Here is a 115,343-nt window from a genome sequence, read left to right as displayed (position 1 = left end):
GCGGGCATGCTCTGGGTGGCCGATACGCGTAACGACGCGCTCAAACGGGTCACGCCGGACGGCTCGGTCAGCACCTTGGTGCGCGGCAATCAGGAAAATGAAAAAGAGCTATTGCGCCGCCCGCTCAGCATTGCCGTCACGCATGACGGGGTCATCTACCTCGGCGTGATGCGGCATGGCGCGGTATTGCAGGTGTCGGCCAGCGGAGAAGTGCATAGGCTGAGCGGCGGCCCGAGCGCTCAGTTCGCCAGGCCCAGCGGCCTGGCCCTCTCGAGCCAGGGGGTGCTGCACCTGAGTGATGCGGCCGGCTATCGACTGCACCAGCTGCAAACGGTGGCGGCGGGCGAGGGTGATGCCGTATCGAGCGCCGACATCGGCCCGGCAGCCGATTTGGCCCTGCCCGACACCGGCGGGCGTTGGCCCTTGAAGCCTCAAATGCAAGCGCATGAGGTGGTCGGCACGCCGGGCGAGGTGCGCGGCCGACATGGCGGCGACAGCCGGGATCATTTGCATGAGGGTCTGGATGTCGGCGGCGCCGCCGGTGCCCTGGTGTTGGCCATGGCGGACGCCAAGGTCAGCAGCCCGCTCGCCACCTGGGCGATGGGCCAGACCAGCGAAGGCTTGTCGCTGGACACGCTCGCCTATATCCATATGCGGGTCGGCCGCAGTGCCAGTGGTCGCTTGCTGGATACCGAGCGCTTCTTGGCGCTGAATGATGAATTCGGCCGGCTCGAACGCATACGGGTGCGGCGAGGCACACGCTTTGTGGCTGGCGATGTGCTGGGTACGATCAATCCGATGGCCCATGTGCATGTGGAGTTAGGTCTTAACGGCTATAAGCGCAACCCGCTGCAACTCGGCTTTGTCGACTTTGCCGATCACGCCGAGCCCCATATCGACGCGGTGGAGTTTTTTGGGGCCGATGGCCGCAAACGCTGGCAGGAAAAGCGCGCGGGGCGTTTGCTGCTGCCCCGCCATGAATCGGGCCTGCAACTGGTGGTGGATGCCTGGGATCAGGTCGATGACAACCAGACCCATCGTCGCCTGGGTCTGCAGTCCTTGGGTTATCAACTGCTGCGCAATGACGGTAGTCCGGCACCGGGTTTCGAGCAGGTTCGCATGAATCTGGATTTCAAACGCCTGCCGCTCGACGACACGGCGGTCAAAACCATCTATGCGAGCCGCAGCGGCGTCACCGTGCACGGCAGCGCCGTCACCAGGTTCCGTTATGTACTCAATAATCAGGTGCGCGACGGCGACAGCAACTCAGGTATTTTTCGCACCAGCCATTTGCCGCCGGGCGACTATGTCTTGCGAATCTCGGCCCAGGACTTTGCCGGCAACCAGGCAAGGCTGGGGCGTGATGTGCTTTTGCGCTTGAATTAGCCGGAGGCAGCCGGCCTATATTGCTCGCGCCACTGTTCGAACGCCGGCGTGTCCATAGGCTTGGCGACCAGGTAGCCCTGCACCAGGTCACAGCCGGCATTGCGCAATATGGCCATTTCGGCCTCGGTCTCGACGCCTTCGGCGGTCACGGTCAAACGCAAGCTATGACCCAGTTTGACGATCGAGCCCAGCAGTTCCTGGCGGCGCGCATCAAAGTTGACGCCGTCGACAAAGCTGCGGTCAATTTTCAGTTCATGCACGGGCAACATTTGCAAATAGGCCAAGGATGATTGGCCGGTGCCGAAGTCGTCGATCGATAACTTGACGCCCAATTCGTGCAGAGAATGCATCACCTGTATCGGCTCCGGTCCGGCCGCCATCAGGCCCGACTCGGTCAGTTCCAGATGCAGCAGATGCGCCGGCAGCTCGGCCTCTTTCAGCAGCGATGCGACCCTCCCTACAAGGCCGGGGTCTTGCAGGTCCAGCGTTGACACATTGACCGCCAGACTCAGTTGCAAACCCTGGGCGTGCCAAGTCGATAGGGTACGCACGGCGCGCTCCAACATCCATTGGGTGATCTGGCGGATGCGGCCGGTATGTTCGGCAAAGGGCACAAACTCGTTCGGCGGCAACCAACCGCGGACCGGGTGCTGCCATCGCACCAAGGCCTCAACACCGCGCAGGCTTCCGTCCAGCGCCGACACCTTGGGCTGCAGGAATTGCCGCAATTGGTTTTGCGCCACCGCCTCTTGCAAATCGGACAGCAGGCTCAACTGCTGTTTGCGCGCAGCCTCCAGCGTCGGTACATACAGTGAGGCATGCGAGCGCATGCGCTTGCTCTCGAACATCGCTTGTTCGGCCAAGCGCAACAAGGCTTCGCAACCCTGACCATGCTCGGGGAACAGGGCCATGCCGATCGAGATGGATAGATCCAAGGTCTGGCCTTGCCAGCACACAATGTGTTGAACGGCTTGCAGCACCTCATTCGCGACGGTCTGCGCCTCCAGTGCGTTATTCGAGCCTGGCAAGCGCAGCAAGGCCACAAAGGTGCCGCCGGCCAAACGGCCCAGGCCCAGGCAGCGTTTGGTATTGAACAGCGCTTGCAGCTTGCCGGCCGCTCCCACCAGTACCGCGTCGCCGGCCTCGAAACCGAGGATGTTGTTGATGGCCTTGAGCCTGTCCACATCCAGACAAAGCAGCACAGCAGAGTCCTGGCCCTGCGGCAATTTCGACAACTTTTCATCACCTTGACGGATGAAATGGCCGCGCTGCGCCAGACCGGTCAGCAGGTCGGTATTGGCTTGGTGCTGCAATTGGCGCTCGCGGTCGCCGACCGCCTGAGCCAAGGTGTTGACGGCGCTGGATACCCGACCAACTTCGTCGTTGGCATTCACCGAGATGCGGTGCGCATAGTTGCCCGAGGCGATCAAGCCAGCACCGGCTTCGGTATTGGACAAGGGGCCTGTGATACCGCTTGTGACCGCCGCAGCCAGCCCCAAACCCAAGATCAGAGCCAACAAACAGGCGAGCAGCACCGCATTGCGGTCGCGCCCAATCTGCTCGCGCAGCCGGGTTGCTTCATCAAAAGCGGCAACCTGCGCGGCGCTGGAAAGATCACGGATGGCCTCAGCCAGGCTGCTCAGGCTGGCTTCGGTCTCGCCGCCCAACATGCGCCGCGCCTCTTCAAAATCGTCGGCCTCCAGCAAATCAACGTTTTCGCCGTAATGCTCACGGTATTGCTCAAGGCGGCCGCGCATGAGCACAAAAGCCTCTCGCCGTGGGCCGGCCGGGAGCCGCTCGTCGAGCTGCAGCATTGACTTGTTCAGGCGCTGATTGGCCGAGTCGATTTCCGTATAGGCGCGCACCCGGTTGTCCCGCTTGGTACTGATCAAGACCAATAACTTGCGCGCAGCATCTTCGGACCCGGCGCTGATGTCATTGATCAACTCCAAGGTCAGCGCCTGTTCGGACACCAACGTCGTCAAGGCGCTGGAAAAGTGAGCAAAGCGGCTGATCGCCATGCCGGCCACCAGCATAAGCAAGACCAGCAGGACCGAAAAAACCAGCGCCAGGCGTGGGCCGATTCGAAGACGCGGGAGCAAGAACGGCATGGGGGCTATGGCGTGACTGTGTCGGTGTATCTTAGAGCTTTGATGGCCGAAGCCAAACCCTCAAAAACACCGCTTTCGCCGTCAATTGCTTGCGGGCAACAGGGCCGCGCTAGTTGATCCGCAGCCAGGTTGTCTTCAGCTCGGTGTATTTGTCAAAGGCGTGCAAAGACTTGTCTCGCCCATTGCCGCTTTGCTTGTAGCCTCCAAACGGCACCGTCATATCGTCCTCGTCGTATTGATTGACATGGACGGTGCCGGCGCGCAGCGCACGGGCTACGCGGTGCGCCCGGTCGATATGGCTGCTCCAGACGCTGGCTTGCAGGCCGTAGGGGCTATCGTTGGCAATTGCGACCGCATCCGCTTCGTCCTTGAAACGCATCATGCTCATCACCGGGCCGAAGATTTCTTCGCGCGCGATCTTCATCTGCGGCTGCGCTTCAAAAACCGTCGGCTCGACAAAGTAGCCGCCGCTGGCCTGGCGCGTTTGTTTGGCCCCCGCGAGCACGCGGGCGCCGTCGGCCACCCCCGATTCGATATAGCCCATCACGGTGCGCAATTGGCCCTCGTCCACCAAAGCACCCATGACGGTGGCTTCGTCCAAAGGGTCGCCCACTGTGTACTTGGGTGCCTCGGCCGCCACCATGGCCATGAATTCATCGGCAATGTCTGCGTGTACCAATACGCGCGACGGTGCATTGCAGGACTCGCCCTGGTTGAAGAACATGCTGCCGGCCACGGTCTGCGCGGCGCGTTTGAGGTCGTCAAAGTCCGGGAAGACCAAAAACGCGGACTTGCCGCCGAGCTCGTTATAGACCCGTTTCAGGTTGGAGCGGCCCGCGTATTCGAGCATCTTGCGGCCGACCCTTGTCGAGCCGGTGAAGCCGATCGCGTCCACATCCCTATGCAGGGCCAGCGCCTCGCCGGCCTCATGGCCGAAACCCGGCACCACATTGAACACACCTTCGGGCAGCCCGGCCTGCAAAGCCAACTCGGCCAGACGCAGTGCGGTCAATGGGGATTTTTCGCTGGGTTTCAGCACCACCGAATTGCCGGCGGCGAGCGCCGGCCCGAGCTTCCAGGCCGACATGATCATCGGATAGTTCCAGGGCACGATGGCGCCGATCACGCCCATCGCTTCGCGCTGGATCAAGGCCAAGGCGTTGGGGCCGGTCGGCGCGATCTCGTCGTAGATCTTGTCGACGGCTTCGGCGTACCAGGCGATGCAGCGCGCCGCCGCCGGTACATCAACCGACAGCGAATACTGAATCGGTTTGCCCATGTCCAGCGTTTCGAGCAGGGCCAACTCCTCCTTGGCGGCCAGAATCAGCTCGGCGAATTTGAGCAACACGCGCTTGCGCGAGGCCGGCGGTTTACGAGCCCAACGCCCATCGTCAAAAGCGGCCCGTGCGGAGGCCACCGCAGCGTCGATATCGGCGGCCTGGCCCCGCGTCACCGAACCCAGGCTCTTGCCATTGATCGGCGAGATGCAGTCGAACTGCTCACCGCTGAGGCCCTCGACGCGGCGCCCGCCAATCAAGGGCCGACCATCGATCTTCAAGACGGCGGCGCGCTCATGCCAGTTGATGGAGGGCTTGCTCATGATCTGCCTTTTTCGATTATTTAGAACTTCACGACCACCGAGGCACCGAGCAGGTTGTTGCTCTTGGAGAAGCCGCCGTCCTTGAGTAACTCGAACACCGAGCGGTCGGCGCGGTCATAGCGATATTCCAGCTTGAAGGTGGTGTTGAGGTCGTAGAGGTAGTTGATGCCAAGGGACAGCGCGGTCCGGGTGGCGCCGCGCTCGGTGTCACCGAATAGCAGATCGCCGGTGTCTGCGTCGCGGCCGGTGATGGTGGGGCCGATGCCGTTGCGAGGGTCGGCGCCGAAGCCCAGCAGTCCGCCGCCGTTCTTGCTGTTCTTCAGGTAATCAAAGCGGGCGATCGTTTCGAAGCGCGGGCTGAATTTGTAGGCCGCCAAGCCGGAGAAACCCATCCACTCGGAATCACGCAAGGCGCCGCTGTCCGGGTTGGGCGTGATCGAGGCCTGCTTCTGGCCGCCATAACTGAGCTGGCCCTGCAGGGTCAAATCGCCTCGAATGTAGTAGCCATCGACCTCAAACAGATTCAGCATGGTGCTGCCGGTGCCACCCACACCGTTGGCGGCCTTGCCATGCACGCCGGCGAAGCCGAAGCCATCGAACTCGCCCTTGGCGTAGTCGACCCGGTAGGCAATCACCGGCGACTTCTCGCCCGCAGGCTGCATCGACGAGTTCAAATTCGCCAAGATCGCCTTGGTGATCCATTTGCCGCGCGTCAGTTCGACGCCGGCGCCGGTGTAGGCGGTCGGCAAGGTGAAATCAAATAACAGGTTATGGGTGACGAGCTTGTTGAGCGTCGGTTGCAGCATTTCATAGCCCGACCAGTCCGGCATATGGCCGGCAATCAACCTGGTTTGCAAATCACCCAAGGGGATCGATACGCTGGCTTCCTGGACCAGCCCGCCATTGCCAATCACCGCATCGGTGCCGCGGTTGGGAGACAAGGTCAGGTGCCAGCGCGTGCCGCCTTCGGTCTCCTTGAGCAGGTCCAATGCGACCGTGCCGATATAGGAGTTGTCGTAGTGGTAACCCCCGCTGGTGGCATTGGCCACATTGTTCAGAAACTGAAACCCGGCCCGGTTTTGATTGCGGTTGTAGATGTAGCTGGGGTCCATATAGCCGCTGATCTTCAGACTCTTCAGCCCCATCGCTTCCGTATTGTCTTCCAGCGCCTCGGTCTTTACGGCGATGCGATTGAAGTCCTGCGCCTGCTGCGGCGTCATGCCCCATTGAGCGGCGGCGGGCTTGGCTTCACTGGCCTCTTTGGTCTTGAGTCGCTCCTCCAACTGGTTGACCCGGTCGCGCAAGGCCCGTAGTTCCTTGAGAAGTTCTTCGTTCGACTGTGAAAACGCGGCGCTTGGATAGGCGCTTGCAATTGCCAGAGTCATTGCTGCAAGTATTGGGAATTTCATCAAGTTCTCCGGTTTGTATCGAGTTCATTCAGCACATTCATCCGCCCCTTTGGGCTGCGGCCATTTCTTCGCTGCGTCTGCGTTCGGCGCGTGCAATCAAGTAACTTGCCAGCACCACGCCCATTGCCACCACCACGATGATGACGGTGGCGACAGCATTGATGCTGGGGCTAACGCCCAGCCTTGCGCGGTTGAAGATCACCAAGGGCAGCGTGGTCGAGCCCGGCCCGCTCAAGAATGCCGACAGCACCACATCGTCCAAAGACAGCGTGAAGGTCAACAGCCAGGCCGAGAAAATCGACTGCGTGATCATCGGCAGCGTGACCAGCAAAAACACCTGCAAGGGACGGGCGCCGAGGTCCATCGCGGCCTCTTCCAACTGCGGGTTCAGCTCCGACAAGCGCGCTTGAATCACCACCGTGGCGTAGGCCATGCCGAGCAGCAAATGGCCGAACCAGATCGTCAGCACGCCCTTGGGCAGGCTCCACCCCAGGCTGGCCTCCATCGCCCGCTGCAGCGTCACCAGCATCAAGAGCAGCGACAGGCCGACGATCACCTCGGGCATCACCAGCGGCGCGTTGATCATGCCGGCAAACAAGGTCCGCCCGCTGAAGCGCTTGTATTTGACCAGGGCGAAGGCGGCGAACGTACCCAGCAGCACCGAGGCGCAGGCGGTGGCGAAGGCGATCTCCAGCGAGAGCCTGAGGCCGGTCAACATCTCGGTGTCGCCGCTCAGGTCAAGGTACCACTTGAAGGTGAAGCCGCCCCAGACCGAGGGCAGCTTGGAGTCATTGAAGGAGTAGACGATCAGCGCGAATATGGGCAGGAAGAGAAAGGCAAAGCCCAGCAGCAACCAGAGGCGCCCGAACCATTGGGTCGCCTTGGGGCCAAGCAAGGCACGGGTGACCTTGGTGTTAGCCGTTTGGGCGCTCATGACTTGGCTCCCGCATTGGCTTGACTTTCGGCCTGGTATTTATTGAACAAGGCCAGCGGCACGATGATCAAGAGCACCATCACCACGGCCACGGCGGAAGCCATCGGCCAATCGTTATTGCTGAAGAACTCGTCCCACAGCACGCGGCCAATCATCAAGGTCTGCGGCCCGCCCAGCAACTCGGGGATCACGAACTCGCCGACACAGGGGATGAAGACCAGCATCGAGCCGGCGATGATGCCGGCCTTTGACAATGGCACCGTGATGCGCCAAAAAGCCTGCCAAGGCGTCGCCCCGAGGTCGCTGGCGGCCTCCAGCAAACGCAGATCGAGCTTGGCCAGATTGGCATAGAGCGGCAGGATCATGAAGGGCAGGTAGGTGTAGACCATGCCGATGACCAAAGAGAACGGCGAGTTCATCAGCTTGCCCGCCACCGGGATCATGCCGGCCGCCAGCAGCAGATTGTCCAGGCCCAGGCCGATGATGGCCTCCGACACCCAACCATGTTCGCCCAGCAAGCCCTTCCAGGCGTAGACGCGCAGCAAGAAGCTGGTCCAGAACGGCAACATCACCAACATCAGCAGGGCCGGTTGGATAGCGGCTTTGGCGCGCGCCATGAAGTAGGCAAAGGGGTAGCCGATGAAGAGACAGCCGACGGTGGTGATGGCCGCGTACTTCAGGCTGGCCAGATAGGCTTTGATGTAGAGCTCGTCTTCGGTGATGAAGATGTAGTTGCTGGTCTTGATGGCGAGGCGCCAGATGCCGTCGGCGTAACTGATCAGATCCTTGAAGTGCACGGTCTCCATCTCGGAGACACTGATCTTCAAAACGATCAAGAAAGGCAGGGCGAAGAAAGCCAGCAGCCAGGCATAGGGCAGGGCGATGACCGCGCTGCGGCCGGTCAACAGACGCTTGAAAAACATGGGGCGCTGCATCGCTGGCCCGGCCTCAATGGGTCAGCACGACTTGCGCCGTGGGCGACCAGGAGGCCCAGACCTGCTGATCCCAGGTCAGCGGATCGGCCCGGTGGCGTGCCAGATTACTTTCACTGACCTTGATCATCTGGCCGCTGGGCAGTTGCAGGTGATAGACGGTGAAAGCGCCGAAATAGGACAGCTCGCGCACCTTGGCCAGGACCTGATTGAACTCGCCCTCGGGTTTGTCGCAGCTCAGCCGGATCTTCTCCGGCCGCAGCGCCACGCCTACCGCCATGCCGGCGCTGCCGGTGATGCCGTGACCGACATAATGTTTGCAGTCCGCGCAGGCTATCACCACATGATCGGGCTCATCGACCGTCAGCGTGCCTTCCATCATGTTGACGTTGCCGATGAAATCGGCGACGAAGCGGGTTGACGGGGTTTCGTAGACATCGGCGGGCGCGCCAATCTGCATGATGCGGCCCTCGCTCATCACCGCGATGCGGGTGGCCATCGTCATCGCCTCTTCCTGGTCATGGGTGACCATCACGCAGGTGACGCCGACGCCCTCGATGATGTTGACCAATTCGATTTGCGTCTGCTCGCGCAGTTTTTTGTCCAGAGCGCCCAGCGGTTCGTCCAGCAACAGCAGTTGCGGCTTCTTGGCGAGGCTGCGCGCCAGCGCCACGCGCTGCTGCTGGCCACCCGACAGTTGATGTGGCTTGCGTTTGGCGAATTTGCCCAACTGCACCAGCTTGAGCATCGCCTCGACACGGGCGGCGATCTCGTCTTTGGGCAGTCCGTCGCGCTTCAGGCCGAAGGCGATGTTGTCCCACACGGTCAGATGCGGGAACAGCGCATAGCTCTGGAACATCATATTGATCGGCCGCGCATAGGGCGGCAGGCCGGCCAGATCTTGCCCGTTCAAGATGATGCGCCCGCTGGTCGGCGTCTCGAAGCCCGCCAGCATGCGCAAGAGGGTGGTTTTGCCACAGCCGGACGAACCGAGCAAGGCGAAGATTTCACCCTTGGCAATGTCGATGGAGACACGGTCCACGGCGACTGCGCCGCCGCCGAAGTCCTTCACGACATTGTCGATTTGCAGATAGCTTGTGGACGGAGCGGCGCTGCTCATGCTTACAGACCCGTTTTGAACGAGGTGTAGATGCGCGTCATCTGGCGCCGGATGTCGTTGTTGATGGCGTCGGGCGCGGCCATCTTCTTCAGGTCGGCGTCGCTCAAGAAAACGCTCGGGTTGTTGGCGACCTCGGGCTTGACGAACTTCTTCGATTCCTTGTTCGGGTTGGCGTAGAAGACCTTGTTGCTCAAGGAGGCGTGCACCTCGGGGCGCAGGATGTAGTTGATGAATTTATGCGCATTGCCTGGGCGCGGCGCGTCGGCCGGGATCACCATCACGTCCATGAAGATGATGCCGCCGGTCTTGGGGATCAGCGCTTCGATCTTCTGGCCGGTCTTGCCGTCGATGGCGCGTTGGCGGGCGATATTGATGTCGCCGGAGAAGCCCAAGGCCAGGCAGATCGAGCCATTGGCCAAGTCATTGATATAGCCGGAACTGCTGAACAGGGTCACGCTGGGGCGGATCGCTTTCAGCAGACCGGGCACGGCGGCAAAGTCGCCAATCGACTTGGTGTAGGGCGGCTTGCCCAGGTAATGCAGCGCCGCGGGCACGACCTCGGTGGCGGAGTCGAGCAGGCTGACGCCGCAGCTCTTGAGCTTGGAAACGTACTCGGGTTTGAACAGCAGGTCCCAGGCGTTGTCGGGCATGGGCGTATCTCCCAAGGCAGCCTTGACCTTGTCCACATTGATACCGAGGGTGGTGAAACCCCACAGCCAGTTGACGAAGAACTCATTGCCCGGATCCAGCTTGGCCAACTGCGCCTGCACATCGGGGTCGAGGTTCTTGTAGTTGGGGATTTGCGACTTGTCGATCTTGCGCAGCAGCCCGCCATCGGCCTGCAGCTTGGCCCAGTAACTGGACGGCACGACGACGTCGTAACCGGTCTTGCCGGCGACCAGCTTGGCGTGGACGATTTCGTTATTGTCGAAATTGTCATAACGCACCTTGATGCCGGTCTCTTTTTCGAAGTTCTTGATCGTGTCTTCGGCGATGTAGTCGGACCAGTTGTAGACATTGAGGATTTTTTCTTCCTCCTGGGCCTGCACAGCATGTCCAAATAAAAGGCACGCGGAGGCGGCCAGAAGAGAGGTGACGGTGCGAAGCTTGGTCAGTTTCATGGAAATCATCCCCGGCAAAATCAAATGAAAATTGAACGACTGTCTATTGCCAGTCTAGGCAAGGCACGCGCGCTGCCCATACGCCAAAACCCGCAGATGTGGTGGGCAAGTCACGTCAAAGCAGGCCACGCTGCGTCAACTCGTCCAAGGTCTGGTCCAGGCAGAGGCGGATCAAGGTCATCATTTCGTCGATCTGCGGCCTCGTCATCACCAGCGGCGGCGCCACGATCATCCGGTCGCCCACCGCCCGCATGATCAGGCCGTTAGCGAAACAGTATTTGCGGCAGATCATGCCGACCTCCAGCTCGCCGGCGAAGGCCGTGCCGGTCGGTTTTTGCGCGCTTTTGCCATTGACCAGCTGCAGCGCGGCCATCATGCCGCAGCTCTGCGTTTCGCCCACCAGCGGGTGCTCGTTCAGCTCGGCGAAGCGTTGCGCCAGATAGGGGCCGATGTCTTCCCGCACATGCTCGACCACGTGCTGCTCGCGCAGCAACTTCAAGTTGGCCAGCGCCACCGCGCAGGCGGTCGGGTGGCCGGAGTAGGTGAAGCCGTGGTTGAACTCGCCGCCTTCCTCGATCAAGACCTTGGCGACCCGGTCGCCCACCAGCACACCGCCGAGCGGGATGTAGCCGGAGCTGACGCCCTTGGCAAAGGTCATCAGGTCGGGCTTGAAGCCCATGGTCTCGCAGCCGAACCAGTTGCCGGTGCGCCCGAAACCGCAAATCACCTCGTCGCTGACCAAGAGAATGCCGTATTTGTCGCAGATGCGCTGGATCTCGGGCCAGTAGGTCGAGGGCGGCACGATCACGCCGCCGGCCCCTTGCACCGGCTCGCCAATGAAGGCCGCGACCTTGTCCGCGCCCAAGGCCAGAATCTTCTCCTCCAGCCAGCCGGCCGCCTTGCATCCAAAGGCCTCGCGGCTCATGTCCTGGCCCAGTTCGAACCAATGAGGTTGCTCGATGTGGGTGATGTTGGGGATGGGCAAGCCGCCCTGAGCATGCATGCCGCTCATGCCGCCCAGCGAGGCCCCCGCCATGGTCGAGCCGTGATAGCCATTGATTCGCCCGATGATGACCTGACGTTCGGGCTGCCCCTTCAAGTCCCAATAGCGGCGCACCATCCGCACAATCGTGTCGTTACCTTCGGAGCCCGAGCCGGTGAAGAACACATGGTCGAAGCCGGGCGGGCTGATCTCGGCCAAGACCTCGGCCAGCTCGATCGCGGGCATGGTGGCGGTCTGAAAGAAGGCGTTGTAGAAGGGCAGCTCGGCCATCTGCTTGGCGGCCGCGTCGATCAGGCTTTGCTGGCCATAGCCGACATTGACGCACCACAGGCCGCTCATGCCGTCGAGAATCTTCTTGCCCTCGCTGTCCCAGAGGTAGATGTTGTCGGCCTTGGTGATGATGCGCGAGCCCTTTTGGGCCAGGCTCTTGAAATCGGTGAATGGGTGGAGGAAATGGCGGGCATCGGCGGCCTGCCATTCTTGGGTGCTGCGTTTGGCCGGCTGCGTCGGGGCTTTGGAGGAGCTCATGCTTATTCCTTGAAATGGAAGGGTAGTGAGGTCGGAGGTTCAGGACTTTTGTAGCGAGCGGCTGTCAGGCTAGGCGGACGGAGCGCAGGAACCGGAACGTACTTCCTGTACGTGAGGATTCCGAGCATCTGGCCAACGACGCATGGCGGCCGCGCAGTAAAAAGTCAGACGTGCAGCAGCAGATGCTCGCGCTCCCAGGGTGAGATCACCTTCATGTACTCCGCATACTCGATCTCCTTGACCTCCGAATAGACGGTCACAAAGGACTCGCCCAGGATCGCCGCTAACTCCTTCTCTTCACGCAGGAGGTTCAGCGCTTCGCCAAGGCTGCGGGGCAACTGGAAGTCGCCCAGATAGGCGTCACCCATGCACTCGGGCGCGGGTGCTATCTTGTTCTTGATGCCCAGATAGCCGCAGGCCAAGGTCGCGGCCAAGGCGACATAGGGGTTGGCGTCAGCGCCGATCACGCGGTTCTCGATGCGACGTGCGCTGGGGTCGGCCAGCGGTGAGCGGATGCCGACGGTGCGGTTGTCGGTGCCCCATTGGATATTGATCGGCGCGGCGGTGAAGCGGGCCAGCCGGCGGTAGCTGTTGACATAGGGTGCAAACAGCGCCATTGCGGCCGGAATGTATTTCTGCAGCCCGCCGATGTACCAGAAAAATTCCTGGCTGGGGCTGCCGTCCTCGTTGCTGAAGAGGTTGCGTCCTGTGGCCTTGTTGATCACGCTTTGGTGCACATGCATGGCGCTGCCGGGCTCGCCCGCGATCGGTTTGGCCATGAAGGTGGCGAACATATCGTGGCGCAAGGCCGCCTCGCGCACCGTGCGCTTGAAGAAGAACACCTCGTCCGCCAAGCCCAGCGGATGGGCATGGAAGAAGTTGATTTCCATCTGCCCGGCACCGACCTCATGGATCAGGGTGTCGACATTGAGCTCCATCTTTTCGCAGTAGTCATAGACATCCTCGAAGAGCGGATCGAACTCGTTGACGGCGTCGATCGAGTAGGCCTGGCGCGAGGTTTCGGCGCGGCCCGAGCGGCCGACCGGGGGCTTGAGCGGCTGGTTCGGGTCGGTGTTGCGGGCGACGAGATAGAACTCCAGCTCGGGCGCGACGACCGGGTCCCAGCCCTCGGCTTCGAACAAGCCGCAGACCCGGCGCAGCACCGAGCGCGGCGCGAACGGCACCAGCACACCGTGCCTGTCATAGCAGTCGTGAATGATCTGCGCGGTCGGGTCGATCGCCCAAGGCACCAGCCGCGCGGTGGTCGGGTCGGCGCGCAGATGCATGTCGCGGTCATTCGGGCTGATGACGTCGTAGTAGGGGCCTTCTTCGGGGAACTCGCCGGTCACGCCCATCGCCACCACCGCCTCGGGCAGGCGCATGCCGCGGTCCTCGGTGAACTTTTGCCGCGGCAAGATCTTGCCGCGCGCCACGCCGGTCAAGTCCGGCACCAGGCATTCGATCTCGGTCACGCGCTGCTCGCGGAACCAGTTTTCCAGCTCACTGAAGGTGAAGTTTTTTCTATCGACCATTTTTATCTCCGTCTATTCTTGAACCCCGCGCGGCATTTGCCTTGGGCACGGGGAGGGCCAGTACAAAAGAGCCGTCGAAATGGGGCGCTAGGTCTCCGGGTCGCGCAGCGAGTCGTTTTTCAACAGGGCAGGCAGCGGATGAACCTGATCGCGCTTGCCGTGGTACTCGCGGCAGGCTTGGCCGAAGGCCCGCAGCAGCGCCATCGAGTGCGGGTTCTGCGCCGCCTGCCACTCGGGATGCCATTGCACGCAGAGCGCAAATCGGCTGGCGTCTGCGATCACGCTGAAGGCTTCCACCAGGCCATCGGGCGCCACCGCTTCGATGCGCAGGCCCGGCGCCAGGGTCTTGACGCCTTGACCATGGAGTGAATTGACCTGGATATGTGAGTGGCCGAGCAGCGCCTCGAGCTGGCCGCCCGGCATGACCTGCACCGGGTGGGTGTCTGCATAGGCGATGGGAGGCGGCTGGCCTTCGGGCGCCCTGTGGTCATGCAGGCCGGGCTGTTCCTGCACCGCCTGATGCAAGCTGCCGCCTAAAGCCACATTGGTTTCCTGAAAGCCCCGGCAGACCGCAAACAGCGGCAGGCCGCGAGCCACCGCAAGGCGAATCAGCGGCAGCGTTAGCGCGTCGCGTTCGGGGTCCAGCGGCAGGGCGGGGTTGTGCACCGCCTCATCGAAATGGCTGGGGTGCACGTTCGAGGGTGAGCCGGTCAGGAAAATACCGTCGGCCATGTCCAGCAACTGATCCAGATCATCCAGCGCCGTGGAGGGCACGACCAAGGGCAGGCAGCCGGCCAGGCGCACCGCGTCGAGGTATTTCTTGCCGGCCACATGAAAGGGATGGCTATTGATGGCCACATTGCAGGCCGGCACCAGCACGATGGGTTTTGCTTCGGATCGATTCAAAACATATCCCTCAATCGGTAATAGGCCATGCCCAACACCAGTGCGGGCGTGCGCATCAGTTTGCCACCCGGAAAGGGGCGGTGGCGCAGCTTGGCGAAGCAGTCAAAACGGCCGGCGTCACCTTGCATGGCCTCGGCCACTACGCGGCCGGCCAAGCCGGTCAGCGCCAGGCCATGGCCCGAGAAGCCCTGCAGGTAGTAGACGTTAGCATTCGGCCCCAGGCGGCCGAAGTCGGGCGCGCGGTTCATCGAGATGTCGACGAAACCGCCCCAGGCGTAGTCCATCGACACGCCCTGCAACTGCGGAAATGTCGCCAACAGCCGTTGCTGCATGCTCTGCTTGAGATCGCGCGGCGTGGCGGTGCTGTAGCTGACGCGGCCGCCATAGAGCAGGCGTTGATCGGCGGTAGGGCGAAAGTAATCGAGCGCGAAATTGGTGTCGCAGACCGCCGCGCGCGAGGGGATCAATGCCTTCAGCCGCGCCGCGTCCAGCGGCTCGGTGCAGGCGATATAGGTACCGACCGGCATGATGCGCTGGCACAAAGTTGGCGCCAGGTCGGGGGCTATTTCTTGCAGATAGACATTGCCGGCCAGCAGCACTTGCCCCGCGCGTACCGAGCCCTGCGCAGTGCTCAAGCGCACTTGCTGCCCATGCACCAACTTCGTCACCGCGCTGTGCTCGAAGATGCGCACGCCCAAGTTCTTGGCCGCTTGGCTCAGGCCCAGGCAATATTTGAGCGGGTGCAGATGGCCGGATTCGCCATCAAAGCAGCCGGCGGCAAAGCGTGGGCTGCTGATCCAGTCCGGCAACTCATTGCCCGCAATCCAGCGCTGCTGAAAGCCATATTTCTGGGCCATGGCCTCGACGCCGGCTTGCAACTCCCGGGCCTTGCGCGCATTGGTGGCCAGGCTCAAATAGCCGCTCTGCCATTCACAATCGATCCCGAATTGCTCGCTGCGCCGGCGAATCAATTGGATGGCCTCCAGGCTCATCACCCAAATGCGTTTGGCTTCATCCAGCCCGAGCTGTGCTTCTATCGTCGCTTGATCGCAGGCCAACCCGGCCAAGGCTTGGCCGCCATTGCGCCCCGAGGCGCCGCCGCCCACCTGGCCGGCTTCCAGCAGCACGACCGACAAACCGTGCTCCGCCAACTCGATCGCCGCCGACAAACCGGCCAGACCGCTGCCGACTATGGCCACATCGGCCGTGACTGCATCGTTCAGCGCCGGGAAGCTTTCCATACGCGGCGCTGTGGCCGCGTAATAGCTGTTGCGTGCGAGTTCGCGGTCGATGCTGAGCAGACTCATGGCTAGGCGCTAGGCAGTCCTTGTTGAGTTGATGGCACCGAACTCAAGCCACGCGTTTCAAGGCGCTGCGCAGGGTGTCGATGATGTGGTCGATATGGCTGCGTTCAATGATCAACGGTGGGCTCAAAGCGACCGTGTCGCCGGTGGTTCGCACCAACACACCTTTTTCCCAGCAGTCCAGAAAAACCGAGAAGCCGCGCTTGCCCGGCTCGCCCGGGAGCGGCGCCAACTCGCAGCCGCCGACCAGACCGAGATTGCGGATGTCGATCACATTCGGCTCGCCCTTCAATGAATGCAGCGCCTCGGCGAAATAGCCCTGCATCTCGGTCGCGCGAGTGAGCAAGCCATCCTCTGCATAAGTGTCCAAGGTGCCCAAGGCGGCCGCGCAGGCCAGCGGGTGGGCCGAGTAGGTGTAGCCGTGAAAGAACTCGATCAGGTGCTCCGGCCCCTGCATGAAGGCGTCGTGGATGAACTGCTTGGCGAATACCGCGCCCATAGGCACGCAGCCATTGGTCAAGCCCTTGGCCACCGTCATCAGGTCCGGCGTGACGCCGAAGGTCTGCGCAGCAAACGGATTGCCGGTGCGGCCAAAGCCGGTGATGACCTCGTCGAAAATCAACAAGATGCCGTGCTTGTCGCAGATCTCGCGCAGCCGCTGCAGATAGCCTTGCGGCGGAATCAGCACGCCGGTGGAGCCCGCAATCGGCTCTACGATCACCGCCGCAATCGTCGAAGCATCGTGCAGCGCAATGAGGTTCTCCAGGTCATTGGCAAACTCGGCGCCATGGGCCGGTTGGCCGACCGAGAAGGCATTGCGTGCCGGGTCATGGGTATGTTTGATATGGTCAACGCCGGCCAACATGGAGCCGAACATCTTGCGGTTGCCGACCATGCCGCCGACCGAGATGCCGCCGAAATTGACGCCGTGATAGCCGCGCTCGCGGCCGATCAAGCGGGTGCGTGCGCCTTCGCCGCGCACGCGGTGGTAGGCGATCGCCATCTTCAGCGCCGTCTCCACCGCCTCCGAGCCGGAGTTGGTAAAGAAGGCCTTGTTGAGGCCGGCCGGGGTCAGCTCGACCAGACGTTCGGCCAACTCGAAGGCCTTGGGGTGAGCCATCTGGAATGGCGGCGCAAAGTCCAACTCGGCCGCCTGCTTCTGAATTGCCTCGACGATGCGGGGGCGATTGTGGCCGGCGTTGACGCACCACAGGCCGGCAATGCCGTCCAAGACCCTGCGGCCCTTGTCGTCGGTGAAATACATGCCGTCGGCACCGGTGAGCATGCGCGGGGCCTGCTTGAACTGGCGGTTGGCCGTGAACGGCATCCAATAGGCGTCGAGTTTTGCGTCGAGTTGGGTGGACATTTTTGCGGCCTTGTTTGAGTGCATGGGGCAGGGCCCCGAATGCCTAACAGTCTAGTCAAGCGGCGACGCAATAGGTGAGCGCTTTGGATGGGCGTAAACCCGATGTTTTGCAATTCGACGTCATAATTTCGACATCTTCTGGTCGGATATGCGAAATATGAGTTCTGAAGTGAAATTGGATGCGATTGATCGCAATATCCTGAACGAGTTGCAGAAGGATGGCCGGCTACCCAATGTGGAGCTGGCGCAGCGCGTGCATCTGTCGCCATCGGCCTGCCTGCGGCGCGTCAAGCATCTGGAGGATGCCGGCGTGATTGCCCAATATGTGGCCCTGGTCAACCCGCGCGCGGTCGGCAAGCAAGGCATCAGCTACACCATCATCAACCTGGAGCGCATGACGACGGCGGCCTTGGCCGCATTCGAGGGGGCGGTGCTGGCCAGCCCGGATATTCTCGACTGCTTTTATGTGGCCGGCACCAATGACTATGTGATCCGCTTCGCCTACAAGGATGCCGAGGATCTGGAGCGCTTTCACACCGATGTGCTGATGCAACTGCCCGAGGTGGCGCGCTCCAATTCGATGCTGGTGCTGAGGACGATCAAACGGACGACGGCGTTCAATCTCTAGGCTTGTGCTTGTGCTTGTGCTTGTGCTTACGCTTCGGCTGATTTGCGCGCCAGACCCACTCGCTGTACGTCTGGACTTAGGTCTGAGCCTCATGACCAAATTCAATCTGCTCAGCGGCCAAGCCTGCTACGCTGCCGAGCTTGACCCGCCGGGAGCACGACAGATGATGACCCTTAAGCTCAGCCGCAGCACGCTAGGTGCAGCCCTCGTTTCGCTGCTTGCCGCCTGTGCACTGGGGCCGCTGCAGCCCGATTTGGGCGCCCGCGCGCCGGTGCTGAATGGCTTTGGCGACTTGCAATTGCCGCCGGTTTCGGCGTCGCCCGAGGTCCAGCGCCGGTTCACGCAGGGCGTGCTGCAGGCCTATGCCTTCAATGAGGTCGAGGCGGTGCGCATGTTCAAGGCCGCACTCGCGCAAGACCCGGCCTGCGCCATGTGCGCCTGGGGTGTGGCCTGGCAACTGGGCCCCAATATCAACAATCACGGCAGAGCGCAGGCCGGCGAGGCGCTGCGTTATCTGGACTACGCGCTGCGCCATGCCGCTACGCTGACGACTCGTGACCGAACCCTGATCGACGCCTTTGCGTTACGCTACGGTCATGCATCCCAAGCGCGTGAGACCGCGCCGCTGACGGCCGAGGTTTGCGGCAGCAAGGGCGCTGGGGAGTCGGGCGAAGACTACGAGCCGCCTCATCCGCTGGATCTGGCCTATGCGGCCAAGATGCGCCAAATGCAGCTGGCCGCGCCCGACGATGCCGAGATCTTGGCGCTCTATGCCGAGGCCGAGATGATCGCCACGACGGTGGATTGGTGGAATGACAAAACCGGCGCGGCCGGTGGCCGCATGGGCGAGGTGACGACGCTGCTGGAGCACGGCTTGCAGCGCCACCCTCAACATACCGGCCTCAACCATTACCTGGTGCATGCCGCCGATTCGGCGACCAGCGCGCAGCGCGCGGTGGCGGCCGCCGATCGCTTGGGTGCTTTGGCCCCCGCCTCACCGCATCTGCTGCACATGCCCTCGCATATCTATGTCCGTGTCGGCAGATATGGTGACGCGGCCCAGGTCAACGAGCAGGCGCTAGCCGCCGATTTGACGCTCTTCGATGTGCAAAAAGCGCAAGGCTTCACGGTCAGCAAGGATTGGCGCAACCATGATCAGCATTTCCTCTGGTTTGCAGCCCTGATGCAAGGTCGCGGCGACGCCAGCCTGCAGGCCGCGCGCGGTGTCGCCGAGCGCATCGCCAAGGATGAGGAGGGCAGTTACACCGAATACCGACGCAGTCTGGCCTTGATGGCCTTGCTGCGCCTCGAGCGCTGGGATGCCGTCTTGGCCGAGCCCTTGCCGAGCGGCAACATGGGCTTGGCCCAAACCTTGGGACAGCAAGCTCATGGCGTGGCTTATGCACGCACGCGGCGGCTCGCTGAAGCACGTGCCGCGCTCGCGCGGGCCGAGGCCGGCGCGTCCGACGTCGCCAAGGCGCATGCCAAACCGAACGGCTTCGACCGCACCTTGCGTGAGATAGCTCAGGCCGCCACAGGTCGACTGCGGGCCGAAATCGCGCTGGCCGAAGGTCGCACCGACGAAGCGCTGAAGGCGCAGGCTCAGGCTGTTGCGGCGTCTCAGCGTGCCTACGACAGCGAGCCGCCGATGTTGGCGGCCGGGGCCCGATTGGTGCTCGGCGATATGCAGCTACGCGCCGGCCTGGCAGGCGAGGCCGAACAAACTTTTCGCGCGGATTTGCTCACTCAGCCGGGCAGCGGCTGGGCCCTTGCCGGCTTGACCAAGGCCTTGCGTGCGCAGGGGCGAGAGGCGGATGCTCGGGCGCTACAGACCCAGTTGACGCTGGCTTGGCGCGATGCCGATGCAGCCTTGTTGGCGCGTTGAACCGATGTGAGTCGCTTAGGCGCCCAGAATCGAGTTGGCCAGCGTCAGGCCGGACAGGATCACCAAGGCGGCCATGGTCACTTGCTCCATGGTGATGGCGCGCGGCTGCTCAGCGAAGCCGCCTGCAGTATTGTTCCCAAAGGCCAGGGTGCCAGGAGCCTTGGCGATGAAAGATTGAGTGGGCTTGACCAGGAAATTGGAAATGAAAGCGAACATTTGGTTTTCTTCTCGACGATGGGGTTCTGAACCGGTGCTAAGGCCTAGCCTCTTGTGCACCAACGCCGTCAGTATCGCTGGGATTAGTGAAAACCCTATGACAAAAATACGGGAAAACCCTTAATTTTGCGTGAGCCGTGAATTAATGCTGCTGTGCAGCATTACCAGCGCGGGGATCAACTGCACCGCCAGCATGCTGGCGAAGATCAAGCCACAGCCGAGCAGGCCCGCGGGGCCGAGGCGGTCGCCCATCAGGTAGTAGCCAAACAGCGCGGCGAACAGGGTTTCGGACGACAAGATGATGGCCGCGTCGGCCGCATGCGCGTAACGCTGGGCAACGACTTGTGCCGTGAAAGCCACGCCTACCGACATCACGCCGGTGTACATCAAGGGCCAGGCGGCCGCCTCCAGCGCGGCCCAACTCAGCGGCTCATAGACCATCGCCCAAGCCAATGCGAGCAGGCCGCAGACCGCGAACTGCCCCCCGGCGACCAGGAAGGGCGCTTCCATCCGGTCCGCCACGCGCCCCACCAGCACCACATGAAAAGCCCAGGGCAGGGCCGAGCAAATCACCCACAAATCGCCGGGGCCGATCGTCAGACGCTCCGCGCCCGACAGCAAAAACGCACCCGCAAGGCAAGCCAGCGCCGCCGGCCAGACCGACCAATGCGGCAAATGCCGCCACAGCAACCAGCCCAGCACCGGCACCAGCGGCACATAGAGGGCGGTCAAAAAACCGGCATTGGTCACCGTCGTGCTCTTGATGCCGATCTGCTGCATCGCCGCCCCCAGCAGCAAGAGGCTGCCCAGACCGGCAATCTTGGCGCCGTCAATCCGCCGCAGCGGCCGGCCTTTTCGCGCCAGGCCGCGCCATTCAAACCACATCAAGGGCGCCACCATCAGCGCTCCGATCAAGAAGCGCACGCCGGTGAAGGCCATCGGCCCGAGATGCTGCATGCCATGGCTTTGCGCCACAAAAGCCGAACCCCAGATCAGGGCGATAACGATAAGGAGTAAATTGGCTTGGACGCGGGACATCGGGGACGATTTTCTTTAGGCACAGCCTTTGATTATCGAGGACAGGCTCAAGTGCGCGCCCAAGCATCCAGATAGTCCAACTCCTCGGCGCTGAAGCCGGCCGCCTCGCGTGCACTGCGGTTGAAGGGCGGGCGCAGGCGCGGCGCCTCGTAGCGAAGCACCAAATCCGGGTAAAGAGCTATCGGATCCAGCCCTTGCTGCTCACAGAGATAGCGATACCAATGATTGCCGATCAGCACATGGCCGACCTCGTCACGCAGAATCACTTCAAGAATCTCCACCGCCCGCTTGTCGCCGGCTCGGGCCAGCTTGGCCTGCAGCGGCGGGGTGGCGTCCAAGCCGCGCGCCTCCAAGGTGCGAGGCACCAGGGCCATGCGGGCCAGCACGTCGCCGGCGGTGCGTTCGGCCATCGTCCACAGGCCGTCATGGGCGTCGAAGTCGCCGTACACATGACCCAGCGTTTGCAAATGCCCGTGCAGCAAATTGAAGTGCAGCGCCTCTTCGGCGGCGATTCTGAGCCAGTCCAGATAGAACTGGCGCGGCATGCCGGCAAAGCGCCAGACCACGTCCAGCGCCAGATTGATCGCGTTGAACTCGATGTGTGCGATGGCGTGCAGCAAGGCCGCACGGCCTTCCACCGTGAACGGTGAACGATTGGGGACCTGCAGCGCCGACATCAGCCGCGGCCGACTCGGCCGGCCCGGCACGCCCTCGGGGCGCTCAATCAGCAATTCTTCATCAAGCCTTTGCCCGGCCAGCACCTGGGCATAGAGCTCCTGGGCGGCGGCGACCTTCTCGGCCGGATCTTGCAAACATAAAACCTTCAGTGCGAGCGTGCGAGTTTCCATGGATGCAATTATCGATGCCCATGCTCAAGCACTTAAAATCGCTCCTTTTTGCCAGGGGCTCGAATGGCCGTCTATCAGTTGGATGAATTTGTGCCCGAGCTTGCCGACTCGGCCTGGGTGGCGGAGAGCGCCGAGCTCATCGGCCGTGTCAGCTTAGGGCCTGAGGTGTCGGTCTGGTTCAAGGCGGTGCTGCGCGGCGACAGCGAACAGCTGACGATAGGTGCCGGCACGAATATCCAGGACGGCTCGGTCCTGCATGCCGATCACGGCTTCCCGCTGGTCTTGGGGCAGGGCGTGACGGTCGGCCATCAATGCATGCTGCATGGCTGCACGGTCGGTGACTATTCCTTGATCGGCATAGGAGCGATCGTGCTGAACGGCGCTCGCATCGGTAAAAATTGCCTGGTCGGCGCGGGTGCCTTGGTGACCGAGGGCAAGGAATTCCCGGACGGCTCCTTGATTGTCGGCAGCCCGGCCAAGGTCGTGCGCCCATTGACCGCCGAGCAAATTGAAGGGCTCAAGGCCAGTGCCGCCCATTACATCCAGAATGGCCGGCGCTATGCGCAAGGCCTGAAGAAACTAACTCCGAATTCCCATGAGTGAACTGCATAAATTTTTATTCGAAGGTCTGCCGGTACGCGGCATGCTGGTGCGTTTGACCGACAGTTGGCGCGAGGTCTTGCAGCGCCGCGCGGGCGTAGGCGCGCATCCGCCCGAACTGCGTGCGCTGCTCGGCGAAATGGCGGCCGCGGCGGTCTTGATGCAGTCCAATATCAAGTTCAATGGCGCTTTGGTGCTGCAGGTGTTTGGCGACGGCCCGGTCAAGTTGGCCGTCGCCGAGGTGCAACCGGATTTGAGCTTTCGCGCCACCGCCAAGCTGGTCGGCGAGGTGCCTGCAGGTGCGCAGTTAGAGGCGATGCTGAATGTGCACGGCCAGGGCCGTTGCGCGATCACGCTCGACCCCAAGGATCGCCTGCCGGGTCAGCAACCCTATCAAGGCGTGGTGCCCTTGCATGGCGACCAAAAAGAGCCGCTGCAAAAGCTCTCGGAGGTGCTGGAACATTACATGCTGCAGTCCGAGCAGTTGGACACCAAGATGATTCTGTTCGCCAACGACGAAATCGCCGCCGGCTTGTTGATTCAGCGCCTGCCTATGCAGGGTGAAGGCAACTTGGAGGGGCAGGGCGCGCGTAACGAAGACGACATCGGCCTGTCCGACGCCTTCAATCGCATCAGCATCCTGGCCTCCACCTTGACCGCCGATGAGTTGTTGGGCCTGGACGCCGAGACCGTGTTGCGGCGCTTGTTCTGGGAAGAGTCGGTGCGCCGTTTCGAGCCCCTAGCGCCCAAATTTGCCTGCAACTGTTCGCCCGAACGCGTCGGGCAGATGCTCAAGGGCCTGGGTCGCGAGGAGTTGGATTCGGTGTTGGCCGAGCGCGGCAATGTCGAGATTGGCTGCGAATTCTGCGGCCGGCAATACCATTACGACGCGGTTGATGTCGGCGAGTTGTTTGCGTCGGATCTTGCGCAAGCGGGCGGCAGCGGCACGGTGCAGTGAGTGGCTTGACCTGGCAGTGATGCCGACTGTGGTGTCGCCGCCTCATTTGTCGTGCCTTTGTCTGAAGTCGCTGTCCGAGGGATTGACGCAGCCGGCCTGAGCTGCCACCTTGGCGGGCTTGCAAGGCTCGCCTCAGTGCCTTGCCCACCCACCGACCGGAGACACGGTCCGGGAGAGCGCGATGGCAGACTCCAAAGGCGGCGGCATACCCTGGGCCAGCGTGGCGGTGCTGGTGGCATTTGTGGGCAGTACCCAGTTGGTGCCGCATGCATTCGAGCAACTCCGGCCGGCCGAAAAAGAGCGTGCTCAAAGCTCGCTGAGCGCCGAGATGGAGGTCGATGCCAGACTTTGGGAAGATCCCTTTGCCGCTTTGCGGCGCTATGAGGTCGAGCGGGCCGAGCGTTGCGACCGGGTCGTCAAAACTGCAGGCATCGCGGCCTGTCGAAGCAACTGGGAGGGAATCCGTCGCCCCGAGGTGCTGCGCGACCGACTCGACCGCGACGGCGACAAAGATGTCAGCGAGTCGCTGGTTTTGCTGGCCCTGGTGCCGGGTAATCCTTTTGTGGGTGCCGAAGAGGCGCGCCGACGGACGCGCTATGCGGTTCTGGCAGGCCTGCAGGCGCAGGGTTATGTGCCCGACAATGCCGAACGCATCGGCCTGCTTGAATTTGACATTCAGCGCCTGACCAATGACTGTGATGCTGCGCGCGCCGCGCGCCGCCCCTCGGGTGTTCTTGCGTCCGAGCCGGCGGCCTCGGGGTCGCTTGCTGAAATCATCAACGATCCTCCCGTATGCAAGGAGTTTCGTAGAGCGGGTGCGGCCAAGCCTTCCGAAAAAGCAAAGTTCACCGTGCCCTACGAGATGCTGGCCAAACGCAATCGCCACCGCGAGGCGGACACGACCGGCCCGCTGCGGCGCTTCGAGCAGGTAGCCCTGCTGTGGGTGGATGAGTCCGCGCTGCCCGACTCCAAGCTGGACGGACTGGCGCGCATGGTCGACGCGATGTTCGGCCCCGAACTGGTGGCCAGCCGCGCGCCCTGCGTGAAGCCAAACCGTACCGTGCCGCGGCTCGCCATCATCGGCCCCTCGTCCACTGACGCATTGCGCACGGCGCTGAGTGATTTGCGCCGGGCCAGCGAGGTCTACGCCAAGGACTCGCGACCGATTTTTGAAGCAATGGGTGAAAGGGTGGGCAACTGTGATTGCAGGTCGTCGCCTGGCAGCGTTGCCGGTGCGGTGAACAAGGTCAATACAGTGGAAGGCGCGGGTGCTGTCGAGGCAGTAGAGGCTGCGGATGCTGCGTTTGCTTCCAGGGAGCTTCGGGCCTCAAGGCCCGAGTCCGGGCTGAGCTGCCCCCCGCTCGCCGACCCACGCCCGGCGTTGCAGGGCTACCGCTTGTTGGCTGGCGCGAAGATATTCAATTCGGCGTCCACCGCATCGAGCAATATGCTGGACGAGTTGCGCAAGCAGGAGTTGGACTTCTTTTTGAACGAAAAGTTCAACCGCATGCTGGGTGACCGACCACCGGTCAAGATCGATTTTGAACGCACCATCAGCACCGACAACGAGTTGATCAAACGTCTGGTGGGCGAGTTGCAACTTCGCTTGCCGGCCAATGAGCCGCGCCGGGTGGTGGTCGTGGCAGAGCGCGATTCGATCTACTCCCAGGCCTTGGTCAGCGAGTTGCAGCACCGGCTGAAAGAATTTCCCAAGCTGAGCTTTGAGCCGGTCTATTTCTTTCGCGGCATCGACGGGGTGACCACACGTGATGCAGGGCGCGAGAGTGGTGATCGGGCCGCCACAGCCGGCAACAAGACCAGCGCCTTGGAGTGGCCGGAGAGCCGCGATCAGCTTGACTATCTGCGCCGCCTGGCGACCTCCTTGAAAGCCAGCGAAGCCCCGGGTAGCGGCGGCCCCATCGGTGCGATCGGTATTCTGGCCAATGATGTGCATGACAAACTGCTGGTCATGCAAGCCTTGCACGACACCTTTTCGGACAAGGTGTTTTTCACCACCGATATGGATGCCCGCTATCTGCATCCGCGCGTGCAGGCGTTCACCCGCAATCTGATCGTCGCTACCAGCCTGCCGCTGGAGTTTCATCAAGCCAAGCCAGGCATCGTTGACTTGCAGGCCGGTACGCCGCCGCTGCGTGACGTCTATCAAACCGCCAGCTACCTGGCGGCGCGGCGGGCGGGCTGTCGCAGCGTCGAATGCCTGGACGAAGAAAAGCTGGCCGCCAAAGAAGCGCTCCAGAACCCTTCTCTGTACGAAATCGGGCGCAATGGTGCCGTGCCCTTGAGTGGTTATGCATTGATGAACAGGCCCGACGATACAGGCTCGGCGCACTTGATACTGGCTGCGCTGGCCGCCGCTCTTATGTTGCTTGCTCTGTTGGTGTGGCCGTCAACCCCGGCCATCGGTCAAGCGCGAAATGCCTATTTGCGTCGACCTTTGCCGGCCGATGCCTTGCCGATGACGCTGCCGGCGGTGGTTTTGGTGGCCTTGCATTCGGCCTTGGCTGCCTATGTCTTGTGTTCCTTGATCGAATTGGTACGGCCACAGCAAATGAGCTTTGGCCAGAGTCTGCTTTTGGCAGCCCTGGCGGCCTTTGCTGCGATGCTGGCGGTCTTGCCGAGTCTGCTGGCCCAGCAGCGCAGCGCATTGGCTGCTGAAGCGCAGCAAGAGGCCGGCACCGACAAGCTTCACGCGGCCGTGCTGGTGTTGATCGCCTGCGTCTGGGTGTGGGTTGCGTGGCCCGGTGCCGAGCACAAGGTCTGCCTGGACTGCGAGCCTGTCACCTGGCTGCAAGGCGTCAGCGCGTGGCCCTCGCAACTGATCCATCTATTGGCCCTGATGGCGATTCTGTGGACCTTGGATGTCGCCTGGTCCGACACCCTCAGGCGCATGCGTCAGGACTCGGCATGGCTGCAACTGCCTCTGCCCAAGGCGCCGCTGGTTTCGCGCATCGGTGTGCGAGGCATGTTCAAGGGCTGGTTCGAGCACATCAGCATCTCGACGTGGAAGCGACCCTGCGGCGTCAGCAGTGATTTTCTGAGCTTGTGGACGCAGTACGGAGAGCGAGGCGACAGCCGGCCGCGCGCCGCGCGCACGATTGTCTGGTATTTGCTCAGCGTGATTGGGGTCACCTTGCTGTTCCTGGGGCTGAGTCAGGGGCAAGTGCCCGAGGTGCCGGTGCGTGGTGCCGAGCACCGGCAATTGGTGCGAGCCACCTTGTATGCCGCCTTGCTGCTGCTGCCCTTGTTGGTGGTGGCGGTGGCGGATGCCACGATGCTGGCATTTCGCTTCATCGGCCACCTCAATTGCGGGCGATCGGCTTACCCCTTGGCCACGATCGCTCATTTCGCGCAGCAGTTGGGCGAGTTGCATGCACCGCTGTGGCAGCTTCTGTTCCCGGCCGCGCTGGAAGAACGACAACTGAGTGCGTCGGACTTGTCAGGCAGTGCAGCTCGCCAAGCGGGCGCGCTGCACTGCTTGTTGGACGACTGGTTGGATGTGCAGGTGGTGGCGCGGCGCACCGAGTATGTGTCGCGTTTGGTGATCGGGCCCTTCGTCGTGCTGGCTCTGCTGGTGGTGGCGCGCAGCCGCTTGTTCGACAACTGGTCGCTGACACCGGCCATCGCGGTGGCCATCAGTCTGTATCTGATCTGGTTGATCGTGTTGGCGTCTCTATTGAAAATAGCCGCCGAGAACACGCGCAAACGGGCGCTGGCCAGCATGAATGCGGACCTGCGTTGGTTGGCAGGTAGCCAGACCGAATTGGCGGTATTGGTGGAGCCTTTCAAGCGCCTGATCGCCGCGGTAGAAAACAACCAGACCGGAGCATTTGCGCCGCTGTTCGAGCAGCCCTTGTTGAAGGCTTTGCTGGTGCCCTTGGGCGGGGCCGGTGGCGCGCAGTTGTTTGACTATCTATTGCTGGCGCGTTGATGCCATTAGACTGAGCCGAAATTTTTCGGAGTTCAGCATGGTCGGAATTGCGGATAGCCCGGCGTTTGCATTGGCCATCATTGTCTTTTTGATGATGGTGGGGCGGGGTAGCCTGGCCCTGATTGCGGCCTATTTGGCCTAGCTGGGAGTAAAGATGATGCTGTTCAATTCGGATGGTGGGTTTGTTTTTGCTCGATTTCGGGGCCGAGCTGGTGTTGAGCAAATAAGCGGACAGGAAGGCTAGGACCATGCATATTGGCATCCTCACCGGCGGCGGCGATTGCCCGGGCTTGAATGCGGTGATTCGCGCCGTGACGCTGGCTCTGATTAAGCAATGCGGCGCCCATGTCACCGGTATTCGGCGGGGCTTTCTGGGGCTGCTGGACCGGCAGTTGCTGCCGCTGGACGAGGCCGTGGTCGGCGGCATCTTGGCCCAAGGCGGCACCATTCTGGGCACCCACAATCGTTGTGACCCGTTTCACTATTTCGCCGAGGGCGGGGCCGATGTATCCGCTCGGCTGATTGCTTATGTGCAGGAGCTGGGCCTGGACGCCTTGGTCGTGATTGGCGGTGACGGCTCAATGGCCATCGCCGACAAGCTCAGTCGCTTGGGTCTGCCGATTGTCGGCGTGCCCAAGACCATTGATAACGATTTATGCCTGACCGATCGCAGCTTTGGCTTCGACAGCGCCGTCAGCATCGTGGCTGAAGCGCTTGATCGCCTGGAGACCACCGCACGCAGCCATGGCCGGGTGATGATTGCCGAAACGATGGGGCGTTATGCCGGCTGGATTGCGCTGGAGGGCGGCATTGCCGGCGCGGCCGATGTGATCCTGATTCCCGAGCTGCCGTATAGCGTGGCGGCGGTGGCCGAGGTTTGCCGGCGCCGCGAGCAAGAGGGCGCCGGCCACACCTTGATCTGCATTGCAGAAGGAGCGCATCCGCGCAACGAGAGCATGGTCGTCAGCCAGACCCTGGTCGATAGCCCTGACCCGCTTCGCCTCGGCGGGGTTGGCGCGGCTTTGGCCCATCAGTTGCAGAGCCGGTTGAACAGCGAGGTGCGCTCAACAATGCTGGGCCATGTGCAGCGCGGCGGCTCGCCGACCGCCTTCGACCGTATTCTGGCGACTCAATTCGGTTGGGCCGCAGCCCAATTGATCAAAGACGCGCGCTTTGGCCGTATGGTGGTCTTGCAAGGCTCGGAGATGCGCGATGTGGCCTTGGCCGAAGTGGCGGGGCGTAACCGCTTGGTTCCACTGAACCATCCGCTGTTGTTGACGGCGCAGGGCCTAGGCCTATGCCTGGGGCAGTAGCCCGGCTTTGCGGCGCAGATCCTGGTGCTCGCATTCGGGTACGTCGCAGTTCTCGCAGGCCCAGCGCCACTCGGGCAGCGCGTCCTGCCTGTCGGCCAGGCGACTGAATAAGCCGGCTCTGGGCATGGGCCTGGCCTTCAAGAGCGGGGTGATTGCGTTGAGCGCCGCATCGACCCGCGCGGAGCCGGCGCCGGCAACCACCGACCAGCCCAGGCGCGCGCTCGAGAGCGCGCGCCTGATCGCCGCATCGACCGGGCCTCTGACCTGCGGGCCGTCGCGCTGCAAACCGTCGGCCACCCAGGGCAGATCCAGGGCGGTCAGCAGCGTCAAGGCGCAACGCCTGTGAAAATTCTGGCCAGCGAGCAACAAGCTGCTGTCCTCGAAAAGAAACTGGCTGTAGACCGCAGTCATCAGGGCCGTGGTATCGCAAAGTACGATGTCGTTGAGCAGCGCCGCTGCGTCTATTCGGGCCGTTTGCTCGGCCGCAATGCCTTGCTGCTCATCCGCACGCGGGGTGCGGCCGGCGGCTTCGCACCAGCCGCGCAGCAGCTCCGGCACCAGCGTGCAGCGCAGACCGGTAGCCTCGGCCAATCTGAGGGTCAGGTCTTGCGCCAGCACCGACTTGCCGCTGCTTTCGGCGCCGACGATGGCGATCAACAGCCCGGCCATGGCAGCCGTTCAGGCCGCGGCCGGTGCTTGCGAGAGGCGCTGCGCCCAGGCCCGCCAGCCGGCCACCGACATCGGGATGAAGACCGCGTACAGCAAGACCGTCAGCCAGTAGCCTTTGTAGGCAAACAGCGCCACGCTGACGACATTCACCAACACCCAGACGCTCCAGTTTTCCTGGTATTTGCGTGCCAGCAGCCATTGGCCCAGGAGGCTGGCCACGGTCGGGAAGGCGTCCCAGAACGGCACTTGGGAGTCGGTTTGATGTTGCAGAAAAAAGCCCAGCGCCGGCCAAGCCAACAGCGTCGCGAGCACGGCCATGGCCAGCCCCTGTGGGCTGAGGCGCCGCACCCGCAAGGCCTTGCCGTCTTCACCTTTGCCGCGCAGCCATTGCCACCAACCCCAGAGAGCCAAGGCAGCAAACAACAGCTGCAGCGAGGCTTCGCCGTAGAGCTTGCCGCTCCAGAAGAGGACGAAGTAAAGCAAGGAGCTGATGATGGCCAGCGGCCAGGCCAGCATATGCACGCGCATATTGCAAAGCACCATCCAGACCGCCAAGGCGAAGGCAATGATCTCGATCCAGGTGATGGGGCTGCCGAGCAGCTCGAAGGCGGGCAAGAGCAAGGCTTGCAGCGGCTGTAATAGCGCGTCCATGGTGTTCAATAGGGTCGCGCTTCAGCGACGAACTTGGACGAAGATTTCGTCGGGCTTGATCATGCCCAGCTCGAAGCGGGCTTTTTCTTCGACCATCTCCAGGCCTTCGCGTAGGTCGCGCAACTCGGCCTCGAGTTGCGCGTTGCGCAGACGTGCTTGCTCGTTCTCGCCTTGAGCCTTGGCCAGCACCGAGCGCAATTGCACGCCGCGCGGCAGGCTACCCTTGCCCAACCAGAGTTGGGCCTGGATGGCCAGCAAGAACGCGGCGAGGATGATGCTGATGACTTTCACGGCGGCAGTTTAGCCGAGCGGGAAGCTCGGCGTGACTGAGGCTGTTTAACGCAGGTTGTAAAAAGCAGCGCGGCCGGGGTAGTAAGCGATATCGCCCAGGTCCTCTTCGATGCGAAGCAGCTGGTTGTACTTGGCCATGCGGTCCGAACGGCTCAAGCTACCGGTCTTGATCTGACCGGCATTGGTGCCCACGGCGATGTCGGCAATGGTCGAGTCTTCGGTCTCGCCGGAACGGTGCGAGATCACGGCGGTGTAGCCGGCGCGCTTGGCCATTTCGATCGCGGCAAAGGTCTCGGTCAGGGTGCCGATCTGGTTGATCTTGATCAGGATCGAGTTGGCGATGCCCTTGTCGATGCCTTCTTGCAAGATCTTGGTGTTGGTGACGAAGAGGTCGTCACCGACGATCTGCACGGCTTTGCCCAGACGGTCGGTCAGCAGCTTCCAGCCGTCCCAATCGCCTTCGGCCATGCCGTCTTCGATCGAGATGATGGGGTATTTGTCGACCCAGGTGGCCAGCATATCGGTCCACTCTTGCGCCGACAGGCTCAGGCCTTCGCCGCTCAGGTGGTACTTGCCATCCTTGTAGAACTCGCTGGCGGCGCAGTCCAGACCGATGGCGATTTGCTCGCCCGCTGTGTAGCCAGCCTTGTCGATCGCTTCCAGAATCATCTGGATCGCGGCTTCGTGGTTCTCAACGCTGGGCGCGAAGCCGCCTTCGTCGCCGACCGCCGTGCTGATGCCCTTGTCGTGCAGGATCTTCTTCAGCGCGTGGAAGACCTCAGCACCCCAGCGAATCGCTTCGCGGAAAGATGGTGCGCCGACCGGAATGATCATCAGCTCTTGCAGATCGAGGCTGTTGTTGGCGTGCGCGCCGCCGTTGATGACGTTCATCATCGGCACCGGCAATTGGCAAGCCCCCATGCCGCCGAAGTAACGGTACAGCGGCAGGCCCGACTCTTCGGCAGCAGCGCGAGCAACAGCCATCGACACGGCCAGCATCGCGTTGGCGCCCAGGCGGCCCTTGTTGTCGGTGCCGTCGAGGTCGATCAGCGTGCGGTCCAAAAAGGCCTGCTCGGAGGCGTCCAAGCCCAGGACGGCTTCGGAGATTTCGCCATTGATGTGCTCAACCGCCTTCAACACGCCCTTGCCGAGGTAGCGGCTCTTGTCGCCGTCACGCAGCTCGATCGCTTCGCGCGAGCCGGTCGAGGCGCCGGACGGCACAGCGGCGCGGCCCATCACGCCCGACTCCAGCAACACATCGCATTCGACGGTAGGGTTGCCGCGGCTGTCCAAGATTTCACGCCCGACGATGTCAACAATGGCACTCATTCAAAGTCTCCGAAAGTTTCAAAAAAATATGTTCGGGCGAATCATGCCAGCAGGCAGTTACCTGCGCTGAACAAGATTGCGCCTCGGCAATCAATCAGCTGCTGAAGTCATCCTCAAGCAGGGGCTGCGATTTGACGACGCGGTCGATAGCCACCAACTGCTCCAGCAGCGCGCGCATATGCTTGAGCGGTACGGCATTGGGGCCGTCGGACCAAGCCTCATTCGGGCGCGGATGGGTTTCCATGAAGAGCCCGGCCACGCCTGCACCAACACCGGCGCGGGCCAGCACGGGGACCATCTCGCGAGCGCCGCCACTGCTGGTGCCTTGGCCGCCGGGCTTTTGCACCGAGTGGGTGACATCGAAAACAACCGGCGCGCCGGTCTTGCGCATCTCGGCCAGGCTGCACATATCGGCAACCAAATTGTTGTAGCCAAAGCTGGCACCGCGCTCGCAGGCCAAGAAGCGGTCCTCGGACAGACCGGCCTCGCGCGCAGCATCACGGGCCTTGTCGATGACGTTCTTCATGTCCCAAGGGGCCAGGAACTGGCCCTTCTTGATGTTGACCGGTTTGCCTGACTTGGCGACCGCCCGGATGAAGTCGGTCTGGCGGCACAGGAAAGCCGGCGTTTGCAGCACATCGACGACGCTGGCCACCTCATTCACCTGTGACTCTTCATGCACATCGGTGATGATGGGTAACTGCAGTTGCTTGCGCACCTCGTCCAGGATCTTCAGGCCCGCGTCGATGCCGACGCCGCGCTTGGTTGAGCCCGATGAGCGGTTGGCCTTGTCGAAAGAGCCCTTGTAGATGAGTGGAATGCCCAGTGCCGAGCAGGCTTCTTTGAGCCGACCCGCGACCTCCATGGACATTTCCAGTCCCTCGATCGAGCAGGTGCCGGCAATCAGGAACAAGGGTCGGTCGATGCCGACCTCAAAACCGCAAAGCTTCATGGGCTAGATTCCTTCAAGCCTGTTTGAGTTCCAACGCGGCCTTGATGAAGGCGGTGAACAGCGGGTGGCCGTCCCAAGGCGTGGACTTGAACTCGGGGTGGAACTGCACGCCCACATACCAAGGGTGAACCGCACGCGGCAACTCGACCATTTCGGTCAGCTTCTCGCGCTGGGTGATGGCCGAAATGACCAAGCCCGCCTCACGCAGCTTGTCGAGGTAATGCTCGTTCGCCTCGTAGCGATGGCGATGGCGTTCGCTGACCACCGGGCCGTAGATGTCAAAAGCCAAAGTGCCCGGCGCGACATCGGAGCTCTGCGCGCCCAGACGCATGGTGCCGCCCAGATTGGACTTTTCGTCGCGCTTTTGGATGCTGCCGTCGGCGTCTTGCCATTCATCGATCAAGGCGATCACCGGATGCGGCGTCTCGGGGTCGAACTCGGTCGAGTTGGCGTCAGTCAGGCCCGCCATATGGCGCGCGTACTCGATCGTGGCGACCTGCATGCCCAGGCAGATGCCCAGGTAAGGGCGCTTGTGCTCGCGTGCATATTGGGCCGCCAAAATCTTGCCCTCCACGCCGCGCTTGCCGAAGCCGCCGGGCACCAGAATCGCATCAAATGCGCTGAGTTGATCGATATTGGCCGCGGTCAATAACTCCGAATCCACATACTCGATATTGACGCGGGCATGGTTGTGAATGCCGGCATGGCGCAGCGCCTCGTTCAACGACTTGTAGGAGTCGCTGAGGTCGGTGTACTTGCCGCACATCGCAATTGTTATGTCCTTGGCCGGGTTCAGCACCTCATGCACCAGGGTGTCCCAGCGTTTCAGGTCGGTCGACTTGGTATTGAGCTGCAGCTTGGTGCAGATCAGCTGGTCCAGACCCTGCTCGTGCAACATGCGCGGCACCTTGTAGATGGTGTCCACATCCCACATCGAGATCACACCGTACTCGGGTACATTGGTGAAGAGCGAAATCTTCTCGCGCTCGTCGTCCGGAATGCGGCGGTCGGCGCGGCACAGCAGCGCATCGGGCTGAATACCGATTTCGCGCATCTTCTGCACCGTGTGTTGCGTCGGCTTGGTCTTGAGTTCGCCGGCGGCCGCGATCCAGGGCACATAGGACAGGTGGACGAAGGCGACGTTGTTCGGGCCGGCCTTCAAGCTCATCTGCCTTGCGGCTTCGAGGAAGGGCAGCGACTCGATGTCACCGACGGTGCCGCCGATTTCAACGATCGCCACATCGACCGCATCGGCTGTGCCGACACCGGCACCGCGGCGCACGAAATCCTGGATCTCATTGGTGATATGCGGAATCACCTGCACGGTCTTGCCGAGGTAGTCGCCGCGGCGTTCTTTCTCCAGCACCGACATATAAATCTGCCCGGTGGTGAAGTTGTTGGCCTTCTTCATCCGCGTGGTGATGAAGCGCTCGTAGTGCCCCAGATCCAGATCGGTTTCGGCACCGTCTTCGGTGACGAACACCTCACCATGTTGGAACGGGGACATCGTGCCCGGATCCACGTTGATGTAGGGATCGAGCTTGATCAGGGTGACCTTGAGGCCGCGAGATTCGAGGATGGCAGCCAGTGAAGCCGATGCGATGCCCTTGCCGAGTGAGGACACCACACCGCCCGTGACGTAGACGTATTTGGTCATGTCGTGCAGCGTCTTTCAAAAACGCTGTGGTGGTAAAACGCGATTATAGAGGGGTGGAAACGCTGCTCTTGCGATCCGCTTGCATCGCTTCAAGCATTTGCAGTACCAAAGCGGCGGTGGCGTCGGGCCGCTCGAAGGGAAAGAGGTGCGAACCCTCCATCCAGGCGAAATGATTTTTGGCCAGCGCCTTGGAGGCGGCCGAGCCGGCTTGGCGCAGTTCCTCGGACTCGGTGCCCGCGACAAAACCGACCGGGCAATGCGGCGGATAGCGCCCAATCAAACGGCCCAGGTGATGGGGCAGGGTGTCGTAGATGCGGGTTTCTTGCTCGCGCCTGAAGCGCAGCCGGGTCGTCCCGTCGCCACCGTCTTCGAAGCCGCTTTCGACATAGTCCTGCAAGACACGCGGGTCCCAGCGGGCGAATTTATGTTTGGCGGCGAAGTGTGCGTGCACCGCCGACTTGTTCGGCCATTCATGCCGGCGCTGGCGCGACACCCGCCCTGGTGAAACGCGGGAAATCAAGCCCGTCGCCTTGACCAATTGCAAGCCGCGCGCGCGCCAACCGGCCACCAAGGGGGCATCCAGCAAGACCAGACCCTGCACCAAATCGGGTCTGCGGCTGGCCACCAGCAGGCTCAACATGCCGCCGAGTGAATGACCGACCAGCATCACCGGGCCCGGACTTGCCATCTGCGGCTTGACTTCTTGCTCGATGAAGTCAATCAACTGCTGGCGCAGATGCGGCCAGTTGCTGGTGACCGGGTAGGCCGGGTCATGGCCGATGATGGGCAGCGCATGGACGCTCCAGCCGGCCTTGCGCCAGGCTTCGAACAAGATCCGGTAGCAGCCGGCGCCGAAGCCATTGGCGTGTGAAAAGACGATGGCCTTGCTCATGAACTCAGGAGGACTCTTTTCGACTCAGACTCTTCAATTGATAGACCAGGGTCAGCGCTTCGCGCGGGCTCAAGGTGTCGGGGTCAACATCATCCATCGCCAAATGCAAAGCGCTTGTCGCTTCGGTGACGGCCGTGGCCATAGCCGCGGCCGGTGGTGGCGCGAACAGATCGATTTGCGCACGGCCTTCGCCGGCCTTGGCTTCCAACGCCTCCAAGGTCGCGCGCGCTTGGCGCACCAGGCTGGCCGGCATGCCCGCCAGCCTCGCCACCTGCACGCCGTAGCTGCGGCTGGCCGGCCCGGGCTGAATCTCGTGCAAAAAGACGATGGAGTCGCCGCTCTCGACCGCGCCGACATGGCAGTTGATCGCCTCGCGGTGCTTGCTCGGGAACTCGGTCAGCTCGAAATAATGGGTCGCAAACAGCGTGAAAGAGCGGCTCTTGTCATGCAAATGGCTGGCAATCGCGCCGGCTAGGGCGAGGCCGTCAAAGGTCGAGGTGCCGCGCCCGATCTCATCCATCAAGACCAGGGACTGATCGGTGGCGCTGTGCAGGATCGCCGCGCCCTCGGTCATCTCCAGCATGAAGGTGGACTGCGCGTTAGCGAGGTCATCGGCCGCGCCGATACGGGTGTGGATCGCGTCCATGGGACCTAGCCGGCAGGCGTCGGCCGGGACGTAGGAGCCAATCGCGGCCAGCAGGCTGATCAAGGCAACCTGTCGCATGAACGTGCTCTTGCCGCCCATATTCGGGCCGGTAATCATCAGCATCCGGGTGCGTGCGTCGAGCCGGCAATCATTGGCCATGAATTCGCCGGCGCCCGTTTCGCGCAGGCGTGACTCGACCACCGGATGGCGGCCGGCCGTGATGTCGATCGCCGGCTGGTTGACGAACTCCGGCCGGCACCAGCGCAGCGTGGCCGCGCGTTCGGCCAAGGCGGCCAGAGCATCCAGGCTGGCCAGCGCACGGCCCAGGCGAGTCAGCGGCTGCAGCTCGTCGATCAGCTGGTCCAGCACCATTTCGAACAAGAGCTTTTCGCGCGACAAGGCACGCTCCTGCGCCGACAAGGCCTTGTCCTCGAAGGCCTTCAGCTCGGGCGTGATGTAGCGCTCGGCGTTTTTCAACGTCTGGCGGCGCTGGTAGTCCAGCGGCACCTTGTCGACCTGGCCTTGCGTGACCTCGATGAAAAATCCATGCACGCGGTTGAACTGCACGCGCAGATTCGGGATGCCGGTGCGTGCGCGTTCGCGCGTTTCCATATCGATCAAGAAGGCATCGCAATTGCCCTGAATGGCGCGCAACTCGTCCAGCTCTGCGTCGAAGCCATCGGCAATCACGCCGCCGTCGCGCACCAGCACGGCCGGCTCTTCCGCGATCGCGCGGCTCAGCAATTCCTCGATATGTGGCGAGGCCAGGAGGCCGGTGGCCAACTCGTCCAGCAAGGCGCTGCCGGCAGGCACCAAACGCTGCAGCTCGGGCAAGACCTGCAAGGTCGCGCGCAGGCCGGTCAGCTCGCGCGGGCGCACCTGGCGCAGGGCGATGCGTGCCGCGATGCGTTCTACATCCGAGACCTGGCGCAGCGCTTCGCGCAAGGCATCGGGTGAACCTTGCAAGAACGCATCGATCGCACCATGCCGCGCCAGCGCCTCGGCCCGCTCGCGCTTGGGGTGCAGCAGCCAGTGGCGCAGCGCGCGGCTGCCCATGCCGGTGCGGCAGCTGTCCAGCAGCGATAGCAGGGTGGGTGTGGTCTCGCCGCGCAAGGTGACGGTGAGCTCCAGATTGCGTTGGGTGGCGGGCGGCAGGTCCAGCAAATCGCCGCTGCGCTGCACGCTCAAGCTCTTCACATGTGCCAAGGCGCGGCCCTGCGTGTGTTCGGCATAACTGAGCAAGGCAGCGGCAGCCGCTTGAGCAGCGACTAGTTGTTGCGCATTGAAGCCGGCCAGGCTGGCGACCGCCAGTTGCTCGCAGAGCTTGCGCGCGCCCAAGGCGGTGTCGAACTGCCAGCTTGGCCGGTTGGTGATGGGCACATGGGCGGCCAAGACGGCGGCCGGCTGCTTCTCGCGGTCCACCAAGACCTCGGCGGGGCTCAGGCGCGCCAGCCAGGAGGGCAGTTCTTTGTCCGTGCATTCGGCCAGACCCAATTGCCCTTGCGTCATCGACAGCCAAGCCAGACCGAAGGTCTTGCCCTGCGCCACCACGGCCAGCAAGACGGAATCCTGCTTGTCGGCCAGCAGCTCGCTGTCGGTGACCGTGCCGGGCGTGACCACGCGCACCACCTTGCGCTCGACCGGGCCTTTGCTCGTCGCCACATCGCCGACCTGCTCCGCAATCGCCACCGCCTCGCCCAGCTTGATCAGCTTGGCCAGATAACTCTCCAAGGCATTGACCGGAATGCCGGCCATCACCACCGGTTGCCCGGCGCTCTGGCCGCGCGCGGTCAGCGTGATGTCCAGCAGCGCATTGGCCTTGCGGGCATCGTCAAAGAAGACCTCGTAGAAGTCCCCCATGCGGAAGAACACCAACTCGTCCGGGTGCTCGGCCTTGATGCGGAGGTATTGCGCCATCACGGGCGTATGGGCGGAGAAATCCTGAACTTGGCTCATCGACTTTGGCTGCAGCTTTAAGAGGGCTCACGCAAAATTGCTCCAGCTAGGCTAGACGCCGCAGACAGTACGCTGAGTACGGCAAGGCGGAAGAACGACGCTGGAGCGATTTTTCGTGAGCCCACATTGAAAAAGCCCTCGGCTGAGGGCTTTGAGGCGGGCTTGGGCCGGAGTTTAATCGGCTTAAGCCTCATTCGACTTCCGGATGCGCACCGAGGCTCGCTTCTTGGGCTCGGCAGCGGCAGCGGCCAAAGCGGCTGCGGGGCCCGAGGCGTTGCCGGTATCCGTGCCGGCTTCCACTTCTTCTTCGGCCTTGATCACGCGGGTGTAAGGCGCCAGGATGGTGACAAGTTGCCCATAAATCTTCGGGCTGCCCGCCACCACTTCACGCTGATGCAGATAGTCGGACTCGCCGGTGAAGTTGCCGACCAGGCCACCAGCCTCGGTGATGATCAAGGAGCCGGCCGCCACATCCCAGGGCTGCAGGCCGGTCTCGAAGAAGGCGTCGTAATAGCCGGCCGCCACATAGCAAAGGTCCAGCGCTGCGGCGCCCGGGCGGCGCAGGCCGGCGCACTCGACCATCACCTCTTCGAACATCTTCATATAGCGCTTGAAGTTGTCGCCGCGGCGGAAGGGGAAGCCGGTGCCAATCAAGGCGTCGCTCATGCGGGTGCGCTTGGACACGCGCAGGCGGCGGTCGTTCATGAAGGCGCCGCGGCCCTTGGTGGCATAGAACAAGTCGTTGCGGGTCGGGTCATAGACGACGGCCTGCTGAATCACGCCGCGATGCGCGAGTGCGATCGACACGCAGTACATCGGCAGGCCATGAATGAAATTGGTGGTGCCATCTAGCGGATCGATGATCCAGACGAACTCGGAGGTCTTGTTGCCATGCTCGCGGCCCGACTCTTCGGCCAGGATGCCGTGGTCGGGGTAAGCGCCGAGCAGGGTTTCAATAATGATGTTTTCAGCAGCTTGGTCCACCTCGGTCACGAAGTCATTGGGTGCCTTCGTGTTGATCTTCAGGATGTCGAGATCCATAGAGGCGCGGTTGATGATGGCACCGGCCGCGCGCGCCGCCTTGATGGCGACATTGAGCATGGGATGGAGGGAAGACTGCTGCGTCATGCGTAGAACCTTGACTTTGTGAGGTGGACTGGCGGAAAAAAAGAGCGGCACCCCAGCCGGCGATTTGGTCCGGACTAAGGATAATCCCGCATTTTAGCCGAGCGAAGCCATTTCCTCCAAATGCGCGAAGCTTTTGACCTGAGCGCACAGCGTTGATATGACACGATTCGTCCTGATTCAAACCAGCCACCCCGGCAATGTCGGCTCCGCAGCACGCGCCATGAAGGTGATGGGGTTTTCGGAGTTGGTGCTGGTGCGGCCACGTTACGCCGATGTGCTGACCCAACAGGACGCCATCTCCATGGCCAGCAGTGCAAACGACATTCTGGAGAGCGCGCGCATCGTTGAGACGCTAGAAGAAGCGCTGGACGGCGTCACCTTTGCCTGCGCGACAGCGATGACGCCGCGTGACTTCGGCCCGCCGCTGCGCGAGCCCCGCTCGCTTTTTACCGAACTGGCGGCCTCCGAGCACAAACTCGGTTTGGTGTTCGGCTGCGAGCGTTTCGGCATGAGCAACGAGGATGTCTACCGCTGCCACGCCGTGCTGTCGATTCCCACTCATCCCGACTACGGTTCCTTGAATCTGGCCCAGGCGGTGCAGTTGCTGGCCTATGACTGGCGCCAGGCGCTCGGTGGTTTTGCGGTGACAGCGCGCACGCCCGACCCTAAATTGGCCGATGTCCAGGCGGTGAAGGGCATGCTTGACCATCTGCAAGCCTCGTTGGAGTCGATTGGCTATTTGGACCCGCAGGTGCCGAGGAAGCTGATGCCCAGACTCACTCAACTGTTCAACCGCGTCCAACTGAGCCTGGACGAGGTGCATATCTTCCGCGGTATTGCCCGCGCGATGGTCGAGCCTGTTGGCCCGAAGTCCAAGCCCGACAGCGAAGATTGAAGTGCGCCGCTAAACTGGCCGACCCAATCTAGCTTTTTGACCCAAGCCTCCCCCATGTTCCAACGCCTGCGCGAAGACATTGCCTGCATTCTTGAACGCGACCCCGCCGCCACTTCGGGCTGGGTGGTGCTCACCTGCTATCCGGGCTTGCACGCCCTGATCCTGCATAGACGCGCGCATTGGTGCTGGCAACATGGTTTCAAGTGGCTGGGCCGTTTCATCTCGCATCTGACGCGCTTTTTCACCGGCATCGAGATCCACCCCGGAGCGCAAATCTCGCGCAAGGTCTTCATCGACCATGGCATGGGGATCGTGATCGGCGAGATGGCGGAAATCGGCGAGGGCTGCACGATCTATCAAGGCGTGACCTTGGGCGGCACCGCCCTCGTCAAGGGCGCCAAACGCCACCCAACGCTGGAGGCCGGCGTGATCGTCGGCGCCAATGCCTGCGTGCTGGGCGGCTTCACGGTCGGCGCCGGCGCGCGCATTGGCTCGGGCGCGGTGGTGACCAAGCCAGTGCCGGCGGGTGCGACCGCCGTGGGTAACCCGGCGCGCATCATTGAAGCGAAAAGCGAAGCCAAACCTGCCGCAGCCGAGCGCTTCTCGGCCTACGGCGTCAGCCTGGGTGATGACCCGGTGGCGCAGGCGATGCGCGGCTTGATCGACAACGCGGCCGGCCACGACCATCAAATCGCCTTGCTCTGGCAGGCGGTGTGCAAGCTGTCGGCGGCGACCAACTCCAAGGTCGGTGACTGCGTGCCAGTGGACGCGCAGCAGGACGAGGCCTTCGATGCCGCTGGTTTGAGCCGTTTGGTCAAATAGCCCAAAAAACTGGAAAAAGCCTAAGCGGCTTGGCCTAGGGCCGGGCGCTGCGCCGACTTCGGGCGGAAACCGCGCACGATCTCGTCGCGGGTCTCCAAATAGGGCCCGCCGATCAGGTCGATGCAATAAGGCACAGCGGCAAAAATGCCGTCGACGATTTGCTTGCCCTCGGCATCTTTCAGGCCGGCCAAGGTTTCGGCAATCGCCTTGGGCTGACCCGGCAGATTGATGATCAAGGCCTTCTTCCTGATCACCGCAACTTGGCGCGACAAGATCGCCGTCGGCACAAAGCGCAGCGATATTTGCCGCATCTGCTCGCCGAAGCCGGGCATTTCCTTGTCGGCCACATCCAGCGTTGCCTCGGGCGTCACGTCGCGCAGCGCGGGCCCGGTGCCGCCGGTGGTCAAGACCAGGTCGCAGCCGGTGACGTCGACCAGATCGCGCAGTGTTTGCGCGATCAAGGGCCGTTCATCCGGGATCAGGCGCGCTTCGAACAAGATCGGGTTGTGCAGCGAGCTGCTCAGCCAAGCCTGCAGGGCCGGCAGGCCTTTGTCCTCGTAAACGCCGGTTGAGGCGCGGTCACTGATGGAGACGATGCCGATGCGTACCGACTCAGGCACCGCTTCGGATGCATCACTCACCGTCATCTTCTTCCTCCACCGCTTCTGCCTTGGGCGAGATTCGCAATTCTTCGGCCTTGATGAACTGGAACAGATCGCGGTAGGCGCGGCCCGAACGCTGCTCGGGCGCGAGTGCTGCATCCTTGCGGGCGGCGCGCACGAGGCTGCGCAACTGCTGCACATCGATGCCTTCGTGCTCTTGAATGAAGTCCTGCATGGCCGCATCGTCGGCCAGCAGGCGCTCGCGCCAGCGCTCGCTCAGGTGCAAGGCCAAGCTGTCCTTGGCGAAGCCGAGTTTGAAGTCGGCCACCGCCTGGCGCAGCGGCTCGGGGTCGACCCGGCGCATCAGCTTGCCGATGTATTGCATCTGGCGGCGCAGGCCCTCGTGGGCGGTGATCTTCTTGGCGTCCTTGAGCGCGTCGGCCAAGATTTCGGGCAGGTTCAGCGGGGCGATACGGCTGGCGGGCAGTGTCATCAGCTCTTTGCCGAGCTTTTGCAGATCGGTCATTTCGCGCTTGAGCTGGCTCTTGCTGGGGCCGTCGAAGTCGTCATCTTCGGTCGTGTTTTCTTCTTGTGTTCGCATGGTGGTTCTTGGGCAGTGTTCGGCAAGTGCTCTGGGCCGGGCCGAAATTATTCGGCAGCTTGCAGAGCTTTGAGAGCTTGTTGGGCGCGCAGCTTGCGCGCGCGGCTCGTATGATTGTCCCTTAGTTCTCCAAATAATCGTAGGCAGGCCACTCGCCTGCCCGCAGCACCTAGGCCGGCTGCTCCTCGTTCAGCCCTCAATTACCTGACCCTATTCGGCACACTCATCCATGTCAAAGCAAGCAAAGTCTTCCTCGCCTCCTACCGCATCGCATGGCACGCATGAATCTGTCAGCGGCTTTGCCTACCGGGCCGAACAATTCCAGCAGTTGATCGAGGACGTGCTGGCCGAGGCCAAACAGCTCGGCGCGTCGGACGCCGGTGCCGAGGTGTCGGAGGGCTGCGGCCTGTCGGTCTCGACCCGCATGGGCGAGATCGAAAACGTCGAGCGCAACCGCGACAAGTCGCTGGGCATCTCGGTCTATGTCGGCCAGCGCCGCGGTAATGCCAGCACCTCGGACTTCTCGCGCAAGGCCTTGCAGGACACCGTCCGCGCGGCCTTTGATATCGCTCGCTTCACGGCGGAAGACCCGGTCGCCGGCCTGCCCGATGTGGAGGACCTATCGCTCGACGCGTCGGCGCGGCCCGAGCTTGATTTGTTCCACCCCTGGGCGATCGACGCGCAAGCGGCGGCCGAGATCGCCCTGCGCTGCGAGGCGGCCGCTTTTGCCACCGACAAGCGCATCGCAAACAGCGAGGGCGCGGCGGTGTCGGCCCAGCAATCGCATTTCTACATGGGCAATAGCCGTGGTTTTCGCGGAGGTTACGCCAGCTCGCGCCACTCGATTTCGGTCGCCCCGATCGCCGGGCGGGGCGCGCAGATGCAGCGCGACTCCTGGTACAGCTCGATGCGCAGCGCGGCCGATCTGGCCACGCCGGAGAGCATCGGCCGCTACGCCGCCGAACGGGCTTTGTCGCGACTGAAGTCGCGCCGAGTTGCCACCGCCGAGGTGCCGGTTTTGTTCGAGAGCACGGTCGCCGCCGGTTTGCTGGGCGCGGTCGTGCAGGCCACCAGCGGCGGTGCGCTGTACCGCCGTGCAAGTTTCTTGTTAGACAGTCTGGGCAAGAGCGTCTTGGCCTCGCATATCGACATCAACGAGAACCCGCACGAGCTCAAGGGCAAGGGCAGTTCGCCCTTTGATGATGAGGGCGTCACGACCAAGGCGCGCAGCGTGGTCGAGGCCGGTGTGTTGCAGGGTTACTTTCTTTCCACCTACTCGGCCCGCAAGCTCGGGATGCGCACCACCGGTCATGCCGGCGGCTCGCACAATCTGCAGATGAGCAGCCGCCTGACGGCGCCCGGCGACAAGCTAACAACCATGCTTAAGCGTCTGGGTCGGGGCCTGTTCGTGACCGAGTTGATGGGGCAGGGCGTCAACTATGTCAACGGCGACTATTCGCGTGGCGCCAGTGGCTATTGGGTTGAGGACGGCGAAATTGCCTATCCCGTCCATGAAGTCACCATCGCCGGCAACCTGAGCGAGATGTTCCAGAACATCATCGGCATCGGCTGCGACCGCTACACCATGGGTGGCAAAACGATAGGTTCGGTCTTGATCTCAAGGATGAAGTTGGCCGGCAGCTAAGGCCGGTTTTAAGCGGCTTTTCAGCTTGCCGTAAGTCGGCGCTAAGTTTGGCATCGACATTCCAAAATGAGGCATCATTTGCACGGGTTTGCCCCTGTCGGCACTGTATTTGTGCTCTCCTAGAATCGGGCTGCAATTTGTGCAGTCCCTCAATTAGGAGTCCCAAGATGGAGCGTAGAAACTTTGTTCGACAGGCCGGTCTGGCCGGCGTGTTTGCCGCCGGTGTCGCACCGGCTGTCGTGCATGCCCAGGCGAATATCCGCTGGCGTCTCGCCTCGAGCTTTCCCAAGTCCCTAGATACCATTTTTGGTGCTGCCGATGTCTTCGCAAAGAAGGTTGGCGAAATGACGGGGGGTAAATTCCAGATATCCACCCATGCAGGTGGCGAGTTGATGCCCGCCTTCGGCGTGGTTGATGCGGTCAAAGAAGGTACGGTGGAAATGGCCCATACGGCGCCTTACTATTTCCACGGCAAGGATGAAACCTTCGCGATTGGTTGCGCCATTCCGTTTGGCCTCAACAGCCGCCAGATGACGGCCTGGATGCTTGAAGGCAACGGCTTGAAGCTGATGCGCGAGTTCTACAAGCAGTACAACATCATCAACTTCCTCGGCGGCAATACCGGTGCGCAAATGGGCGGCTGGTATCGCAAGGAAGTCAAGAGCGTGGCCGATATCAAGGGCATGAAGATGCGTATCGGCGGTTTCGCCGGCCGCGTCTTGGAGCGCATGGGCGGCGTGCCGCAGAACATCCCGGGCGGCGAGATTTATCAGGCGTTGGAAAAGGGCACGATCGATGCGGCCGAATGGGTCGGTCCTTATGACGATCAAAAGCTGGGCTTCAATAAAGTGGCGCCCAACTACTACTACCCTGGCTGGTGGGAGGGCGGCCCACAACTGGACTTCTTCATCAACACCAAGTCCTTCGAGGCCTTGACGCCCGAGTACAAGGCGATTGTTGAGGCTGCGGCGGCCGTGGCGCACAACGATATGCAGGCCAAATACGATGCCCGTAACCCGCCGGCTCTGCGGCAACTGGTGCAAGGCGGCACCAAGCTGTTCCGCTTCCCGAAGGACGTGATGGACGCGGCCTTCAAGGAATCGATGGCCATCTACAGTGAGTTGTCGGCCAAGAATCCGAACTGGAAGAAGGTCTACGAAGACTACTCGGCCTTCCGTCGCGATCAAAACCTCTGGTTCCGTTTTGCGGAAGCCGGTTTTGATGACTTCATGCAGGCGCAAAAGCTCTGATCAAACGCCCAAGCATCTGGCTGGATTCACGAAAACCCGTCGGCTGGCCTGACGGGTTTTTTTTGAGCTCGAACCACATCCAAGACCCTGGCAGGTTGATGTTGAATCGCCGGTTTTGAATCGGTTTGCCAGGGCGCGGCCTGCATTGTTTGGTGAAAACATTTTTCTTGTGCTCCTGGCAAGCACGCGGAATACTCGCTCCCTGACAGACATGAAATTTCCCTCCCCGACCTTGCGCATCTGGCCTAGCTTGTTAGGTTGAGTTCGACGAGCAATAGTTGGCGATGGTGGCCTCATGGGCCTCTATTCGTGTATTGCCAAAGCGGATCTGGACAGCTTTCAGTTGTTTCGTTGGAGACTAAAGATGCTCAAACAAGGCCTGACATTGGCATTCATGTTTTTCGTCGGAGGCCTTGCGCAGGCCCAGTCTGCCGTCACGGTCTACGGTGTGCTTGATATGGCGATCAATCATGAAAATAATGGCGCCGGTGGGCCGGGGACCAAGACCACTATAGACAGTGGCGTGCAATCCGGTTCTCGCCTGGGTTTCAAGGGTTCAGAGAATATAGGTGGCGGTTTGTCTGTCATTTTTCAACTCGAAATGGGTTTGAATGCCGACACAGGCAAGGCCGCCCAGGGAGGTTTGGCTTTTGGTCGCGGCGTATGGGTCGGTCTGGAGGGCGGTTTTGGGGCTCTTAGGCTTGGCCGTCAAAATAAACCACTCCACACGGCCGTTGATTCGGTTGATCCATTCAGGACGAGTATTATCGGCGGCACGGCGGGTGAGAGTACCAGTGCGTCAGGCTTGGGGCGGCCTTTTTACGTCACAAATCCGCGTACAGATAATACGATTAACTACATTAGCAGTAATGTTGGTGGTCTGGTTGGGACGGTTGCCTATACTTTTGGCGAGCAAACCGGTAGTGCTGGAAAAATGAGCCAACTCGGCTTGTCGGCTAGTTACACCAAGGGTCCGTTTTATGCAGTGCTCGCCTACAACGGCGAGAAAGACCTGCTTCTCAATCAGTTGGAATATTATTTCATAGGCGGCGCATATGATTTTGGTCTGGCAAAAATTGCCGCAGCCTACGGATCGGTGACCGCGAATGACAATTTTTTGCCGAATGGAAAAACTGATTTGACTATGTCGATGATTGGTTTGACGATACCCACTGGTTCAGGTGATGTTATCGCTTCGGTCACTGGAGTTGATAACGGCTTAGCTGAGGGAAGAGGGCGCCAGTTCGGTGTGGGCTATACCTACTATTTGTCCAAGCGTACAAATTTCTACACGTCCTTGGCTCGTGTCGCAAATGAATCAAATTCAAACGCCGGAAAGTTGGCCTATAAAGTCGGCGCGACGGAGCGATTGCTTAATTTTGGTGTTCGTCACTTGTTCTGATATTTGCCGGATTACGGATCTGTTTTTAATTTAATGGCTGAGTGAGTGTTTTCTGAATGTAGGGAATATTTTTTTGATTTTGTTTATTTTTTTCTGATTTTGGATTTTTGGCGCTTAATTGAAATTTCATGGCAGTAAACACACGCTGGCACTGGCTCGGATCAATGCTGTTCCTGGCCTCGTTCGTATTCGCAACGCCGACGCGCGCTGAAACGGTGCGCGTCGCTATTGGCGAATACCCACCTTTCAAAGTGCAAGCAGCGCTTGGTGGCGGCGCTCTGACCGAGATTGTGGCCGAGGCGCTCAAAGCCCGGAATTTGGATATTTCGATCGAATGGGTTCCCAATAATCGGGCCATCGTCGGGACCATGAACGGAACTTACGAGGCAAGTTTCGGCTGGGCTCACAACGATGAACGAGATGCGGCACTGCTGTACTCCAGCAAGCCGATCTATGTTTATCGCATGGTGTTTGTTCAACACATCGATAAACCAGTTGCGTGGGCCTCACTCGCTGATCTCGCGCACAAGCGAATCGGTTTTACGCGAGGTAATTTCTACTCTCAGGCGCTTGCGGACATGCAGTCGCAAAAGCTGATTGCATCCGAAATTACTGTTGGCGATGTCAGTGGGCTGAAAATGCTCGCACTGAAGAGAATTGATCTATTTCCATTGGAGGCGTCGGTCGCTCGGTTTTTAATCGCGACCGAGCTTGACTTGGAAACAGCCCGGCAACTGGAGATTCAAAATCAGATGTTCTGGAGCGTGCCGATCTTTTTTGTTGTTTCCAAGAAAGCTCCGAATGCACAGGAGTTGATGAACGAGTTCAACAAGGGCTACGAAGAACTGTTCCGAACGAAGCGAATAGAGAGTTTGGAGAAAAAACTGACTCGCTAGCAAATGGAGCAAGGCTTTCCGGAGGCTGCGACCTGCTGCGTTTTTGCACGAAACGAAAGTGCTCAGGCTTGCGGTCAAAAGCTTGCTAGCTCATTAGCCGAAGGACTAGCCAACTGGTGGCGCTTGACGCGGGATTTGCATCGCGAAGCAACTCCCTTGCCCCATGGAGGCTTCTACCCTAATGCCTCCGCCCAACACGTTTCTAAGCAGGTTTTGCACGATGTTGAGGCCCAGGCCGTTACGTCCCTGACCTATCTTGGTGGTGAAGAAGGGGACGAATACACGATCAAGATGCTCGCTGGCAATGCCGGCGCCGTTGTCGCGAACAAGGATGCTCAGTGGACTGAGCGGGTCGATCTCATCGCTGGTTAGGGCCGAGATTTCAATCTGCCCGCCAGCCGAGCCGAACGCGTGAAAAATTGCGTTGCCGAGCAATTCTGTGATGACCTCGCCCAGCGCTTCCGGGTAGCTGTCCATATGCAATCCTGGCTGCAGATTCAAGCGAAGGCTGACGTGATGCTTCTCGAGTTGGCTCTGCTTTGCGTCCAGCAACTCGACCAGGTAGTGATCCAATTCGAAATTCTTGCGCCGCAGATTGAGCGGTGATGCAGCCAGTTTTTTGAAGGTGGCGATCAACTGGGCGGAACGCTCAAGGTTTCGCAATACCAGGCTGCAGCCGTCTTGGGTGTCGGCAATGAAGTCCACGAAAGCTTTTGGAATAGGCGTCGACGCCGGCGGCTGTTGCTCGCTCATGAGGCGGGCCACATCGCGGGCCATATCACGGGCTTGGCCGGCCAGCGCACTGGCAACCAGCAAACTGTTGCCGATCGGGGTGTTCATCTCATGGGCAATGCCCGCCACCATCGACCCGAGGGCAGCCATGCTTTCGGTCCGGCGGGCTTCTTCGCGAGCTTCGTTCAGGGCTTGCAGTGCGGTACCGAGTTCCTGATTGCGGCTCTGCAAGGCCTTGCGGGTGCGGGCCAGTTGCAGGTGGGTGCGGGTACGAGCCAACACCTCCTCGGCCTGGTAGGGTTTGGCAATGAAGTCGACGGCGCCTGCCTTGAATCCGGCAAGCTTGTCCTCGGCATCATGCTGAGCGGAGAGAAAGAGCACCGGAACCTCGCAGAGGCTGGGGTTTTGCTTCAGGCGGCGGCAGACCTCCAACCCGTCTATGCCTGGCATCCTGACATCAAGCAGGATCAGCTCCGGTGGGCGGGCGTTGGCACTCCACAGGGCCAATTCGCCATTGGGAGCTTCGCGTACTTGGTAGCCGGCCGCGCGTAGCAGGTCAGACAGTAGTTTGAGTGATGCCTGAGTGTCCTCGACCACCAGCACCTCGCCCTCGGAGCTTCGATTTGTATCCGTCATGCAGTGCCTTGTTGTTCCAACGCATCGATCAGCGCGCAGAGTTCGGGGTGCTGATAGTGGGCCAGCATTTCACTGATCATGGAAGACAGATCCGCATCGGCTGGGCTTCGGGCCGCCAACTCTTGGAGCAGGCCGTCCACCTGTGCCCGGTCGAGTTCTTGCAGGCCTCGCCGCAGCTGCTGGCGTTGCTCCGGCGCCAGCCTCGCCAAGTCGCCGGAGCTTAGGCTGCGCCGGCTGCTCGCAATCAGTTGGTGTTCGTTCGAGCTTGCTTGCAGGCCTAACTGGTCCTCCAAAACCGCGAACAGTGCGTCCTGGTCGAGCGGCTTGACTAAAAAGTCATCGGCCCCTGCGGCCAAGGCATTCATGCGCTGTTCATCGAAGGCCGTAGCGGTCACCATCACGATGCGGGGCTGAGCCTGCAGTTGCGCATCGCGGCGGATTTCGCGGATCACTTCCAGGCCGTTCATGCCCGGCATGTGCAGGTCCATCAAGACGAGGTCCGGGCATTCCAAAGCGACGGCCTCAAGTGCCTGCCGGCCATCGGCGGCCTCGCTCAGTTTGAAGTCCAGTGGTTCCAGAATGGCGCGCAACAGGCGCCGTCCTTCATCGAGATCATCGACCAGCAACACACGCCTGCCTTGTCCGAAATGCGGCGGCCTGGCGAGGGTGAGGGCGGTCGGCGAGTCCAGCGAGTTGAGTGGCCATGCGGCCGGCGCGGGGCCCGGATTCAGCTCGCCCAGCTCGACCGGCAAGGTAAAACTGAAGGTTGACCCCAGACCTGCTTGCGATTGCACGCTCAGCTCGCCGCCCATCAGGCGCACGAACTGGCGCGAAATGGACAGGCCTAGCCCGGTGCCTTCGCTGCTATGCGGGCCTTGGACTTGCACAAAGGGTTCGAAGATGTGCTCGATGTCCGCTGCAGAAATGCCGAAACCGGTATCAATAACGTCAAATTTCAGCAGGCCATGGCCATCGCCCGCTGGGCTGAAGCTCACGCTCAATTCGATCGAGCCCTGTTCAACAAATTTGACGGCGTTGGACAACAAGTTCAACAGCACCTGACGGAGCTTGTCGGGGTCGATACGGATGTGCGCCGGGAGGCCCTCGGTTCTCAGGCTAAGCGTCAGGCCTTTTTCACGGGCCCGCACTCCTATCAGATCGCAGACTTCGCGGAGTATTTGCGGCAGTCCGGTCAGAGTCGGCCGCAGCTGGGTGCGTCCGGCTTCGATTTTGGAGAGTTCCAGAATGTCATTGATCAGGTGCAATAGATGTTTGCCGGAGAGATGGATGAGTTCGAGATTGCGCTTGTCATCGGGCGACATCGATCTTGATTCGGCCATCATGCGTGAGAAACCGATGACCGAGTTCAAGGGGGTACGCAACTCGTGGCTCATGGTGGCGAGGAAAATGCTCTTGGCGCGGTTGGCGGCATATGCAGCGTCCATCGCCACCGACAACTCGCTGGTGCGAGCCAACACCAAGTCTTGCAAGTGATGGCGGTGCTGTTCCAGTTCGATCTCGGCGGTCTTGCGCTCGCTGATGTCTTGGCTGACGCCGACCATGCGAATCGCCCTGCCGTCGGCATCGCGGAAGATCAGCGCCGCGCTGCGCAGATGGCGTAGCGAGCCGTCGGGCCGGGTGATACGGAATTCGCCTTCGTACTCATAGTCACCGGCCAAGGCCTTGTCGAAAGCGGCCATCGTCGCTTGGCGATCTTCGGGCAGCAAGGTGTCCAACCAGGACTGGTAGCTGCCATCAAAGCTGGTGCGCGACAGACGGTACATCGAGTACATCGCGTCATCCCAGAGCTGCACATTGGTCTGGATATTCCAGTCCCAAATCCCCAGACTGGCCGCCCGCGTGGCCATCTTCAGCCGCTCCTCGACCGCGCGAGTTTCCTGCAACCGCCTATCCAGCAGGGTGGTCATGGCCCGAATCGATTGGTCAAGGGCTTTTAATTCGCCGAAGAAGATGGGCTCGGAGCGTCTGTCGGTTTCGCCTGCACCGGAGCGAATCGCTGCGGCGAACAGCTCGATACGCTTGATCGGCAAGAGCATCAGCGAGCGGAGTAAAAGGTAGACGGCGCCAACCAGGGTCAGATCCAGCACGATGATGCCTGCGAAGATGCCGTTGCGGCGTTCCCGCAATTCCTGATGCACAAAGCGGTAGGACGCAAAGAGGCTGACTTTGGCGATTTCCTTGCCATCAATCAGGATGGGGTGCTGTTCGGTCAATAGCTCCGGCGTTGGGGCGAGGGCCGCGTCTGGCCGGGCGATACCCTGCTCATCGCGCCCAATCTGGTAGAGGCGCTGGCCTTGCTCCTGGCCCGTTTTGATCTGGCTTCTGACCTCTATCCCCAGCAGGTTGACGTTGTTCATCCCGCTCAGCAACAGGCTATGAATTTGTGTCTCGTCGTAACCCCATACAGGCTGCTGCAAGGCAATGACGAGTTGTTTGGCCTGTAGTTCAATCGTGCGGTGCAACTGCTCGATCCGTGCTGCGCGTTCGGATTGATAGAAAAACCAGGCGAATATGCTGAGCACGACGGTGATTACCGTGCTCAACAGCACACTGACGATCAGCGCGATCGACAGGCTTTGGAGGCGCAATACCAAGCGTTGGCGCAGGGGTTGCGGTCCAGGGACGGATGCCTCGTGGCCGCTCATGTGAGCGACTGAATTCGTCATGAACTAGTCAACCTTAAACCCGAAAAGCAATCGAAGGGATGGGGCTTGTTTGGTGAGCGGTGAGTTGAAAGAGCTTGAGGGTTTCAGTATGTCAGATTCCCTTAGCGCTCAGTATTGAATCAAGGGCTGGTCGCCAATGCCCATGGCGCACTCTGGGCTAGCTTGTTCGCGTGTCACTCAGGCGAAAAAAAAAGGCCGCAGTCTGCTGCGGCCTTTTTGTGAGTCAACGCCTTCCCGGAACTACTTCTTGCTGTCCTGTGCTGCAGCTTCCAAGGGATCTACCGCCGAGGCCGGTGGGTCGGCCGGGCCGAACAGCTTGTTGCCGTCCATCTCGGTGGCATCGGCCTTGTCCGACTGCGGTTGCGCTTCGATCACGACATTGCTGCTGTCTACCTCGGCCACCTTGCCTAAGCCGCCCGATACCAGATTGGGGAAGGCAATGATCAAGCCGACCATGATGACCTGAATGATCACAAATGGGACGGCACCCCAGTAGATTTGCCCGGTCGTGACGGGGGCAATTTTCTTGCCGGTGAGCTTGTCGATGTATTCCGTCAAGGGAGCCACGCTGCGCAGGTAGAACAGTGCGAAGCCAAACGGCGGATGCATGAAGGAGGTTTGCATATTGACGCCCAAGAGCACGCCGAACCAAATCAGGTCGATGCCCAGTTTTTCGGCCACCGGCGCCAGCAAGGGCACGACGATGAAGGACAACTCGAAGAAGTCGAGGAAGAAGGCCAGCACAAAGATCAGGATATTCACGAAGATCAGGAATCCGATCTGCCCCCCGGGCAGGCTGCTCAATAGATGCTCAACCCATTTCGGGCCATCCACGCCTTGAAATGACAGGCTGAAGATGGTCGAGCCGACCAAGATAAAGACCACAAAGCAAGACAGCTTGGTGGTTGAGGTCAGAGCTTGAGTCAGCAGTTTGTAGCTGATTCGACCGCGCGCTGCGGCCATCAGGAAAGCACCCAAAGCGCCCATCGCGCCACCTTCTGTCGGCGTGGCGATGCCCAGAAAAATCGTTCCCAATACCAGGAAGATCAATGCGAGCGGCGGGATCAACACAAAGGTCACCTGCTCGGCCATCTTTGACAACAGGTTCAGACCCAGCAGCTTGTTCACCACCGAGCCAATGAAGGCTACGCCAACGCCGACCGACATCGCCACCACAATGGTTTCATCGGTGGGCATGCTGGTGATGACCTCACCCTTGAAGTAACTGGTGATTTGGGCGTAGTTCTGAGCGAAGTAGACGGAAATTGCAAGCGAGGCGAGGGTCAATAGGCCCAGGGAGCGCAGGCCGGAATCGCCATTGCTTTCTCGGATGGACCGCGCTTCCAGTGGCAAGGCCGGGACCCATTTGGGTTTGAAAATGGCAATCCCGATGATGTAGGCAACGTAGAGGCCGGTCAGGATGAAGCCCGGCAGAAAGGCGCCCTTGTACATATCGCCAACGCTCTTGCCCAATTGGTCGGCCAAGATGATCAAGACCAAGGATGGCGGAATGATTTGAGCCAAGGTGCCGGAGGCCGCAATCACCCCGGAAGCAATCCGTCTGTCGTAGCCATAACGCAGCATGATGGGCAGCGAGATCAAGCCCATCGAGATCACCGAGGCGGCGACCACGCCGGTGGTGGCGGCCAGCAAGGCGCCGACAAAAATCACCGCGAAAGCCAGGCCTCCGCGGATGGGGCCGAACAACTGCCCGATGGTGTCCAGCAAGTCCTCCGCCATGCCAGAGCGCTCGAGTATCAAACCCATCAAGGTGAAGAAGGGGATGGCCAGCAGCGTGTCATTCTTCATGATGCCGAAGATACGCAGTGGCAGTGCTTGCATCAGCGAAGCCGGCAAGACATTCAGTTCAATGCCGACGAAACCAAAGAACAGGCCGCAGGCGCCGAGGCTGAATGCCACCGGAAAGCCCATCAGCAAGAAGACGATCAGTCCCGCGAACATGATGGGGGCCAAATTTTGGGTTAAAAATTCCATTCCCGGGCTCCCTTAGTTTTTCTTTTGTTCGGCGGCCAAGCGGATCGCCTCGGCCAGCTCTTCTTCGGCCGTCTTGGCAACCGGCTTCAGCGTCGGGTCGTCAATCAGCCCCTGCAGAAATGCCAGGCGCTTGATCAACTCGCTGAAGCCTTGCAGCATCAACAGCCCAAAACCGAGCGGGATCAAGGCATAGACAGGCCACAGGATCAGGCCGCCGGCATTGGTCGATATCTCGCCCGATCGCAAGGCTTGCAAGAAGAAGGGGGTGCCGAGATAGATGATGGTGGCGCACACCGGCATCAGGAAGACGACGAAGCCAAACACGTCGATCCAGGTCTGGGTGCGCTTGGAGAAGCGCCCAACCACCACGTCGATGCGCACATGCTCGTTGTTCAGCAGCGTGAAGCCGGCTGCCAGCAAGAAGGAGGCGGCGAACAAATACCACTGCATCTCCAAGAAGGCGTTGGAGCTGTAGTTGAAGGCCTTGCGGACGATGGCGTTGACGGCGCTGATCAGTGTTGAGGCGAGGATCAGCCAGATGACCCAGCGACCGATGAAACGGCTCATGCCGTCTATCAGCCTGGAAATTTTGAGTAGGGCGTGCACCTTGAGCTCCTGTTGTCTTTTACGAATGCGATGACTCGGTCGGCAAGGCTAATGCCGACACTTGACGCAATGTATGAGAACAGGGCTGAATTGATCCTGAACAATCAGCCTCTCCTAGGGCAAGTCCTAGGAGAGTTATCCCTGGGTGTTCAGGTTTGCCGGCAATAGGGCTGAGGAGCCTAAGCCAGAGCTGAATCGACTCAGTGGCTCAATGCCTGCTTGACGGCGGCCGAGACCAGGGCCATGTCGGCCTTGCCACTCAGCTGTGCCTTCACGGCAGCCATTACTCGGCCCATGTCGGCGGCGCTCTTGGCGCCAAGTTCCGCAACGATGGCGCCGACCGCCGCCTTGACCTCCTCGGCGTCCATGCGTTGCGGCAAATAGACCTCAAGCACCTTCAGTTCGATCGCTTCCTTGTCGGCCAGATCCTGGCGGCCACCGGCGGTGAACTGAGTGATGGAGTCCTTGCGCTGCTTGATCAGCTTGTCGACGATGGCGATCACGCCGATGTCATCCACGACCACGCGCTCATCGACTTCTTTTTGCTTGATGGCGGCGAGCAGGCCTCGGATGGTGGTCAGCCGGTCTGCTTCTTTGGCGCGCATCGCGGTTTTCATGTCTTCGGTAATACGGTCTTTCAGGCTCATGTTGAATCCTTGGCTTGGCAGGGCGAGAGTTTCAATGGGTAATTTTCGGAGCTGATTGTGGCGCAGGCAAAGAAAAAGCCCGCTACAGCGTCCTGTGCGGGCTCTTTCTGGGCGCTTTTCGCAGCGGTCAAATTATTTAATTCGACTGCTGCGAGGGCTGGGGAGCCCGCGCGAAGCATCAGATCTCTAGACGACGATCAGAACAGCTTCTTGGGCAGCTGCATGCTGCGAATACGCTTGTAGTTACGCTTGACGGCCGCAGCCTTCTTGCGCTTACGCTCAGCCGTTGGCTTCTCGTAAAACTCGCGGGCGCGGAGGTCAGTCAGCAAGCCGAGTTTTTCAATAGTGCGCTTGAAACGGCGCAGAGCCACATCAAATGGCTCGTTCTCTTTGACGCGAATCGTGGTCATGAAAAGGTAGTTCCTTCAATATGCGCTCGGTGTTCGTCATTCACTTCATTCGCACTGCGTCTTTGTATGCAGCTTTGAATTCAGTGCCTGAAACGGCTTATCCGGAATCCGCTTCAGAAAATGTTGCGAATCGAGGCGCAGGGTTTGCCAGCAAAGACAGCGATTGTAGCCTGAATTTCAATCGTTTGAAACATTTGCGCCTAATGATCTTGCGCAAGCCGCCGCACTGGACCAAGCCCATTGGAAGTTATAACCCCCTAGCCACCCTGTGACATCCACAACTTCACCGATGAAATAGAGGCCCGGTACGCGTTTGCTCTGCATGTTTTGTGAGTTCAGTTGGCGGGTATCAACGCCTCCCCGCATCACTTCGGCTTTGCGCCAACCTTCGCTTCCATTTGGTGTTAGTTGCCAGCCCTGCAGTTGGCCGGCGAGACTTTGCAGATCGCGGTCTTTGCATTCCGGCATGGGGCGGCTGCCGCTCAAGCCGAGTCTATCCAGCCAGGCCTGCGCCAAACGTTGCGGAAACAGGCTCGCCAATTCATTGCCGAGTTGGCGACGTGAGTCGCTCTTGGCCTCCATCAACTTGGCCACTAGATCCAGATCCGGAGCTAGGTCAATTTGCAGGTTTTCGCCTTCTTGCCAATAACTGGATATCTGCAAAATAGCCGGCCCGCTCAGGCCTCGATGGGTGAAGAGCAAATCCTCCAGAAAACGCCCGCGAGCTTTACCTTTGCCGGTACTGACAATAACCGGAAGGGATAGGCCCGAGAGCGCCGAAAACGGCGCCCAAGCATCGGCATCGAAGGTCAATGGCACCAGCGCGGCACGCGGCTCGATGATGTTGTGGCCCAGCCGTTTAGCCAGACGCAAGCCCCAGTCGGAGGCGCCGATTTTGGGAATCGAGAGACCACCGGTTGCCACCACAAGCGCTTTGGTCTTGACAACGCCACGCGATGTTTCAAGTGTGAAGCCCGCGCCTTCGCTGTCACCTTCCGGTGGGGTTTGCACATCGGCCACGGTGCTGGGTTGCCAGCGTTGAACGCCGCCGGCATCGCATTCTGCGAGCAGCATTTGGATGATTTGCTCGCTTGAGTCGTCGCAAAACAACTGGCCCTTGTGCTTTTCATGGAAACGGATGCCGTGCTTTTGAACCAACGCAACGAAGTCTTGGCTGCTGTAGCGGGCCAATGCCGAGCGGCAATAGGCCGGGTTCTCCGACAGGAAATTGGCTGGCCCAACATCCCGGTTGGTGAAGTTGCATCGCCCGCCACCCGAGATGCGAATCTTCTCGGCCAACCGTTCGGAATGGTCGATCAACAGCACGCGCTGCCCACGCTGACCGGCCAGCCCGGCGCAAAACAGTCCTGCGGCGCCGGCGCCAATGATGACCAAGTCAAAGATTTGCATGTTTTTCGATCTATCAAGCGGCGCCCGAGTGGCGCTTCAGGCTTGATTGTCCCGCAGGTCCGCGAGCTTGAATTTCAAAGTTTGGCGAACTAAAAGATGGCGGCGGCAATGAAAAACCATGCAGACGGCCAATGCCTTTGATTTTGGAATAGATAATTGCAACCCTGTGCGGTATAGATCTGGGTGTTCTTGGATAGCATTGACGCGAGAGCCAATCTAGGGGGAATGGTTGAGTTCGCGGGGGAAACCCCTTGTCGGTGCGTGAAAATGCCCTCTACATTTCCCGGACGGCTGCCAAGTGAAGAATTTTCGGCAGTGACTGCTTCAAGTTTGACTGAGAGTTCATGGACACTTCATCCGATCCCTATGACGATTCATCGCCCAAGCAGGGCAGTTTTGCGCATTGGCTAAGCAGTCAGGCAGGTTTGTTGCCGGAGCTGGGGTCGGTGTTGTTGAGCTTGATCGAGCCGCTGGATTCTTTTGTCGCCGTCAAGTCTCTGGTGACTGGGCGTTATGTCTTTGCCAGCCCCGGTTTGGATCATGTGTTTGGCAAAGGTCCGGTTGCCGGCAGTATTGACAACGATTTGATGCGTTCAGATGAAGTGATTGGCATGCGCCGGGTTGAGCAATCGGTGATGGCGCAGCGAACCATGGTCGTCAGCGAACATCGGCTGGAGTTGGCGGGGCGCCGACGTGAGTTCACCGTTACCAGGGCGCCTTTGGGGCCTGAGCATATTTTGTCGGTCTGGCGTGAGCGCACCGAAGAGCGTCATCGGGAATCCCATTTGCAGCGCGCCTTGCAGCAAATCGAACAGCAGCAAAAAACTATCGAGCAGATTCGCCGTGAGTTGCAGCAAGGCAGTGGGCGAGATGATTTATCGGGCCTGTATTTGCGTGCGCAATTTGATGATCAACTCCTTCGCGAAATCGATCTTTCAACGCGCGAGCACCGTGAGTTCGCTTTGGTCATCATTGCCTTGGATCCCGCGCCTGAGGCCGCCAGGGCTATGGGGGAGGAGGCTAATCTGCGTTTGCTGGAAGGCATGGGGCGAATGTTGCGCGCCAACACGCGGTCAATGGATGCGGCCTGTCGAATTGCCGAAGACCGGTTTGCTGTGCTGTTGTCGGGAGTGGGTTTGGCCACCGCGCACGCGCGCATGGAGCAATTGCGACGCCAGTGCACCGCTCAGATCATTGTGCTGAATGGAGTGGATATGGGCTTGTCCATATCGATGGGGGTATGCAGTTTCCCGCACACAGCATCCAAGCAAGAAGAGCTTCTGGCGGCCAGCGAAGCGGCTGTACAAGAGGCGCAGCGCCGCGGTGGCAATCAGGTCGTGTTGGCTGCCATCCCCTTTGTCAACTAACCTTGCTCGGGCAAGACTGCCTGCAAATGGTCCCATTCCTGCGCGGTAACAGGCGTGATGGAAAGGCGGCTACCGGGTTGCAACACAAGCATGTTCCGCAATGCCGGGTCGGCGCGCAGAGCGGCTCGACTCAATAGCTTGGTCTTGCGAACAAAGGCGATATCAACAAGCATCCAGCGCGGTGCCTCGGGCTTGGATTTGGCGTCGTAGTAATGCCCATCGGGGTCAAACTGACTGGCATCCGGATAGGGTTTGCTGGCCACTCGAGCCAAGCCGGCAATCCCGATTTGTTCGGGTGAGGGGCAGGATGAGTGATAGAACAACACACCGTCGCCGATGCGCATCTGGTCACGCATGAAATTGCGTGCCTGGTAGTTGCGCACACCGGTCCAAGGTAGAGATTGCCCCGGGGCAGCGGCCAGATCATCGATCGAGCACTCGCCGGGCTCTGACTTCATCAACCAGTAGTTCAAGGGCTTACGCTCAGGGCCATCTGTGTACGGCAAAAAGAAGGTGTCCACCGTGAACCGTGAGCCGCATTCCTGAACCGGGGGTTCAGGTGGGCGAGGTCAGCCAAGCATTGGGTTCATCTGACGCGAGACGATCACGCTTGCCAGGCGATGTTCCAAGCCCGTGCTCATAGAGCATTGGTTCAAGGAAATATAAAACTCACGCGAACACAGTGGACGCTGTGGATTCTACGGCCTGCAGGGTGACCGTTCTGCTGCGTGCAAAAGAATCAGAGAAGTCAGAGCAATTGACCGTCGTGCCCGAGGGCTTCGTCGAGCCGGCGCATCAGGCTTTCCAGGTCGGGTAAATTGTCGGCCGCGACCGGGCGTGACTTGCTTTGCGCATTGGCGGCCGGGCCGCCCTCGGCCAACTGATAGGCCAGGTTCAAGGCGGCCAGCACGGCGATGCGCTCGCGCGCTTTGACACGACCCGAGTCTCGAATGGCGCTCATCTCGCGGTCAACCTGTGACACCGCCTTGGTCAAAGCGGCTTCACCACCCTCGGGGCAACCGAGCAAATAGCTCTGTCCCATGATGGTCACTTCCATTTGCTTCATTGAGAGTTCTTTCCGGAATCACTGTCGACCGGCAGTCGTTCAAGTAGGACGTCGATGCGGGCACGGGCGGCATTCAGGCGCGAGCGCAGGCTGTCGCGCTCTTGGCTGAGGGTCTGCACTTGCTCTTGCAGCAGTGCATTGGTTCGTTTCAGTTCATCGTGGCGAATCAAAATTCGCTCGACACGATCGATCAGGTCATTGAGGCTTGGCATGGCGTCCCGCGGCGGCTAGGCAGGAGGGGATTGTAGGCGGCGACCGTGATCGCATAGAGAAGCTACCGCGCAACTTCCACAGAGTGGCTGTCTGGCTTTGCAGATATAGCGGCCATGCAAGATCAGCCAATGGTGTGCGTCGACCATGAATTCAGCGGGGATTCGCTTGAGCAGACCCAACTCGACCGCCAGCGGCGTCTTGCCTGGCGCCAAGCCGGTACGATTGCTGACGCGAAATAGATGAGTATCGACGGCCATCGTTGCTTGGCCAAAAGCGACATTGAGAACCACATTGGCGGTCTTTCTGCCCACGCCGGGAAGCTCCTCCAAATCTGCCCGCTTGTTCGGAACCTGTCCCCCATGCTTGTCGACCAAGATCCGGCAGGTCGCTATCAGGTGCTTGGCCTTGCTTCGGTACAGGCCGATTGTGCGAATGTATTCACTCAGACCCGCTTCGCCCAAGGCGAGGATTTTTTGCGGCGTATTCGCGACCGGGAACAAGCGTCGAGTCGCTTTGTTGACGCCGATGTCGGTGGCTTGGGCCGACAGCAAAACGGCAGCCAGCAACTCGAAGACACTCGCATATTCCAGCTCGGTCTGCGGCGAAGGGTTGGCGCGTCGCAGGGTCTGAAAGAAGGCGGCAATTTCTTGATCGTTCATGGCGAGCCATTGTCCTCGGTCGAGATGCCTGAGTCAGGAGTCGCATGCGCTAATGCGGCAAATACGGAGCTTCTGCTGAAAGTGGTCAATCTCCCCACCCTTGTCCGTGACCTCTGTCTAGCAATTGCTGCGTGGACTTGAGTCTTGCAGTCAGGTCGGATTGAAAAAAGTCGTGTTCACCGGACGGTTACCGTTGGGCGTGCCGGGCGCGGACTATCTGGCCGACCGCCGCCGCTGAAGTCTGGCTTGAAGTGAGGCGCTCGAAAAAATAGAAGGCCCGCCGATTTTCCGGCGAGCCTCTATATTTGAGCCAAGCAGAGTTGATCGAATTGGCTATCAACCCTCAAAGTCAGGCACTCAGCCTTGTACGCCCTTGGCAGTCTCCGAGTATTCCTCGATCTGATCGAAGTTCAAATACTTGTAGATCTGGCTGCTGTCCTTGTTGATCACGCCCATATCGGCGTGGTACTCGGCGACCGTTGGAATACGACCCAGTTTGGACGCAATCGCCGACAACTCGGCCGAGGCCAGATAGACATTGCTGTTCTTGCCCAAACGGTTCGGGAAGTTGCGGGTGCTGGTGGAGACCACCGTCGCACCTTCACGCACCTGCGCCTGATTGCCCATGCACAGGCTGCAACCGGGCATTTCCATGCGCGCGCCGGCCGCGCCGAAGGTGCCGTAATGGCCTTCCTTGGTCAGCTCGGAGGCGTCCATCTTGGTTGGCGGCGCGACCCACAGCTTGACGGGAATGTCGCGGCGGCCTTCAAGCAGCTTGGAGGCGGCGCGGAAGTGACCGATATTGGTCATGCAAGAACCGATGAAGACCTCGTCGATCTTGGTGCCGGCCACTTCGCTCAAGAACTTGGCATCGTCCGGATCGTTCGGGCAGCACAGGATCGGCTCCTTGATGTCGGCCAGGTCGATCTCGATCACATGGGCGTACTCGGCGTCCTTGTCGGCGGCCATCAACTGTGGCTTCGCCAGCCAGGCTTCGACCGCGGCGATACGGCGCTCCAGCGTGCGCTTGTCCTGGTAGCCGTCGGCGATCATGTTCTTCATCAGCACGATATTGCTGGTCAGATATTCCTTGATTGGCGCGGGGTTCAGGTGCACGGTGCAGCCGGCTGCGCTACGTTCGGCCGACGCATCGCTCAGCTCGAACGCTTGCTCGACCTTGAGGTCCGGCAGGCCTTCGATTTCGAGGATGCGACCCGAGAATTCATTGATCTTGCCAGCCTTGGCGACGGTCAACAAACCGGCCTTGATCGCGTACAGCGGGATCGCATGGACCAGGTCGCGCAGCGTGATGCCGGGCTGCATCTGACCCTTGAAGCGCACCAGCACCGACTCGGGCATGTCCAGCGGCATCACGCCGGTGGCGGCGCCGAAGGCGACCAGACCGGAGCCGGCGGGGAAGGAAATGCCGATCGGGAAACGGGTGTGGCTGTCGCCGCCGGTGCCGACGGTGTCGGGCAGCAGCAGGCGGTTCAACCAGCTGTGGATCACGCCGTCACCCGGGCGCAGCGCCACGCCGCCACGGCTGCTGATGAAGGCGGGCAGTTCGCGGTGGGTCTTGACGTCGACCGGCTTTGGATAGGCTGCGGTGTGGCAGAAGGACTGCATCACCAGATCGGCGCTGAAGCCCAGGCAAGCCAGATCCTTCAACTCGTCACGGGTCATCGGGCCGGTGGTGTCTTGGCTGCCGACGGTCGTCATGCGTGGCTCGCAGTAGGTGCCCGGACGAACGCCTTGGCCCTCTGGCAGGCCAACGGCGCGGCCGACCATCTTCTGCGCCAGCGTGAAGCCGGCCTTGGTCGCGATCGGGGCGGTCGGCAGACGGAAGGTGGTGGCGGCAGGCAGGCCGAGGAAGTCACGTGCCTTGGCAGTCAGCGAGCGGCCGATGATCAAGTTGATGCGGCCACCGGCACGCACTTCGTCGAACAGCACATCGCTCTTGAGCTTGAAGGAGGCGGCGACTTTGCCGTCTTTCTCGATCTTGCCTTCGTAAGGGTAGATATCGATCACGTCGCCCATATTGAAGGCCGACACATCGACCTCGATCGGCAGCGCGCCCGAGTCTTCTTGCGTGTTGAAGAAGATCGGTGCGATCTTGCCGCCCAAAGTGACGCCGCCAAAGCGCTTGTTGGGCACAAAAGGAATGTCTTCGCCGGTGGCCCAGATGACGCTGTTGGTGGCCGACTTGCGGCTCGATCCGGTGCCGACCACATCGCCGACATAGGCGACCAGATGGCCCTTGGCCTTGAGGTCCTCGATGAACTTCATCGGGCCGCGCTTGCCGTCTTCTTCGGGCGTTATGCCGGGGCGGGCATTCTTCAACATCGCCAGGTAGTGCAGCGGAATGTCGGGGCGGCTCCAGGCATCCGGGGCAGGAGAGAGGTCGTCGGTATTGGTCTCGCCGGTCACCTTGAAGACGGTGACGGTGATCTTCTGGGCAACTTCGGGGCGGGTGGTGAACCACTCGGCGTTGGCCCAGCTCTGGATCACGTCCTTGGCGTGCGCATTGCCGGCCTTGGCCTTCTCGCTCACATCGTGGAAGAAGTCGAACATCAGCAGCGTCTTCTTCAGCGCGGCTGCGGCCGTGGCGGCCACTTCCGCGTCGTCCAGCAGGTCGATCAAGGGCTTGACGTTGTAGCCGCCGACCATGGTGCCGAGCAATTCGGTGGCGCGGGCCTTGGAAATCAAGCTAACGTCGAAGTCACCGTGAGCAACGGCCGCCAAGAAACTGGCCTTGACCTTGGCTGCGTCGTCGACGCCTGGCGGAATGCGGTGCGTCAACAGATCCATCAAGAACTCACCCTCGCCGGCGGGCGGGGTCTTGATCAACTCGATCAGGTCGGCGGTTTGCTTGGCGTCGAGGGCCAGTGGCGGAATGCCAAGGGCGGCGCGCTCGGCAACATGTTGGCGGTAGGCTTGCAGCATGGTCGTTCTCTCCAGAGCTTGCTATGAGGTTGGATAAGGGACAGGAAAAAATCAGGGCAAGGTCGGCGTGATGACCTTCAGCCCTTTGAAATAGTCGCGAAAAAATCCTTCGTCGCGCGTCAGCAGCGCGTCGCATTGCAGCATGGCATGGGCGCCGACCAAAAAGTCGGGGATCGTGCGCTGAGAAATTTGGGTGCTGCTGCTTTCACGCAAGCGCTGCTTGTATTTGCGCTGCATTTCGCCGGCTCGAATGGCTGCGCGCTGGTCTAATGCCTGAAAACGCAGGCCCATTTCTTCCAGCACGTCCATCACTTCGGAGCCGTGACCCAAGCCGGCCGTCACTTCGCTGACGACCACATCACAGACCACCACCGGACCGGAGCTCAGCGCCAGGCGCAGGCAGGCTTCGGCAGCGTCGGCGCGGGCATCGTCACCCAGCAGGTCGATCAAAACAGAGGTGTCAACGGCAATCATGGTCGGCTGCGTCGCATTATTCGGCGATCGGGTCTCCGGGAGCCCGGCCACGCAAGTCGCGCATCACATCGTCCGAGCTCGTGCCCTCAGGCAGTTTGAAGCGCCCGCGCGCTCTCGAAATGGCGTCATCGACGTTCTTGCGCAAGATGATGCGCGCGCCGTCGAGTTCCACCTTCAGCGTCGAACCCTTGCTGAGCCCAAGGGCGTCTCGGACGGCTTTGGGCAAGGTGATTTGGCCGCGTTCGGCAACAGTTGCTTCCATGCTGAACCTCCTGAGGGAGAGAGTATGCATTGATTATACGTACTTTTTGCGGCGTACTGTGCGTGGATCAGCGCCAATCGGTGACCGAAAGCCAGAGTCATTGTTGCCGCGAACTCACCCGCCAGGATCGGGTGCAACTCAGGGCTTGGCTTTTGGTTCGGTGGTCAATCCATTGCCGGCAGGCTTTGCATTGCCGTCATCAATGGCGCCGGCCAGTGCGGCGGTCTGAGCCTCGGAAACTTGCGCCGAATGCATGCAGAAATCCACCATGCGTTGACCGACCTTGTTGTTCATCAGCATTGATTTGGTCGGAATCTGCAGCCACACCACGCCGGCTCTTTTGTCCTCCAGGCGCACTGCGCCGGTGGTGGTGGGCTCTGGCGCCATATTGAACACCAGTTTGCCAAACTGAAGCCGGAAGCGGCCGGGGCGATCGGCGTCTGGCGTGATGGTGACCTTGTTCTTGAACTCGCAGTTGGCGTCACCCGCATGAACCAGTGGGCTGAGCGCCATTTGCTCTTCGTTCAGCGGCGTGGTGTCCTCGGGTTCAGGGGCCGGGGCCTTCAGAGCGGCGGTAGCCTTGGCGGCGACCCGGTTCTTTGGCTTGCTGGTTTCGGCAGCGGCCGACCAAGCGCTGCTGGCCGCGAAGGCCAAGGCGCAAACAATGAGAGTCGACTTGAGCGAGGGGCTTGAGGATTGCATGGAATGAGCTTCCGAGTTCGGGATGAATTGATTGTCGGGCCATGCGGCGACTTTTAATGCTGACGAGGACAAGTGTTGGTCAGTTTTGTGGCTTGCGTGTGTAAGCAATTGCATTAGGGGGCGCCGAATAGCTCCAACTCCACCTCGATGGGCAAGGCCTGGCCGGTGCGATGAGCGCGCTCGAGTACTTGCCAGAAATAGCGGTAGCTGGCGCGGTCATGCAAGGTGTCGTGATGCTGAATCGGCGCCCAGTTGGCGGCCATGGCGGCGTGAATGATGGCTATTGCCTCGTCGATCTCGGCCACGCTGGGCGCGAAGGCGTCGATGATGGGTTGAATCTGGCTTGGGTGAATGCTCCACATGCGGGTGTAGCCGAACTCGCGCGCCGCGCGGGCGGCCGCAGCCTCAATGGCGGCCGGATGCTTGAATTCGGTAACGACGCAATGCGACGGCGTCTTGGCGAAGGCGTGCGCCGCCGCCGCGATCTCCAGCTTGGCGCGCCTGACCAAGGGGTGGCTGAACTGGCCTTCGGAACTCAGTGCGTGCCTGGGGATGGCGCCGCGATGCGCGGAGACAAAGTCCATCAAGCCGAAGGAGAGTGATTCGATGCGCGGGTGGGCGGCAATTTGCTGCACCTCGCGCAAAGCGCCATGGGTTTCGATCAAGACATGAATCGGCAAGGGTTTCGCGATGCGATGGTGCAGCAGGCTGGCGTCGATGAGTCGGCAGGCTTCGCTGACATCGGCGGTGCTGCGCGGTTTCGGCAGCATCAGGTAGGCGAGGCGCTCGCCTGATTTGGCGATCAGCCCATCGACATCGGCCTCAAATGCAGGCGACCCGAAGGGGTGAACGCGCGCGCCCACGCGGCCGAAGCGGTTGTTGGTGCTGGCAAGCATCGCGTTGACCAGCAACACATGCTCGGCCTCGCCGCCAATCGGCGCGCCGTCCTCGCAATCCAGCGTGATGTCAAACACCGGCCCCATTTGAGCCTGCAACTCCAGGCTCTTGCTCATGCGGGCCTCGATGCCGCAGTAGTGGTCAACCACCGGCAAGGCCGTGGCGACATCGCCGTCTTCGAACAGCGCCTGTTTTGGGTGAAGGGCTTGACTCACGATGGGGCTCATTCAGAAAAAAAGGGTCGGCATGTGCTCACGCCAACCCCTTGATTGCTTGCTCAACGATCAGTCTGGCCGGAGTCAATGACTCCGGGCTAACTGTCTATCACAGCAGGTGCTTGACGCCCTCTTGTTCGCCTTGCAATTCGGCCAGGGTCTTGTTGATGCATTCTTGCGAAAACGCATCGATCTCCAGGCCGGCGACGATTTTGTATTCGCCGCCTTCGCAGGTGACCGGGAAGCCGAACATGATTTCCTTGGGGATACCATACTCGCCATTCGAAGGGATGCCCATCGTCACCCATTTGCCATGGGTGCCCAAGGCCCAGTCGCGCATATGGTCGATGGCGGCGTTGGCGGCCGAGGCGGCCGAGGACAGGCCGCGTGCTTCAATGATGGCTGCGCCGCGCTTGCCGACGGTGGGCAAGAAAACATCCTTGTTCCAGACCTGGTCGTTGATCATGGCAGCCACCGAGGCGCCGTCAATGGTGGCGTAGCGGTAGTCGGCGTACATGGTGGGCGAGTGGTTGCCCCACACGGCCAGCTTCTCGATCGAAGCAACGGGCTTGCCGGTCTTGGCAGCGATTTGCGACGCGGCGCGGTTGTGATCCAGGCGCAGCATGGCGGTGAAGTTCTTGGCCGGCAGATCTGGCGCCGACTTCATCGCGATATAGGCATTGGTGTTGGCGGGGTTGCCGACGACCAGAACCTTGACATTGCGCGAAGCGACAGCATTCAAGGCCTTGCCCTGTGCGGTGAAGATCTGGCCATTGATGGCCAGCAACTCGGCACGCTCCATACCGGCCTTGCGCGGCATCGAACCCACCAGCAGCGCGTAGTCGGTGTCCTTGAAGGCGGTCATCGGGTCGCTGTGAGCTTCCATGCCGACCAGCAGCGGGAAGGCGCAGTCTTCCAGTTCCATCATCACGCCCTTGAGCGCTTTTTGCGGGCCTTCGACCGGCACTTCCAGCAATTGCAGGATGACGGGTTGATCCTTGCCCAGCATTTCGCCGGAGGCAATGCGGAACAGCAGGGCGTAGCCGATTTGGCCAGCAGCGCCGGTGACGGCAACGCGAACGGGTTTCTTGCTCATGTGTGGTGCTCCGAGAGTGTTGAATATAGGGACAAATTCGGTCTGCCCATGGGCCAAGCCCATGGGCGCGCCGCAAGTGTAGGCCAGACTCAGGGCTATCCCCTAGTTTGGCGCTCGCTGCGGCCTTGCTTTGATCGCCAATTATCACCAATTTTCTCGAAAAGCTGAGCGTCTTATGTCTTATATAAGACATCATTCGTATTCTTGATCTGTCTGAGTGGACGCTGTCGGCCGCATGTGCTGCAATGTCTGTCATGTCAGGCTCATCTCGCTCCATTTCTGCTGAAGACACCGTGCGCGCCGATGGCGCGGCCTCGCCGTCGTTCAGTCCTTTGTACGCCCAAATCAAGGCCTTGATCATCGCCAGCTTGCAGTCGGGTGAATGGAAGGCCGGCGAGGCGATTCCCAGTGAGTTGGATCTGGCCAAGCGCTTTGGTGTCAGCCAGGGCACGGTGCGCAAGGCTGTCGATGAGATGGCGGCCGAGAACTTGCTGGTGCGCCGGCAAGGGCGGGGCACTTTTGTCGCCACCCATGCCGAACAAAAAGTTCAGTATCGGTTCTTGCGTCTGATGCCCGATGAGGGCTCGGAGTCGCTTGAGCGGCAATTGCTGGATTGCCGCCGCCAGCGTGCGCCGGCGGCGATTGCCCGGGCGCTGCAACTACGCACCGGTGACCCGATGATCGAGGTGCGCCGGATCTTGAGCAGCAAGGGCGTGCCGGTGGTGCTGGATGATATTTGGCTGCCCGGCGATCTGTTCAAGGGCTTGAGCACCGAGCGGCTCAATCTGCACCGCGGGCCGTTTTATGGCTTGTTCGAGACCGAGTTCGGCGTGCATATGATCCGAGCCGAAGAGAAGATCCGCGCCGTTGCCGCCGATGCCGAGGCGGCTTGCTTGCTGCAAGTGCCGCTGGGCGCGCCATTGCTCAGCGTCGAGCGACTGTCGTTCACCTATGGCGACAAGGCGGTAGAGTTGCGCCGCGGCTTGTACTGCACAGCTACGCACTTCTATCGCAATGAACTTAACTAATCCTTGCACGTTGCGTGGTGGGTACGTCTTGCCAAAGCTTCGTGCTGCATTGCAATAAACTCCACGGGTTTCATTCGATTACAAAAAAAGGCTGGGTATGACGGACACCACCAACGGATCTAGGCCAAAGCGGCCGGTCTTTACCAATATTCATGTGACGCAGATCGTCTCGTATCGGCTGCCACCGGCGGGCATCGTGTCGATCTTGCACCGGGTCAGCGGGCTGTTGATGTTTTTGCTTTTGCCCTTCGTCATCTGGATGTTTGACAACAGCCTGACCTCAGAAATCTCCTATGAGAGCTTCACCAATGCCTTCGTGGCCGGCATTGGCTTTGTGCCGGCCTGGTTCGTCAAGCTGACCGTGCTGGGCTTGCTGTGGGGCTATTTGCACCACTTCATCGCCGGTGTGCGCCATCTGTGGATGGATGCCACCCACAGCGTCAGCAAAGAGCAGGGTCACAACTCGGCGATCTTCACCCTGGTCAGCAGCGTGCTGCTGACGATCTTGCTGGCCGCCAAGTTGTTTGGCTTGTACTGAATAGAACCCGGAGAACACAAGAATGAGTACTTTTGGCTCCAAGCGCATCGTCGTCGGTGCGCATTACGGATTGCGTGATTGGCTGGCTCAGCGCATCACTGCCGTGTTGATGGCCCTGTTCACCATCGTCGTGTTGGTGCAATTTTTGATGCCGGGTGAACTCGGCTATGACCATTGGGCGGCGATCTTCTCGCAGCAGTGGATGAAGACGCTGACGTTTGTGACGATTTTGTCGCTGGCGTTTCACGCCTGGGTCGGCGTGCGTGATATCTGGATGGACTATGTGAAGCCGGTCGGCGTGCGCCTGTTCTTGCAGGTGGCGTCCTTGGTGTGGTTGGTGGGATGCGCCGGTTGGGCGATCCAAGTGATTTGGAGACTGTGATGACGGTGGCAAATAAGTCGATTCCTAAACGCAAGTTCGATGTGGTCATCGTCGGAGCCGGTGGCTCGGGCATGCGCGCGTCCTTACAACTGTCACTGGCAGGTCTGAACGTAGCGGTGCTGTCCAAGGTCTTCCCGACCCGCTCGCACACGGTTGCCGCGCAAGGCGGCGTCAGCGCCTCTTTGGGCAATATGTCCGAGGACAACTGGCACTATCACTTCTTCGACACCGTCAAGGGTTCGGACTGGCTGGGTGACCAGGACGCAATCGAATTCATGTGCCGTGAAGCGCCCAAGGTCGTCTACGAGCTTGAGCATTTCGGCATGCCTTTCGACCGCAATGCCGACGGCACGATTTACCAGCGCCCGTTTGGTGGTCACACCGCCAATTACGGTGAAAAGCCGGTGCAACGCGCTTGCGCCGCGGCCGACCGTACCGGCCACGCGATGCTGCATACGCTGTATCAGCAAAACGTCAAGGCCAAGACCCAGTTCTTCGTCGAATGGATGGCGCTGGACCTGATCAAGGATGAGGCCGGCGACGTCGTCGGTGTGACCGCGCTGGAAATGGAAACCGGCGAGATGCACATCATGGAAGCCAAGACCGTGCTGCTCGCCACCGGCGGAGCAGGGCGCATCTTCGCGGCCTCGACCAATGCTTTCATCAACACCGGTGACGGCTTAGGCATGGCGGCACGCGCCGGCATCCCGCTGGAAGACATGGAGTTCTGGCAGTTCCACCCGACCGGCGTGGCCGGCGCCGGCGTGTTGCTGACCGAAGGCTGCCGCGGCGAAGGCGCGATTCTGCGCAACTGCAATGGCGAGCGTTTCATGGAGCGCTATGCGCCGACCCTGAAGGATCTGGCGCCGCGTGACTTCGTCTCGCGCTGCATGGACCAGGAAATCAAGGAAGGTCGGGGCTGCGGTCCGAACAAGGACTATATCGAGCTCGATATGACTCACTTGGGCGGCGACACCATCATGAAGCGCCTGCCGTCGGTGTTCGAGATTGGCCACAACTTCGCCAACGTCGACATCACCAAGGAATCGATTCCCGTCGTGCCGACCATCCATTACCAGATGGGCGGCATCCCGACCAATATTTATGGTCAGGTCGTCGTGCCCAAGGATGGCAACCCGAACGCGGTGGTCAACGGTCTGTACGCGGTGGGTGAATGCGCATGCGTCAGCGTGCACGGCGCCAACCGCCTGGGCACCAACTCGCTGCTCGACCTGCTGGTGTTCGGCCGGGCGGCCGGCAATCACATTGTCGAGTCGGGCCTGAAGGGCAAGACGCACAAGCCGCTGCCGGCCGATGCTGGCGCCGACTCGGTCGCTCGCGTGGCCCGTTTGGATGACAGCACAAGCGGCGAATACGCACAGGACGTGGCCAACGATTTGCGCAACGCGATGCAGCATCACGCCGGCGTGTTCCGCACCCAAGCCATCCTGGACGAAGGTGTGGGCAAGATCATCGCGATTGCCGAGCGTGCCAAGAACATCACCTTGAAGGACAAGTCCAAGGTCTTCAACACCGCTCGCATCGAAGCGCTGGAAGTGGAGAACCTGATGGAGGTGGCCAAGGCGACCATCGTATCGGCAGCGGCTCGCCGTGAAAGCCGTGGTGCCCATACGGTCGACGATTACGCGGATACGCCCGAGCATCCGAATGGTCGTAACGACGCCGAATGGATGAAGCACACGCTGTGGTATTCGGACGGCAATCGCCTGGATTACAAGCCAGTGAACCTGAAGCCGCTCACGGTGGAATCGATCCCGCCAAAAGTGCGTACCTTCTAAGAGTCTAGGAAAAAATAATATGACCAAGCGTACTTTTCAAATCTACCGTTACGACCCGGACAAGGATGCCAAGCCCTATATGCAGACCCTCGAGGTCGAGCTGGATGGCACCGAGCGCATGTTGCTGGACGCGCTGGGCAAGTTGAAGGCGCAAGACCCGACCCTGAGCTTCCGACGCAGCTGCCGTGAAGGCGTGTGCGGCTCGGATGCGATGAATATCAACGGCAAGAACGGCCTGGCCTGCCTGACCAATATGCGCACGCTGCCCGGTGTGATCGTGTTGAAGCCGCTGCCTGGCCTGCCGGTGGTGCGCGACCTGATCGTCGACATGACGCAGTTCTTCAAGCAGTACAACTCGATCAAGCCTTATCTGATCAACGACACGCCGCTGCCCGATAAGGAGCGCCTGCAGTTCCCTGAAGAGCGCGATGAGCTCAACGGCCTGTATGAGTGCATCTTGTGCGCGAGTTGCTCGACCTCATGCCCGAGTTTCTGGTGGAACCCGGACAAGTTCGTCGGGCCGGCCGGTCTGCTGCAGGCCTATCGCTTCATTGCCGATAGCCGCGACGAAGCGACCGCCGAGCGCCTGGATAACCTGGAAGACCCATACCGTTTGTTCCGCTGCCACACCATCATGAATTGCGTCGATGTCTGCCCCAAGGGTTTGAACCCGACCAAGGCGATCGGCAAGATCAAAGAAATGATGGTACGCCGCGCGGTCTGATTGATTTGACCTCTAACCCCTAAAGTCTGCTGATGAGCGTCGCTGTTGATATGAAGCCCGAAGATGAGTTGATCGATGAGAGGGCACTCTCTAAACTTCGCTGGCGTTGCCGGCGCGGCCTGCTGGAGAATGACCTTTTCATCGAGCGATTTTTCAACGCTTATGCCGACAGTTTGACCGAGGTGCAGGCCGAAGGGCTACGGGTCTTGATGGATCTGGCCGATAACGATTTGCTGGATCTGTTGCTGCGCCGCAAAGAAGCGGAAGGCGAGTTGGATAGACCCGATGTACAAGAAGTTTTGAGCTTGCTCAGAACCACCTCTGCTTAAACGAATTTAAGAATTTTCAGAAGTCAAAAGGACAAGCTCATGACCCCGTCAGACGTCAAAGCCACCCTGTCGTTCTCCGACGGCAGCCCCAATATGGATCTGCCGATCTACAAAGGCTCGGTCGGCCCGGATGTGATCGACATCCGCAAGCTCTACGCGCAAACGGGCAAGTTCACCTACGACCCCGGTTTCTTGTCGACCGCCTCCTGCAATTCCACCATCACCTATATCGATGGTGACAAGGGCGAGCTGCTCTACCGCGGCTACCCGATCGAGCAATTGGCGACCAATTGCGACTTCCTGGAAACCTGCCATCTGCTGCTCTACGGAGAGTTGCCGGATGTCGCCAAGAAGGCAGACTTCGTTCACCGCGTGACCCATCACACGATGGTCAATGAGCAGATGCAGTTCTTCCTGCGCGGTTTCCGCCGGGATGCGCATCCGATGGCGGTGATGACGGGCTTGGTCGGCGCGATGTCGGCCTTCTATCACGACAGCACCGATATCAACAATCCGGAACACCGCGAGATTGCCGCGATCCGCCTGATTGCCAAGATGCCGACCCTGGTCGCGATGGCTTACAAATATTCGATCGGCCAGCCTTTCATCTATCCTCGCAATGATCTGGGCTACACCGCCAACTTCATGCACATGATGTTTGCAACGCCTTGCGAGAAGTACGAGCCGAATGAGGTGCTGGTGCGCGCGATGGAGCGCATCTTCATCTTGCACGCCGATCACGAGCAAAACGCGTCGACCTCGACCGTGCGCCTGTGCGGCTCCAGCGGCACCAACCCGTTCGCGGCCATTGCGGCCGGCGTGGCCTGCCTGTGGGGCCCGGCTCACGGCGGCGCCAACGAAGCGGCGCTGACCATGCTGGAAGAAATCCAGCGCAATGGTGGTGTCGAGAAGATCGGTGAGTTCATCAAGCAGGTCAAGGACAAGAACTCCGGCGTCAAGCTGATGGGCTTCGGTCACCGGGTCTACAAGAACTATGACCCGCGTGCCAAGCTGATGCGCGAAACCTGCCACGAGGTCTTGAACGCGCTGGGCCTGCATGACGACCCGTTGTTCAAGCTGGCGATGGCACTGGAGAAGATCGCGCTGGAAGACGACTACTTCGTGTCGCGCAAGCTTTACCCGAACGTTGACTTCTACTCCGGCATCGTGCAGCGCGCGATCGGCATCCCGGTCAGCCTGTTCACGGCGATCTTCGCCTTGGCCCGCACGGTTGGTTGGATTGCTCAGCTGAACGAGATGATCGGCGACCCCGAGTACAAGATCGGCCGCCCGCGTCAGCTCTTCGTCGGCGCCACCTCCCGCGACGTGCAGCCGATCGACAAGCGCTGATCGCTGACCGTTGAAATCTCGACCCGACCGGCCCTGAGTCGATCAGGCCGTGCATTTAAACCTCGTTGCCTTTTGATGGGCGCGAGGTTTTTTCCGTTTTAAGGGCCGTCACCGGCGCAGAAGTCCTTAAAAGGCGCGTGCGATTAGCGATTTTCTTCGAGTATCGAGCTGCAGTCGCATCAGCTTGGGCTATGCTTGCGCAAAGTGGCAAACGTTTGCCCCTACTCAAAGCGCATTCATCCCGAGCTTTTAATCTTGAGCACAATCAAAGACGTAGCCGCGCTGGCTGGCGTGTCCTTCACCACCGTGTCCCATGTCCTGAACGACACCCGCCCGGTCAGCGCCGATGCGCGCCGCAGGGTCTTGGCGGCGGTGGAAGAGATCGGCTATCTACCCAGCGCGGTGGCGCGCTCCTTGCGAAAAAGCGAAACCAAAATCATTGGCGTTCTGGTTCCCAATGTACAGAACCCCTTCTTTGCCGAGCTGGTCTGTGGTGTCGAGGAATGTTGCCGCTTGGCCGGCTACTCGGTGTTTCTGTGCAACTCCGACAATGACCCCAAGCGCCAGCAGCAGTACATGCGCACCCTGCTGGAGAAGCGTGTTGACGGCTTGCTTTTGTCTTCGGCCGGTGACGACGAAGCCTTGGCGCGTATTTTCAAGCTCGCCAGCGTCCCGTCGGTGACGGTTGACCGCCTGGTGCCCGGCGCCAAAGCCGACCGGGTCAGCGTCGATAACCAACAGGGCGCCTATAACGCGGTCAAGCATTTGATCGACCTCGGCCACCGACGCATCGCCTGCATCAGCGGGCCGGCGGAGTTCGAGGTCGCTCGCGAACGGATCGAGGGCTGGCGCCACGCGCTGCGGGACAAAGGTATCGAGGTCGATGAAGCGCTGGTAGTCGAGAGTGACTTCAGCAGCCCGGGCGGCTATGAGGCCACAAGGCGTCTATTGCGCAGCCAGAGTCCTGCCAATAGTTCAAACCCGGTGACCGGCATTTTTGCCAGCAACGACATGATGGCGGTCGGTGCGCTGCGGGCCGCCGCGGAGTTGGGCCTGAGCTTGCCTCAGCAACTGTCGATTGTTGGTTTTGATGACATCGAATTGAGCCGTTATGTGTTTCCCGCCCTGACCACGGTCGGTTGCGGGGTGAGGGCTTTGGGGGCGGAGGCCGGGCGGGTTTTGATTGCCCGGATCGAGAGCCCCGGTGCGGAATTGAAGGACGTGCTGCTGACGCCACGTTTGGTGGTGCGCGAAAGCACAGCGCCACCTCCATAAGATATTGAGAGACAAAAGATGATGACGAAGAACGTAGATGGTCAGGCCATTCGGGCCCGCGTAGCGGTGGTTGGCAGCATCAATATGGATATGGTGGCTCATTCCACGCGATTGCCCGCACCGGGCGAAACCTTGGCCGGAGAGGCCTTTGTGATGGCTCCCGGAGGCAAGGGCGCAAATCAGGCGGTTGCCGCCGCGCGGCTGGGTGCTGCGGTGGATTTTGTTGCGCGGGTCGGCATGCGGCAATATGGCCCGGAGTTACTGCAGGCGCTGCAGATCGAGGGTATCGCTTGCGAGGCCGTGATGCGTGATGCCAAGGCCTTGCCCGGTATCGCGGTCATCATGGTGGCGAGCAAGGGTGGCGAGAACGCCATCGTCTATATACCCGGCAGCAATGCCGATCTGAGCGCGGCCGATGTGGCGGCTGCGGCGCCAACGCTGCGCGGCGCCGGCGTGGTGGTGGCGCAGTTGGAAGTGCCCATGGGTGCTATCCAGGCTGCGTTCGAGTTGGCCCGCGGCGCGGGTTCGATCACGGTGCTGAATGCCGCCCCGGCGCAAGAACTGCCCGAAGCCTTGCTCGGGCTGACCGACTGGCTGGTGTTGAACGAAACCGAGGCGAGCCAACTCAGCGGCGTGCCTATGGGCATCGCTGACGACACTCGCGAGCAAGCTCGTCGCGCCGCGCAGATATTGCTGAAACGAGGCGTCAAACAGGTTTTGGTAACGCTGGGTTCCGACGGTGCCTTGTTGTGCACGGCAGATCTTGACCAGCATTTCCCTGCCCGCGCGGTGATTGCGGTCGATACCGTCGGCGCCGGTGACACCTTGGTAGGCGGCTTGGTCGCCGGCTTGGCCGAGGGCCTGACCAGCGCCGACGCCGTCTGCTTGGGGCAGGCAGCCGCGGCAATCGCCGTCAGCCGCAGTGGCGTGCAGTCGGCAATGCCACAGCGCGCCGAGTTAGGCGCCGAGTTCGCGCTGCGTCGGGTCGAGTCGATCTAAGAATTTTCTGCAGGACAAGTTGATGAAAACCTCCACTCCCATGCCGGTGATTTTTGACACCGACCCCGGTATCGACGATGCGATGGCCCTGTATTTGCTGGCGCGCCATCCGGCACTTGATTTGCGTGCCGTCACGACGGTGTTTGGCAACGCATCGATCGAGGTGACGAGCCGCAATGGCCAACTGCTGGCCGCGATGTTCGGCCAGCAGGTGCCGGTGGCGGCCGGAGCAGCCGGCCCTTTGCACGCGCATGCCGAGCGCGAATTTTCGGTCCATGTGCACGGCGATGATGGCGTTGGCGGCATGGCGGCGCTGCTGGAGGCCGAAGTGCCACCCTTGGATGCGCGGCCGGCCTATCAATTGATCTGCGATATGGTCAATGCCGAACCCGGCGCGATCACCTTGATCGCGGTCGGCCCGCTGACCAATTTGGCGTTGGCGTTGCGCCACGACCCCAGCATTGTGGCCAAGGTTCACCGCGTCATCGTGATGGGCGGCGCCTTCGGCACGGCAGCGCGCTGCGGCAACGTCACGCCGGTGGCCGAGGCCAATATCATCAATGACCCCGAGGCGGCTGATTTGGTCTTCAGCGCCGACTGGCCGGTCGTCATCGTCGGCCTTGATGTCACCCATGAGACGGTGATGAGCGAGGCCTATCTGTCCAGTTTGCAGGGGCGGGGCGGGGTGGTTGGCGATTTCATCTGGAAAGCCACCCGTCATTACCAAGACTTCTACCAAGCCTGTGCCGGCATCGATGGCATATACGCCCATGATGCGAGCGCCATCGCCTATGCGATCGAGCCGGAGGCCTTCACCTTGCGCAGCGGTCCGGTGCGTGTGGTCACCGATGGCATCGCGCGCGGCCAGACGATTCAGGACTTCCGCAAACTCAGCCTCGCGCAAACACCTTGGAGTGGCTGTCCCGCGCAGCAGGTTTGCATTGGGGTGCAAGCCGAGCGTGTGCTGGCCTTGTTCGAGCAGGCCTTCGACGCTGCTTAACGCTACAGTCATGGCCTTCGCGCCACCCTATTGGAGTATTTGATGAAGACCACCATTCTGAAAGCCCGCTGGTTGCTGAGCATGGCGCCCGGCAGCACCGTGTTGAACGATCACGCCCTGGTCATCAGCGGTGAGCGTATTGCGGCCATCCTGCCTTGGGCTGAGGCCGAGGCTAAGTACCCGGACGCCGAGCGGGTCGAGTTGGGCGAACATGTCTTGATCCCCGGCCTGATCAATGGACACACCCATTCGGCGATGTCCTTGCTGCGCGGCGTGGCCGACGATGTTCCCTTGATGGATTGGCTGCAAAACCATATCTGGCCGCTGGAGAAAAAGTGGGTCAGCGACGACTGGACCTACCAGGGCTCGATGCTGTCGGCCTGCGAGGCCTTGCGCGGCGGCGTCACCTATCTGAACGATATGTATTTCTTCCCCGCTGCGATGGCGCGGGCGGCGCTGGACAGCGGCATCCGCGCCGGCGTGTCCATCAATGTGATCGACTTCCCGACCGGCTATGCGGCCAATGCGGCCGAGTACATCAGCAACGGGCTGGCCGCCTACGAGCAGTTCAAGGGCGAAGCTTCGCTGGATTGGACCTCGGCCCCGCATGCGCCCTACACGGTGTCGGACGAGACCTTTGTCGCCCTGCGCGAGTTGTCCGAGAAATATGAAATGCAGATGCATTGCCATATTCATGAGACCCAGTTCGAGGTTGATTCCAGCGTGCAGCAGCATGGCATGCGCCCACTCGAGCGCCTGAACAAACTGGGCCTGCTGAACGAGAAGATGATGGCCGTGCATATGGTGCATCTGAACGAGGCCGAGATCGCGATGCTGGCGGCGCAGAAGGTGCATCTGGTCCACAACCCGAACTCGAATATGAAGCTGGCCTCGGGCGTCTGCCCGGTCACGGCTTTGGAGGCAGCCGGCGTCAATGTGATTCTGGGTACCGACGGCGCTGCGTCCAACAACCGCCAGGACATGTTCGGCGAGATCCGCGCCGCGGCCTTGCTGGCCAAGGGCTCGACCTGCAATTCGACGACGGTGTCGGCCCGCACGGCGCTGGAGATGGCGACGATCAGGGCTGCCAAGGCGATGGGCCGGGCCGCCGATCTGGGCTCGCTCGAAGTCGGCAAGCTGGCCGATGTGGTGGCGGTGTCGCTGGACGCGCTGGAATGCCGGCCGGTCTACAACCCCGAGGCGCAACTGGTCTATGTGGCCGGCCGCGAGCATGTGTCCGACGTTTGGGTCGGGGGGCGCCAAGTCTTGAAGGGTCGAGTCTTGACCACGGTTGATCAGGCCGGCCTGCTGGACCGCGTCGAGCATATCGTCGGGCAGATGAAGGCCGGCCTGTAAAACTTCCCGACTTGAAATAGAAAAGGGCCATGCCGCGAGGCATGGCCCTTTGACTTAGTGCCTGGCCGTTCAGCCTGGCATGAAATGCACGCGTTTCGCGATCAGGACGCCGGCCTTGCTGACGCTGCCCTTGATCTCGATCTTCAGGCCGTTGGCCAACTTGGCGGCGTCACCATCAATGAACTCCACGCCGCTGCCACTCGCGTCGACCTTCTGGCTACCGATTTTGAAGTCGGCGCTGCTGACGAAGTCGGCGATCAAACCGCTCAGGTAGACATATTCGGCACCCTCGCTGTCCTTCTCGGGCTTTTGCACCTCGATCTGAGTGGCGGTCAAGGTGGCCTTGCCATCCACATTGATCAAGGTCGCTTTGACACCGACCCTGGCGCCGTTCTTCAGGTCCGCCAGCGTGGTCCCGGTCGGTTCGAACTTGATGTCCTTGCCCAGCAAGACGGTATTGCTGCCGACCTTGAAGCCGGTGGTCGTCACTTCAAAGGCGATGCCCGAAAAGCCCACCGTTTTGACCACGCCGGTGGTGTTGATAAGCTTGACGCCGGTCGCAGAGAAGACGCCGCTGGCCTCCGAGTAGCTGCCCTCGACCACCAAGACCACACCATTGGCCAAGTTGGCGAGCGAGATATTGCTTGGGTTCAGCTTGGTCGTGTCGCTCCACTGCACCGTTGTGCCGAGCAGGCTGAAACGTTTAGTTGCCAAATCAACGCCGCTGATGGCGCCTTCCAGCCTAGCCGGCTTGTCGGCCGGTGGAGGCAGGATCTCGACCGTCTTGGCCAGCACGCCGCTGGCCGTCAACTGGCCACTGATGCTGACCCAGGCGCCGGTGGCCAAATCGGCCGCCTTGCCTTTGCTGAAGTTGGCCTGTGAGGCATCCACATCGGTGCCGCGCAGCTTGAAGTTGGCAATCGACACAAAGTCGGTCACCTGGCCGATCAGCATGGCCTTCAAGGCGGTTTCGGGCTTGAAGACCTTCAGGCTCGCGGCCTTCAAAACGCCGGCCGTCAAGCTACCCTTGGCATAGGCCTGGGCGCCGTTGACGAGGTCGGCGAGCACGGTGCCTTCCTTCAGTTCCGCGCTGCTGGCATCCACCTGCACATCGCCGATGCGCAGCGAGGCCAAGCTCTTGAAATCGTTGATCTGCCCGCCAATGCTGAGTTCCTTGGCATCCGGAATCTGGCGTGACTTGACCTCGACCGCGCTGGCCGTCAGCAGCGTCTGGCCGCCGCTTTGAACGGGTGCGGCATTGGCAACCACGCTGACCAGCTTGCCGTTTTCGATCACCGCACCTTCGGGCAGGACCTTGGCCTTGGCGTAGTCCACCGTCACGCTGCTATTGCCGCCGAGTGCAAAGCGCTTGGCTGTCGCATCCAAGGTCTGCACGGGGCCGCTCAGGCGATAGAGTTCGCCGCCTTCCTTGAGCTTGCGCTCGATGCGGGTGGCGGTGATGCCGCCGTCCGCCGCGACCGAGCCGGCCACCTTGATCAGATCACCGACCAGCAATTGACTCAGGTTGCTGAAACCATCAAACACGGTCGGCAGTTGACCGGCGCTGGTGATCTTGATGGTTTGGCCGAACACGCTGATCGTGCCTGCAGCAGGGTCGACCGCCGACACCGTGCCGACCAAGGCGAAATTGACCAGCAGGTTTTGCAGCACGCCGTCCTTCAATTCGCCCTGGACCCGCATGCCGGTGCGCAGATCGCCGAGGGTGGCCAGTTTCTTCAGCTCCGGGTTGTCGCCGATTTCGACCTTGGTGCCGTCGTCCTTGTAGCGCACGCCGTCAATGACCACGCTGCCGAAGCCGGTGATCGTGCCTTCGATCAGGGTCAAGGTGGAGGTGATGGTTGCCGTGGGGGGCGGGGCGGCCGGTGCGACCTCGGGGGTGGCGCTTGAACCACCTCCGCCGCCACAGGCGACCAGGGTGGCGGCGCTGAGGGCGCAGATTGCAAGGCCTAAACCTTGCTGCCAACTTCTCATTGATTGCTTGTTCATCGGATGGACCTTTTGCTGCTGGGTGAGGCGATATGGCTTGCGCCATGGGCCGACTGTAGGCAGCCGACTCGGCCCTGTGCGGCGCAACTGTTTCCAGATGTTGCAGTGGCCAGACCCAAGCCCGGTGTTTTGTCACGAATGGCATGGTGGGCAAGTAGACGGTTGTTTTCGGTGCATCGACGGTTGGGCGTCGGAGATCGGTAAAATGCCCCGCAAATCTGTCCGGACCCTGGCGGTTCGCTCAGCAATTCGCAAATCCAGCGCTGCAGCTCACCCTGCTTGCAGCGCGCCGACGCTCCGGGACTCCATGGCCACCTCCAAGCAATTGCTCTCTTTCGAAGGCGGCAACGCACTCTCTGCATTCCGTGCCCAGGCCTTGCTGGCCCAGCTTCAAACCGTCAATGAGCGCATCAATGCCGTCCATGCGCGCCATGTGCATTGGGTCTGGTGCGACGCCGCGCTGAATGACGAAGAGCAGGCCAAGCTGGCCGCCTTGTTGAACTATGGTGATGCCTATATTGGCGGACATGACGGCCAATTGGTCCTAGTGGCACCCCGTCTCGGCACCGTCAGCCCTTGGGCGTCCAAGGCCACCGATATCGCCCACAACTGCGGCTTGCAACTGCACCGGGTCGAGCGCGTGACCGAGTTCCGCATCACGCTGAAGTCGGGTTTGCTCGGCGGCGTCAAAACGCTGACTGTGGCCGAGTTGCAGGCCTGCGCCGACCTGCTGCACGACCGCATGACCGAAAGCGTGCTCTTGGCCCGCGAAGACGCCGCCCATCTGTTTGACGAGCGCGAGGCGCAGGCGCTCGAACATGTGGACGTGTTGGGCAAGGGCAGGGCGGCGCTGGAGTCGGCCAACACCACCTTTGGTCTGGCCTTGTCGGTAGACGAGATCGACTACCTGGAAGCGGCCTTCAAGCAGCTGGGCCGCAACCCCAGCGATGTCGAGCTGATGATGTTCGCGCAGGCCAATTCCGAGCATTGCCGCCACAAGATCTTCAACGCCAAGTTCACCGTTGACGGCGTCGATCAGCCGCTCAGCCTGTTCGGCATGATCCGCAACACCGAGAAGCTCAGCCCGCAGCACACCATCGTTGCCTATTCGGACAACTCGTCCATCATGGAAGGTCATCAGATCGAGCGCTGGATGCCGGCCGGTGATGCGCGCGCGCCGCAATATCAGGCTAGAGAAGAAACCGCCCATGTCTTGATGAAGGTCGAGACCCACAACCATCCGACCGCGATTTCGCCGTTTCCGGGCGCCTCGACCGGCGCCGGTGGCGAGATCCGCGACGAAGGTGCGACCGGGCGCGGCGCCAAGCCCAAGGCCGGTCTGACCGGTTTCTCGGTCTCGAATCTGCGCCTGCCGGGCCTGAGCGAGCCCTGGGAGCAGGCCAATGTCGGCAAGCCCGCGCATATCGCCAGTGCCTTGCAAATCATGATCGAGGGGCCGCTCGGCGGCGCCGCTTTCAACAACGAATTCGGCCGCCCTGCGCTGGCCGGTTACTTCCGCGTCTACGAGCAGGAAGTCGACGGCGTGCAGCGCGGCTATCACAAGCCCATCATGATTGCCGGCGGCCTGGGCGCGATCCGCAGCGACCAGACCCACAAGATCGAATTCCCGGCCGACTCGCTGTTGATCCAGCTCGGCGGCCCCGGCATGCGCATCGGCATGGGCGGCAGCGCGGCCAGTTCGATGGCGGCCGGCACCAACACGGCCGACCTGGACTTCGATTCGGTCCAGCGCGGTAACCCCGAAATCGAGCGGCGTGTGCAAGAGGTCATCAACCATTGCTGGGGCCTGGCCGAGAAGAACCCGATTCTGGCGATCCACGACGTCGGCGCCGGCGGCATCTCGAATGCCTTCCCGGAGCTGGTCAACGACGCCCACCGTGGCGCACGCTTCGATTTGAGCAAGGTCCCGCTGGAGGAATCCGGACTGGCGCCCAAGGAAATCTGGTGCAACGAGAGCCAGGAACGCTATGTGCTGGCGATTGCACCCGAGAGTCTGGAGCTGTTCCGCAGCATATGCGAGCGCGAGCGCTGCCCGTTCGGCGTGGTCGGCGTGACGACCGAGGCGCGCGAGCTGATTCTGGAAGACGGACCTGAAGGCGAGCGCGCCATCGATATGCCGATGGAAGTGCTGCTGGGCAAGCCGCCCAAGGTGCACCGCGATGTCACCCGTGTCGAGCGTGACGGCGGCGTGCTGGCCTTGACCGGCGTGGATCTGGCGACGGTGGCGCTGGACGTGCTGCGTCACCCGACCGTCGCATCCAAGCGCTTCTTGATCACCATTGGTGACCGTACCGTCGGTGGCCTGAATTCACGCGACCAGATGGTCGGCCCTTGGCAGGTGCCGGTGGCCGACTGCGCGGTCACGCTGGCCGACTTCAAGGGCTTCGCCGGCGAAGCGTTTGCGATGGGCGAGCGCACGCCGCTGGCGGCGGTCAATGCCGCCGCCTCGGGCCGCATGGCGGTGGCCGAAAGCGTCACCAATTTGCTGGCCGCACCCATCGAGTTGCCGCGCGTCAAACTGTCGGCCAACTGGATGGCGGCCTGTGGTGAACCCGGCGAAGATGCCGCGCTGTTCGACACCGTCAAGGCGGTCGGCATGGAGTTATGCCCCGAGTTGGGCATCTCGATCCCGGTCGGCAAGGATTCGCTGTCGATGCGCACACGCTGGAACGATGCTAACGGCGCGGTTCAGCAGGTCACCGCGCCGGTGTCCTTGATCATTTCTTCGTTCGCAACGATTGCCGATGTGCGCGGCACCTTGACGCCGCAATTGCGCACCGATGCCGGTGACAGCAGCCTGATCCTGGTCGACCTGGGCGCCGGCCAGCACCGCATGGGCGGCTCTATCCTGGCGCAGGCCTTGAATCAGTTCGGCGGGGCCGTGCCCGATCTGGACGATGCCGCGCAATTGAAGAGTTTGGTTGGCGCCGTCAATGAGCTGCGCGCCGCCGGCAAGCTGCTGGCCTATCACGACCGTGGCGACGGCGGCCTGTGGGCGACGGCCTGCGAGATGGCTTTCGCCGGCCATGTCGGCGTCAGCCTGAATGTGGACATGCTGATCACCGAGGGCGACGGCGTCAGCGACAGCCGCGCCGACACCGGCGATGCGAAAAACTGGGCCGGCCAAGTCGGCGCCCGCCGCGAAGAACTGACGCTCAAGGCCTTGTTCAACGAGGAGCTGGGCGTCGTCTTGCAGGTGCGCACGGCGGACCGCGACGCTGCGCTGCAGGTATTGCGCGCCCATGGCCTGTCCAAGCTCAGCCATGTGATCGGCAAGCCCAACGCCAATGGCACGATGGAGGTGTGGCGTGACGCCAAAAAGGTCTTCAGCGAGTCCTTGTCCTCGCTGCATCAGGCCTGGGATCAGGTCTCCTGGCGGATCGCGCAGTTGCGCGACAACCCGGCCTGTGCCGACAGCGAACATGCCCAGACCGGCCTGGCCGCCGACCCCGGCCGCCATGTGCATCTGAGCTTTGACCCGCAAGACGATGTGGCCGCACCGTTCATCAACCTCGGTGCCAAGCCCAAGATGGCGATCCTGCGCGAGCAGGGCGTCAACTCGCATGTCGAGATGAGCTATGCGATGGCCAAGGCCGGCTTCGACACCTACGATGTGCACATGAGCGACTTGCAATCGGGGGCGGTCAGTCTGGAGCAATTCAAGGGCTTTGTCGCCTGCGGCGGCTTCAGCTACGGCGACACGCTGGGGGCCGGTGAAGGCTGGGCCCGCTCGGTGATGTTCAACCCGGTGTTGGCCGAGCAATTCAAGGCCTTCTTTGCCCGCCAGGACAGCTTTGCGCTGGGCGTCTGCAATGGCTGCCAGATGATGGCGGCTCTTTCGCCCATCATCCCCGGCGCGCAAGACTGGCCCAAGTTCACGCGCAACAAGAGCGAGCAGTTCGAGGCCCGCTTGGCGATGGTCGAGGTGTTGGACAGCCCGAGCCTATTCTTCAAGGGCATGGAAGGCTCACGCCTGCCAATCGCGATCGCCCACGGCGAGGGTTACGCCGACTTCTCGCAACGCGGCGACGCGGCCAAGGTGGCGCGCGCGATGCGCTTTGTTGACCATAGCGGCCAGCCGACCGAGACCTATCCGCTCAACCCGAACGGCAGCCCCGATGGCCTGACCTCGGTGACCACGGCGGATGGCCGCTTCAGCGTTTTGATGCCGCATCCGGAGCGTGTGTTCCGCAATGTGCAGATGAGCTGGACTTCGGGTGACGCCAGCGAGCTGAGCCCCTGGATGCGCATGTTCCGCAACGCCAGGCGCTGGGTGGGCTAATCTTCTGCCGCTACGGCGCCTCGAAAGGCAGTTGCATCACAAAGCGGCTGCCTTGTCCGGGCTCGCTGAGCAGCTCGATCTGGCCACCCAGGATGCCGGTGACGATGTTGTAGACAATATTGAGCCCCAGGCCGGTGCCACCCGCCCCCATCTTGGTGGTGAAGAAGGGGTCGAAGGCGCGTCGCCGGACTTCGTCGCTCATGCCGCAGCCATTGTCTTCGACGATCAGCGAGAAGAATTGCGACTCGGCGCTATCGCCCGCCTTGCTGCGCTCGACGCGAATAGCGATCACGGCATCGGCCGGCTTTTCGGCGAAGGCATGCAGATTGGCGTTGATGATCAAGTTGCTCAGCACCTGTCCGAGCGGGCCCGGGTAGCTGTCCAACTCTTGCTGCAGGTCGACGTCGAGTTGAACCGTAATGCCGGCTTTTTGCAGCGGTTTGCGCAACATGCTCAAGACATCGCCCACCACCGACTGAAGGCTGAATTTGCGGCGCTGTGCCGAGGTCTGGTCGACCGAGATTTGTTTGAAATGGGTCACCAACTCATTGGCCGTCGCCATGCTGCGCAGCATGATGCCGCTGGCCGATTGCGCATCGTTGAGATAGCTTTCAAGCGCGCTGCGCCGCATCTGGCCCGACTCGAAGCTCAGGCGCATCTGTTGAGTCAACTCATCCAAGGTGGACGCGGTGGTCAGGCAGTTGCCCAGTGGCGTGTTCAATTCATGCGCGATACCGGCAACCAAAGAGCCCAGGGCGGCCATTTTTTCGGAGCGCAATAGTTCTTCCTTGGCCTGACCCAGCACGGCCAATGCCTGCTTGAGCTCGGTGGTTCGACTCTCGACCCTGGACTCCAACTCCGCATTCAGGTCGGCCAATTGGCGCTGCGCCAGCCTTTGTTCGGTGATGTCGCGGGCAATGCCCAGATAGCCGCTCGGCACGCCGTCCGCGGTCAACACCATGCTGATGGTCAATGAGACTTCCAGATGGCTGCCGTCTCGCCTCACATAGGTCCACAGCCGCGTTTCGCTGCCGCTGATGCGTGCTTGCTCGACAAAAACGTCAAAGCCAGCAATGGGGCGCCCATGAATCTGGCTGAGCTCGGCGGCGCGCGCGGCGACTTCCTGGGGGAGGTGCAAGACTGCGGCCGATTGGCCCATCATTCCACCCTCTGAATAACCCAGCATTTGCTCGGCGCCCCGATTGAACAGGCTGACTCGGCCTTGCAAGTCGGTGGCGATGATGGAGAATTCCTGTGCGGCATTGAGCACCGCTTGCAAACGGTCCAGGGCAACCGTCAGCGCAGCCTTGGATTCGCGCAAATCCCGCTCGGCGAGTCTGCTTTCGGTGATATTTCGCCCGGTACCGCGGTAGCCCTTGAACTGCCCCTGGGAGTCAAAGAAAGCGCTGCCCGAAATACTCACATAGCGTAGCGTGCCGTCCTCCGCGTATTGGGCGTACTCAAAATTCCGGAAAGGCTGATGCTGTTTCACCGCCGCAATATGCGCAGCCCAATCGGTGCCCGGTGCCAAGGCTGGGGACTCCCAGCGCTTGATCCCCAGCAATTGAGGGCTGCCGACCTGCGTGGCCTCTTCGGTAGAGCGCGAGGTGAAGGTGAACTGGAAGTTCTCGTCCTGCTCCCAAACCCAGTCCGCCGATAGCTCCGTCAGGCTTCGAAAGCGGGATTGCGCCGATTCCAGTTCGGCCTGTGTGCGCAGGCCGAGTTCGATTTGTTCCGCCAGCGTCTTGTTTTGCTGCAGCAACATGCGGCGCCGGTACACCATCAAGGCCACCAAGGCGCTGAAGGCGGCGCTGGCCAACAGGCTGGCAGAAAACTCGGCACCAAAAGCCGCAGTCCTGCTGTTCGGCACTGCATCGGCGGCCGCGATGGACCAGGTTGCACCGGGCAGTTGCACCGATTGATGAACCGCCGGTGGCAGCGTGGCCAAGCTCGGGTCACCCCAGATCAGCGTGTGGATGGTCTTGCGATCGGCTTGCAGCTGGAAAACCGCCAGTCGCAAGCCCGGATGCTCCGCCAGGCCTGCGACTTGCATGAAACGATCCAGATCGGCCACGACCGAGATCACCCCCCAGTAATCGGCTTGTTGCTGGTCCTTGTCCGCGAGGAATACCGGTGTGCGCTGGATGATGCCTTGGCCGCCTTGCACCAGCTTGACCGGCCCGACCAGCAAAGCCTTGCCCAGGCTGCGGGCTGCTTGCACCTGCGCATATTGAGCCGGCACCTCGCTATAGCGAAGATTCAGCACCGCGCTGTTGCCCTCCAAGGGGTAGACGAATCGAACGACGTCATCGGGCGCGGCAACGATGCTGCGCACCTGGGGCAGCAAGGTCACGACCCGCTTGCTGAGTGCGTCAAAGCGCGCGTTTGAGATGCCGCCGTCGAGCTGAATCATCGCCTCAAGGCCCACCGTCGGGCTGAAGGTGGCCTGCGCTGTGGCCTCCAGACGCGTGCGAATGGCGCTCAACTCGTGATTGATCTGGGCTTGCTCGCTGGCCAGTTGCTGTGATTGGCGCACCCACAACAGCAACATTGACAAGATGAGGCCGGCAAAGGCGGCCAATAGGGCCGGCCAATAGGCCAGCAATTGACGCATCTGCTCCAAACGATGTGCCATAGAGTTGCGAGCCGGCGTCGGAATTTGGCTTTGGCTTTGGCTCATGCTTGGCGGTAACTGGCGCAGTCAGAGTTCGGTCGATGTCGACGGTAACACAGCGGCCGCCACGCTTAGACTGTGCGCCTTCGAGCCAACAAAATTTCAGCGCGTGAATAGCCCTTCAATTGACCCAGCGCCTCGCTACAGCAGGCTGGACGCCCTGCGCGGCGCGGCCATTGTCTGGATGGCGGGATTTCACTTCGCCTTCGATCTGAACCATTTCGGCTGGATCAAGGAGGACTTCTATCGCGATGCTTTCTGGACCGGTCAGCGCACGTTGATCGTAAGTTCCTTTCTGCTTTGTGCCGGCATGGGTCAGGCCCTGGCTTTGCATCAGGGGCAGCGCTGGCCGCGATTTTGGCGGCGCTGGGCTCAGGTGGTGGCCTGTGCGTTCGCGGTCTCGATCGGCTCATGGCTGATGTATCCGCGCAGCTTCATCAGTTTTGGCGTCTTGCACGGCATGGCCTTGATGCTTTTGCTGCTGCGCTTTGCGGGGCCGCGTTTGCCGCTTTGGGCCTGCTGGCCGCTCGGCTTGGCCGCGTTGCTGGCGCCGCAGTTCTGGCGCCATGAATTCTTTGATAGCCGTTGGACCAATTGGCTGGGCCTGGTCACGCACAAGCCGATTGCCGAAGACTATGTGCCGGTGCTGCCTTGGCTTGGGGTGATGCTGTGGGGCTTTGCGCTGGGCCGCTGGCTGTTGGCGAGCCGGCCGATGCTGCTGCGCGGGGGGCTGCCCGAGGTTCTCGCCCCACTGGCCTTGCTAGGCCGCTGGTCGCTGACTTTCTACATGCTGCATCAGCCGGTTTTGATCGGAATACTCAGTGTTGCCGCTACGATGCGAGGATGAGCTCCAACAAAATTCTTTTCGGCTTTCATGCCGTCACCGTGCGACTGAAGACGCACCCCACCTCGATCAGCGAAATCCACTACGACACCACGCGGCGCGACCAGCGCATGCGGGCCTTTGTCGACCGCGCGCGCGACGGTGGCGCCAAGCTGATCGAAAGCGATGACGATCGCCTGGCCAAGATCGCCGGCACCACCCGCCACCAAGGGGTTGTGGCCAAGGTGACCGCGCTGGCGATGCCGCAGTTTCTCGATGATGTGATCGAAACCATCGAGGGCATGCCGATGGTCTTGGTGCTGGACGGCGTCACCGACCCCCACAACCTCGGCGCTTGCCTGCGAGTCGCCGACGGCGCCGGCGCGCATGCGGTGCTGGCCCCCAAAGACCATGCGGTGGGCCTCAACGCGACGGTGGCCAAGGTCGCCAGCGGCGCGGCCGAGACCGTGCCTTACTTGATGGTGACGAATCTGGCGCGCACGCTCAAGGAGTTGAAGGAATATGACGTCTGGGTCGTCGGCACCTCGGACCAAGCCGAAAAGTCGATCTACGACTTGGACCTGAATCGCCCGATCGCCTTCGTGCTGGGTGCGGAAGGTGACGGCCTGCGTCAGCTGACCGCCAAGACCTGTGACGAGTTGGTGCGCATCCCGATGCAGGGCTCGGTCGAGAGCTTGAATGTGTCGGTGGCGGCTGGTGTCTGTTTATTCGAGGCCTTGCGCCAGCGCACAGCCAAGCCTGCCTAAGCGTTTTTTCATCATCAAACCAAGAGTCAAAACCATGACCGTCATCGAAGTTCAACACCCTCTCGTCAAACACAAGATCGGCCTGATGCGCGAGGCCGATATCTCGACCAAGAAGTTCCGCGAACTGACTGGCGAAGTTGGGCGTTTGCTCGCCTATGAAGCGACCGCCGACTTCCCGCTTGAAAAGACCACGATTGAGTGCTGGAGCGGCCCGACCGAGGTCGATCAGATCGCAGGCCGCAAGGTCACCGTGGTGCCGATTTTGCGGGCCGGCTTAGGCATGATGGACGGCGTGCTGGACATGATCCCTAACGCCAAGATCAGCGTCGTAGGCCTGGCGCGCGACCATGAGACCCTGCAGCCGGTGCATTACTTCGAGCGCTTTGTCGGCCAATTGGATGAGCGCACCGCGCTGATCGTCGACCCGATGCTGGCCACCGGCGGCTCGATGATTGCAACCATCGATTTGCTCAAAAAGCGCGGTTGCAAAGACATCCGCGCCTTGGTGCTGGTGGCCGCGCCAGAAGGCGTGGCCGCGCTGACCGCCGCACACCCCGACGTGCGCTGCTGGACGGCTGCGATCGATAGCCATCTGAACCAGCAGGGCTACATCATTCCAGGCCTGGGCGATGCCGGCGACAAGATTTTCGGGACGAAAGAGGGCTAGTAGCCCTCTTTCGATCTTGGAAGGCTAAACCCAGCCCAGCGCCCCCAACAAGCCGCCGGCCAAGACCATCCAGACCAGGCTGATCTGGGTCCGCAGCGTCAGCACCAGGGTGGCGGCGATCAGCACCAGGGTGGTCGGCAGATGCTCCGGCGCGCGCAAAAAGGGCTCGGCCAGCAACCAGCCGGTGGACAGCAGCAGGCCCAAGGTGAGTGGCGCCATGCCGGCGGTGAAGGCACGCACGCCAATGCTGTCGCGGTTATTGCGCGCCCAGCGTGTGGCCGCAAGCACCAGGGTGGTGGAGGGCAGCATGATGCCCGCCATCGCGGCCAAGGCGCCCGACAGGCCGGCGACGTTCCAGCCCAGCACCGCCACGAACAAGACGTTCGGGCCGGGGGCAGCTTGCGCCAAGGCGATCGAGGCGGTGAATTGCGTGTCGCTCAGCCAATGCTGCTCACCGACCAAGTAACGGTGCATTTCAGGGGCGGTGGTGATGGCGCCGCCAATTGACAACAGCGACAGCGTCAGGAAGTGGAAAAACAAGGCCCATAAATCGGGCTGTGCCGCTGTCATGGTGTCACCTTGGTGGCTCGCCGCATCTGCCACCAAGCCAGTGCCATGCCGAGGCCGCCCAGGCCAAGCAGCAATTGGGGCAAGGGCAGGCGCAGCCAAAGCACCGCGATGATGGTGAGCAAGGCCAGCAAGATTGCCGGCAGCCGCCCCATCGGGCTCCTTTTCAGCGAGGGCAGGAGCTTCAATCCGGTGGCCAGAATCAGGCCGGCCGAGACCGCCCCCATGCCTCGCAAGGCATTGGCGACGACAGGATGGCTGGCAAATTGGCCGTACAAGGCGGCCATGCCGATGACGATGATGGCGGGAAACAGCAGCATGCCGGCCAGCGCCGCAAAGGCGCCGCGCGTGCCGAAGAAACGGTCACCCAGCATCAGCGAGATGTTGACGATATTGGGGCCGGGTAGCACCTGCGCAATCGCGAAGGTGTCGAGAAATTCTTCGCGGCTGAGCCAGCCCAGGCGTTCGACCAATTCGCGCTGAGCCACCGCCAGCACGCCGCCAAAACCCTGCAAGGCCAGGCGATTGAAGGCCCAGAACAGTTCCCCAAGCGAGGCCGGCGCGGCGCTTGCTTTCACCGCAGAACCCGCAAGGCCTCGGGGTTGACGATATTGCTCGGCTCGGACTTGATGAAATTCAGCACATTGTCGAAGGCGGCGTTGAGGTAGAGCTCATAGCTGTCTTGCTCGACATAGCCGATATGCGGCGTGCAGACCGCATTTTCCAGCCGCAAGAGCGGATGGCCTTGCAGGATAGGCTCACTCTCGAACACATCGATGGCGGCCATGCCGGGCCGGCCGCGGTTGAGTGCCGAGACCAAAGCGCCCTCGGTCAACAGCTCCGCCCTGGATGTGTTGACGAACAGCGCGGTCGGCTGCATCCGCGCCAGATCCTCGGGGCCGATCAAGCCGCGCGTTTCATCGCACAAGCGCAGATGCACGCTCAGCACATCGCTGGACTCGAAGAAGGCTTCACGGCTGGCGACCGCCACATAACCATCCGCTTCGGCGCGCAGGCGCGAGGCTTCGCTGCCCCATATTTGCACCTGCATGCCGAAAGCGCGTCCATACCCGGCCACGATCTGGCCGATCTTGCCGTAACCCCACAGCCCCAGGGTCTTGCCGCGCAAGACCATGCCGAGGCCGAAGTTTGGCGGCATCGAGGCCGCCTTCAAACCCGATTGCTGCCAGGCGCCATGCTTCAGGTTGCCGATGTATTGGGGCAGGCGCCGCATCGCGGCCATGATCAAGGCCCAGGTCAGTTCGGCCGGGGCAATGGGTGAGCCGACCCCTTCGGCTACCGCGATGCCCAGCTTGGTGCAGGCCTGGACATCGATATGCGTTCCGACCTTGCCGGTTTGAGCGATCAGCTTCAACTTCGGCAACTTCTCCAGCAATTGCCGGTTGAATTGGGTGCGTTCGCGTATCAGTACCAGCACTTCGGCATCGCGCAGACGCACCGATAACTGGCCGATGCCTTTGACCGTATTGGTAAAGACCTTGGCATTGAGTTGCTCAAGCTTGGTTGCGCAGCGGAGTTTGCGAACCGCGTCCTGGTAATCGTCGAGGATGATGATATTCATACTTGAGCTGCATTCTGCCTTGCCCGCCACAAGTGTCACAAAAAGGCAGTACCGGCGGCTTCTTTGCCCGGTGTCAGGCTTGTCCGATCTTTGCGTCGATCGGCTTCTTGTCGGGATAGCTGGAGGCCAAGGCTGTCAGCAGGGATTGGCGGTGTTGCTGGGCCTGACCCAAGCTGTCTTCAAGATCGCAGGGAATGGCCGCGAGCAGGCTACCGTGTATCAGCCACAGCTCAATGGGTTCGCTGGCCTGACGGACCAGTGTTTGCAGATGCTTGCCGATTTCTCCTGGTACATCGGCAGCGGCGCGCAAAAAGGTGAGCTTGAGCTGGACGAAGGCTTGGCGTAACGCGATGCGGCCGCGTCGCTCATCCGGCCTGCCGGCGCAGGCATAAGACCAGGGCGGCGGAAAGCGCGGTATTTCACGCAAGGTCAAATGCAGGCTCATCAGTGTTCGCCCGACCTGGATTTGGCCAGCGCAACTTGTGTCTGGCCATTGAAGCCAAAGCTGGCGCCGAACTGGAAATGTGCATTGAGCCGGTTCAGCCGCAATTCGGCCTCCGCTTGCGAGTAGGCCCGCGCCACTTCTGTATAGAGCCAGGTGCGCAAATGCCAGAGATCGCGCAGGCTTCGACTGCGTTGAATGCTGCGCTGCAACTCTTCAATATTGTCGCTGTGCAAGCCTTTCAGACAGGCTTCGAATGCCGCGCGAGCGTTCGGCACATTGTTCAGCAAGACGCTTTGACAGGGCAGGGCAGCACCCCACGGATCGGCCTCCCCTGGCATCAAACGCAGCAGGGACTGCCAAATGGAGTCGGCCGATTGAGTTTTTGGGCCTCCCTGCGAACCACCTCCGCTGCGGCCCAGCGTCGAAAACCGAGAGGATCCCACAGTACTTGAGGGCGACGACGCTCCGCGTGTCCTGGCCCAGCGAGTCAGAATTGCATTCAGCATTTTTTGCTCTATTTGTAGCGACCGGGATCGGCCGTGTCCCCCTCCAGAGGGCTAGCCTGAATTTTCGTCAGCGCGGGCACAAACTGAAGCCGCAAATAGGGCGGGCATGACAGCCTTGTTCACCTCTGTCAAGGGTATCTACGGAGGGCTGGCGCCCAAGGTGGCAGGAACTGCGCTCAATTTCCCGCCCTATTCGGATCGCCCGATTCGGGGTCGGCGTCTAACATCGCTTAAGCCTTCACGAGCCGCTTTTTGCGGACCTATCGCCATGGATAAAACCACTCCTGCTACAAAAAACGTGCTCGCCAGCAACCCGGAGCTTGAGCAATCACTTGTATTGGCTCGCTCCGGTGCAATGGAGCTCAACGTGTTGATGGAAAAGGCAGACAAGCTTCAGCGGGAGGGCATGGTCGATGCCGCGATCTTGCTTTATCAAAATTGGACGACCCATACCAAATCCGTCTTGTTGCATGTGGCTTGCTACAACTTGGGCACGCTGCTGGGCTCAAGGAATCGACACGCCGAAGCCGAGAAAATCTACACCACGGCCTTGGCTTTGAGCCCGACATTTACGCAGGCCCGCTTGAACCTGGGCCATCAGTTGGAGCATTTGGGTCGCCTCGAAGAAGCGCTCGGTGAATGGCGAAAGGTGTTCGAAGACAAGTCTTTGGACCGAGCCAACCCTGCGGTGTTGGAACTCATATTGCATGCCTTGAACAACTCGGCAAGGTTGCTGGAGACGCAGCGCCGTTTGGCAGAATCACAAGCCTTGATGCGACAAAGCCTGATGCTCAAGGCCGGTCAGGGCGATGTGATCCAGCACTATGTGCACATCCGCCAGAAGCAATGTGATTGGCCGGTCTATCAAGGCGTAGGGAACGTGACGCACAACCAATTGCTGGTGGGTACATCGCTGCTGGCCATGCTGAGCGCCAGTGATGATCCTGCCCTTCAGTTGATGGCGGCGCAGCGATTTGTGCACGAGAAGGTAATAGCCTACAAAGACCGGCCTTTGCACGAGCTTGCCACGGCCCGCCAACCTCGCAGGGGGCGCATCAAGATCGGTTATTTATCCGGCGACTTGTGCATGCATGCGGTCGGCCTGTTGACGCCCGAGTTGTTCGAATTGCATGACAGGGACCGCTTTGAGGTCTATGCCTTTTGCTGGAGCCGTGAGGACGGAACCGCTCAGCGGGCGCGCATCTTGGGGGCGATGGACCACCATGTGCGCCTCGCCGGTGTTGATGACCTGACGGCCGCGCGCTTGATCGCCGAAGCAGGCATTGACATCCTGGTCGACTTGCAGGGCCTGACCAGCGGTGCCCGCCCCAATATCCTGGCCTATCGTCCGGCACCGATTCAGGTCAGCTATCTGGGCCTGCCCGGCACATCCGCCTTGCCCGGCGTGGACTGGATCATTGCCGACCGCTTCGTGATGCCGCCCGAATACCTGCCCTACTGCACCGAGCGCCCGATCTATCTGCCCAATTGCTACCAGGTCAGCGACCGTCAGCGCGAAGTTGGTCCGGCCCCTAGCCGCGAGCAATACGGGCTGCCCGAGAACGGCTTCGTCTATTGCTCGTTCAACAACAACCACAAATTCAACGAAGAGGTGTTTGCCAGTTGGATGCGGATCCTGGAGCAAGTGCCGGGCAGTGTGCTGTGGTTGTTGGCCGATAACGAATGGGCCAAGGCCAATATGTTGCGCGTGGCGGCCGAGCACAACGTGCTTGAAGAACGGCTGATTTTTGCCCCGCGCGCGGCACCGCCGGACTACCTGGCACGGTTTGCCTTGGCGGATCTATTCCTGGATACTTTCCCCTATAACGCCGGCACCACGGCGAGTGACTGTTTGTGGATGGGCACACCTATCCTGACTCGCTCGGGCCGCAGCTATATCTCGCGCATGGCGGGCAGCTTGCTGAGCGCCGTGGGTTTGCCTGACTTGATTACTTTCAGCCTGCCCGAATACGAAAGCAGGGCCGTGCAACTGGGTCAAAACCCGGCCCGAATTGAATCCTACAAGCGCTATTTGCGTGAACAGGGGCGCAGCTCGGCACTGTTTGACATTCCCACCGTTGTGCGCGATCTTGAGCATGAATTTGAGCGCATGGCCCTGGATCAACGACGGGGCGATCAAGCAGGCGCATGAGGATGCTGAATTCGCTCGGTTCTTTCGACTTTTACTCCACTTACGCCAAGGATTAGTGTGTCGCAGCGTCACGATCCCTTTTTTGATGGCAATGCTGCTGCAGGCAAGGGCTTGCGGCTGGCCGCCGATAGCTCGGTTGCCAGCGAACCCTCGGTGCCAGATCCGCTGCAAGGTTTGGCCGATCAGCCCATCGGAGACCCACTGCTGACCGCACTCGCTTGGGTAACTCGCCATCATGGCCGGCCGCGCTCGGCCGAGTCACTGCGAGCCGGCGCTCCGGTTGAAGGACCGCTGGCGCCCGACCAAGCCTTGCGAGTGATGCGTGAGGCGGGCTATAACGCCGGCCTGTTGCGCAAGGCGATCGATGACATCAACCCCTTGTTGATGCCGGCGGTGCTGCTGCTCAACGAGGGCGACGCCTGCGTGTTGGTCAAGCGATTGGACGACGGCACCGAAGCGACCGGCGGTCGCTATGAAGTGGTGTTCCCTGGTCCGGAAGCGGCCAGTTGTACCGCCTTCACTTCGGAATTGGAGCCCGAGTACAGCGGCTTTGTACTGGTTTCATCCCCGCAAGAACAGTCGCAAGCGCACACCCGCAACACCCGTGACGAGCCGCTGTTGCGTGCCGCGGGCGAGCATTGGCTGTGGGGCACCTTGAAGCGTTTCATTCCCTACTACCGATCGGCCATGTTGGCGGCACTGCTGAGCAATGTCTTGATGCTGGTTTCGGGCTTGGTCACCTCGGTGATCTACGACAAGGTGATTCCGAATCAAGCGCTGGTGACGCTTTGGACGCTGGCGGTGGGCTCGGGTGTGGCGCTGATCTTCGATATGTTCGCGCGGCAGTTGCGTAGTCACTTGATCGATCTCGCCGGTCGCAAGGCCGACATGATCATCGGGGCCAAGCTGTTCCGCCAGACCCTGGGCGTGCGCATGGAGCACAAGCCCGAGTCGGCCGGCTCCTACGCGCATTACCTGGCTCAAATCGAGGTCGTGCGCGAATTCTTCACCTCGGCCACGATGTCGGCCTTGACCGATTTGCCCTTCATCATTCTGTTCGTCGCGATGACTTTTGTGATCGGTGGCCCGCTGGGCTGGGTGCTGGTCATCACGATCCCCTTGATCCTGGCCTTGACCTATGGGATTCAAGGTTATTTGCGCAAAGCCATGCGCACCAATATGGCCGAGACCGCCGATCTGCAAGGCACGCTGGTCGAAGCCATCGAGGGTCTGGAGGACCTCAAGACCTCGGGTGCCGAAGGCCAATTTCTGCGCCGCTATGAAACCAGCACGGCCATTGTTGCCGAGTCTTCATTGCGGGCCAGAAACATGTCGAGCTGGAGCAACAACATCACGATGACGCTGCAACAGTCCATCAACTTGATCATGTTGGTCTGGGGCGTTTACCTGATTCAAGATGGGCTTGTGACGGCCGGCGCATTGATCGGTGCGGTGATGTTTGCGGGGCGCGCCATCCAGCCGCTGGGCAGTCTCGTGAGCTTGGCGACCCGCTATCAGGGCGCCCAAGCGGCGATGGTGTCGCTGGACCGGATGATGAATTCGCCGACCGAGCGCGATGGCAGCCGCAACTATGTGCCGCTGACCCAGGTCAGTGGCAGGCTCGGCCTGCATGATGTGGGCTTCGCCTACCCGATGGTGGGGCAGGGCGAGGCGCCAAAGATCTTGAAAGCCGTCAACCTGCGCCTACAGGCCGGCGAGCGAGTCGCCGTGCTGGGCCGCATCGGCAGTGGCAAGTCGACCATTCTGCGCCTGCTGGCCGGCCTGTATCAGCCCACCGAAGGGATGGTGGATGTAGACGGCATCGATTTGCGCCAAGTTGACCCGGCCGAGTTCCGTGCAAGAGTGGGCTTTGTTTCGCAAGAGCCGCGCCTGTTCCACGGCACCCTACGCGACAACGTCTTGATGGGCCGCGCTCACCTGGACGCGGGGCGACTGGTTGAGGTGGCTCGGCTGACGGGCTTGGACCGCGTGGTCGCCGGCCATCCCAAGGGCTGGGACTTGCCGGTGGGCGAAATGGGCGGCCTGCTGTCCGGCGGACAGCGTCAGTTGGTGGCGCTGGCCCGCAGCTTGGTCACCAAACCGCAAATATTGCTGATGGACGAACCTACAAGCTCCATGGATGCACAGTCGGAGATGGCCTTCTTGCGCCAATTGCGTGATGCGGCCGGTACTTGCACCTTGGTCGTGGTGACCCACCGACCGGCGGTACTGGAGTTGGTGGCTCGCATCGTCGTCGTGGACAACGGCAGGGTGGTGCTGGATGGTCCGCGTGATCAGGTCCTGGCGGCTTTGTCCGGCGTGCGACCCAGTGCGTCGGCTGCGGAAGCCGCGGCGGCCAACGGAGCCGGTGCCAATTTGCATATGCACCCGTCGGCCCAGCCGGTGCAACGATCGGCCTCGGTATAAGCCATGGCTATCAAAAACAAGGGCGGCGGAATGGCCCTGAGCCGCGAAGAGGGTATGTTTGTCACGGGCTTGAACCATGCCCAGATCGAGGAGCCCTTGCCCCATGCCATGTGGGCCATTTATCTGATGTTGATCGCCGTCGCGGTAGCCCTCACTTGGTCGGCACTGGCCACCGTGGATGAAGTTACCCGCAGTGACGGCCGCATCGTGCCGGACGGTCGCGAGCAAATTATCGCCAGCCTGGAAAGCGGCATCTTGCGTGAGCTCTATGTGCGCGAGGGCGAGGAAGTCGAGGAGGGTGAGGAGTTGGCACGACTTGACCCTACGCGAGTCGAGGCGCAGCAAAACGAAGGGCAGGCCAAACGCATTGCACTGAAGGCACAAGCGGCTCGGCTGACAGCTGAGGCTAGCGCCAAGCCGCTCGTGTTCCCACGCGAGGTGCTGGCAGTGCCGCGCATCGCCGAAGCCGAACTGGAGGCCTATGAAGCGCGGCGACGCTTGATGGACGAGGCGGTCAGCAGCATTGCGCGCAGCAGCGGCTTGCTGGCGCGGGAGCAAAAAATGGCCCAGGACATGGCAGCCAAAGGACTGATGTCCGACGTGGAGGTGATGCGCCTGGCCCGTCAAGTCAATGAGCTTCAGCAGCAACGTGCCGAACGAATCAGCCGCTTCAGGCAGGAGGCCAGCGGTGACTTGGTACGGGTGCAAAACGAGCTGTCCCAGATCGATGAGCAGATGGTTGTGCGAGAGGATGCAATGACCCGGACGACCTTCAAATCCCCGGTGCACGGCGTGGTCAAGAATATTCGTGTCAGCACGGTGGGCGGGATTGTCACTGCCGGTGCGCCCATCATGGAGATTTCGCCGATAGGCCCTCGGGTGCTGATCGAGGCGCGCGTCAAACCTCGCGATATTGGCTTTGTGCGTGTCGGCCAGCTGGCTCAGGTCAAACTCTCGGGCTATGACTACAACGTCTACGGCGGACTCACTGGCCGCATCGAATACATCAGCCCCGATGCCATGGGCGAAACCGAGAAGAGCGCAGAAGGCGGCTACTACCGCGCCACCGTTGCGGCAGAGCGCAACAACCTGCGCTTCAAGGGGAAAACCTTGCCCGTGATTCCCGGCATGACCGCGACGGTCGAGATCAAAACCGGCGAACGAAGCGTACTGAGTTATCTGGTGCGGCCAATGATGAAATCACAAGAAGCGTTGCGCGAACGCTAGGAAACACCACTGCTTCATAAAGGGGTTGCAAAAGCCCCTAATCGTGATTTCAATGTGAGTCCAAACGTGATGTAGTAGCGGTATCGGGGACTTCCCTCTTTATCGCGTGCTTTTCACCATGTCCAAACCACTTGTGCTATCTCTGCTGCTGGGTCTGAGCCTGCTGGCCTCGGTGCCGACCGCGCGAGCGCAAGCCAAGACCCAGAGTCGCTGCACCGAGGAAGACGCCGGCCCATCGCGAGCCGGTCGCGATGCCAACATGATCGAAACCAGCGTGGCGGAACCCCGCTCCCAATTGCAGGAACTGGTCGGACTGGCCTTGCAGCACAGTCGCTCGATTGGGGCCTTACGCCTCTTGAGCCAAGCCGCCGAAGCCGATTTGGCCGAAACCAAGGCCTTACGCTTGCCACAGCTCAGCCTGATTGGCAGAGCAGGGCAAATTGGCCGCGTAGTGCCCGGGGCAGACACGCTCAAGGGTATGCAGGGTAGCGCCACCGTCAGTGTCTCCGCGCCGCTCTACGACGCGGGTCGTATCACCAAGCTGACCGAATGGCGTACGCAACTGGCCAGTGCGGCCAAATATGGGCAAAGCAGCGCCGAGGAGCAATTGGCCTTGCAGACGGTCAGCTTGGCATTGGATCGGGGACGCTACACCTTGCAAGCCCAGGTCTACAGTCAATATGTGCGAAAAATGGCTTGCCTGGTGGACTCGTTGGAGATCATCACCAAGGCCGACAAAGGCCGTTCCAGCGAGTTGATACAGGCTCAGAAAAGCCTGCAGCAGGCCGATCTGCAATACGAGCAAACCCTCTCGGCAATGCGCCAGACCGAAATCAAGTTACGGCGTTTTGTGGGCGATCAACTACCGGTCAGTGCAAGCCTGAGCACCGTGATGGCGCAAATGCCCGATTTGGCCGAAATGCAAGCGGATATTTTGCAAGCCCCAGATGTGGCGCAGGCCTCGGCGCAAGCTCAGGCGCAACGCAGCTATGCAGAATCGGTCTTGGCCGGGCAACGTCCCAACGTCAACCTATTGATAAACGGATCGACGGTGGCCGGCGTGGGTCGTTCAAGTGATTGGATTGGCGGCGTAACGGTCAATATTCCCATCTTCCAGCCTGGTGCGGACGCCAGCTTGGCGGCCGCCAAGAGCCGCTATCAAGCGGCCAGCTTGCAGCGTGACGACACAGTTGAGGCCAAACGCTACCGCTTGCTGGAGACCTACGAAAACGCCACTGCTGCTTTGGACCGAGCTCGGCGGGTGGTTGAGATTCTGCGCAATAGTGACAGGGTACGTGCATCAACGTTGCAGCAATGGCAACAACTCGGTCGGCGCTCGCTATTCGACGTGATGGCCGCCGAGGGGGACTACTACTCGATGCGGGTCGCGCATGTGAACGCGTTGTTCGACGCGCAGCAGTTGGTGGCATTGATGTGGTCGATGGGGCGGGGCGTGCTGACGCCGCTGCGTTAAAGAGCCTGTCGAAAACTTTGTGTGTGAGGCCTTAATCTCGTGCGCGGCGTGCAAGGTATTGACGTCTTTCAGTGAGCTTTAGAGATTGCAGAAGTGATTGATAAAAACAGGGGATTCCTCCGGGTTTTGGCGGCCTTGATAAAACACGCCAGTGAGAGAATTCCGAGGAGTCTGCGGGGCTAGGATGCCGTGCTAAGACGAAATTCGAAACTTCATTGAAGCATTGGTTTTCCATTAAGGGCTTTTATATGGCTAGGCATCTTCCGTCGGTTGAAATCTTCCCGGCGCAAAACGGCGTCAAATACATGCTTTTTTGCGCAACCGACGCGAATGGCATTTCAGGCTGCATCCGCAAGAACGGCACATATGAGCCGAATCTTCAGATGATTGCCGAAGTGATATTGCAATCGCGCGCACCTGGCGGCCGGGTGATCGACGTGGGCGCCAATATGGGCAGCTTCACCGTGCCGCTGGCGCAGCGCTTTCGCGATCACACCTTCGAGTGCTTCGAGGTGCAGCGCCCGATCTACTACCAGCTATGCGGCAATATCGTGTTGAATGGCCTAGGCAATGTCGTTGCGCACCAGATTGGCATGGGCAGCGCATCTGGCGAAATATCAGTGAATTTGCCGGACTACGACAACGAGTTCAACGTGGGCGCTTTCACGCTCAACAATGAGTTGCACAAAGATTTGCGCGGCGAAACCTTCAAGGGCGAAGCCGTCAAAATCAAACTACTTAATCTAGACAGCATGTACTTCGACGACGTACGCCTGATCAAAATTGACGTTGAGGGCATGGAACTAGACGTGCTGCGCGGCGCCGTAGGCACGCTGGTACGCAATAACTATCCGAGCATCATTTACGAAGCCTGGGATTTTGATTGGTACGCCGAACAGAAGGTCGAGCTCGAAAAATTCCTAGTGGGTCTCGGCTACATCATTGGGAATTTTGACGGCAGCCTGAACTTCGTCGCCCAACATCCCAAGGCCGGGCCCATGATCGTGCATCCCAGCTAATCCTACTCACGCGTAAGTCGGGCGGCTCAGGTCAGGGCCCAGCGCAGCTATGTCGGGTCGGTGCTAGCGGGGCAAAAGCCCGGCGTCAGCCTGCGGGTCAATGGCTCAACGGGCGGCCGGCACCGCCTGCGCCATCGATTGGATGCGCGGCGTTGCCGTCAACATCCCGCTGGCCCAGCCGGGCGCCGAGGCGGCGCTGACCGTGGCCCACCGGCGCTCCCAGGCGGCCGGTCTTCAGCGCGATGAGGCGATCGAAATCAAGCGCTATCGGCTGCTGGAGATGTATGCGGCCGGCTCTTCGCTGGACCGGGCCTGGCGCATTGTCGAAATCCTGGGCAACAGCGCCCCCGTGCGAGCCTCCACCTTGGAGCAGTGGCAGCAACCGGGCCGGCGCTCGCTGTTCAATGTGATGGGCGCCCAGGGCGACTACTACTCGATGCGCATCGCGCATGTGAATGCGCTTTCGACGCCCTGCAACTGGTGGCGCTGATGTGGTCGATGGGTCGGGGCGTGCTGACGTCGCTGCGTTGAATCTCGCTTCGGGCCTGGTGCCCGATACCTGCAGATTCATGGCCTCTTCAGGACCTCTTGTACCAGCGCCAAGCCTTGTCGATTGTGTCATCCAGGCTGCAGGTCTGGGTCACGCCGAGCGTCTTGCGGATCAGCGTGATGTCGGGGAACAGGTCGTCTTGCAGCAGCTGCTTGGACGGCAGCGTGTTCAGCAGCACACGCGGTTTGGGCGACGCCTTCTCACCGATCAGCTTGACCAGATCCAGGTGCGTGATCGGCGTGGCGGAGCCGACGTTGTAGACGGCGCCATCCTGGCCCTTGGCCAGGGCCGCCAGTGTCCACCAGGCAGCGTCTGCGCCGTGCAGATAGCTGCGCCGTGCCAAGCCGTCGCCATGGATGCGGATCTCGCTGCCGGTCAGCACTTCGCGCATGAAGTTGTTGATCGCCCAGGGGCGGTCCAGCTCCTGGTAGGCACCGGCGAAGGTGAACGGGCGAATCGTGCTGACCGGCAATCTGAACTGACTGCGGTAGATCGCCGCCAGATTCTCGGCCGCCCGTTTGGCCTCGACGTAGACAGTGTGCAACTGGTCGCAGGGGATGGCGAAATACTCGTTCTCGCTCAAGGCACCGGGGCGGTTCGGGCGGCCGTTGACCAAGCAGGAGCTGACGTTCAAGAAGCGCGTCAGATTGTCCAGCTGGCTGGCGGCCTCAAGCGCATTGTTGAGGCCCTGCACCGTGGTCTGCTGCACCCGCAGCGGATCGGAGGCATGTACGCGGTTGTTCGGGATACCGGCCGCATGCACGACGAAGTTGGTGTTACGGGGAAACTCGAACGGCGAACGGACATCCTGGGACATCAGCTGGATGTCGGCACGGCCGGCCAAGTGCGGGTACTGCTGCGCCCAATCCCGGATGTTGCGGGCATACAGGTCCAGCGTGATCCCGAGCCGGTACTCGTCATTCAGCGCAGCCACGGTCTCGGCGATCCAGCTGCCCAGAAAGCCGGTGCCGCCGGTGACGGCAATGCGCGCAAAGCCGAGCTTGCTGCGTACATCGGTCTGCGCGGCGCTGGCCAGCAGGCAGTCCTGGCGAATTTCCGCGAAGCGATTGTTTGCTGTGTTGCTGGACATGATTCTCAGACTTTCTGCGCCAGGCGCTGTTGCGCGAGATCGCGCGCCACCTCGATGATCAGGCTCTCCTGGCCCGCCACGGCATTGCGCTTGCCAAGCCCGAAGAAGATGTCGCGCGCGTCGACCTGGTAGTCCTGCGCCGCCTTGGCGACTGGCTTGGCGAAGCCGGAGAACACGCCCGCCAGGCCGCTGACGATGGACAGCGGCGAGATGTTCGCTGCCACCGGGTTGAATTCCCGCTCGGCGATGTCGGCGGCGTCGAGTATCTTGTACAGATCGATGCCGGTCTCGAAGCCCAGCCGTTCGAACACTGCTACCAGCACTTCCAACTGGGTGTTGCCGGCGCCGGCGCCGAAGCCGCGGATGGTGGCGTCGATGATGGAGGCGCCGGCATTCACCGCCGCCACCGAGTTAATGACGGCCATGCCCAGGTTGTTGTGACCATGAAAGCCGACCGGAATTGCCAGCCCGTCGACCAGGGTCGAGATACGCTCGGTCACATCGTCGGGAAAGTAGGCGCCCGCCGAGTCCATGATGATGATGGCCTCGGCGCCGTAGGACTCCATCTTCTTGGCCTCCTCCAGCAGCACCGCCGCCGAGGCCATGTGGCTCATCATCAGCACGCCAAAGGCTTCGCGCCCGGCCTTGCGGATGTAGCCGATGTGGCGGTCGGTGATGTCGGCCTCGGTGCAATGGGCGGCGATGCGGAACACGTCGACGCCGGCTTCGACGGCGCGGCTCAGGTCCTGCTTGATGGTGCAAAAACCGGGGATCACATGCAGACCGAGGCGCGACTTCTGCAAGTTCGCGCGCGCAAGCGCCAGAATCTCGGCGTCGCTGACGCTGCATTCGCCCACCAGCAGCGAGGAGGCACCCAGCCCATTGCCGTGGCCGACCTCGACGATGGGCACGCCGGCGGCTTCGGCCGCCTTGCAATAGGCGACGAAATTCTCGCGCGTCAGTTGATGGCGCACCGCATGGTTGCCGTCGCGCAGCGTCGGGTCGCTGATCAGAATGCTCTTCTTGCTCATGGCTGAGTCTCCTGCAAGGCGCCGGCTTGGGCGATGCGCTCGGCCATTGCGATCGCGGCGCAGTTGATGATGTCCAGGTTGCCGGCATATTGCGGCAGATAGTCGCCCGCGCCCAGCACCTTGATCGTAGTGGTGACCTTGTTGCCTTCGAGGGTGGGCGGCACGATCAATTGATAACCCGGCACATAGGCCTTGAGCTTTTCCACCATCGCCGCGACGGCGGCCTGCAATGCCGGCAGATCCGGATCGGTGATCTTGGCGTAGATGGTGGTCTGCATGTCGATCGGCGGATTGGCCGGATTCAGAACCAGAATTGCCTTGGTGCGGCGCGCGCCGGAAAAGCTCTGCAGCGCCTCCTGCGTGGTCTCGATGTATTCGTCCAGGTTGGCTCGCGTGGCCGGGCCGGCGCTGCGCGAGGCGATGCTGGAGGCTACCTCGATGTATTCGATATCGCTGTGCACCTGGGCCAGCGCATAGCCGATCGGGATTGAGGACTGGCCCCCGCAGGTGATCATGTTGATGTTGCGTGCGCCGGTGGCCAGGCATTCGGCGGCGTTGATGGCAGGGATGCAGAGCTCGCCGAGCTTGGCCGGTGTCATGTCTATGACGGTTTTGCCGAGCTTTTCAAGCACCGCCCAATGCTCGATATGAGCATGCGCTGAGGTGCAGTCGAACACCAGATCGCAGATCGCGGGGTTGGTGACGATGGCCTCGATGCCGCGGTCGGAGATCTGCACGCCCAGCACGTTGGCGCGCTTCATGCCTGGAGAATTGAAGTTACGGCCGGCGAACAAAGTGCAGGTCAAATAGTCCGATCGCATCACCTTGATGAGCAGGTCGGTGCCGATATTGCCCGATCCGATGATGGCGATCCTGAGTTTGTTGAGGGCTGTCATCCGATCTTTCCAAGGTGTTTGTGTCCCTGCATTCAGGCAAGTCCAAGGAGGGCGGCGGACTCGACCAGAATGCCTTCCAGCGACGTGTAGAACGGCCGGTAGCCGAGCGTTGCCGCATGGTGATTGAGAGAATAGTACTGGGGTTTGGCACCGGTAGCGTTGACTGCTGCGCCGCTTTCCCCGGCTATTTCAAGGCTTTCATAGCGCAGGCCGAAGCGCTGCTGCAGCGCAGCCAACAAGGTCGGCTTGTCGACCGGCGCCCGCGTGTAGCAATCCAGCGCGCGGTTGGCGGGCGGCGCCGCCAGGATGCACTCGAGCAGCCGATGGAAGTCCGCCGGGTGCAGATAGTCGCGCTGCATGAAATCACTGGAGGTGCGCAGCAACTGCCCGCTCTGGATCGCGCGCAGGATGTCGGTGATGAAGAAGCGCGCGGACAAGTCTTGGGTGCGGGAGAAATAGTTGAACACGCGCAGATCGGTGATCGCCAGCTCCGGGTGCGCGCGGTGCTTGGCCTCGGCATGCAGCTTGGCCAACGCGTAATAGTCTTGCGGCGTCAGCGCGTTGACGGCAAACTCGGCCCGAGTGTCGGGTCCGGCCGGCGCCAGAAAGGCGCTTCCATAGGCCGCCCCGCTGGAGAGAAAGACATAGCGGCGCTGCGGGTTCTCGTACAGCCCGCGCAGCGCCAGATCATCAAAGCGCTGCGTGATCTCGAAGATACCCGCGCCCATCTGCGCGGCGCGTTGCGGGTCACCGACCCCGACGAAGTTCAGCACCACCGAGTGCTCAAGCTGGCCGTATTCGGCATAGTCATGCACGCTGCATGACCCCTCCAGCCCCTGGCCTTGCAGCCATTGCCGGGTGGCCCCCAGATCGCGTGCGAAGAGAAGTAACTGCGTGCCGCCGACGCCTGCCAGTGCGCGGATTAGGTCCTTGGCGATTTGGCTGCTGGCGCCCAGCACGGCGATGCGGCGCATTTCAGGAAGCTGCAACTACGGCCTCACAGCGGTCTGGATTTTTCATGCATGCCGACCAGCATCGCGGCGTCCAGCACGGCGCGCGGCAGCAGGGGTGACAGGTCCTCCAGCGGCGGCGAGACCAGTGTGCCGTCGGTGCGCGCCACCAGTGACAGCTTGGGGCTGAACGGCTGCTCGGGGTGCATGAAGACCTCGCAGATCACCGGCCCGCTGGCAGCCTGCACAGCCGCCAGCGTTGCATCGCATTCGCCCCAATGGCGGATTTGGAAGGCTGGAATTTCAAAGGCCGCCGCGATCTTGGCGTAGTCAGGGCAAGAGACGCCGGATGCCCGATCGGTGCCGACAAAGCCGCTCTTGAACATGGCGTTCTGGGTGTGCTTGATCATCAGATAGCCGTCATTGTTGAAAATGAACAGCTTGATCGGCAGTTGGTGGTGCACGATGGTCTGCAACTCCTGCAGATTGAGCATCATGCCGCCATCGCAATTCAGGCACATCACCTCGCCGCGGTCGCTTGCGAAGGACACGCCGATCGCGCCCGGCAAGCCATAGCCCATCTCGCCCAGACCGGTGGAGGTCATCAAACGCTGGCCGGTGGTCAAGCGCAAGGCCTGGTGGGCGCACAGCAGCGCCGTCCCCATGTCGGTGACGACGGTCTGCCCGGGTTTGAAAAAGCCGTTCAGGCGCTGCATGAAACGGTAGGAGTTCATGAAGCCCTCGCGGTCCTCATGCTCGGGGCCGACCCAGGGGAATTGCGTTTCATAGTCCCGGCAGCGCGCGACCCATTCGGTGCGGTGGGTGATCACGCGCAGCCGCAGTCGCTCGGTCAGCGCGGCCATGAACTGGCCGGCGTCGCAGACGATCGCCTGCCTGACGCGGCCGGGATGCTTGGCGGCCTCCTGCGGGTCGATGTCGACCACGTCGATGCGGGCCGCTCGCGCCAGCTCGCTCACGTCATAGCCGATCTGGGGAATCGCCAGCCGCGTGCCCAAGGTCAGTAGGTAGTCGCAATTTTGCAGAATGAAATTGGCGCAGCGCTGGCCGTAGACTCCGGCGCGCCCGAACACCAGCGGATGGCTGGAGTCGATCATGTCAATACCGGCCCAGGACACCAGTGCCGGTGCGCCAAGCAGCTCCAGCAGCGGCGCAATCTGCTGCTCGGCGCCGGCAAGGCGAATGCCATGCCCCAGCCACAGCAGCGGTCGCTCGGCCGCCAGCAAGGCGTCGATCACGCTGTCAAGCTGGGCCGAGACTTCGCTGCCCAGATAGTTCAGCGGCGCCGGCGGCACAAACTGCGCAGCATTGGCAGGGTCGATGCGCGCGGCCTGGATGTCCATCGGCACCTCGATCCAGCAGGGTCCGGGGCGCTGGTCGAGCGCCAGATGTGCGGCCTTCTGGATCTCATAAACCGCCTGTTCCGGCGCCATCACGCGCTGACCATACTTGGTCACCTTGCACACCATCTCGACGGAGTCATAGCCCTGCACGCCCCACATGCGGAGGGTGTTCTCGGGCCGAGTGAATTTGGAGTTCTCGTTGCCGGCAATGATGATGCCGGGGATCGAGTCGGCCCAGGCCGAGACCACGCCGGTCACGCCGTTGGTGGAGCCGGCGCCGGTGGTCAGCAGCGCCGCCGATAGCTTGCCATGGGTGCGGTAGTAGGTCTGCATCGCCATGCAGGCGCTTTGCTCATGATGGACGCAGACGATTTCGGTGTAGCCGCGGCGCGAAATGGCCTCGAACAAATGCACATTGCCGGCACCGATGATGCCGAACACATGTTCGATGCCGAGTTTTTCCAGCGCCTCGGCGATCAGCTCGCTGACTTTGGGCTTGTCAAGGGCGGTCTTGGTTGTAACGTTGCTCATTCAGAATCCCAGTCCCAGATAGGTCTCGATCTGGCTGGCCGCAAATTCAAGCATGGCCGGTGTCAGGGCCGGTTGCACGCCAATCCAGAACGTGTTGTTCATCACATTGTCGGTATTGCTGAGGTCCCCGCTGATGCGGAACTTGGCACCGATCATGTAGGGCTGACGGGTCAGGTTGCCGGCAAACAGCAGACGCGTGCCGACCTTGTGCTGGTCCAGGTAGTTGAGCAGATCGAGCCGCTTGACCGGGCAGTTCTCCTTTAGAGTGATCGGAAAGCCGAACCAGGAAGGGTCGGAATGTTCGGTGGCGACCGGAAGATGGAGAAATTCTTCGCAGCCCTTCAGACGTTCCTTGAGGAAGGCGAAATTGTTCTTGCGAGCCTGGATGAACTGCGCGGCTTGGTCCAGTTGGGCCAGCCCGCAGGCGGCCTGCATGTCGGTGATCTTGAGGTTGTAGCCGAGATGGCTGTAGGTGTATTTGTGGTCGTAGCCCTCGGGTAACTCTCCCAGCTTCCAGCAAAAGCGCTTGCCGCAGGTGTTGTCCTTGCCGGGGGGGCAGTAGCAGTCACGACCCCAGTCGCGAAAACTCTCGGCGATCAGGCGCAGTTCGTCGTGGTTGGTAAATACGGCGCCGCCTTCACCCATGGTGATGTGGTGGGCCGGGTAGAAGCTCAGGGTGGCGATATCACCGAAGGTGCCCACCATCTGGCCGCGATAGGTTGTACCCAGCGCATCGCAACAGTCCTCGACAAGCCATAAATTGTGCTTTTTGCACAAGGCGGTGACGACATCCAGGTTGAACGGGTTGCCCAGCGAATGGGCCAGCATGATGGCGCGCGTCTTGGGACCGATCGCGGCTTCGATCTTGCTGGCGTCGATGTTATGGGTCAGCCGGTCCACGTCAACGAAGACCGGCACGGCACCGAATTGCAGGATCGGGTTGACGGTGGTCGGGAAGCCGGCCGCCACCCCGATGACTTCATCGCCCGGCTTGATGGCGCGCGCGCCAAGCTTGGGTGAGGTCAGCGTATTGAAGGCGACCAGATTGGCCGACGAGCCCGAATTGACCGTAATCAGGTGCTTGACGCCGATGAAGGCGGCGAGCTTCTTTTCGAACTCGGCATTGAAGCGGCCGGTGGTCAGCCAGCCGTCCAGCGAGGCATCGACCATGTTCTTCAGTTCCTGCGCACCCAGCACCTTGCCGGAGGGGGGCACGGCCGATATGCCGGGCAGGAACGGTTGCGCAGCCAAGGCAATGGCGGCATATTCATCCACCAGCTTAGCGATCTGTTCTCGGAGGGCCAGGGTTTTCGCGTTTTCCATAAATTCAATCAATCGTTGTCAATGCTTGATAGGCCTGGATCTGGGCCAGGGTCAGCGCCCGCATGTCGGAGCCGGCCAGCCTTTGTTTGGACCAATCGACGATCAACTGCAGCGCCGACTCCAGGCGCAAACTCGGTTGCCAGTCGAGGCGACTGCGGGCCTTGGAGATATCGAGTTTGAGGTAATGGGCTTCATGCGGATGTGCTCCCGTATCGACCTGCCAGCGAGCATCACAGCCCCATAGCGCGGCCATCCGTTCAACGATCCAGCCGACCGGCCGGGCGTCCTCGTCGAGCGGCCCGAAATTCCAGGCCTCGGCAAGATCCGCTCCCTGTGCATGGAGCGCTTCGGCCAGCGTCAGATAGCCGCGCAACGGTTCCAGCACATGCTGCCAGGGACGGATGGCCTGGGGGTTGCGAATTTCGACCTGCCGGCCTTGCTCGAAGGCCTTGAGGATGTCTGGGATCAAGCGGTCGGTTGCCCAATCGCCGCCGCCGATGACGTTGCCGGCGCGCGCGGTGGCCAGCCCGACGCCATGCTGGGCGTGGGCGAGGGGGTTGAAAAATGACGCGCGGTAGGCGCCGCTGACCAACTCCGCGCAGCCCTTGCTGCTGCTGTAGGGGTCATGGCCGCCCATCGCCTCGTTCTCACGGTAGCCCCAGGGCCATTCACGGTTTTCGTAGCATTTGTCGGTGGTGACGTTGACGACCGCCTTGACACTGTCGCAGCCGCGCACCGCTTCGAGCAGATGCACGGTGCCCATCACGTTGACCGCATAGGTCTCGACCGGGTTCTGGTAGCCGTAGCGCACCAGCGGCTGGGCCGCCATATGGATGACGATCTCGGGTTGAGCTTCAGCAAAGGCGGCCTGCAGGGCGGCCAGGTCGCGGATGTCCCCGATGATGCTGGTCATGCCCTGGCCGACCTTGGCCAGTTCAAACAGGCTGGGTTGGGTCGGCGGCGCCAGCGCAAAGCCCACCACCTTGGCCCCCAGGGCTTGCAACCAGAGCGACAGCCAACTGCCCTTGAAGCCGGTGTGGCCGGTCAGCAGAACCGATCTGCCACGCCAGAACTCGGTGTTCACGACCAAACCTTCCAGGGCGCCTTGCCGGTTTGCCACAGATCCTCCAGCAAGGTCTTGTCGCGCAAGGTGTCCATCGGCTGCCAGAAACCATGATGTTGATAGGCTGCCAGCTGGCCTTGCTCGGCCAGCCGCTCCAGCGGCTCGCGTTCCCAGATGGTTTGCTCGCCCTCAATGTAGCCGAGCACCTGGGGCGAAAGCACAAAGAACCCACCGTTGATCAAGGCGCCATCGCCCCTGGGCTTTTCCATGAAGCTGGCGACCTTGTCGCCCTGGACATCAAGCGCACCGAAACGGCCGGGCGGCAGCGCCGCCGTCAAGGTGGCCATGACTTTTTGAGCCTTGTGGAAGGCGATCAACTCGGTGATATTGACATCGCTGACGCCGTCTCCATAGGTCAAGCAGAAGAGTTCTTCACCCTTGATGTAGTCGGCCACCAACTTCAGCCGTCCTCCGGTCATGGTGTCCTCGCCGGTGTCCACCAGGGTGACCTTCCAGGGCTCGGCGTGACGCTGATGGACCTGCATCTGGTTGAACTGCATATCAAAAGTGACGTCGGACATATGCAGGAAATAGTTGGCAAAGTACTCCTTGATGACATAACCCTTGTAACCACAGCACACCACGAATTCATTCACACCATGGTGAGAATAGGTTTTCATGATGTGCCAAAGAATCGGTTTGCCACCGATTTCAATCATTGGTTTCGGCCGCGTCGAAGTTTCTTCGCTGATCCGGGTGCCGAGGCCACCTGCAAATATCACAGCTTTCATGGTGATCGTCTATTCGTTATCGTGATGGTTTTCGGATTCTCGCTTATTCAAGCGCTGACAAAAGCGTCCGAGTAGAAACTGCTTTCAGGCAGCCCGGCCAGTTGCAGACTGCTGCGCGCGTTGTGGATCATCGCACTGGAACCACAGGCATACACCGCGGCATGGTTGAGTACGGCATGCCGGCGCAGCAGTTCTTGCTGGACATGACCACGCGCGCCCTGCCAATGCGGATCGGCTTGCGACAGCACCGGGATGTAGCTCAGCGGTATGACGCCCGCGACCATGCCGGGCGGGGTCCAGTACAAATCTTCGGGTCGCCGGCCTCCCCAATAGAGTTCAATCGAGCGCGGCTGCGCGTCAGCCGGCCGCAGCGCCAGAGATTCCAGCATCGCCTTGATCGGCGCAATGCCGGTGCCGGTGGCCAGAAAAACCAGATCCAGGCCCGTCACATCGCGCAGAAAGAAACTGCCGCGGGGGCCTTCGAAACGCAGCAAGTCATTGACCTTTGCGGCCATGAACCAGTATTCACTCATCGCGCCGCCATCGACCCGGCGAATATGCAGTTCCAGCTTGCCGTCCGCTTGCGGCGCGCTGGCCAACGAATAGCTGCGCCTGATGCCGTCGGCACCGAGTAACTCAATATGCTGACCGGCCAGATACTTGAAGCCCGAGTTGGGGGGCAGACGCAAACTCAGGCGCAGCACATCCGCAGCGGGGCGGTCCAGGGCGTCCAGGCGGGCCGGCAACTTCATCAATTTGAGCTCGCCGCCGAGATCGTTGAGCGCCAACTGCACATTGGAGCAGGCTTCAACGGCGCAGGTCAGCACCCAGCCATCCGCCTGTTGCGCCGGGCTTAGAGCCAGATCGGGTTGCAGGCTTTGTACCTGGCCGCTGATGAGCTGGGCCTTGCAGTTGCCGCAGCGTCCGCTGCGGCAACTGTGCTCCAGCATCAGTCCGGCCAGAGCCGCAGCATCGAGCAAACTGGTTCCCGGCACCGCGACAAAGCTCTTCTGGTTGGACAAGTGAACAATATGCTCTGCAGGCACGAAGTACTCCCGATGGATTCGTTGAAAGGCGTGCCAAAGCCGCTGTGTGGCTTGAATGCTAGTCGGGTTGCCGCCCTGTAGAACGCCCTTGTACCGGTGGGTAAGTTGCCCTTCTTTGCAGCGTGCGCGAGAAGCCCTCCCGCAACCGGCCGCAAGGACCTATTTGGAGGGAATCTGCCCCGCTGATTCGGGGATTGCATGGCGGCTAGAACGTTGCTACTCGGTCACGCATGCACGATGCACGCTCATCGGAAAGAATCATTTATGACTCAAACCCAGACAGTTGACGCCACGACGCCGTAGGTCAGCATTGTGATTCTGACCCATGATCGGCCACATTTCCTGGAGCTGGCGCTCAACAGCGTGCTGGTGCAAACCTATCGCAAATTCGAGATCGTGATCAGCGACAACTGGCACAGCAGCGCGAGCCGCGATGTGCTGGAGACTTTTATGGAGCGGGTTCCGCGCATCAGTCAACACAAGTTGCCGGGAGTCGGTCCGCTTTACAGGCCGTAGCCGTTTGAGATGTCGATTTGTTCCCACTCGAAACGCAAAATGCCAACCGGGCGCTGGTAGCCCTCGGCCATTTTCTTTTGCGCGAGCGCGAGGTTGCGCGACAGATCGCGATTCAGGTTGGTGGTGCCGAAGCCCATGTCCTCAAAGAAGACCGCGTCGTTGAGTAGTGCGCGCTTGCCGCCGTGCTTTTCCCACACCTTGGGCATGTATAGATCCTCGTAGCCGTAGTGGCCGACGAAGTCCTCGTCGTACATCGCGTGCTGCTTGAACATGGCCAGGTTGACCAGGAAGGAGTTCGGATGGAAGTCGAGCGGCTTGTTAACGGTGATGTCGATCAGTTCCTTGATCTTCAGGTAATACATGCCCATCTTGTCGAGTCGATCGAGGTTGGCGATCACGGCCGCCATCGGTTCTGCGTAGAAGCGCTGGTCGATGTCGAAGTACAGCGCCCACTCGCCGCTGGCGTTGAACGCCCCTAGGTTGCGTGCGCCGGCCTGGTTCCATGGCAGGTCGGTAATCACGCGGTAGACCTTGAGATTGAGCTTGGTCGGACGGATCGCCGGGGTTCTTTCCGAGCAGTCGTCGACCAAGATGAACTCAACCTGCGACAGGAAACTGTCGGGCAGCGCTTCCCAGTAGGCGATCTGGTTCTGCACCATCTCCGGGTGGTTGTAGTAATGGCTGATGATCGAGAGCTTCGGTTGCATCGCAGTCCTTGTCGTGACTAGATTGATTCAGGCAGGCTTATAGCATTCGACGCAGAGCGACTCGAGGGCTTTCAGAGGGAAATAGGGTTCGACGATGGCGATGTCTTCAAGGTCGCTGTCCTGCACCATGGTGCGGCGGATGCGTTCGAAGCCTGTGCGCGTCAGCAGGGCAGACAGGGTATCGAAGTCATAGCCCATTTTGTGGCCATGGTTGTGCAGCATGCCCATGAAGATCGCGCCCTTGGTCGGGTACAGCACCTTGTCGTCTTTGAGCCCAACGCGGCGGTATTCATCGAAGAAGAACTTGTTGTCGGCGACGTAGTTCTCGCACCACAGGCCCAGGTCCGGCACCAACACTCGCAAGATGCCACCCGGTTTCAGCACGCGGTAGCAAGCGGCTATGAAGTCAATGCCTTCGGTGTTGGTCAGGTGCTCCAGCAAATGCGAGTGATAGACCACGTCGAGGCTGTTGTCGGCGGCAGGAATGCCTTCAACCAGGTCGTGGTTGTACAGCACAGCGCCCGCCACGCCGTTAGGTGCCTCGTACAGCGTGTCCTTGCCTAGGTTTGTCCACCAGCCGATGTTCAGATAGTCCTTGATGAATATGGTGCCGCAGCCAAGGTGGAATTTCTTGAACTGGACCGACAGGTCGTTAAGTTGCATGGCGGATCTCTTTTCTCGGTTAGTGGATTACAGCGCTTTGGTCATTTCAATGAAGTCGTGCAACTGGACCTTGAATTCGTCGATCGTCGGGTACGAATGGTCCGGGTATTCAACGATCGCGCCGTCCTTGCGGATCAGTTTGACGTCGCAGCCGCATAGCTCCGCCTCGTGCGCGATCATGCTGAAATCGTCGTACATGTACAGCGTCCTGGTCGAACGCAGCAACTGCGCCACTTCGCGCCGTGATGGCGGGTAGGCCTTGGTGATCGCAATGCAGCCCGGTGGATGCAGGCCTAGGTCCTGGCCCTTGCCGACGAAGACCGAATCGACCTTCTTGACCGTGCCTTCGTCATTGAAGAAGGGCTCGATCGACGGCACTTGCAGCATGCGGCCGTGCGCGTAGGACGCCAGTTCCTTGTTGTAAGCGACCAGGATTTCGCCCGGGTCGTAGGTCTTCTCGCCGTAACCTAGCTTGCCCGGCACATTGAGAATAAAGCGGATGACCCGCTTGGCTTTTAGCAGGTTGCCGGGTGCAACTTCCGGGTAGATGACGATGTCGTCTTCAAACTGTTCCACCGGGTAGCCGTTGAACCAGGTGCAGACGATCGCGTCCAAGCCCGCGCGCACCAGCCACTTCTGCAGGTCGTACATCACGCGAATGCCGGCCGAATTGTGCTGGAACGGCGGCGCCACCAACACGTACCGGCGGCCGTTCGGGTCCTGTTTCCGGTCCAGATTCGGCTTGCCGTACGGCGCCTCGATGTAGGACAGGTCGGGCTTGGCCATGCCCAGCGGACTTGGCAGAGCGCCTACCGCTTGGCGGTGCAGGCCCTCCAGGTCGCCCGCGGCTTTGATACTGTTGGCTGCGCTGTCCACCGGCCACTTGCCCTGCATCTGACGCAGGTGCGCCAATTCCGACATCACATTCGGTTGCTCGGGGTTTTGCTTCAGGCTCAGGGTCAGCTTGGCTTGCGCTTCCGGATAGTCCTTGCGGATTTCCAATAGCCGTCCCAGATTGTTCAGTGCCTGCACATAGAAAACCTGGTCAGCCGGCGCTTGCATGTCGACGAGAGTGAGCACAGCGCGCCATATGGCCAGCGCCTCTTCTTCGCGCTTGTTACGCATAAGAAGAGTGCCCAAGTTCATGTGGCCTTCGATGAAGTCCCTCTTCTGCCCGATGGCGGCGCGGTAGGCCGCCTCTGCTTCCACGTCGCGCTGCCCGTTGGCTAGCAGTACGCCGAGGTTGAAATTGATCACATAGGCCAGCGGCGAGTCGGTGGCCGATAGCCAGCCCCGGTACAGCGAGATGGAGATATCCGGATGGTCAGCGTCGGTCAAGCGCACGGCGGCATTGATCAGGTCGACAATGGGCAGCTTACCCTGCCCAGCCAGGGCGAACGCCAGTTCCGTCCCCCGCAATAGTGGCATTGACTCGGCATCGGCAATAGGCTGGCTCTGTAGCGGTGTAGGCATCATGTGTTTCATGATAAAAGTTGGCCATTGCGGTCAATGGGCCGAATAGCGGCCTTTGTCGGGGCTAGTGGTTGGTTTCGAAGATGGAGGTCGCCGCCAGAACGATCCCTAGTACGGAGCTGTAGGCCGGCAGGTATCGAAGCTGTGCGGCGTCGTGCTGCAGCGAGTAGTCGTTGGGCTTTGTTTTGATGGCATTGACCATCGCCCGGACCGGTTCGCCCATCTAGAAGCAAACGCTGAAGTGAAAGCCATGGCCGTCCAAGCTGGGCGGGCTCGTCGATGGAAGAACGCGAGTGGCAAGCGAGTGCTTGGTTGGCGCGCGCTCCGGCCAGCAGCCAACTCGCGCAAGGTGCGCAGAGCTTCGCAGTCGCGGGTCGCGCGCCGGATTCGGTGATGAAAAGCGCGCGGCGAAGTCTTTTTGGCAGCCCCCCAAAAAAAGAGCCGCTCGACGGCGGCTCTTTTGAATCTGTCAAATCGCGGTTCAATGTTTCTTGAGCCGCGGTTGCATGATTCTCAAATCAGCGGGCCGTTGCGCTTGAATTCTTCATCCTCAAGCAGGCGTAGGTCGATAAGCGCCTGGTGATGCTGACCCGTCTCTTCGACTGGTTTTGCTGTCGCCTCAGCAGCTTCAACCATTAGGTTGGTGCTCGGCACCGCCAAGACATCGGTGACGCTGACCGCGGCTTGCGCCTGGTCCGGGTTGTTTGGCTCTACATCCTTGGCGAACCAAACGTCGGCCATTTGATGCGTTGCCCCGTCACTGGTCTTGTAGCCAGAGACCAAGCCAATCAGGTTGCCGTTGTCAATTGCCGTACTCGACTTGGCTTGCAGATCCAGCTCCGTCACTCCAAGTTCCGCCAGCGTCTTCAGCTCGCCACCGTCTGTCTTACCGTCGTGGTTGGCGTCAACCCAAACCCTGAGCTTGCCAAAATTCACATCATGCGCGTCGAGTTTTCCATCGTGGTTGCTGTCTTCGGCAGCCATCGCCAAATAGCCATTCGCCGCGTGCTTGCCCAGACCTAGTTGCGTACCAGATCCGAACAACTCGGCTCCGCTATTGATCACACCGTCGCCATTGCGGTCCATCGCCAGCAAGCCATCTCCGCCGGTTGCCCATCCATACTTGTGAGCAATGCCCGTGGCGTTAAGGTCGAAATTGACACCTTCGGCCGCTGACAAGGTCTGGATGCCATTGCCGTTCAAGTCCAACATGATCGGTGTCGTCAGGAACAGCGCGTCAAGTTGCGCGCCGGTCATTGCCCCCATGGCTGCGGTATTGAGAACCAAGGCATTGGACTGAGTCATGTTCAGCTTTGCTATATCGGCCACCTCAAAACCAGCAATCTGTTCGGAGGTGAACGCGGTCAGCTGGTCCGTGGTCAGGCCTGCGATCTGTAAAGTCGTGAGGGCGGTGATGTCCGCCGAATTCAGATTAACAAAATTCGCGGTCGACAGTGCACCCAACTGGGCAGAAGTCATCGCCGCGACCTGGCCAGTGCTGAGTATCGCGATGTCATTGGTCTCCAGTCCTTTAATTTGAACGGTGGTCAATGCGCTGAACTGTTGGGTACTCAAAGAACCTACCTGGCTGGCGCTCATCGCATGGATCTGATCGCTGGTCAGGGCCTTCAAAGTCGCTAGGCCCAGTGCGCGGAAATCCTCCGTCCCGATCCCACCGAAGTCGGCCGTATCGATACCGACAATCTGTGTACTGTTCAGCACAGCAAACTGGACGCTGGTCAGCGCACCAATCTGCTCCGAGTTCAGTGCAGCGAACTGGCCAGAGTTCAAACCGCCCAGTGCGGAGGTCGACAGCGTCGCCAGGTCGCCGGTTTCTATAGCCGCCATCTGTGCCGTGTTCAGACCCGCCACTTGCGCGGAGCTCAATGCCCCTACCTCAGCCGAGGTCAGGGCCTGGACATTGGCCGTGCTGAGGGCGCCGAG

General features: G+C 61.0%; 99 protein-coding genes, 1 other RNA gene and 1 pseudogene (1 of these 101 running past the window's edge). 36 read left to right on the top strand and 65 right to left on the bottom strand.

The features are described from left to right. Positions 1-1,386: the 3' portion of an NHL repeat-containing protein gene (locus LNV07_RS24625; protein WP_263573859.1), read on the top strand. 783 nt of this gene lie to the left of the window's left edge; only the last 1,386 of its 2,169 coding nucleotides appear in the window; the start codon falls outside the window, past its left edge; its stop codon occupies positions 1,384-1,386. Here the strand turns inward: LNV07_RS24625 and LNV07_RS24620 are convergent. The 12 genes from LNV07_RS24620 to LNV07_RS24565 form a co-directional block, all read right to left on the bottom strand. After that, a complete protein-coding gene (locus tag LNV07_RS24620; RefSeq protein ID WP_263573858.1) occupies positions 1,383-3,497 on the bottom strand; it encodes a putative bifunctional diguanylate cyclase/phosphodiesterase in 2,115 nt (704 codons plus the stop codon). The genes LNV07_RS24625 and LNV07_RS24620 overlap by 4 nt on opposite strands. Before the next feature lie 109 nt (positions 3,498-3,606). Beyond that, entirely contained in the window at positions 3,607-5,097 is a 1,491-nt protein-coding gene (locus tag LNV07_RS24615) for an aldehyde dehydrogenase (RefSeq protein ID WP_263573857.1), read from the bottom strand. 20 nt (positions 5,098-5,117) lie between these two features. Further along, a complete protein-coding gene (locus LNV07_RS24610) occupies positions 5,118-6,482 on the bottom strand; it encodes a DUF3138 family protein (protein WP_263573856.1) in 1,365 nt (454 codons plus the stop codon). A gap of 61 nt (positions 6,483-6,543) precedes the next feature. After that, on the bottom strand, positions 6,544-7,440 hold the full coding sequence (locus tag LNV07_RS24605) for an ABC transporter permease subunit (RefSeq protein WP_263573855.1): 897 nt from the start codon (positions 7,438-7,440) through the stop codon (positions 6,544-6,546). Continuing rightward, positions 7,437-8,363 (bottom strand): ABC transporter permease subunit, encoded by a 927-nt coding sequence (locus tag LNV07_RS24600; RefSeq protein ID WP_318013804.1) that lies wholly within the window; start codon positions 8,361-8,363, stop codon positions 7,437-7,439. The genes LNV07_RS24605 and LNV07_RS24600 overlap by 4 nt, the downstream gene beginning before the upstream one ends. Before the next feature lie 25 nt (positions 8,364-8,388). Next, entirely contained in the window at positions 8,389-9,492 is a 1,104-nt protein-coding gene (locus LNV07_RS24595; RefSeq protein WP_263573853.1) for an ABC transporter ATP-binding protein, read from the bottom strand. A gap of 2 nt (positions 9,493-9,494) precedes the next feature. Continuing rightward, positions 9,495-10,613: a polyamine ABC transporter substrate-binding protein gene (locus LNV07_RS24590; protein WP_263573852.1), complete on the bottom strand. Its 1,119-nt coding sequence runs from the start codon at positions 10,611-10,613 to the stop codon at positions 9,495-9,497. A 115-nt stretch (positions 10,614-10,728) separates the two neighbouring features. After that, entirely contained in the window at positions 10,729-12,144 is a 1,416-nt protein-coding gene (locus LNV07_RS24585; RefSeq protein ID WP_263573851.1) for an aspartate aminotransferase family protein, read from the bottom strand. A 164-nt stretch (positions 12,145-12,308) separates the two neighbouring features. Then, a complete protein-coding gene (locus LNV07_RS24580; protein ID WP_263573850.1) occupies positions 12,309-13,676 on the bottom strand; it encodes a glutamine synthetase family protein in 1,368 nt (455 codons plus the stop codon). Positions 13,677-13,763: 87 nt separating this feature from the next. Then, positions 13,764-14,582 (bottom strand): gamma-glutamyl-gamma-aminobutyrate hydrolase family protein, encoded by an 819-nt coding sequence (locus tag LNV07_RS24575; protein ID WP_263573849.1) that lies wholly within the window; start codon positions 14,580-14,582, stop codon positions 13,764-13,766. After that, the gene (locus tag LNV07_RS24570) at positions 14,579-15,889 is read right to left on the bottom strand and encodes an NAD(P)/FAD-dependent oxidoreductase (protein WP_263573848.1); all 1,311 of its coding nucleotides are present in this window, start codon (positions 15,887-15,889) and stop codon (positions 14,579-14,581) included. The genes LNV07_RS24575 and LNV07_RS24570 overlap by 4 nt, the downstream gene beginning before the upstream one ends. A 43-nt stretch (positions 15,890-15,932) precedes the next feature. Continuing rightward, positions 15,933-17,252 (bottom strand): omega-aminotransferase AptA, encoded by a 1,320-nt coding sequence (locus LNV07_RS24565; RefSeq protein WP_318013803.1) that lies wholly within the window; start codon positions 17,250-17,252, stop codon positions 15,933-15,935. A 157-nt stretch (positions 17,253-17,409) separates the two neighbouring features. On the opposite strand from LNV07_RS24565, the gene LNV07_RS24560 reads away from it, so the two are divergent. Then, positions 17,410-17,880 carry an Lrp/AsnC family transcriptional regulator gene (locus tag LNV07_RS24560; RefSeq protein ID WP_263535310.1) on the top strand — a complete coding sequence of 157 codons (471 nt, stop codon included), beginning with the start codon at positions 17,410-17,412 and terminating at the stop codon, positions 17,878-17,880. Between the two features lie 91 nt (positions 17,881-17,971). After that, positions 17,972-19,765, top strand: coding sequence for a tetratricopeptide repeat protein (locus LNV07_RS24555; RefSeq protein ID WP_263573846.1), 1,794 nt, complete (start codon positions 17,972-17,974; stop codon positions 19,763-19,765). Positions 19,766-19,780: 15 nt separating this feature from the next. Here the strand turns inward: LNV07_RS24555 and LNV07_RS24550 are convergent, their stop codons facing one another. The 3 genes from LNV07_RS24550 to LNV07_RS24540 form a co-directional block, all read right to left on the bottom strand. Beyond that, complete coding sequence (locus LNV07_RS24550) at positions 19,781-19,981, bottom strand: hypothetical protein (protein WP_263573845.1); 201 nt, start codon at positions 19,979-19,981, stop codon at positions 19,781-19,783. A gap of 120 nt (positions 19,982-20,101) precedes the next feature. Next, the gene (locus LNV07_RS24545; protein ID WP_263573844.1) at positions 20,102-21,019 is read right to left on the bottom strand and encodes a DMT family transporter; all 918 of its coding nucleotides are present in this window, start codon (positions 21,017-21,019) and stop codon (positions 20,102-20,104) included. A 47-nt stretch (positions 21,020-21,066) separates the two neighbouring features. Beyond that, positions 21,067-21,867, bottom strand: a complete 801-nt coding sequence (locus LNV07_RS24540; protein WP_263573843.1) for a ferritin-like domain-containing protein — start codon at positions 21,865-21,867, stop codon at positions 21,067-21,069. Between the two features lie 63 nt (positions 21,868-21,930). On the opposite strand from LNV07_RS24540, the gene LNV07_RS24535 reads away from it, so the two are divergent. The 4 genes from LNV07_RS24535 to LNV07_RS24520 all read left to right on the top strand — a co-directional run bounded on the left by LNV07_RS24535 (position 21,931) and on the right by LNV07_RS24520 (position 28,687). After that, complete coding sequence (locus LNV07_RS24535; protein ID WP_263573842.1) at positions 21,931-22,470, top strand: gamma carbonic anhydrase family protein; 540 nt, start codon at positions 21,931-21,933, stop codon at positions 22,468-22,470. Further along, positions 22,463-23,425, top strand: coding sequence for an Hsp33 family molecular chaperone HslO (gene hslO, locus LNV07_RS24530; protein ID WP_263573841.1), 963 nt, complete (start codon positions 22,463-22,465; stop codon positions 23,423-23,425). The genes LNV07_RS24535 and hslO overlap by 8 nt, the downstream gene beginning before the upstream one ends. Positions 23,426-23,606: 181 nt before the next feature. After that, on the top strand, positions 23,607-27,374 hold the full coding sequence (locus tag LNV07_RS24525; RefSeq protein ID WP_263573840.1) for a hypothetical protein: 3,768 nt from the start codon (positions 23,607-23,609) through the stop codon (positions 27,372-27,374). A 248-nt stretch (positions 27,375-27,622) separates the two neighbouring features. Next, the gene (locus LNV07_RS24520; protein WP_263573839.1) at positions 27,623-28,687 is read left to right on the top strand and encodes a 6-phosphofructokinase; all 1,065 of its coding nucleotides are present in this window, start codon (positions 27,623-27,625) and stop codon (positions 28,685-28,687) included. Here LNV07_RS24520 and LNV07_RS24515 read toward each other — a convergent pair. From LNV07_RS24515 to LNV07_RS24475, 9 genes are all read right to left on the bottom strand, one after another. Next, on the bottom strand, positions 28,670-29,356 hold the full coding sequence (locus LNV07_RS24515) for an ATP-binding protein (RefSeq protein WP_263573838.1): 687 nt from the start codon (positions 29,354-29,356) through the stop codon (positions 28,670-28,672). The two genes, LNV07_RS24520 and LNV07_RS24515, sit on opposite strands and share 18 nt — an antisense overlap. Before the next feature lie 9 nt (positions 29,357-29,365). Next, positions 29,366-30,007, bottom strand: a complete 642-nt coding sequence (gene pnuC / locus LNV07_RS24510) for a nicotinamide riboside transporter PnuC (RefSeq protein ID WP_263573837.1) — start codon at positions 30,005-30,007, stop codon at positions 29,366-29,368. A 21-nt stretch (positions 30,008-30,028) separates the two neighbouring features. After that, on the bottom strand, positions 30,029-30,298 hold the full coding sequence (locus tag LNV07_RS24505) for a septum formation initiator family protein (RefSeq protein WP_263573836.1): 270 nt from the start codon (positions 30,296-30,298) through the stop codon (positions 30,029-30,031). Between the two features lie 45 nt (positions 30,299-30,343). Continuing rightward, positions 30,344-31,627: a phosphopyruvate hydratase gene (gene eno / locus LNV07_RS24500; RefSeq protein ID WP_263535298.1), complete on the bottom strand. Its 1,284-nt coding sequence runs from the start codon at positions 31,625-31,627 to the stop codon at positions 30,344-30,346. Positions 31,628-31,721: 94 nt separating this feature from the next. Further along, entirely contained in the window at positions 31,722-32,579 is an 858-nt protein-coding gene (gene kdsA / locus LNV07_RS24495; RefSeq protein ID WP_263573835.1) for a 3-deoxy-8-phosphooctulonate synthase, read from the bottom strand. Positions 32,580-32,592: 13 nt separating this feature from the next. Beyond that, positions 32,593-34,236 (bottom strand): CTP synthase, encoded by a 1,644-nt coding sequence (locus LNV07_RS24490; protein ID WP_263573834.1) that lies wholly within the window; start codon positions 34,234-34,236, stop codon positions 32,593-32,595. A gap of 43 nt (positions 34,237-34,279) precedes the next feature. Next, positions 34,280-35,128, bottom strand: coding sequence for an alpha/beta fold hydrolase (locus LNV07_RS24485; protein WP_263573833.1), 849 nt, complete (start codon positions 35,126-35,128; stop codon positions 34,280-34,282). Between the two features lie 4 nt (positions 35,129-35,132). Further along, complete coding sequence (gene mutS, locus LNV07_RS24480) at positions 35,133-37,730, bottom strand: DNA mismatch repair protein MutS (protein ID WP_263573832.1); 2,598 nt, start codon at positions 37,728-37,730, stop codon at positions 35,133-35,135. Between the two features lie 183 nt (positions 37,731-37,913). Continuing rightward, on the bottom strand, positions 37,914-38,858 hold the full coding sequence (locus LNV07_RS24475) for an inositol monophosphatase family protein (protein ID WP_263573831.1): 945 nt from the start codon (positions 38,856-38,858) through the stop codon (positions 37,914-37,916). Between the two features lie 157 nt (positions 38,859-39,015). On the opposite strand from LNV07_RS24475, the gene LNV07_RS24470 reads away from it, so the two are divergent. Together LNV07_RS24470 and cysE are read left to right on the top strand one after the other, a co-directional pair. Then, entirely contained in the window at positions 39,016-39,753 is a 738-nt protein-coding gene (locus tag LNV07_RS24470; RefSeq protein WP_263573830.1) for an RNA methyltransferase, read from the top strand. Positions 39,754-39,807: 54 nt separating this feature from the next. Then, positions 39,808-40,575: a serine O-acetyltransferase gene (gene cysE, locus LNV07_RS24465; RefSeq protein ID WP_263573829.1), complete on the top strand. Its 768-nt coding sequence runs from the start codon at positions 39,808-39,810 to the stop codon at positions 40,573-40,575. Between the two features lie 20 nt (positions 40,576-40,595). Here cysE and mog read toward each other — a convergent pair whose 3' ends face one another. Then, entirely contained in the window at positions 40,596-41,216 is a 621-nt protein-coding gene (gene mog, locus LNV07_RS24460; protein WP_397545601.1) for a molybdopterin adenylyltransferase, read from the bottom strand. Next, on the bottom strand, positions 41,209-41,778 hold the full coding sequence (yjgA, locus tag LNV07_RS24455) for a ribosome biogenesis factor YjgA (RefSeq protein WP_263573827.1): 570 nt from the start codon (positions 41,776-41,778) through the stop codon (positions 41,209-41,211). The genes mog and yjgA overlap by 8 nt, the downstream gene beginning before the upstream one ends. A gap of 229 nt (positions 41,779-42,007) precedes the next feature. Here yjgA and pmbA point away from each other — a divergent pair, with 229 nt between their 5' ends. From pmbA to LNV07_RS24435, 4 genes are all read left to right on the top strand, one after another. Continuing rightward, positions 42,008-43,423 (top strand): metalloprotease PmbA, encoded by a 1,416-nt coding sequence (gene pmbA, locus LNV07_RS24450; RefSeq protein WP_263573826.1) that lies wholly within the window; start codon positions 42,008-42,010, stop codon positions 43,421-43,423. A 167-nt stretch (positions 43,424-43,590) separates the two neighbouring features. Next, positions 43,591-44,673: a TRAP transporter substrate-binding protein gene (locus LNV07_RS24445; protein WP_263573825.1), complete on the top strand. Its 1,083-nt coding sequence runs from the start codon at positions 43,591-43,593 to the stop codon at positions 44,671-44,673. A 364-nt stretch (positions 44,674-45,037) separates the two neighbouring features. Next, the gene (locus LNV07_RS24440) at positions 45,038-46,075 is read left to right on the top strand and encodes a porin (protein WP_263573824.1); all 1,038 of its coding nucleotides are present in this window, start codon (positions 45,038-45,040) and stop codon (positions 46,073-46,075) included. Positions 46,076-46,203: 128 nt separating this feature from the next. Then, positions 46,204-46,971 (top strand): substrate-binding periplasmic protein, encoded by a 768-nt coding sequence (locus LNV07_RS24435; protein ID WP_263573823.1) that lies wholly within the window; start codon positions 46,204-46,206, stop codon positions 46,969-46,971. Between the two features lie 105 nt (positions 46,972-47,076). Here LNV07_RS24435 and LNV07_RS24430 read toward each other — a convergent pair whose 3' ends face one another. From LNV07_RS24430 to LNV07_RS24400, 7 genes are all read right to left on the bottom strand, one after another. Further along, the gene (locus LNV07_RS24430; protein ID WP_263573822.1) at positions 47,077-48,339 is read right to left on the bottom strand and encodes a sensor histidine kinase; all 1,263 of its coding nucleotides are present in this window, start codon (positions 48,337-48,339) and stop codon (positions 47,077-47,079) included. Next, on the bottom strand, positions 48,336-51,026 hold the full coding sequence (locus LNV07_RS24425; protein WP_263573821.1) for a PAS domain-containing hybrid sensor histidine kinase/response regulator: 2,691 nt from the start codon (positions 51,024-51,026) through the stop codon (positions 48,336-48,338). The genes LNV07_RS24430 and LNV07_RS24425 overlap by 4 nt, the downstream gene beginning before the upstream one ends. Positions 51,027-51,266: 240 nt before the next feature. Further along, the gene (locus tag LNV07_RS24420) at positions 51,267-53,021 is read right to left on the bottom strand and encodes a TRAP transporter large permease (protein WP_263573820.1); all 1,755 of its coding nucleotides are present in this window, start codon (positions 53,019-53,021) and stop codon (positions 51,267-51,269) included. A gap of 12 nt (positions 53,022-53,033) precedes the next feature. Further along, the gene (locus LNV07_RS24415; RefSeq protein WP_263573819.1) at positions 53,034-53,627 is read right to left on the bottom strand and encodes a TRAP transporter small permease subunit; all 594 of its coding nucleotides are present in this window, start codon (positions 53,625-53,627) and stop codon (positions 53,034-53,036) included. A gap of 200 nt (positions 53,628-53,827) precedes the next feature. Next, on the bottom strand, positions 53,828-54,274 hold the full coding sequence (locus LNV07_RS24410; RefSeq protein WP_263573818.1) for a GatB/YqeY domain-containing protein: 447 nt from the start codon (positions 54,272-54,274) through the stop codon (positions 53,828-53,830). Between the two features lie 197 nt (positions 54,275-54,471). Next, a complete protein-coding gene (gene rpsU / locus LNV07_RS24405) occupies positions 54,472-54,684 on the bottom strand; it encodes a 30S ribosomal protein S21 (RefSeq protein ID WP_105262375.1) in 213 nt (70 codons plus the stop codon). Between the two features lie 177 nt (positions 54,685-54,861). Next, positions 54,862-56,094: a BaiN/RdsA family NAD(P)/FAD-dependent oxidoreductase gene (locus LNV07_RS24400; RefSeq protein WP_263573817.1), complete on the bottom strand. Its 1,233-nt coding sequence runs from the start codon at positions 56,092-56,094 to the stop codon at positions 54,862-54,864. Positions 56,095-56,438: 344 nt separating this feature from the next. On the opposite strand from LNV07_RS24400, the gene LNV07_RS24395 reads away from it, so the two are divergent. Continuing rightward, complete coding sequence (locus tag LNV07_RS24395; RefSeq protein WP_263573816.1) at positions 56,439-57,461, top strand: GGDEF domain-containing protein; 1,023 nt, start codon at positions 56,439-56,441, stop codon at positions 57,459-57,461. Here LNV07_RS24395 and LNV07_RS24390 read toward each other — a convergent pair. The 11 genes from LNV07_RS24390 to LNV07_RS24345 form a co-directional block, all read right to left on the bottom strand. Further along, the gene (locus LNV07_RS24390) at positions 57,458-57,934 is read right to left on the bottom strand and encodes an EVE domain-containing protein (RefSeq protein ID WP_263573815.1); all 477 of its coding nucleotides are present in this window, start codon (positions 57,932-57,934) and stop codon (positions 57,458-57,460) included. The two genes, LNV07_RS24395 and LNV07_RS24390, sit on opposite strands and share 4 nt — an antisense overlap. 40 nt (positions 57,935-57,974) lie before the next feature. Next, positions 57,975-58,150, bottom strand: a non-coding RNA gene (gene ssrS / locus LNV07_RS25645) — 6S RNA. A gap of 59 nt (positions 58,151-58,209) precedes the next feature. After that, positions 58,210-58,527, bottom strand: coding sequence for a cell division protein ZapA (locus LNV07_RS24385; protein WP_263573814.1), 318 nt, complete (start codon positions 58,525-58,527; stop codon positions 58,210-58,212). Then, the gene (locus tag LNV07_RS24380; RefSeq protein WP_263573813.1) at positions 58,524-58,739 is read right to left on the bottom strand and encodes a cell division protein ZapB; all 216 of its coding nucleotides are present in this window, start codon (positions 58,737-58,739) and stop codon (positions 58,524-58,526) included. The genes LNV07_RS24385 and LNV07_RS24380 overlap by 4 nt, the downstream gene beginning before the upstream one ends. Before the next feature lie 15 nt (positions 58,740-58,754). Beyond that, positions 58,755-59,399: an endonuclease III gene (gene nth / locus LNV07_RS24375; RefSeq protein ID WP_263573812.1), complete on the bottom strand. Its 645-nt coding sequence runs from the start codon at positions 59,397-59,399 to the stop codon at positions 58,755-58,757. 357 nt (positions 59,400-59,756) lie between these two features. Continuing rightward, complete coding sequence (gene acnB, locus LNV07_RS24370) at positions 59,757-62,342, bottom strand: bifunctional aconitate hydratase 2/2-methylisocitrate dehydratase (protein WP_263573811.1); 2,586 nt, start codon at positions 62,340-62,342, stop codon at positions 59,757-59,759. Between the two features lie 51 nt (positions 62,343-62,393). Beyond that, entirely contained in the window at positions 62,394-62,816 is a 423-nt protein-coding gene (locus tag LNV07_RS24365) for a type II toxin-antitoxin system VapC family toxin (protein ID WP_263573810.1), read from the bottom strand. Between the two features lie 16 nt (positions 62,817-62,832). Next, positions 62,833-63,078, bottom strand: a complete 246-nt coding sequence (locus tag LNV07_RS24360; RefSeq protein WP_263573809.1) for an AbrB/MazE/SpoVT family DNA-binding domain-containing protein — start codon at positions 63,076-63,078, stop codon at positions 62,833-62,835. 138 nt (positions 63,079-63,216) lie between these two features. After that, positions 63,217-63,780 (bottom strand): hypothetical protein, encoded by a 564-nt coding sequence (locus LNV07_RS24355; RefSeq protein WP_263573808.1) that lies wholly within the window; start codon positions 63,778-63,780, stop codon positions 63,217-63,219. 113 nt (positions 63,781-63,893) lie between these two features. Next, complete coding sequence (locus tag LNV07_RS24350) at positions 63,894-64,892, bottom strand: HpcH/HpaI aldolase/citrate lyase family protein (RefSeq protein ID WP_263573807.1); 999 nt, start codon at positions 64,890-64,892, stop codon at positions 63,894-63,896. 109 nt (positions 64,893-65,001) lie between these two features. Next, positions 65,002-65,988, bottom strand: a complete 987-nt coding sequence (locus LNV07_RS24345) for a malate dehydrogenase (protein ID WP_263573806.1) — start codon at positions 65,986-65,988, stop codon at positions 65,002-65,004. A 254-nt stretch (positions 65,989-66,242) separates the two neighbouring features. Between LNV07_RS24345 and LNV07_RS24340 the strand changes: the two genes are divergently transcribed. The 11 genes from LNV07_RS24340 (at position 66,243) to LNV07_RS24290 (ending at position 76,768) form a co-directional block, all read left to right on the top strand. Then, a complete protein-coding gene (locus tag LNV07_RS24340) occupies positions 66,243-67,016 on the top strand; it encodes a GntR family transcriptional regulator (RefSeq protein WP_263573805.1) in 774 nt (257 codons plus the stop codon). Positions 67,017-67,113: 97 nt separating this feature from the next. Then, entirely contained in the window at positions 67,114-67,554 is a 441-nt protein-coding gene (gene sdhC, locus LNV07_RS24335) for a succinate dehydrogenase, cytochrome b556 subunit (protein ID WP_263573804.1), read from the top strand. Positions 67,555-67,576: 22 nt separating this feature from the next. Beyond that, positions 67,577-67,936: a succinate dehydrogenase, hydrophobic membrane anchor protein gene (sdhD, locus tag LNV07_RS24330; RefSeq protein WP_263573803.1), complete on the top strand. Its 360-nt coding sequence runs from the start codon at positions 67,577-67,579 to the stop codon at positions 67,934-67,936. After that, positions 67,936-69,735 carry a succinate dehydrogenase flavoprotein subunit gene (gene sdhA, locus LNV07_RS24325; RefSeq protein ID WP_263573802.1) on the top strand — a complete coding sequence of 600 codons (1,800 nt, stop codon included), beginning with the start codon at positions 67,936-67,938 and terminating at the stop codon, positions 69,733-69,735. Before sdhD ends, sdhA begins: the two co-directional genes overlap by 1 nt. 19 nt (positions 69,736-69,754) lie before the next feature. Continuing rightward, a complete protein-coding gene (locus LNV07_RS24320; RefSeq protein WP_263573801.1) occupies positions 69,755-70,459 on the top strand; it encodes a succinate dehydrogenase iron-sulfur subunit in 705 nt (234 codons plus the stop codon). Between the two features lie 32 nt (positions 70,460-70,491). After that, positions 70,492-70,788 (top strand): FAD assembly factor SdhE, encoded by a 297-nt coding sequence (locus LNV07_RS24315; protein WP_263573800.1) that lies wholly within the window; start codon positions 70,492-70,494, stop codon positions 70,786-70,788. Between the two features lie 39 nt (positions 70,789-70,827). Further along, entirely contained in the window at positions 70,828-72,138 is a 1,311-nt protein-coding gene (gene gltA / locus LNV07_RS24310; RefSeq protein WP_263573799.1) for a citrate synthase, read from the top strand. A gap of 255 nt (positions 72,139-72,393) precedes the next feature. Further along, positions 72,394-73,413, top strand: coding sequence for a LacI family DNA-binding transcriptional regulator (locus LNV07_RS24305; protein WP_263573798.1), 1,020 nt, complete (start codon positions 72,394-72,396; stop codon positions 73,411-73,413). Positions 73,414-73,431: 18 nt separating this feature from the next. Continuing rightward, complete coding sequence (locus LNV07_RS24300; protein ID WP_263573797.1) at positions 73,432-74,412, top strand: ribokinase; 981 nt, start codon at positions 73,432-73,434, stop codon at positions 74,410-74,412. A 22-nt stretch (positions 74,413-74,434) separates the two neighbouring features. After that, positions 74,435-75,412 carry a nucleoside hydrolase gene (locus LNV07_RS24295; RefSeq protein ID WP_263573796.1) on the top strand — a complete coding sequence of 326 codons (978 nt, stop codon included), beginning with the start codon at positions 74,435-74,437 and terminating at the stop codon, positions 75,410-75,412. 42 nt (positions 75,413-75,454) lie between these two features. Beyond that, entirely contained in the window at positions 75,455-76,768 is a 1,314-nt protein-coding gene (locus tag LNV07_RS24290; RefSeq protein ID WP_263573795.1) for a TRZ/ATZ family hydrolase, read from the top strand. A gap of 69 nt (positions 76,769-76,837) precedes the next feature. On the opposite strand, the gene LNV07_RS24285 is transcribed toward LNV07_RS24290, so the two are convergent. Then, a complete protein-coding gene (locus LNV07_RS24285) occupies positions 76,838-78,775 on the bottom strand; it encodes a DUF5666 domain-containing protein (RefSeq protein ID WP_263573794.1) in 1,938 nt (645 codons plus the stop codon). 307 nt (positions 78,776-79,082) lie between these two features. Here LNV07_RS24285 and purL point away from each other — a divergent pair, with 307 nt between their 5' ends. Beyond that, positions 79,083-83,078, top strand: coding sequence for a phosphoribosylformylglycinamidine synthase (gene purL / locus LNV07_RS24280; protein ID WP_263573793.1), 3,996 nt, complete (start codon positions 79,083-79,085; stop codon positions 83,076-83,078). Positions 83,079-83,088: 10 nt separating this feature from the next. Here purL and LNV07_RS24275 read toward each other — a convergent pair whose 3' ends face one another. After that, positions 83,089-85,758: a PAS domain S-box protein gene (locus tag LNV07_RS24275; protein WP_263573792.1), complete on the bottom strand. Its 2,670-nt coding sequence runs from the start codon at positions 85,756-85,758 to the stop codon at positions 83,089-83,091. Positions 85,759-85,861: 103 nt separating this feature from the next. Here LNV07_RS24275 and LNV07_RS24270 point away from each other — a divergent pair, with 103 nt between their 5' ends. From LNV07_RS24270 to upp, 3 genes are read left to right on the top strand one after another with little or no spacing between them, the layout of a single operon-like run. Next, positions 85,862-86,599: a DUF1624 domain-containing protein gene (locus tag LNV07_RS24270; protein ID WP_263573791.1), complete on the top strand. Its 738-nt coding sequence runs from the start codon at positions 85,862-85,864 to the stop codon at positions 86,597-86,599. After that, positions 86,596-87,342 (top strand): 23S rRNA (guanosine(2251)-2'-O)-methyltransferase RlmB, encoded by a 747-nt coding sequence (gene rlmB / locus LNV07_RS24265; protein ID WP_263573790.1) that lies wholly within the window; start codon positions 86,596-86,598, stop codon positions 87,340-87,342. Before LNV07_RS24270 ends, rlmB begins: the two co-directional genes overlap by 4 nt. A gap of 34 nt (positions 87,343-87,376) precedes the next feature. Further along, on the top strand, positions 87,377-88,009 hold the full coding sequence (gene upp, locus LNV07_RS24260; RefSeq protein ID WP_263573789.1) for a uracil phosphoribosyltransferase: 633 nt from the start codon (positions 87,377-87,379) through the stop codon (positions 88,007-88,009). A 24-nt stretch (positions 88,010-88,033) separates the two neighbouring features. Here upp and LNV07_RS24255 read toward each other — a convergent pair whose 3' ends face one another. From LNV07_RS24255 to LNV07_RS24235, 5 genes are all read right to left on the bottom strand, one after another. Then, positions 88,034-88,579, bottom strand: a complete 546-nt coding sequence (locus tag LNV07_RS24255) for a chromate transporter (RefSeq protein WP_263573788.1) — start codon at positions 88,577-88,579, stop codon at positions 88,034-88,036. Then, positions 88,576-89,154 (bottom strand): chromate transporter, encoded by a 579-nt coding sequence (locus LNV07_RS24250; protein ID WP_263573787.1) that lies wholly within the window; start codon positions 89,152-89,154, stop codon positions 88,576-88,578. Before LNV07_RS24250 ends, LNV07_RS24255 begins: the two co-directional genes overlap by 4 nt. Further along, entirely contained in the window at positions 89,151-90,158 is a 1,008-nt protein-coding gene (locus tag LNV07_RS24245) for a D-2-hydroxyacid dehydrogenase family protein (protein ID WP_263573786.1), read from the bottom strand. Before LNV07_RS24245 ends, LNV07_RS24250 begins: the two co-directional genes overlap by 4 nt. A 73-nt stretch (positions 90,159-90,231) precedes the next feature. After that, a complete protein-coding gene (locus LNV07_RS24240) occupies positions 90,232-90,603 on the bottom strand; it encodes a hypothetical protein (protein ID WP_263573785.1) in 372 nt (123 codons plus the stop codon). Continuing rightward, a complete protein-coding gene (locus LNV07_RS24235; RefSeq protein ID WP_263573784.1) occupies positions 90,603-90,878 on the bottom strand; it encodes a hypothetical protein in 276 nt (91 codons plus the stop codon). The genes LNV07_RS24240 and LNV07_RS24235 overlap by 1 nt, the downstream gene beginning before the upstream one ends. Positions 90,879-91,377: 499 nt before the next feature. On the opposite strand from LNV07_RS24235, the gene LNV07_RS24230 reads away from it, so the two are divergent. From LNV07_RS24230 to LNV07_RS24205, 6 genes are all read left to right on the top strand, one after another. After that, positions 91,378-93,261, top strand: a complete 1,884-nt coding sequence (locus tag LNV07_RS24230) for an O-linked N-acetylglucosamine transferase, SPINDLY family protein (RefSeq protein WP_263573783.1) — start codon at positions 91,378-91,380, stop codon at positions 93,259-93,261. A gap of 57 nt (positions 93,262-93,318) precedes the next feature. Beyond that, the gene (locus tag LNV07_RS24225; RefSeq protein ID WP_263573782.1) at positions 93,319-95,688 is read left to right on the top strand and encodes a type I secretion system permease/ATPase; all 2,370 of its coding nucleotides are present in this window, start codon (positions 93,319-93,321) and stop codon (positions 95,686-95,688) included. 3 nt (positions 95,689-95,691) lie between these two features. Further along, complete coding sequence (locus tag LNV07_RS24220) at positions 95,692-96,915, top strand: HlyD family type I secretion periplasmic adaptor subunit (RefSeq protein WP_263573781.1); 1,224 nt, start codon at positions 95,692-95,694, stop codon at positions 96,913-96,915. 118 nt (positions 96,916-97,033) lie between these two features. Continuing rightward, positions 97,034-98,389 carry a TolC family protein gene (locus LNV07_RS24215; protein WP_263573780.1) on the top strand — a complete coding sequence of 452 codons (1,356 nt, stop codon included), beginning with the start codon at positions 97,034-97,036 and terminating at the stop codon, positions 98,387-98,389. Positions 98,390-98,604: 215 nt separating this feature from the next. Further along, the gene (locus tag LNV07_RS24210; RefSeq protein ID WP_263573779.1) at positions 98,605-99,408 is read left to right on the top strand and encodes an FkbM family methyltransferase; all 804 of its coding nucleotides are present in this window, start codon (positions 98,605-98,607) and stop codon (positions 99,406-99,408) included. A gap of 100 nt (positions 99,409-99,508) precedes the next feature. Continuing rightward, positions 99,509-99,898 carry a hypothetical protein gene (locus tag LNV07_RS24205; protein ID WP_263573778.1) on the top strand — a complete coding sequence of 130 codons (390 nt, stop codon included), beginning with the start codon at positions 99,509-99,511 and terminating at the stop codon, positions 99,896-99,898. A gap of 88 nt (positions 99,899-99,986) precedes the next feature. Here the strand turns inward: LNV07_RS24205 and LNV07_RS24200 are convergent, their stop codons facing one another. Genes LNV07_RS24200 through LNV07_RS24160 form a run of 9 tightly spaced genes read right to left on the bottom strand, consistent with a single transcriptional unit; the run spans position 99,987 to position 110,040 of the window. Beyond that, on the bottom strand, positions 99,987-101,048 hold the full coding sequence (locus LNV07_RS24200; RefSeq protein WP_263573777.1) for an NAD-dependent epimerase/dehydratase family protein: 1,062 nt from the start codon (positions 101,046-101,048) through the stop codon (positions 99,987-99,989). A gap of 5 nt (positions 101,049-101,053) precedes the next feature. Continuing rightward, positions 101,054-102,079 carry a 4-hydroxy-2-oxovalerate aldolase gene (dmpG, locus tag LNV07_RS24195; RefSeq protein WP_263573776.1) on the bottom strand — a complete coding sequence of 342 codons (1,026 nt, stop codon included), beginning with the start codon at positions 102,077-102,079 and terminating at the stop codon, positions 101,054-101,056. Continuing rightward, a complete protein-coding gene (locus LNV07_RS24190; RefSeq protein WP_263573775.1) occupies positions 102,076-102,975 on the bottom strand; it encodes an acetaldehyde dehydrogenase (acetylating) in 900 nt (299 codons plus the stop codon). The genes dmpG and LNV07_RS24190 overlap by 4 nt, the downstream gene beginning before the upstream one ends. 32 nt (positions 102,976-103,007) lie before the next feature. After that, complete coding sequence (locus LNV07_RS24185) at positions 103,008-103,949, bottom strand: NAD-dependent epimerase/dehydratase family protein (protein WP_263573774.1); 942 nt, start codon at positions 103,947-103,949, stop codon at positions 103,008-103,010. A 23-nt stretch (positions 103,950-103,972) separates the two neighbouring features. Beyond that, positions 103,973-105,817 carry a thiamine pyrophosphate-binding protein gene (locus tag LNV07_RS24180; RefSeq protein WP_263573773.1) on the bottom strand — a complete coding sequence of 615 codons (1,845 nt, stop codon included), beginning with the start codon at positions 105,815-105,817 and terminating at the stop codon, positions 103,973-103,975. Next, positions 105,818-107,140, bottom strand: a complete 1,323-nt coding sequence (gene rfbH, locus LNV07_RS24175) for a lipopolysaccharide biosynthesis protein RfbH (RefSeq protein WP_263573772.1) — start codon at positions 107,138-107,140, stop codon at positions 105,818-105,820. Between the two features lie 4 nt (positions 107,141-107,144). Then, positions 107,145-108,260: a CDP-glucose 4,6-dehydratase gene (gene rfbG, locus LNV07_RS24170; RefSeq protein WP_263573771.1), complete on the bottom strand. Its 1,116-nt coding sequence runs from the start codon at positions 108,258-108,260 to the stop codon at positions 107,145-107,147. Further along, positions 108,221-108,994, bottom strand: coding sequence for a glucose-1-phosphate cytidylyltransferase (rfbF, locus tag LNV07_RS24165; protein ID WP_263573770.1), 774 nt, complete (start codon positions 108,992-108,994; stop codon positions 108,221-108,223). Before rfbF ends, rfbG begins: the two co-directional genes overlap by 40 nt. A gap of 47 nt (positions 108,995-109,041) precedes the next feature. Beyond that, a complete protein-coding gene (locus tag LNV07_RS24160; protein WP_263573769.1) occupies positions 109,042-110,040 on the bottom strand; it encodes an FAD-binding oxidoreductase in 999 nt (332 codons plus the stop codon). A gap of 312 nt (positions 110,041-110,352) precedes the next feature. On the opposite strand from LNV07_RS24160, the gene LNV07_RS24155 reads away from it, so the two are divergent. Beyond that, positions 110,353-110,556 (top strand): glycosyltransferase family A protein, encoded by a 204-nt coding sequence (locus tag LNV07_RS24155; protein ID WP_263573768.1) that lies wholly within the window; start codon positions 110,353-110,355, stop codon positions 110,554-110,556. Here LNV07_RS24155 and LNV07_RS24150 read toward each other — a convergent pair. From LNV07_RS24150 to LNV07_RS24130, 5 genes and pseudogenes are all read right to left on the bottom strand, one after another. Further along, positions 110,544-111,263 carry a glycosyltransferase family A protein gene (locus LNV07_RS24150; protein WP_263573767.1) on the bottom strand — a complete coding sequence of 240 codons (720 nt, stop codon included), beginning with the start codon at positions 111,261-111,263 and terminating at the stop codon, positions 110,544-110,546. The genes LNV07_RS24155 and LNV07_RS24150 overlap by 13 nt on opposite strands. Before the next feature lie 27 nt (positions 111,264-111,290). Beyond that, a complete protein-coding gene (locus LNV07_RS24145; RefSeq protein WP_263573766.1) occupies positions 111,291-111,926 on the bottom strand; it encodes a class I SAM-dependent methyltransferase in 636 nt (211 codons plus the stop codon). 27 nt (positions 111,927-111,953) lie between these two features. After that, positions 111,954-113,399, bottom strand: a complete 1,446-nt coding sequence (locus LNV07_RS24140) for a tetratricopeptide repeat protein (RefSeq protein ID WP_263573765.1) — start codon at positions 113,397-113,399, stop codon at positions 111,954-111,956. A 64-nt stretch (positions 113,400-113,463) separates the two neighbouring features. Next, positions 113,464-113,622, bottom strand: a complete 159-nt coding sequence (locus tag LNV07_RS24135) for a hypothetical protein (RefSeq protein WP_263573764.1) — start codon at positions 113,620-113,622, stop codon at positions 113,464-113,466. Positions 113,623-113,912: 290 nt separating this feature from the next. After that, positions 113,913-115,343 (bottom strand): annotated as a pseudogene (locus LNV07_RS24130) (heme utilization protein); the annotation flags it as partial.

The sequence above is a fragment of the Roseateles oligotrophus genome (assembly GCF_025717515.1).
Lineage (GTDB): Bacteria > Pseudomonadota > Gammaproteobacteria > Burkholderiales > Burkholderiaceae_C > Paucibacter_A > Paucibacter_A oligotrophus.
Note: the sequence above shows the minus strand (reverse complement) of the source record. Positions and strands in the feature narration are given on the sequence as shown.

Coding starts and splice junctions, on each gene's coding strand:
- upp (WP_263573789.1), top strand. CDS start 87,377: ATGACCGTCATCGAAGTTCAACACCCTCTCGTCAAACACAAGATCGGC.
- LNV07_RS24255 (WP_263573788.1), bottom strand. CDS start 88,579: ATGACAGCGGCACAGCCCGATTTATGGGCCTTGTTTTTCCACTTCCTG.
- LNV07_RS24315 (WP_263573800.1), top strand. CDS start 70,492: ATGAGCGTCGCTGTTGATATGAAGCCCGAAGATGAGTTGATCGATGAG.
- LNV07_RS24565 (WP_318013803.1), bottom strand. CDS start 17,252: ATGTCCACCCAACTCGACGCAAAACTCGACGCCTATTGGATGCCGTTC.
- kdsA (WP_263573835.1), bottom strand. CDS start 32,579: ATGAAGCTTTGCGGTTTTGAGGTCGGCATCGACCGACCCTTGTTCCTG.
- LNV07_RS24440 (WP_263573824.1), top strand. CDS start 45,038: ATGCTCAAACAAGGCCTGACATTGGCATTCATGTTTTTCGTCGGAGGC.
- LNV07_RS24355 (WP_263573808.1), bottom strand. CDS start 63,780: ATGCAATCCTCAAGCCCCTCGCTCAAGTCGACTCTCATTGTTTGCGCC.
- LNV07_RS24285 (WP_263573794.1), bottom strand. CDS start 78,775: ATGAACAAGCAATCAATGAGAAGTTGGCAGCAAGGTTTAGGCCTTGCA.
- gltA (WP_263573799.1), top strand. CDS start 70,828: ATGACCCCGTCAGACGTCAAAGCCACCCTGTCGTTCTCCGACGGCAGC.
- LNV07_RS24360 (WP_263573809.1), bottom strand. CDS start 63,078: ATGGAAGCAACTGTTGCCGAACGCGGCCAAATCACCTTGCCCAAAGCC.
- LNV07_RS24380 (WP_263573813.1), bottom strand. CDS start 58,739: ATGCCAAGCCTCAATGACCTGATCGATCGTGTCGAGCGAATTTTGATT.
- rfbF (WP_263573770.1), bottom strand. CDS start 108,994: ATGAAAGCTGTGATATTTGCAGGTGGCCTCGGCACCCGGATCAGCGAA.
- sdhD (WP_263573803.1), top strand. CDS start 67,577: ATGAGTACTTTTGGCTCCAAGCGCATCGTCGTCGGTGCGCATTACGGA.
- yjgA (WP_263573827.1), bottom strand. CDS start 41,778: ATGCGAACACAAGAAGAAAACACGACCGAAGATGACGACTTCGACGGC.
- LNV07_RS24560 (WP_263535310.1), top strand. CDS start 17,410: ATGAGTTCTGAAGTGAAATTGGATGCGATTGATCGCAATATCCTGAAC.
- LNV07_RS24600 (WP_318013804.1), bottom strand. CDS start 8,363: ATGTTTTTCAAGCGTCTGTTGACCGGCCGCAGCGCGGTCATCGCCCTG.
- LNV07_RS24430 (WP_263573822.1), bottom strand. CDS start 48,339: ATGACGGATACAAATCGAAGCTCCGAGGGCGAGGTGCTGGTGGTCGAG.
- LNV07_RS24180 (WP_263573773.1), bottom strand. CDS start 105,817: ATGAGCAACGTTACAACCAAGACCGCCCTTGACAAGCCCAAAGTCAGC.
- LNV07_RS24135 (WP_263573764.1), bottom strand. CDS start 113,622: ATGGGCGAACCGGTCCGGGCGATGGTCAATGCCATCAAAACAAAGCCC.
- LNV07_RS24595 (WP_263573853.1), bottom strand. CDS start 9,492: ATGAGCAGCGCCGCTCCGTCCACAAGCTATCTGCAAATCGACAATGTC.
- LNV07_RS24200 (WP_263573777.1), bottom strand. CDS start 101,048: ATGTCCAGCAACACAGCAAACAATCGCTTCGCGGAAATTCGCCAGGAC.
- LNV07_RS24275 (WP_263573792.1), bottom strand. CDS start 85,758: ATGAGCCAAAGCCAAAGCCAAATTCCGACGCCGGCTCGCAACTCTATG.
- LNV07_RS24550 (WP_263573845.1), bottom strand. CDS start 19,981: ATGTTCGCTTTCATTTCCAATTTCCTGGTCAAGCCCACTCAATCTTTC.
- LNV07_RS24545 (WP_263573844.1), bottom strand. CDS start 21,019: ATGTCCCGCGTCCAAGCCAATTTACTCCTTATCGTTATCGCCCTGATC.
- LNV07_RS24245 (WP_263573786.1), bottom strand. CDS start 90,158: ATGAATATCATCATCCTCGACGATTACCAGGACGCGGTTCGCAAACTC.
- eno (WP_263535298.1), bottom strand. CDS start 31,627: ATGAGTGCCATTGTTGACATCGTCGGGCGTGAAATCTTGGACAGCCGC.
- hslO (WP_263573841.1), top strand. CDS start 22,463: ATGAGTGAACTGCATAAATTTTTATTCGAAGGTCTGCCGGTACGCGGC.
- LNV07_RS24150 (WP_263573767.1), bottom strand. CDS start 111,263: ATGCAACCGAAGCTCTCGATCATCAGCCATTACTACAACCACCCGGAG.
- LNV07_RS24580 (WP_263573850.1), bottom strand. CDS start 13,676: ATGGTCGATAGAAAAAACTTCACCTTCAGTGAGCTGGAAAACTGGTTC.
- LNV07_RS24585 (WP_263573851.1), bottom strand. CDS start 12,144: ATGAGCTCCTCCAAAGCCCCGACGCAGCCGGCCAAACGCAGCACCCAA.
- sdhA (WP_263573802.1), top strand. CDS start 67,936: ATGACGGTGGCAAATAAGTCGATTCCTAAACGCAAGTTCGATGTGGTC.
- rlmB (WP_263573790.1), top strand. CDS start 86,596: ATGAGCTCCAACAAAATTCTTTTCGGCTTTCATGCCGTCACCGTGCGA.
- acnB (WP_263573811.1), bottom strand. CDS start 62,342: ATGCTGCAAGCCTACCGCCAACATGTTGCCGAGCGCGCCGCCCTTGGC.
- LNV07_RS24435 (WP_263573823.1), top strand. CDS start 46,204: ATGGCAGTAAACACACGCTGGCACTGGCTCGGATCAATGCTGTTCCTG.
- LNV07_RS24570 (WP_263573848.1), bottom strand. CDS start 15,889: ATGAGTCTGCTCAGCATCGACCGCGAACTCGCACGCAACAGCTATTAC.
- LNV07_RS24230 (WP_263573783.1), top strand. CDS start 91,378: ATGGATAAAACCACTCCTGCTACAAAAAACGTGCTCGCCAGCAACCCG.
- rfbH (WP_263573772.1), bottom strand. CDS start 107,140: ATGGAAAACGCGAAAACCCTGGCCCTCCGAGAACAGATCGCTAAGCTG.
- LNV07_RS24215 (WP_263573780.1), top strand. CDS start 97,034: ATGTCCAAACCACTTGTGCTATCTCTGCTGCTGGGTCTGAGCCTGCTG.
- LNV07_RS24535 (WP_263573842.1), top strand. CDS start 21,931: ATGGCCGTCTATCAGTTGGATGAATTTGTGCCCGAGCTTGCCGACTCG.
- LNV07_RS24140 (WP_263573765.1), bottom strand. CDS start 113,399: ATGCCTACACCGCTACAGAGCCAGCCTATTGCCGATGCCGAGTCAATG.
- LNV07_RS24345 (WP_263573806.1), bottom strand. CDS start 65,988: ATGAGCAAGAAACCCGTTCGCGTTGCCGTCACCGGCGCTGCTGGCCAA.
- LNV07_RS24555 (WP_263573846.1), top strand. CDS start 17,972: ATGACCAAATTCAATCTGCTCAGCGGCCAAGCCTGCTACGCTGCCGAG.
- LNV07_RS24615 (WP_263573857.1), bottom strand. CDS start 5,097: ATGAGCAAGCCCTCCATCAACTGGCATGAGCGCGCCGCCGTCTTGAAG.
- LNV07_RS24540 (WP_263573843.1), bottom strand. CDS start 21,867: ATGGAAACTCGCACGCTCGCACTGAAGGTTTTATGTTTGCAAGATCCG.
- LNV07_RS24590 (WP_263573852.1), bottom strand. CDS start 10,613: ATGAAACTGACCAAGCTTCGCACCGTCACCTCTCTTCTGGCCGCCTCC.
- LNV07_RS24300 (WP_263573797.1), top strand. CDS start 73,432: ATGATGACGAAGAACGTAGATGGTCAGGCCATTCGGGCCCGCGTAGCG.
- LNV07_RS24525 (WP_263573840.1), top strand. CDS start 23,607: ATGGCAGACTCCAAAGGCGGCGGCATACCCTGGGCCAGCGTGGCGGTG.
- LNV07_RS24485 (WP_263573833.1), bottom strand. CDS start 35,128: ATGAGCAAGGCCATCGTCTTTTCACACGCCAATGGCTTCGGCGCCGGC.
- pnuC (WP_263573837.1), bottom strand. CDS start 30,007: ATGGACGCGCTATTACAGCCGCTGCAAGCCTTGCTCTTGCCCGCCTTC.
- LNV07_RS24185 (WP_263573774.1), bottom strand. CDS start 103,949: ATGCGCCGCATCGCCGTGCTGGGCGCCAGCAGCCAAATCGCCAAGGAC.
- LNV07_RS24190 (WP_263573775.1), bottom strand. CDS start 102,975: ATGACAGCCCTCAACAAACTCAGGATCGCCATCATCGGATCGGGCAAT.
- LNV07_RS24395 (WP_263573816.1), top strand. CDS start 56,439: ATGGACACTTCATCCGATCCCTATGACGATTCATCGCCCAAGCAGGGC.
- cysE (WP_263573829.1), top strand. CDS start 39,808: ATGTTCCAACGCCTGCGCGAAGACATTGCCTGCATTCTTGAACGCGAC.
- LNV07_RS24610 (WP_263573856.1), bottom strand. CDS start 6,482: ATGACTCTGGCAATTGCAAGCGCCTATCCAAGCGCCGCGTTTTCACAG.
- LNV07_RS24295 (WP_263573796.1), top strand. CDS start 74,435: ATGAAAACCTCCACTCCCATGCCGGTGATTTTTGACACCGACCCCGGT.
- LNV07_RS24240 (WP_263573785.1), bottom strand. CDS start 90,603: ATGAGCCTGCATTTGACCTTGCGTGAAATACCGCGCTTTCCGCCGCCC.
- LNV07_RS24220 (WP_263573781.1), top strand. CDS start 95,692: ATGGCTATCAAAAACAAGGGCGGCGGAATGGCCCTGAGCCGCGAAGAG.
- LNV07_RS24620 (WP_263573858.1), bottom strand. CDS start 3,497: ATGCCGTTCTTGCTCCCGCGTCTTCGAATCGGCCCACGCCTGGCGCTG.
- LNV07_RS24515 (WP_263573838.1), bottom strand. CDS start 29,356: ATGGCCGGGCTGTTGATCGCCATCGTCGGCGCCGAAAGCAGCGGCAAG.
- LNV07_RS24605 (WP_263573855.1), bottom strand. CDS start 7,440: ATGAGCGCCCAAACGGCTAACACCAAGGTCACCCGTGCCTTGCTTGGC.
- mutS (WP_263573832.1), bottom strand. CDS start 37,730: ATGAGCCAAGTTCAGGATTTCTCCGCCCATACGCCCGTGATGGCGCAA.
- LNV07_RS24425 (WP_263573821.1), bottom strand. CDS start 51,026: ATGACGAATTCAGTCGCTCACATGAGCGGCCACGAGGCATCCGTCCCT.
- LNV07_RS24490 (WP_263573834.1), bottom strand. CDS start 34,236: ATGACCAAATACGTCTACGTCACGGGCGGTGTGGTGTCCTCACTCGGC.
- sdhC (WP_263573804.1), top strand. CDS start 67,114: ATGACGGACACCACCAACGGATCTAGGCCAAAGCGGCCGGTCTTTACC.
- LNV07_RS24445 (WP_263573825.1), top strand. CDS start 43,591: ATGGAGCGTAGAAACTTTGTTCGACAGGCCGGTCTGGCCGGCGTGTTT.
- LNV07_RS24365 (WP_263573810.1), bottom strand. CDS start 62,816: ATGATTGCCGTTGACACCTCTGTTTTGATCGACCTGCTGGGTGACGAT.
- LNV07_RS24520 (WP_263573839.1), top strand. CDS start 27,623: ATGCATATTGGCATCCTCACCGGCGGCGGCGATTGCCCGGGCTTGAAT.
- LNV07_RS24340 (WP_263573805.1), top strand. CDS start 66,243: ATGTCAGGCTCATCTCGCTCCATTTCTGCTGAAGACACCGTGCGCGCC.
- LNV07_RS24420 (WP_263573820.1), bottom strand. CDS start 53,021: ATGGAATTTTTAACCCAAAATTTGGCCCCCATCATGTTCGCGGGACTG.
- rpsU (WP_105262375.1), bottom strand. CDS start 54,684: ATGACCACGATTCGCGTCAAAGAGAACGAGCCATTTGATGTGGCTCTG.
- LNV07_RS24145 (WP_263573766.1), bottom strand. CDS start 111,926: ATGCAACTTAACGACCTGTCGGTCCAGTTCAAGAAATTCCACCTTGGC.
- LNV07_RS24320 (WP_263573801.1), top strand. CDS start 69,755: ATGACCAAGCGTACTTTTCAAATCTACCGTTACGACCCGGACAAGGAT.
- pmbA (WP_263573826.1), top strand. CDS start 42,008: ATGTCAAAGCAAGCAAAGTCTTCCTCGCCTCCTACCGCATCGCATGGC.
- LNV07_RS24475 (WP_263573831.1), bottom strand. CDS start 38,858: ATGACGCAGCAGTCTTCCCTCCATCCCATGCTCAATGTCGCCATCAAG.
- LNV07_RS24385 (WP_263573814.1), bottom strand. CDS start 58,527: ATGAAGCAAATGGAAGTGACCATCATGGGACAGAGCTATTTGCTCGGT.
- dmpG (WP_263573776.1), bottom strand. CDS start 102,079: ATGAGCAAGAAGAGCATTCTGATCAGCGACCCGACGCTGCGCGACGGC.
- LNV07_RS24400 (WP_263573817.1), bottom strand. CDS start 56,094: ATGCAAATCTTTGACTTGGTCATCATTGGCGCCGGCGCCGCAGGACTG.
- purL (WP_263573793.1), top strand. CDS start 79,083: ATGGCCACCTCCAAGCAATTGCTCTCTTTCGAAGGCGGCAACGCACTC.
- LNV07_RS24470 (WP_263573830.1), top strand. CDS start 39,016: ATGACACGATTCGTCCTGATTCAAACCAGCCACCCCGGCAATGTCGGC.
- LNV07_RS24205 (WP_263573778.1), top strand. CDS start 99,509: ATGGCTCAACGGGCGGCCGGCACCGCCTGCGCCATCGATTGGATGCGC.
- LNV07_RS24290 (WP_263573795.1), top strand. CDS start 75,455: ATGAAGACCACCATTCTGAAAGCCCGCTGGTTGCTGAGCATGGCGCCC.
- nth (WP_263573812.1), bottom strand. CDS start 59,399: ATGAACGATCAAGAAATTGCCGCCTTCTTTCAGACCCTGCGACGCGCC.
- LNV07_RS24410 (WP_263573818.1), bottom strand. CDS start 54,274: ATGAGCCTGAAAGACCGTATTACCGAAGACATGAAAACCGCGATGCGC.